The organism is Pseudomonas sp. WS 5532 (genome assembly GCF_012985445.1).
GTDB classification, from domain to species: Bacteria; Pseudomonadota; Gammaproteobacteria; order Pseudomonadales; family Pseudomonadaceae; genus Aquipseudomonas; species Aquipseudomonas edaphica.
In genome coordinates, this window is record NZ_JAAQWK010000017.1 from 1 (window position 1) to 113,503 (window position 113,503).

Below are 113,503 nucleotides of genomic sequence, written 5' to 3' on the forward strand. Positions count from 1 at the left end.
TGCCCATGGCCGGCTGGTGATCGTTGACTGTGTTCATCTCGGTGGAGGCGGCGTAGAAGTTGTCCGGGCGCATCCCCAGCAGCCCGCCGCCACGGGTGGCGAAGTCCGGTGGCGCGGTATCGGGGGCGAACACGCCCTTGACCACCGAACCTTTGGTCAAAAGCCCCACGGGCAGGGTCAGGGTGTGCGACACCCAACGACGCAACCAGGCCGGGCGTACGGCCAGTGACAGGAACACCAGCGGCAACAGGCGCTGCGGGTGGGTCAGCGGCGCAACCAGGACCAACCCGGACACTGCATGCGGATGATCAAGCGCCAAGGCCAGGGCAATCGCACCGCCAAGGGAGTGCCCCAACACCAGCGGTTTATCCAGGTCGAGGGTCTTGATAAACGCAGCAATCTGCCGGGCCTGGGCCGGCAGATCTGCCGCCGTGTGTGCGCCACGGCTGGAATAGCCGGAGCCCGGACGGTCCAGCGTAATCACCCGAAAGCGTTCACGTAATTGCCCGGACAACGCATAGGTGAGGTTGCGACTGCTGCCCATCAGCCCGTGAATCATCACCAGCGGTGGGCCTTTACCTTCTTCGACATAGTGAAAGCGCTCGCCATCGACCTCGACGAAACGCCCGTTGATCGGAACGGTGGTTTCTATACGCCGTGTCATCCAGGCACTCAAGCCCCACAGCAGCGCACTGGCGCCCACCAACACACCCGCAGCAACAACCCATTCAACCGCCATAGCTCGGTCCTCTGCTTCCCTGCTGCTGCTCCCTGACCGGTATTGGTCAAGGCCTCAGCCACCGTCCACACCCTGGACCCGGACTTGCTGCATAGCGTGCGCGTCTGTCGGACAAGGCGCACATTGCGAACAAGGTCCTAGCGTAGGCGATATTTTCAGGTAGATTATTTAAAATCTTTTTTAAAATAATTAATTCATTTTTTCTTTGCAATGGTGTTCTATCTAAAAGACAAAACAAAAACAGGAGCACATCTGATGCCCATGAGGGACAGCCTATGAATGCCCACACTGATTCCATCGACATCGCCATCATCGGTTCAGGTTTTGCCGGCCTGTGCATGGCGATCAAACTCAAGGAAGCCGGGTTTACCGACTTCTTTATCGCCGAGCAGGCCGACACCCTCGGTGGCACCTGGCGTGACAACCACTACCCTGGCTGCGCCTGCGACGTGCAGTCCCATGTGTATTCGTATTCGTTTGCGCCCAACCCCAACTGGATGCGGCAATTTGCGCCACAGGCGGAGATCCGCGCTTACCTTGAGCACTGCGCGCAGCGGTTCGGGCTGGCGCCCTATTTGCGCTTCGGCATGGGCCTGCAACGTGCGGTGTTTGATGAGCAGCAGCAACGCTGGCAACTGAGTTTCAGCGATGGCCGCAAGATTAGCGCGCGGGCGCTGGTGTCGGGCATGGGCGGCCTGTCACGCCCGGCGTTGCCGGATATTCCAGGGCTGGACAGCTTCAAGGGCAAACGCTTTCACTCCCAGCACTGGGATCATGACTATTCGTTGAAAGGCAAGCGCGTGGCGGTGATCGGCACCGGCGCCAGTGCGATCCAGTTCGTGCCGCAGATTGCCCCGCAGGTGGCGCACCTGGACCTGTTCCAGCGCACGCCACCGTGGATCATGCCCAAGCCGGATCGCGAGATTTCAAGGCTCGAACGCTGGGCCTTCAAACACCTGCCGTTTACCCAACGCCTGGTGCGCGGCGCCTTTTACTGGGCGCTGGAAGGCCGCGTGGTGGGCTTTGCCCTGCACCCGCGGCTGATGAAGATGGTGCAGAAGATCGCCCTGCGCCACTTGCGCAAACAGGTGGCGCGCCCTTCCCTGCGCAAAACCCTGACGCCGGACTACACCATCGGCTGCAAGCGCGTGTTGATCTCCAATGACTACTACCCGGCGCTGTCACGCAGCAATGTCGAGGTGGTCACCGACACGGTGCTGCGCATCGAAGCCGATGGCGTGATCACCAGCGACGGCATCAAGCACCCGGCCGACTGCCTGATTTTCGGCACCGGTTTCCAGGCCACCGATCCACTCCCCCGCGACTGCATCATCGGCCGCGACGGTATCGACCTGATGGACGCCTGGCGCGACGGCGCCCACGCCTATAAAGGTACGACGGTGCCGGGTTATCCCAACCTGTTCCTGATTGTCGGGCCTAACACGGGCCTGGGGCATAACTCGATGATTCTGATGATCGAGGCCCAGGTCGCCTACATCCTCGATGCGCTCAAGCACATGCAGCACCAGCGCATTGCCACGGTCGAGGTCAAACCCGCCGTCGAGCAGGCTTACAACCAACAGTTGCAGGACAAGCTCAAGCACACCATCTGGAACACCGGTGGTTGCCAAAGTTGGTACCTGGACCCGCGCACCGGCAAAAACACCACGCTGTGGCCCGGCTCAACCTGGCGTTTCAAGCAGGTCACCCGGCACTTTGCCCTCAAGGACTACCTCGCCAACCCGTTGCCGGCCTCCGCGCCGCGCGCGGTTGTGGCCCCGCAACCCACTGCAGAAGGCAGCCTGTCATGAAGTCATTCAATGGCCGCGTGGCGGCAATCACCGGCGCAGCCTCCGGCATGGGCCGTGCCCTGGCCCTCGCATTGGCGCGCGAAGGTTGCCACTTGGCGCTTTCGGACAAGAACAGCCAAGGCTTGGAACACACCCTCGCGCTGATCAAGTCTTCAACCTTGTCGCCGATCATGATCACCACCCACGTCGTCGATGTGGCCGACCGCCAGGCCGTGCAAGACTGGGCCGCACGCTGCGCGGCCGAGCATGGCCAGGTCAACCTGATCTTCAACAATGCCGGCGTGGCGCTGTCGAGCACCGTCGAGGGTGTGGACTATGCCGACCTTGAGTGGATCGTCGGCATCAACTTCTGGGGCGTGGTGCATGGCACCAAGGCGTTTCTGCCGCACCTCAAAGCCAGCGGCGAAGGGCATGTGGTCAATACTTCCAGCGTGTTCGGCCTGTTTGCCCAGCCGGGCATGAGCGGCTACAACGCGACCAAGTTTGCCGTGCGCGGCTTTACCGAATCCCTGCGCCAGGAGCTCGACCTGCAAGGCTGCGGTGTGTCCGCCACCTGCGTACACCCCGGCGGCATTCGCACCGACATCTGCCGCAGCAGCCGCATCGACGCGAACATGACCGGCTTTCTGATCCACAGCGAGCAACAGGCCCGCGCCGACTTCGAAAAACTCTTCATCACCGACGCCGACCAGGCCGCCAAGGTGATTCTGCAAGGCGTACGCAAGAACAAGCGCCGCGTGCTGATCGGTCGCGACGCGTACTTTCTCGACCTGCTCGCCCGGTGCCTGCCGGCGGCCTATCAGGCCCTGGTGGTGTTCGCCAGCAAACGTATGGCGCCCAAACCGCGCACGCCGGTGTTCGAAACCAACGACGAAACCCGACTCTGAACAGGAGCACGCACCATGCTGCCGATCCGTCGCGATATCCGTTTTGCCTTGCCTGCCGAGCGCATCAAGGACTGGCACGAACAAGGCCCGTTCATCACGCACTTTTTCAACGCGTTGTCGCTGCTGTTTCCCCAGGGCGAGCTGTTTTTCATGGACAGCGTGCGCCACTACCGCCAGCGCATCGACGACCCGGCGTTGAAGAAAGAAATCCAGGGGTTTATCGGCCAGGAAGCCATGCACAGCCGCGAACACGTGGCCTACAACGATCACTTGCAAGCGGCCGGTCTGCCGGCGCACACCCTCGACAAGCGCCTGAAGTTCTTCCTCGACCTGCAAAAGAAACACCTGCCACCGTCGTTCAACCTGGCGGTGACCATCGCCCTGGAACACTACACCGCGATGCTCGCGGAAATCCTGCTCAGCGACCCGTCGCGTTTTGGCGAGTCACTCAAGGGCTACCAGCAGATGTGGTACTGGCACGCCCTCGAAGAAACCGAGCACAAGGCCGTGGCGTTCGATGTGTGGAACACCGTGATCAAGCCTGGGCCGATGCGCTATCTGTTGCGCACCGGCACCATGTTGACCACCACGCTGCTGTTCTGGCTGGTCGTGTTTGATTTCCATGTGCGCCTGCTGTTGGCCGACCGCAAAGCCGGTGGGCACCTGAAGGGGTTCTGGCGCATGCTCAAGTTTCTATACGGGCCCAAGGGCGTGTTCCCACGCATGCTGCGGCCGTGGTTGCACTATTTCAAACCGGGCTTTCACCCCTGGGACCATGACAACCGTGCACGCCTGGCGGGTATCGACGACCTGGTCGAAGCGATTGAAAAAACCCGGCGCGAATACGCGTCCGCCCACGCTTAAGCCTGAGCCGCCGCACGTCTGCGGACAAAGCCCGGTAGCAGGTCGCCGGGCAGCGCCTTGCTGAAATACCAGCCCTGGATAAACAGCTCGGTGCCGGTATTCAAAAAGGCCAACTGCTCGGCGGTCTCCACGCCCTCGACCACCACGCCCAGGTTCAGCGCCTCACAAAAGCGCAACATGCCGGTCAACACCTGGGCGCCTTTGGGGTCGCGCTGGGCCACCACGAAACTGCGGTCGATCTTGATAAAGTCCACCGGAAACTGATGCAGGTAACTCAAGGCCGAAAACCCGGTGCCGAAGTCATCGATATACACCTTGGCGCCGATCGCCTGGAGCCTCTGGATGGTCTGGCGGGTGGCCTGGACATCACCCACCAATGCATCTTCGGTGATTTCCACCGAGATCTGGCCACAGGCCTGGGCAAGGATCTCCACCAGGCGCTCGCCATAGCCTGCGTGAGTGAGCGTGGCGCTGGAAATATTGATGGTCATGGGCAAGGCAAAGCCGATCTTTTGCCACTTCTGATATTGGCGCACGGCCTGGGACGCCACCCACAGATCAACATCCGGCATCAACCGCGCCTGGGCCAGCCATTGCAGGAACTCCCAGGGTGAATGCACCGTGCCCTGGCTGTCCCGCGCGCGCATCAGCGCCTCACAGCCGGTGCACAGGCCGGTGCGGGTCGAGACTTGCGGCTGGAATTCCAGGTAGAACTCGTAATCGCTGATCTGCTGGATACGGCTCAATTCGACTGCCTGACGGGCGGCCGCCTTGTGGGACGCCAACACCGGGTCCAATTCCAGCAGGCGGCCTTTCTCTTCGAGGCCACGGAAGGTCATGTCCAACGACTTGAGGTACACCGTGCCACCCTCACTGGACTGGCGATGAATCGCGCGCACATACGGCGCATACACCAACGTGCCCAGCCCCAACAGCACCACTTGCAGCACCACCGCCGCCACGTCGCCGTGAGTGCTGAGGTAGGCATTGAGCAGCACTGGCGCGGTAAATGGCACGCTGGCCACCGCCGGCGATACCCAGCCCAACTGCACCACCGTCAATGCCAGCAGGGTGTTGAACGCCGGCACCAGCAGAAACGGGATAAACAAGCGTGGGTTAAGGATGATCGGCAAGCCGAACAACAGCACTTCGCTGACATTGAACAACGACAGCGGCAGACTGGCCATTGCCAGCAAACGCATGGTTTGGCTTTTGGAAAACAACAGGATCGCCAGCAGCAAACACAACGCCCCGCCCGACCCACCGATAAACGCGAAAGAACCGAGCAGGCCACTGTTGAGCAGGTACTTGACCGGTTCACCCGCCGCCAGCGCGGCGCCATTGAGCACTACGGCCTGGTCCAGTACATCAAACAGCGGCTGCATGGCGTACACACCGTGAATGCCGAAAAACCACAGCAGCGAATTCATCAAGGTCACAAACAATCCGCTGCCATACGGCGTTTGCAATGCATCCAGTACCTGCGGCCCCTGTAGTTGCGCCACATAGGGAATCTGCAACATCAACGACAACACCACCACCAGCAACAGCGCTGTAATCGCGCCGGGCACCACCATGTTGATGGTGCCGCGCAGGTTGTGGCCCACCAAGTCTTCGTTGACCAGCCGTGTCCAGCGGAAACGGTGCAGCCAGGCGATCGTCGGCACATTCAACAGCGGCGAAGCGATGGCGATAAACAATACAAACGTCGCCGATGCTCGCGGGTAGTCGCGCAATACAAAGGTGGCGATCACCACGTGGGCCAGGCACAAAAATGCCACTGGCAATTGTGGCAGCCGGTGCTGGATGGCGAGCATGTAGCCAATCGATGCCGCCACCAGCAGCGGGATCACCGAGCTGATCTGGTTATGCAACCCCGACAGAAAGGCCACCACCTGCGGATCGAAGCCCAGCACCTTGGCGCATTCAGCCAAGATCAGGAAACCGGCAGACACCAGCAGGCACGGCAGGATCCACAGCAAGCCTTCACGGATGGCGCGCAATGATTCGGTACTGGCCAAGGCCGCCAGGCGTTGGGTGAGGAAAAGTTTGAACAGCGTTTGCGCCATGCCCCGTCCCTCTGCCCGTATCGCTTTCTGCCCATGCTTGGCAGTGCCCAAAAATCCCATGTAACGCTACACGGCCACCTACCGGTAGCGAAAGGCTTTTGCCGCACTACAATTAATTATTCAGAGTTAATTTCAGATTGCGCGGTGTATCGGGGCCGTCAGGTCAGCCCTCAAACCCGTTTTCTCGATGCCCAGGCCAGCGACCCTGCCCGCCTACGTGGCGATTGCCCGCCAGCTGATTGCAAAGCCTTGTGCGTGACCCCATCTATTCACTTCATCCCATCAGGAGTAAGCCCTTGTCAGAACCCGGTGATAACCACCAGCGCGCCCTGGACCGTTTCTTGAATGAACACCCCCAGGTGGCGACGCAACTGGATACCCTCAACCCTCTGGCCGCCCAAGCCAAAGGCGAAACCCTCGCGCAGTATCGCGCCGAGCGCTTGCATGAAGCTTTCGAGGCCGAGGCTGAGCGCCAGAATCTGTTTGCCTGGGAGCTGACGCTCAAGTTGACGGCCGAGTCGGCTGAAACTTTTGAGGCTCAGCGCCTGGAAGTGCATAAAGAAGTCGCCCAGATGGCGGGGTTGGGGTGGGAAGAGTACTGCCGGCTGCATGAGTTGGCTGGGTAGGTCATGTGGGAGCTGGCTTGCCTGCGATGGCATCAACTCGGTGCACCTGACACACCGAGGTGTCTGCATCGCAGCGGTGCGACGATTCGACAAGCCAGCTCCCACAGAACAGCCGATACACAGCGTAGGCCAAATCGATACCTTGGCAGGCACCCATAGCTACCTGAACCAGCGCCATCGACAACGCGCCATAACCTCGCCCAACGCCTCCACGCTGATCGTTCGGCGCTCAGGATCCATCGCCAACGCCAAGCGCAAGGCTGGCCAACACGCTGCGGGCAGCTGCCGGGGGCGCTCCAGCCGCTCAGTGGCCCGACGCTCGCCCAAGCGTTTGCCATGGGCCAACTCATACACCACACACGCCACCGCATACAGATCAGCACTCGCCGTCAATGCACCGCCCGCCAACAACTCCGGCGCAGCATAAGCCGGTGTCCAGGCATTAAAACGATCACGACTCACACTCGCCAGCCCTGCCATCGCCTCCGCCGTCGCCTGCCCGAGGCCGAAATCGAACAAACGAATGCCCTCTTCACCCACCATGATATTCACCGGCTTCACATCCCCATGCAGCACACCTTGACGATGCACATACGCCACAGCATCCAGCAGCTGCACAGCCAGAGGCTGCAACTCACGCCACGGCAAGCCATCGGGACACTCCAGCAGCAGCCGGTCCAGGGTCATACCGTGCATTAACTCCATGCTGAAAAACGCGATCTGGCTGCTGATATCCACCTCAAACGCAAACATGCGTACCACGCGCTCATGCTGCAGGCTGCGGGTCAGGGCAAACTCGCTGTAGAGCAGCACATGTGCATCGGGCGCCAGGCGGAGATTCTCACCGAGCACCTTGATTGCCACGCTGGAACAGGGCTCGCCAAACTGCTCATGCAGCAGGTCGCGCGCCCGGTAGACCACACCCATGCCGCCCGAGCCCAACACGCGCTCCAGGTGATAACGCCCCGCCAGCAAGGTGGGCATGCCAGGTGCCGTGGTCATACGCGCACCACCACGGCCGTCAGGTCATCCCGCGCCGGCCCGCGTAGCGCCGCCGTGAACAGCCGCGCCACCACCTGTTGCGGCGTACCGCTGTCCATGGCGCAGCCCAGCTCGGCGTGCGTCATCGCCTGGTACATACCGTCACTGCACAGCACAAACACATCGCCTGGGTGCGCGCCCAACTCCAGCACCTCGAGTTTCAGCGGGTGCCGCGCGCCTACGGCGCGGGTCAATGCCCTGGCGTCGGGATGCGCCTGGGCCTGCGCCAGGCTCAATCGCTGCTCATCCATCAATTGGCGCAGCAGTGAGTGATCGCGCGACAGCTGATACAACCGCCCGCCTCGCCACAGGTAACAGCGGCTGTCCCCCGCCCAGATACACGCTGCGCGCCGGCCCTCCAGCAGCAGGACCACCACGGTACTGCCCATCCTGTCGTCGCGACCTGCGGCCGGCGGTGAGGTGTTATCCCCCCAACACTGATTGAGCCGTTGCAGGCATCGCCGCACCGCATCGATGCGCTGATCGAACGTACCGTGGACCGGCAACGCGGCAAGGCTGTCGACCACCCATTGGCTGGCCCTGTGTCCGGCCCGGTGGCCGCCCATACCGTCGGCAACCGCCCAGCAACCTTGTTGGGGGCAGTCGAGGAACGCATCTTCGTTGCGCTGCCTGGCCTTGCCACGTTGAGTACGTGCCGCGCTGTTTGCGGCGGCTTGCGGCGCGGTCACAGCCGCTCCGGCAAACGGAACGTGCGCCACGTGTCCATCTGAAACGGGCTGGGTGTGCGCTGGCTGACCAACAGGTAATTGGCACGCAAACCAGCGAGGTCGGACTTGAGTATTTGCGCATCGCGCCCACTGGCGGGCTCGCTGTACAGCAAGTCAAAAAACCGGAACAACGACCAGGCCCCGCTGTTCTTCTCGATGCCCAACGGCCGCTGTGCACCTCGTTCCAATACCAGGCTGCTGCGACCATTTTCCACCTCGCTGGGCCACTGGAACGTCACAGGCACAATCGGCCCATGACGGTACTCCAACTGCTGACCGCCAAAGCTCAACACCGCGCGGCTGACCGCCTGATCCAGGCTATAAGGTGCCAACGTAAATCGAACCGACAACTCGCCTGGGTCGCCACCAAAAAAACCACGGCGAATGGTCTGCGCTTTGCCGAGTTGTTCCAGCAGCGCGCGCGACATTGGCAGGCTCTGGCCTTCCAGGCCGCGCAAGCGATAACGCCCGCCGTCGGCGCTGATAAACGGGCGCAGGTAGGTTTCATGGAACCTTGCCAGCACGCCCTGGGGTTTAAAAAACTCCTCGAAGTCGCCCAGGGCCACGTCGCTGCTGGCATGGGCATTGAACGGGTAACGCTGGCGAATAGCCTTGGCATACAGGCTATACACCTCGCTCTGGTAGCGTTGGTTCACATGCGTATAGGCCTCATCGAACAAATGCCGCCAACTGTCGTCGGCAAGGCCCTCGACCCAACCTTTGAGCGGCAGCGGCAAACGTGCGGCAATATCGCGTAACTGTCCCAACCCAGGTTGTTGCCCTTCCATACGCCGTTTCACCATCTGGAAAGCCGCCTGCTCCGGTGACCCTTCGCGGTTCAGCGCTGCCATCTGCAGGTGCACAGCATCAAGCTGGCGCAACGCCTGGGTCAGTTGCTCACCCGGGTTTTGCTGCTCATCAAGCAGTTGATGCAAAGGCTCGAAACGGCGTTGCAAGGCGCGTCTTGCAGCGTCATCGCCTGTGGGCTTGGGCAAAACACCCGCGCGTACACGGGCAGCCATCGATTGAGCGATAGCCGCCACGTCACCGGCCTCGTGGGGCACCGCTGACATCGGGTCATCAGTGGATAGCAAACGGGTATTTTCACGCACCTGCTGTAACAACAACACCAGTGGTGATTGCGCCGAGGTGAGGCTCGCCAGTTGTTCGGCGTCCTGGCGCAGGTTTTCGGTTTCGCGTAATCGGATCTGGCCCAGGGCCTGGCTCCACGCATCGGCGTACTCGCTGAAATAGCGCTGTTCGAGCTCGACTATCAACCGGCGCAACTCCATCGCACTGAGGTCAGTCGCCTGCCCCAGCACCCAATTGTCCAGGACAATCGCGTTAACCAATCGCGGGCCTTGCTGGTCGAAATACTGCATATAGCGCTTGCTGTAAAACCCGGAAATCGGTTGGTCCAGCGCCATGAACACAGTGCCGTCGGTGAGACGGCTGGGCTCCAGCGTGTGCGATTGCTCGCGCAGCACGCGATATACCACGTCTGCCAGCGACTCTCCGCGCAGCACCTGGCGAGCCTGGGCGACCAGTTCATCATTGAGTGGCGCGGCAAAAGGTTGTTCAAGCAGCCGGCCGAAGTGCTCACTCAGGCGCGCCTGCGTCGAAGCCTCACCGGCATAGCGCTCGGACCACCGAGTCGCCACGCGCTCCGCCAGCCACCCGGCATCACGTCGCTCGCGCAGATTGAGCATCAGGTAGGCGCGCAGGTTATCCAGTAACCGTTCGCGATCCCCAAGGCTCGACCGCACCTGTTCTTCGAGCAGCGAAGCGACCTGGGCGACCATTTGCTGCAGGGCGTCGTTGTAGGCACTGACCAACGGTGGTCGGCTCACTTCACCCTGAAACAGTCCGGCTCTCTCCAGCACGCCGGCCTCTGACACCGGCGGAAACACCCGAGTGGCCGCCAGGCGATTGTCCAGCAATGTCAGTAACCCCAACGTATGGTCTGCATCGTCCGGGGCTGGCGTATTAACTTGACCTAACTGCGCCAACAGCTCCAGGCGTTGGTGGTTGATCCCATAGCTGTGCACCCAGAGCATGCCCGCCGCACCGATGACCAGTGCTACGGCGCTCGCCCATCCCGCCTGCCGCCAACGAATGCGTCGGTGCTCCTCGGCGTGCAGCCCCGCAAGATCGGCCTCGGCGAAAATCACCTGGTTGAAAAGACCTTGGACAAAGCGTTCGTGCCGCTCACCGGCACAGGTCAAATAGAAACCTCGCAACCCCTGGATGCGCTGATTGCGATGGGCGCAGAACGCAACTTCGATAAACAGGCATAAACGCTCACCGATGCGTGCCACCTGGGGCACAAAACCCAGCATCCAGCCACGGCGCTCGACATTGCGCTCCTGGTGCAGGCGCTGCACCAGTTCGCCACTCAGGCGCTGCAGCAACGTCTCGAACACCTGGCGCACCTGCGCCATAGGCACACCCGTGTGGCTGCCAGTGATCAGCTCACCGAATACGCCCTCTGCGGCGCTGTCGTGCGGCGTATCAAAAAACGCGGTAAAGCCTGGGATGTGGTCAGCGTGGGTCAGCACCAAATAAACCGGAATATCGATATGCAGCGTCTGCTGGATATCTTGTAACCTGGAATGCACATGCCGTGCATGGCGCTCCAGATCATGCTCATTGCTGCCCAACAGGGTGTCCACCGACAACGTCACCACCACGCCGTTGAGTGGACGTACTCGCCGCCTGGACTTGAGCAGCCCGAGTAATGTTGACCAACCTGCGGCATCGACCGCGCGGTCGGGCTGGTCCAGGTAGCGTCCGGCACTCTCCATCAGGACGCCCTGATCGGCGAAGAACCAGTCACAGTAGGCGCTGGCCCCTGATGATGCGGTTTGAAGATGATCCGGCGGGCGCTGCAAGCCATTCGCTGCCAGCAAAGCGCTCTTGCCGCTGCCTCGCTGTCCGATCAACAAGTACCAGGGCAGTTCGTTGCGTGAGCGCACGCTGCGCCCGAAATAGTGGCGAGATGTTTTCAAGGTGTGCAGCGCGTCCTTGAAACGGGCGCGTACCTGTTTGCGCTCATCCTCTACCAGCCCCGGATGCTGACGGTCGGCCCGGCTTTCGTCGGTTTTGGACCTTGCGCTGTGGCGTGCGCCCGCAATGACCATCGCCAGCCCCCATAGCAGAAACAGCCCGCTGATAGTCACGAGCCGAGCCGTAGCACCTTGCCAGAACCGGTGGTCATCCACCGCCAGCACAGGCCCGAAAAACCACACCAGGCACGCGCTGGAAAGTACCAGCAACAAGCTCCATACCCAAACGATGCGCAGCAGGTTGCCCGCGCCCTTGAAGAATGCGTTCATTCAATGTTCCCAGCGTTACAAGGGCGTCGGAGTCAGTTCCGGCGCCGAAGATTGAAAGGGTTGCAATGCATGGGCTCGCTCCTGCTCCAGTACCCAGGCAGTTGCCGAATACATCGCCAGCAAAGCGATCAAGCCCAACGCCACACACCAGGTTGCGGAGAGTGTGCGCAGCCGCTTGCGGCGTGCCGGCTCCGGCCGGGGAACAGAGGCGGACACAGACACCGGGTCGCCACGCACGTGTCTTATCTGGCGATACAAGGCGTCACGGACGCCCTCAAGCTCGGTCACGCCGCGCTCCATGACCCTGTATTTGCCTTCAAAACCCATCGACAGGCACAGGTACATCAGTTCCAGCATGGCCAAGTGCTTCACGGGGTCGCGAGACAGTCGCTCCAACAGCTGGAAAAACTTTTCGCCGCCAAAGGTTTCGTTGTGAAAACGGCTCAGCAGACTGATCTTCGACCAGTCGCTGCGACTTCCCCACGCCGTGGTGACTACCGCTTCATCAACGACGCTGCACAGCACATAGCGAGCAGCAATCACCTGAGCGCTTTCCATGCCTTCATGCTGGGCGCGGACCTCGAAGCGTGTGAGGCTTGCGGCCAGGCGCTCATTGAGCGTCTGCAGGTTTTCCCGACCGCTGCTGAGTTTAAGTTCAAGCACCTCGCACATCAGTTCCCAGGCCGCTGTCACCAGCGGGTTAAGGCCCACGTTGAAACGTTGAGCGCCCTGCACAGCGGCGGCGTAGACCATGCGGTCTTCCAGCTGTTCAAAACGCGGTGGCGAGGGAAAGTCCGTCACCGGGCGCTGTACCGGGCCGTGGCCGTTACGATCCAGCAACACGGTTTTTTCATCCAGCGGGTAATCACTGTCCATGTTCATGCTGTTCAATTCCTGATAGCCCAGAAGGTCAGTTCCAACTCGCTGAACTCGCCGCCGACATGGAACGCAAAACCACCCGATTGCTCCAACTGCGCGATATCCCGGGCACTGAGTTCGAGCATGAAATAGGTTTTACCGGCATGAAAAGGGATCTGGCGGGGCGCCACTGGCAGTGGTTTGACCTTGATGCCCGCCAGGTGCAGGTTGACCAGTTCGCGGATGCGCTCTACAGGACCGATCTTCAGATGGGCCGGCAAACGATGGCGCAGTTCTTCCGAGTCGCATTGAGCCGCGACTGCCAGGATGAATGTCGCGGTGCCCAGCAGCTTGAGATCGGCCACTGGGCAGACCATTACCCCATACTGGCGCTGTTGCAGTACCAGCTCCAGGGCATGCTGCTCAAAGACCATCGACAGCACTGTGCGCAACCCCGCCATCAACCCACGAAAACTCGCGCCCTGGTCGCCGTGGAGGTAGCGCACCTGCTGGGTGGCACGTTTGCTGTCGCTGGCAAACGTCGCCAGTTCGCCCAGTATCGACAGCATCTCGCGGAATAACGCCTCTGAACGCACTTGCGCCTGCACCAGATAATGGCGCAACACCGGCTCGGTCCGATTGATCAGTTGCAGCATCAAAAAGTCCGCAATCTGCGCACCCGCCGTGGCGCCATTGCCGCCCATCCGCTCAGCAATCGCATCCCCCCGGCTGGCGAGCAGGCTGATCACTTCTTTGAGGCAGGACGAAACAAACCCCGAGCCCTGCACATAAATAAATGTCGGGGCAAAATCAGGCTCCATACGCAGCCCCTCTTCAGCAGAGCATTCCAGCACCTGGGCAATCTTCAGCTTCACGTAGACCTCATCCCCCGGCTGCTCACCCAGCAACAGGCGCAAATCCGGCCGTGCGCAACTGATCTGGCAACGAGCGTCCCGGCCCGCATTGGAGTCCGCCACTTCAATGTCACAGGCGATGTAGCGCGCCAACACCTCCGGCGCCTCCTGCGTGCGGGTTTCAACCTGATTGCCGGTCGTCATCGGTAACGCCAGGTACACCGATTGCCTACCCGCGTTGGCCGGCACCTCCAGCACCAGTGGCGCCATGGCGGTGGTCAACTCGAAAAGACTGCCGTCCGGCAAAACGCCACTGGCTTGATTGACCACCAGCTTGCCCAGGTTCAGGTATTGCAGGTCGATGTCCAGGCTCAGGAAACCCCAGGCATCACTGCCCAGCAAGCGAGTTCGGTTAAGCTGCTGATGGTAATAACGGTCGTTATGTTGCAGGTGCTGGGGGCGCAGCAACATCCCTTCCTGCCAGATGACTTTATGAGCCTGCATATCAGTTCTCCTCCAGGCTGGCGAGCGGGTCGCCAGCACGGATACCCGCCTGGTCAAGCACCAGGTGCGCTCTTGTGACTTGCTGTGGCGCCAGCGCCAGCACCCATCGCCATTGCACATGGGGTAAATCGCGGTACGCCGCAATGATGCCCACATAACGGCTTTGCGGTTCGCTCCTGAGTTTGAGGGCCACCTGCTCGCCGGGTCGCAGCTCCAGCTCCTCGCTGCTCACCCAGTCTTTGGGCAGCGCCTGCTCGGCATGCCCATACAGGGTAAAAAAATCTGCGTTTTCGAATGCCACTGGATGCTTGAGTTCAAACAGCTGCACCACCACCGGCGAGGGGCGCCCATGCAGGTCGGGGTTCACTTCGTCACTGGCGGCCAGCGTCAAGTCGAGCTTGGTCAATGTGGAAAACGGTGACAGGTTGCTGCAACCACCCAGCAGCACCAATACAACCAAAAGAGGCAGGGCGACACGGGTCATGGGCATCCTCCCGGAGGTGTGGCAAACAACGCCGAGGCCAGGCGTACCTGCTCCTCATAGGCCTTGGAAAAGTTGCCGCGCAACAGGTCCGTATTCGATGCATTTTCTTCGACCACTCTTTGATAGTGGCGCTGGTAGGCCCGCCAATGCGCCCTGTCGGCAAAGAACCTCGGCACCTTGTCATCGCGCTCAAAACTGGCCAGCAAGTGACCGGGGGCAAACGTCGCCAACGAGGTGCGCAGCGCCGTGCGACATGCAACGAGCAGCGCGACCTGATGCACTTGCATTTGCCGGTACACCTGCGTAATGGCCGCTTCGGCGCAGGGTTGCGCCAACTCGCCCGTGCCCAGCAACGACGCCAACGCAGAGTCAATGCACAGGCTGTCTTTCAACGCGTTCGGACGTTTGATCAAGGTGCTCGCGTCCAGGTCCAATTCGTTGTGCAGTTCGTCGTGAGTGCGCAGGTTCTGTTGCAACCCATCAATCGCGCGCCTGAGTAAACCCGCAACCTTAATCGCCAACGCCTCGCGGCCAGCGCAATCGAGCGCATGCGCACTGACGCCCAACGCTTTGGCGAACTGCGCCCAGAACACTTCGTAAGCCTCGGGCGCCTGCGAGTCAGGCAAGACAGGTTCGACCCTCTCTACCAAAACGTCTGCCTGTGCAGGTAAGGTCAGGTAGTCGCGCTCAACACCGTCACCAGACATCCAGGCACTCGGTGCCTCTTGCACGTCGTTCAAGGCGTCCAGTTCGCACGGCGTTGCGCCGTGCATCGACTGGCGATCCCATTCTTGAACGGGGTCCAGGCCCAGGTAAGCATCATCGGGTATCACCCCGCCCGCAGTGGATAGTGGCTGGCGATGCGACGCCACGCGCTCAATCAACCGCGCACGGATAGCAAATGGCCCCAACTGGAAAACATCACCCTCCACGATCAACCGCGCCTGCCCCTTTTGCAGCGACTTGCCACTGCTCACCGCACGGATACCGTTACTGCTGATATCCGTCAGGAAATAACGCGCGTCACGGTACGCGATCAACCCGTGGTGACTGGAAAGCAAGCGACTGGGGTCAGGAATACTCCAGTCGCAACCGGCTCCACGACCGACCACGCCGCCCACTCCATCGAACACCTTGCGCAGTGGCGGCTCATCGCCCCCGCCATCACACACTTCAAGCACTAATTGCATGAAAGGCTCCTTTTCATTGGCCGCGACGGGTCGCTTGGGAGTCACCCAAAGGACGATAGTCAGCGTCATCAAACACATAATTGGCGCTGCAACCGCTCAGCAAACACAACACAAGCAGTACGGCTCGCCATGGACGATCAGGCATCGGGGTTCTCCCTGGAAGATAAAACAAGTGGGGCATCGCAGAGCCCATTAGCACGCCAGCGTGAATACGCCATTCAGCATTCTTCTCGAGACGCGCCCATGGGGATATTCAAACGCGCAAGCCGGTACAGAAGCGTGCGACGCGCGACCCCAAGTTCACGCGCGGTGCGCGTTCGATTGCCACGGTTCTTGTGCAGGCAATCGATCAGAAAGACCCGTTCCACCCGCTCCAGGCGCTGACGCAGAGTCGCCTCGGCGGTCGTACCCGCGGGAGCCGACGACAGCGACAGGTGCGCAGGTAAAATCACCCCGTCATCACACAGCAGCACCGCCCGTTCCACCAGGCATTTGAGCTCACGCACATTGCCTGGGAAGGCGTGGCCGGAGAGCTGGTCAAGCGCGGCACTGGACCAACTGACCACCGGCTTTTTGAGTGCCGCGCAGACCTTTTCAGCAAAGTGCCGGGCAAGCAGCAGCACATCACCGTCACGCTCACGCAAGGCCGGTAATTGGATAGGGAACTGTGCCAATCGGTAATAGAGGTCCTCGCGAAAAGTCCCCTGGCTGACCATTGCCAGCAGGTCGCGATGGGTGGCGGCGATGATTCGCACGTCGACCTTGTGGGCGGTATTGGCGCCCAGGGGGCGCACCTCACCTTCTTGTAGAACTCTCAGCAGCTTTGCCTGCAGGGAGAGTGGCATATCGCCAATCTCATCCAGCAGCAGTGTGCCGCCATCAGCCGCGTCAAATAGCCCTGCATAGTTACGCTCCGCACCGGTAAACGCGCCTTTGCGGTAGCCGAACAGCTCACTCTCCAGCAAGCCCTCAGGGAAGGCTGCGCAGTTTTGCACGACAAACGCTCGCGTGCTGCGCGGGCCGGCGGCGTGAATCGCACGCGCCACCACCTCCTTGCCAGTGCCGGTTTCACCGTGCAACAGCACGGTAAAAGGCGCCTGCACAACCTTGCCGATGAGGTGACAGGTCGCTTCCATCGCGGTGCTGTTGCCGATCAAGCCATAGCCGCCTGTGACGGGCGCACAGCGCTGGGCAACAGCAGTGATGCGCCCAGGATGGGCAAGCCGGCGCAGAGTTAATTGGCCGAGGGCAAAGCTACCCAGTTGGCCCAACGACACGGCGTAGCCCTGCAATTGCGTCGGGCGCAGGCTGGCACAAAGCAGGACGCCGCACACCGCCTTGCTCCGGTTGAACAAGGGCAGGCATGTCAGCGAGTGCCAAGGCAACGTCGCTACGGGCAGAAAACCGCTGTCATAGGCGCTGTTGCACAGTTCATCAATGGTCAGCTCCCGCCCCTGGTTAAGGACGTAGTGCAATAACTGCTGGTGTTGAACCTCCACAGTTGCAGCCCGCTCGCCTGAGGGTTCCCCGTCAGGAAAGTATTGAGCGATCAACCTCAACTGGCCGGTGGTTTCCTCCCGCGCATACAGTTGGCACAGGTCACACTCGCTCAACTGCGCAGCGGCCGTGACGCAAAGCTGCGCCAACGTCGATTCCTCACACTCAAATCCCAGGCGGGTGAACCAGCCCAGCAGTTGGTCGGTGCAGGCCTGCGGACCAGGCAACGGCTTGAATGCGCTGTGCGTCATTGGCTGAACTCACACACAGGCACACCGCGGCCATCCAGCGTCGCGTGGGTGGCAGAGAGGGATTCGCCAACGGCCATCGCACTGAGCAGGCGATCAACGATCTGCGGCAGCAGGTGGGATTCGATCCACTGGTCGATATAACGCGCGCCACTGTCCTGGTGCATACAGCGTTCGACCATGTGCGTGACCAGTTCGGCGCTGTAGCTGAACACCAGTTCACGCGTGTGCAGCCGTTGGCCAAGGCGCGCAAGCTTGAGCCTTGCCACGTCCTGTAACCGTTCGCCTGCGAGCGGGTAATACGGCACGACACGCATCCGGGCAAGCAGAGCCGGCTTGAAGTGAGCGCGCAATACGGGGCGAATCACTTCCTCCAGCACCTCAGAATCAGGGCGCTGGCCATCGGCGCACAGTGCTGTGATGCAATCGCTGCCCAGGTTGGACGTCATCAGGATCAGCGTGTTACGGAAGTCGATTTCGCGACCTTCACCGTCATTGGCCAAGCCCTTGTCAAAGACCTGGTAGAACAGGTTCAGCACCTCTGGGTCGGCCTTCTCGACTTCATCGAGCAGCACCACTGAATAGGGGCGCTGGCGCACGGCCTCGGTCAGCACCCCGCCCTCGCCGTATCCAATGTAACCGGGAGGCGCTCCGATCAATCGGGACAGGGAGTGTTGCTCCTGGTATTCCGACATATTGAGCGTGATCACAAACCGCTCGCCGCCGTACAGCAAGTCCGCCAGCGCCAGCGCCGTCTCGGTCTTGCCGACCCCGCTTGGGCCGGCCAGCAAAAATACGCCTACTGGGGCCTCAGGATTATTAAGGCCTGCAGCCACCGCTCGCAGGTTGCGATCAAGCGCCTGCACCGCCGGTTCCTGCCCAATAATTCGCTCGCGCAGGGCATCGGCAAAACCCGGGATGCGCTCACTGTGCTCCAACGCCAGTTGCTCGACCGGAACACCGGTCCAGCCGCTGATGACCTGAGCGACCACCCGTGGGCAGACCTCGTGACTGGCTTGCTGCTGTTCACGCTGCATCCAGCCCTGCTCGGCTTGCTGGCGCTCAAGCTCGAGGGCGTCCAGACGCCGGACCAGTGTTTGCAACGCTGGCTGGTCAACTGACAAGCCTGCTTGAACATCGCGCTCAAGCGCCACGCGCTGCTGTGTGCCCTCGGCCAATTCAGCGCACAGCTGCTGCAACACCTCAGGCGCCGCCGTCAGGCTAATGCGCACTTGCGCACAGGCTGTATCCAGTACATCGACGGCCTTGTCCGGCAACTGGCGCCCCGCCAGGTAACGAGCGCTCAGTTGCGCTGCCGCCACCACCGCATCGTCGCGTACATAGACGCCATGGCTGGCTTCATACACCGGCACCAACCCGCGCAAAATGGAAACTGCCGCCGCCACACTCGGCTCGCCAACCTTCACCGGCTGGAAGCGCCGTGCCAGCGCAGGGTCTTTTTCGATGTATTTTTTGTACTCGGACCAGGTCGTGGCTGCGATTGTGCGCAATTGACCGCGCGCCAGGGCGGGCTTGAGCAAATTGGCGGCATCGCCTCCACCCACCTGCCCGCCGGCACCCACCAGGGTATGTGCCTCATCAATAAACAGGATCACGGCCTGTGGTGAGGCGTTGACCTCGTCGATCACACCTTTGAGCCGCCGTTCGAACTCGCCCTTGATGCTGGCGCCGGCCTGCAACAAGCCCATATCCAAGGTCAGTATGCGTACTCCCTTGAGTGGCTCGGGCACCTGTGAGGCAACTACTCGCAAAGCGAGCCCTTCGACGATGGCGGTCTTACCCACGCCCGCGTCTCCCACCAGGATCGGGTTGTTCTTGCGCCGACGCACAAGGATATCGATCAATTGACGGATCTCTGCGTCGCGGCAAAGGACCGGGTCGATACGGCCTTCGCGGGCTTGATGCGTCAGGTCGTGGGTAAAGCGCTCCAGCAGCGACTCGCCTGGTCGCAAAGGGCCAGTTCCAGATCCCTGGCTCAACAAAAAATCCAGCACCCGTCGCGCGTCCAAACGACTCAGCAATTGCTGATAACCACTGCCCGCGTGTTGCAGTGGATGGCGCAGAAGTGCCAGCAATAAAGCACCGGCATCGACTTCAACCTGCCCCAGTTCAAGGTGGCCAACCATTAATGCTTGTTGCAACCACTGCACGAGTCCCGGGGCAAACACCGGGCTGCGCGATGCACTGTGTTCACCTTTGAGCTGCAGCATGGCCTGAAGCTCGCCTGGAGCGATCTCGGCATCCGCCAGAGCCCTGGCCAAAGGACCATCATGGTGTTCCAGCAGTGTCAGCAGCAGGTCCTCAACCAACACTTCCTTGCCACCGCGCGTAACACATCGTTCAGCTGCCCGCGCCAAGTCAACGCGCGTTTGCGGGGTCAAGGTCCGGATCAGTTGTTGCAGGTCTACATTCATCATAATCATCAGTCCCTAATCAGAGTGGCTGGCCAGAGTGACCACACCGTCGGCACGCTCGTACCCCAACCAACTGGTCCAACCGAGACGACATACGTTGCGCTCGCCAATATGCAATGGCCGCACTTCACCCTCGGCCAGTACCAGGCGCACGTCATAGTCCAATGGCACCCGCAGCATCAGGCGAACCAGCGAGCACAACGGTTTGCACGCGCTGCCGGCGGGTAGAAACGTGTGAAAGCGCTGCCAGCTCAAGCCCTCGACATGCACCCTGAACTTGCCGCTACGATCGGCAACCCGGTGCCCGAGCAGCAGGTCTTCGCCAAGCACGTTATTGGCCGTACCGAGTTGATTGCGTTGCTGTTGGGCGATGACCACCGTGCGTTCAACCCATTGTTCAATGAACAAACGACTGTGCTTGAAGTAATGGCGCAGCACCGTTTCGATCAACGTTGCCGAATGCGCTCGCAGGCTCAGCAGCCCCAGGTACGGCAACAACCGCTTGCAGTCCAATTGCGCCGCGTCTCGAATCTGGCGGCTGCCCAGCCCGACCAGCGCAAACATCTGCGCGGAAAAAGCATCACTGGCGTCGGTGCGAAAACTCGCTCGATAGCGATACTTACGCCAGATCGGCAACATCAACCTCTGCAGGCGGTGGTGAAATACGTCGAGAAAGCCACGGCTGACGCTGCCACTCGCCTGCTCTTGATAAAACCCAGGCAATGGCGAACCGGCGCCAAACAAGCCGAGCACGTTAAGACGCACGCGCGCGCGTAACTGTCCGTGCTCGACAAAAAAAACCACCCGGTCAATGTCGTGCCCAGGGAAACCCAAGCTTGGGTTGGCCTGGAACTCGAGCAGGTCATATAACGCGTCGTCATCCAGTGAAGGATGGCTGTCGCGCAGGCGCTCAATCACCTGCAGTACCGCCTGGAATAACGAATACTCGCGAATTGTGCGTGCTAGAGCAGTCAAAGCAGGGCCTGCCGACCCATCCGGGGTGGCCATAGATACACGTCTCCTTGTGTGCTGGTGACCCGCAGTTCGTGATACGAATTGAGGCCGGCGTATAGGGCAAAAAACTCATTGAGTGCCGAGGCGAAGACAAACAGGTCGCCCTGGCCGGCAAAGCCGTTGACGTCAATACTCAAGTCGACCTGCAGGCCGCGTATCGGCAGCCCACGATGTATTCGATCAACGGCTTGATGACGGATGGACTTCAACGCATCCAGTCTTCGCTGGCTGACGTTGTGAGCCTGTCGATCGTGATAGCGCGGCAAGTCGTATGTCTGGAGGATGACTTTCAAGGCACGGGTATCGGTCAACGAGAGGTAGTTGAGCGACATGTTGCTGATCAGTTTCCAGAGGAAGTCCTGGTCCAAAGGCGGAGCAAAGCTTGCCGTTGGCGCACAGATATTTCGAAACGTCAGGAATTCCGGGGTTTGTTCACAGGGCTGATTGATCTCTCCCACCTGCAGCAGCCGTGGCAAGTTGTGGTTGGTGCAGGTCAATTCAATCGAAAGGGTTTCCTGCTCATTGCCTGGGCCAGTGCCAAAACTCAACCAGGTATCCAGTTCGGCACTTTGCACCGACGAGCGCTGACGAATGCTGTAGCTGGGCGTGCGCGCCGAAGTGGCATTGCCACTGCCATGCTCGAAGGATTCGAACGGCACATACGCCTGGTAGCCCAGCCCACCCGGGCGCCATCCGGTCACCTGGTCCACGGAAAAGACCGCGGCATTGCCCCGCGCTATGCCACCCGGCAGCAGCAGGTACTCATCCTGCTTGCCATCGAGGCGAATGGGCACTGCATCGTGCTTGAACAGGTTGGCAATCGGCGTGCAATACAGCTTTACGTTGTCCAGAGTGGGGCGATGCGCCGCATGCGCGGGGTGGTTTAACTTGAAACGCAGCTCTATACATCTCGCCTGCTTGCGCAATTCATTTGGCAACGCCTCTAACGCATCCAGCCCCAGTACATCGACAAACAGATACTTGTCCGTAAACGCAAAATATTCCTGCAGATGGCGATAACCGCAAAAGGTGTTGGCGGGATAGGGAATCAGTGCATGCTCCTCATCGAACCCCACCGGTTTTACCTGGCTTGCAGCAAGCCGCAGCGACAACGGCTGGCCATCGCGATCCTTGATCACAACCCCTTCGTGGTCAAAGAGCCGCAATTCGATGCCTTCCAGATGACGCAACAAGCTCAGGTACAAGCCTTGGCTCACCTGTCGATCACCCGCCAGGTGCAAACGCAATTGATCGAAGGCCAACTGGCTCAAATTGCCCTCGACGCTCATCTCCATGTGCAGGTTGAGGAGCGTTTGTGCTCCCTGGGACACGTACTCCAGGCGACTCAGTTGCAACGCCAGCACCTGGGTGGCGTAGCAGGTACGAAAGCGGCAGCGCTCACCATTGACCAGCACGCTTTCAACCGGCGTGTCCCGTTCTACGCTCACCGTGGTGCACGCATGTTTCAACGGGTCAAATTGCAAGATACTGAACGCCGGCAGTGGCCGCATATAGTTGGGCCACAGCAGATGCATCAATGAGTGAGTCAGCTCTGGAAGCTCGTCGGCAAGCTTCTGGCGCAAGCGCCCGGTCAGAAAGGCGAAGCCTTCCAATAGACGCTCTACATCCGGGTCCTGGCCTGAGTCGGCGAGAAAAGGTGCCAAGGCTGGGTTGCGTTCAGCAAAACGCCGCCCAAGTTGGCGCAAGGCACTGAGCTCACTTTGGTAAAAGTGGTTAAAGGACATCAGGCAGTACCTCAACCCGACCACAACCGGCCAACTGCGCGTTAAAAACCACTGGTTGCATAACGCCGTCGATGAGCAGTGTTGCCTCAATCACAAACGCCAGGACCAAGGGGTTGCCGGTATCGGGTAAGCCCCTGACACACACATTCGAAAGACGTGGTTCGTAAACCTGGATGAAACGCTCAATCGACAGGCGCGACTGACTCAATGACTCATGCAGGCTCAAGCGCATGTCATTGAGGTCGGGCAGCCCATAGTCAGGCAGCGTCAAGACACTGCCTGCACGTGTGCCGAGCATGTTCTCCAAGTGCGCGGCAATCGACGCTACACTTCCGGCCCTGGCGGGTGCCAGGCCTTCGAGACGCTCAAAAAGGCTGCGATAGTCGGGTATCCCCTGCCCCTTTCTCATTCTTTGTCGAGTTTGCCGACGAGGGACAGGGTGAAGTCCGCGCCCATGTACTTGAAGTGCGGTCGCACACTGAGGTTAACGCGGTACCAGCCAGGTTCGCCCTCAACATCACTGACCACGATGCGGGCAGCCCGCAATGGGCGCCGCCCACGCACTTCGGCGCTGGGGTTTTCCTGGTCGGCAACGTATTGGCGAATCCATTTGTTGAGCTCCAGCTCAAGGTCGGTACGCTCCTTCCATGAACCCAACTGCTCACGCTGCAACACCTTGAGATAATGCGCCAGCCGGTTGACCACCATCATGTAGGGCAGTTGTGTTCCCAGGCGGTAATTCAACTCAGCTTCCTTGCCCTCGGCACTGCTGCCGAAATACTTGGGTTTTTGTACTGAACTGGCGGAAAAGAACGCCGCGTTATCACTGCCTTTGCGCATGGTCAGGGCAATAAAACCTTCCTGTGCGAGTTCGTACTCACGACGGTCAGAGACCAGCACTTCGGTCGGGATCTTGGTTTCAATTTCACCCATGCTCTGGAAATGATGCAGGGGCAGGTCTTCCACTGTCCCACCGCTTTGCGGGCCGATAATGTTCGGGCACCAGCGAAACCGGGCAAAACTGTCCGTCAGCCGGGTGGCAAAGGCAAACGCGGTATTGCCCCACAAATAGTGTTCGTGGCTGTTGACCACGTTTTCCTGGTAGGCAAATGTCTTGACCGGGCACTCAAGGGGATCGTAAGGGGTACGCAACAGGAACCGCGGCACGGTCAGGCCAATGTAACGAGCGTCTTCGCTCTGACGAAAGCTTTGCCATTTGGCAAATTGCGGCCCCTCGAAATGATCCTTGAGGTCCTTCATGTCAGGCAGACCGGTAAAGCTTTCCAAACCGAAAAAGCTCGGCCCTGCGGCGGCAATAAACGGTGCATGGGCCATGCAGGCAACACTGGAAACGTATTGCATCAGCTTCACATCCGGCGCGCTGGGCCCAAGGAAGTAGTTGGCAATGATCGCGCCCACGGGCTGGCCGCCGAACTGACCATACTCGGCACTGTAGATATGCTTGTAGAGCCCGGACTGGGTGGTTTCCGGGGAGTCTTCGAAATCATCCAGCAGGTCCTGTCGTGAGACGTTCAGCAGTTCGATCTTGATGTTCTCGCGAAAATTGGTGCGATCGACGAGCAGTTGCAACCCTCTCCACGAAGCTTCCAGTGCCTGGAAATCCGGGTGATGAAGAATTTCATCCATTTGCTCGCTGAGCTTCATGTCGATCTCGGCGATCATTCGATCGACCAGACGCTTCTTGACCGGCTCGCCGCTGTTGTGCGGTTTGACAAGCTCTTCGATAAACGCCGAGACACCGCGTTTGGCAATGCTGTAGGCCTCGTCATCCGCGCTCAGCAGTGTTTGGGCAATGATGGTATCGAGAATGCTGTGCTCGTCAGCCACTCGGGTGGGTAGCGGATGCTGTTGGGTGGTCATGGCGTCAGTGTCCTTTACTGAAAATGTCAGGCGGTGGGGTCACTCAACCCCAATTCGGTCAATACACGTGCGCGGGAGTCGTCATCCGCCAGCGCCTGTTCGATCGCCTTGCGAAAGCTCGGCGTGTTACCCAATGGCCCCTTGAGGGCCATCAGTGCTTCACGCAGCGCCATGAGTTTTTGCAGCTCCGGGATCTGCTCGACCAGGTTCGCCGGGGTAAAATCCTTCATCGAGTTGACCCGCACCTGGACCGACAGTGCTTCGATATCGGGCAGTTCCTGCAGGCGATTAGGCACACTTAGCGTCAACGCCAGTGCCTGTTTGGCCAGCACGTCATCAAAGGTGTTCTTGTCGATACCGATAGGCTTGCGGTCTTCGAGCTTGCGTGGGTCTTCGCGCTGGGCGAAGTCACCCAGCACCAGCAATTTCAGAGGTAGCTCAACCTCTTCCTGGGCGCCCCCGACGGCGGGCTTGAAGGTGATATTGATGCGTTCCTTGGGTGCTACCGAACCTTCTTTGGCCACGGTAAATCTCCTTTTTTCGAGGGGGTTCAAAAGCCTATTCAAGTACCGCTTCAACATCGAAGTGGCAGAGCCTTCGGTGGGTAGTTTCCTTACGCTCGCGTATGGCCTGGCTTTGCGGCAAAAGCTCGCAACAGCGATACAAAAGCTGCGCAACCTGCAGTGCCAGTTCCGGCTCCCAGCGATCCAGACCGGCGCGCTGAAGCTCGTGGTCCAAGTCTTCGAGCTGCACCTTCGCCAGCTCTTGCTTGCCTGCCGATACGCACAACCGCGCCAGTGCCAGACGCCAATGAAAACGCGCGCGCTCGCTGCGTGCGGTGTGCATGCCCTGCTTGAGTTCGTGTATTGCCTCCTTGAGCCCGTCCTTACGCAACCTGGGCATGACCTCTTGCAAGGCCGCTTCCCAGGGTTCGGCGTTGGCATCCACAACCACGCCGGACGGCGCAGGCGGCTGCAAGTGTCGAGCGACCTGAAGCGTGATCCAGTCCCGGGTAGCGGTATCGGCAAACGGCGCACCCTCGTGAAACCTGAATTCGGGCAGGTCCGGCAGCCGTTGCAGTAACAGCGCGAAGCTGACTTCCAGTTCGGTCTTAGCCAGATCGGCCTGCAAGGCGTCAAGGCATTCCCAGACCATGCGCAAGCCGTCAAACCAGAACAACGCACCCGCCAGGCTGGCCTCAAGTTCAAGCAACAGGTCGCCGTAATGCCCTTGGGCAAAACGCTCCCGGTAGCGCTTGAGCTTGTCGGGCGTCGGGCCACGAAGCACCGTGAGCCGGTCACTGTCAGCGTCCGGGTAGGTGTTGAGTGCCAGCCAGGTCAGTGTCCGGTTAAGCCGCAAGGCGCGCAGGTCGGTCGCATCCTGGCGCAGCCACCAGTTGCACAAGTGCCGGCCATGTTCCTGTAAGACGCGCAGTGATTTGTGGGCTTCTTTTTCACTGGCTATCGTCTGGTTACCCGTTTTGTCGTGACCCGTTGCCGACTCGGGGATCAGCAGCCGCGTCGTCGCCTGCTTGACCTGAGCAGTCACAAGCGCCGAACCGGCTTCTGACAGCTCCACTTCTACGGCCTGCTCCAAGCGCTGCGTCAATTGCCTGCGCAGCGGCAATAACGTCGGTGCCTCATCACTCAAATGCGCAGACCAAAGCTCATCGAGGTGCGTCAGGTGCTCAAGCATGCAGCGAAACAATGGCTGCTGGTCCTTGAGCGAAAAGCTTTGTGCAAATACCTGCTCCAGGCGTAGCGCCAACCAGCCCAGTGCTGCGCCACGGGTGCGTAATTTTGCCGGATAGACAACCGCCCAATGGTGCTCGCATAAATGACGTATCAACCCGAGGCCCGCCACCAGCCCCGGCAAGGATTCACGCTGGTACAACGCCCAAGTCAACCAGGCCGCCACCCGCAGATCCTTGGTGTGCTGACGCAGCAGGCACTCGCTGATGTGCATGGCCTCCTGCCAGTCCGGCTGGGTGCTGACATGTATCGATTGCACTTTGCCAAGCTCGGACTCCAAGGCCTCATATTCACTTGAAAAGCGCATATCGCTGCCTGCAAAGTTACCCTGTGAACAGGGCGCCAAGGCAAGTTCAAGATAATAGCCACACAAAGCGCCTGAATAATCCATTTTGGACCGCACACCATTTAAAACAATTAAATTCTGCACACCTGAAGCACACTCAGGCGCAAAAGACACGATTATAAAAACCTCGCCACTCTCTCCACGAAGTTCGCAAACACTAGCCGGACAAATAACATCCGGCAAGTGTCAAATCGGCACTTAAGGATTTTCCTACAACCCCCTAAATCATTGGCGTGCGCACCATTTTGCGCAGCAAAACCAGCACGCCATGCTCAATTAACCCTCTCCTCCAATAAGCACACGAAAAACTAGACGAGCAAATTAATGCACACTTCTGCGCAACCAATTTCATTTAAATCGGATTAAAACATCCACCTTCTTAATGAAATCAAGCTCAACAACAAGCAACCCCCCTGCTTTTACTGGACTTGTTAATTTCAGGCACGCTTCTTGTTATAGGAACTTGCCCAGCCGGCACAACTGCCGCTGGGCACTACTTCAACCATCAGGCAAGGAAACCCGTCATGCCAACACCCGCATACCTTTCGATCACCGGTGTCAAACAAGGACTGATTACGGCAGGCACGTTTACCCAGGACTCGGTAGGCAACATTTATCAGGAGGGCCACGAAGACCAGATCCTGGTCCAGGCTTTTTCGCATCAAGTGATCATTCCCCGTGACCCGCAATCCGGTCAGCCAACCGGCCAAAGGGTTCACAAACCGCTGATGATCAGCAAGGTCTTCGATAAATCATCGCCCCTGCTGTTCAGCGCGCTGACCAGTGGCGAAGAAGTCAAATGCCAACTGCAATGGTTCCGCACCTCCTCGGCCGGCACCCAGGAGCACTATTTCACCATCGAGCTTGAGGGTGCGACCATCGTGGACATCCAGTCACGCATGCCCAACTGCCAGGCACCGGAAAACGCGCACTTCACGCATTTGGAAGATGTGCATTTCACCTATCGCAAGATCATCTGGACGCACGAAGTGGCGGGTACTTCCGGCTCGGACGACTGGCGTAGCCCGGTCGCCGGCTAACCCTGGGTGACGCAGAAACGCCGGCCATGGACGGCAGCGTTTCTGCACGCTTGCTACACCATTGACAGTGGATGCTTGCGCTTGGGTGCACCGAACACGCGGTCGATCGCATCCAGATCGTGCTCATCCAGCACCAGTTTCGCGGCACTTGCGTTCAGCCGCACATGCTCGGGGCTCACCGCCTTGGGAATGGCAATCACACCCTCCTGACGCAGTACCCAGGCCAGGGCGATCTGTGCGGGTGTGGCCTCATGTCGGTGGGCAATTTGCTTGAGCGTCGGGCTGGACAGCAGTTCGCCGCCCTGGGCGATTGGGCAGTACGCCATCAGTGGCAAATGGTGCTGTTGCCACCATGGCAACAGGTCGAACTCGATACCCCGCTCTTCGATGTTGTAGAGCACCTGGTTGGTGGCACACGCGGGGGATGCAAGTTCCTGCAGGTCGGCGACGTCGAAGTTGGAAACACCCCAACGACCGATCTTGCCTGCCTCGCGCAGACGTTCGAACGCTTCGACGGTTTCTTCGAGCGGGTACTGGCCGCGCCAGTGCAACAGGTACAGGTCGATATAATCAGTGCCCAGCCGCTGAAGGCTGGCGTCACAGGCACGCGGCACGCCCTTGTGGCTGGCATTGTGAGGGTAGATTTTACTGACCAGGAACACCTGGTCGCGCTTGCCACGAATGGCCTCGCCTACCACCTTTTCGGCGCCACCTTCGCCGTACATTTCAGCGGTGTCGATCAGGCTCATGCCCTCGTCGATACCCAATTGCAACGCGGCGACTTCAGCTTTGCGCAGGTCCGGGTTTTCACCCATGCGCCAGGTGCCTTGGCCGATGACAGGCACGGGAACACCGGCCAGATCAATGGTGCGCATAACAACCTCCTGATGAGTTGGCGAATTAACAGTGTGGCACTGACCGGACAAAAGGGTTCAATCGAAGTATGGTTAGCCTTTACCCAATCACCAGGCAGGACCTGTAATGCTGTTTGTTGTCATGCTCGGGGGCAAGCACCCAAGGGCCAAAATCGAAGTTCACGATGTGGTGTTCGCAGTGGCGGACACGCTGCAAGCCACCTACCCGCAATTGCGCGACGGCTGGTTCGGCAGCCCCAAGGGCATGCATATCGACGCCTGGATGGCCGTCGATGGCGTAGACGGCTGGAAAGTCGAACTCAGCCAAATGGCGCCGCCTGCAGGTGCCCATCACCTGTACTTCATCAACCTGGGTGGTTATGAAGCCAAGGTGTTCGGCGAGGCCCACCATTACTTACTGGTGGTGGCTCGCGACAAACAGGAAGCCAAGCGCAAGGGCCAGCAGCAGCTATTGCAGCACTGGTCGCAGGCCCATACCGATGGCGTGATGGATATTGACGACTGCCTGCCTATCGATCTGGTGGACGGTCGCTACGTTCACCTGGTGCCAGGCGCGCACCAGCCGATCATCCAGCAGAACGACTACATCACCCTGCCCTGAGCCTTTATGTACAGGGCGCCAAGGTTTTGCCAAACAAACGATTGCCATGGGTTTCCCCTTGGAAGGTATAGGTCGGCGACCCCAGCACCGCGTAACCCCGTCGGGGGTAAAAACCCAGCGCGCGTTCATTGCCCACCCACACGGTTGCCCACACGAAAGACGCCCCGCCCAGCACCGCGCGCTGTTCTGCCGCCTGCAGCAACCGATAGCCAATTCCCTGGCCGGTAAATCGCTCCTGGATGTAGAGGCGCTGCAACTCGGCGGCATCGGGTGCTGTGATCATCGAATGAGTGGCGTGGAGTTTGATCTGGGCAAAGCCAACAAGGTGGCCATTCGACTCAGCCACCACCAGCGAGAGACCGGGTTGTGTCAGCAGTTGGGTGATGGTCTGCGGCGCAAAGGCTTGCAGCGCCTCTCTGGCAATCGAGGCGCGGATACCTTGGGTCGCGTAAGTATCGAGAAACACCTGCATACCGAGCACGCCGATGCATAAGGCGTCCTCGGCAGTGGCATCCCGAACAGTAATGGGCGGCGGGTTGATAACAGGCATTGAGTCTCCGTACTCAAGGGGTGCAGGGATCAACGTTTTACCACGAATGCAGTCAACAGCAATTGCCTCTACCGATGGGCCGCAGTAGGGTTTACGCCTCGCCCAATCTGCAGGAGCCCGCCATGAGCTTTTTTTCCGACCCTGATGCCGTCGCCCGCTACGCCGAAGGCCCTGTGCGTCTGGTACCGGGCTTCGATGGCTTGCAACGGATGACCATCCTGCTGCTGCGTGAAACTGTTCCAGCGACCGGCAGCGTGTTGGTATTGGGCGCCGGGGGCGGCCTGGAGCTAAAACGTTTTGCCGACGCCGAGCCAGGCTGGCGCTTTACAGGCGTCGACCCGTCGGCCGAGATGCTGAAGTTGGCGCAGGCGACACTGGGCCCTTTAAATGAGCGCGTGCAGTTGCACGAGGGTTATATCGACACCGCCCCCTTGGGTCCCTTTGACGGCGCCACCTGCCTGCTGACCCTGCACTTCATTCCCGAACAGGAACGCCTGCAAACCCTCAAGACCCTGTGGCAACGGTTGCTACCCGGAGCACCGCTGATCGTGGCGCACCACAGTTTCCCCCAGGCACCGCAGGAAAAAAGCCGCTGGTTGAAGCGTTACGCCGCGTTTGCGGTGGACTCGGGCGTGCCGGCCGAGGATGCAGAGCGCGCGATTACCGCGATCAGCGCCAAATTGCCGGTACTGTCACCCGCACAAGATGCAGCCTTGATGGTTGAAGCCGGGTTCGAAGGCGTGGAGCTGTTCTACGCCGGCTTCAGTTTCAAAGGATGGGTAGGTTATAAACCGCGCTAGCGCTTACCAACTACCAGATGCCCCACCGCCACCACTGGAACCACCGCCTCCGGACGAACTGCTGCTTGAACTGGAGCTTGAACCCGAGCAGCCTGAGCTTGAGCCAGACCCGCCACCCGAACCCGAACCCGAACCCGAACCACCATCGGAAATGCTCTGCAAAAACACTATAAACGCCACCACCGAAGCGGCGGGTATGGCGATGATCCAGCCTTGATAACCGTGCCCCAGCAGCAACCCGACTGCCACATACACCGCCACCACCGCCAGCACCCGCACGAAGAAGAAGCGCGGGCTGTTCTTCCAGGATTGGTGGATAACGAAAAACAGTCCCATATACAACGCCAGCACCAACGCGCAGCCAAACGGCCACACCAGCCAATGGACGAAGTTGACGGCCACGAAATGGTCGACCACCAGCAGCCCGGCAACGTAGGCCAGCACCCCAATCACGCAATAAAACACGGTGCGCGCCAGCCATAAGGCGCCGAAAGTCGCGCCGCCAATCAGCAGGGTCAGCGGCAACACCAGCAGGTACATCGGCCAGTCGCGACCGCCCCCATACAGCGTCAACAGTACCGTAACCGCCACGGTGGCGATTAACGCCGGGCGCCACGGCAGCTTGCCGGCGGCGATCAGCACACCGCCGACGCCTCCCAAGATAAACGCCAACAGCACCGCAATGGCCTGCGGGTTGACCTCAGGCTCCACCGGCTTGGGCAGGTCGCCGCCGTCTACCAGTACGCCCAGGTCATCGACGGCCTGTTGAATCCCACCCGCATAGTCGCCCTGGCGAAACGCCGGGGTGAGGTGTTCTTCAATGATGCGATGAGCCAGCAGGTCGGTGACCGTGCCTTCCAGGCCGTAACCTACTTCGATACGCACGGTGTGGTCGTTTTTAGCCACCACCAGCAGGATGCCGTCATTGACGTCCTTGCGCCCCAGTTTCCAGGCACGGAACAGTTGGTTGGCAAAGTCTTCGATGGTTGCGCCGCCGGTGGTGGGCACCAGCAGCACGGCAACCTGGGCGCCTTTGCGCTGTTCGAGGGCGGCGAGTTGAGCCTTCAAGCGCTCGGTTGTGCCGTTATCCAACGTATTGGTGAGGTCGATCACCCGTTGATCGAGGGCGACCTTGATCGGCGAAGTGTCCGCCTGGGCACTGGTCAACAGGCCGATAAACACCAGCGCCAGCAGACTCAAGACGGATTGGCGCAAATACAGCCGCATGCTTTGTTACCTGAAGTTTCTTCGAGGAGGCGTCGACTTTACCTTATAGACGTATAACGCGTGACCCCACGCCCGCGACTATCTAAACTGCCCGCATATATAGCAATGCGCCATAACCGAGAACCCCATGAACCTGAAGCACCGCAACAACGTCAGTGTGATGGGCAACGGTCCGGCGACCTTGGTGTTCTCCCACGGTTTCGGCTGCAACCAGGCCATGTGGAATTATATGACGCCGCACTTTACCGAGCGTTTTCGCGTCGTGATGTATGACCTGGTGGGGGCTGGCCTGTCGGACCTCAGCGCATTCGACAAGACCAAATATGCTGCGCTGGGCGGTTATGCCCGCGATTTAAACGAGATTATCGACGTTTTCGCCAGCGGCCCGGTGATCCTGGTCAGCCATTCGGTCAGCGCGATGATCGCCACCCTCGCCGACCGCCTGGCACCAGGCCGTATCGCCGCCCATGTGATGATCGGCCCGTCGCCACGCTATATCGACGACGTGGGCTACGTCGGCGGCTTCAAGCGCAGCGATATCGATGACCTGCTTGACACGCTCGACAGCAACTACCTGGGCTGGTCCAGCACCATGGCCCCCGTGATCATGGGCGCCCCCGAGCAACCGGCGTTGAGTGCCGAGCTGAGCGACAGTTTCTGCCGTACCGAACCGGACATCGCCAAGCAATTTGCGCGGGTGACCTTTATGTCGGACAACCGTAAGGACGTGATCGGCCTGACCACGCCCGTGCTGATCCTGCAATCACGTGACGACCTGATTGCACCCGTGGCGGTGGGCGAATACCTGCACAGCGTGCTGCCCAACAGCACCTATTGCCTGGTCGATAATGTCGGCCATTGCCCGCATATGAGCGCGCCCGAGGCCTGCACGAGGGCGATGGACAACTTCCTGGCGCCATGGGCCATGGCTGATGTCGGCTGATCTGTTCGACAGCGCCGCCTGTGCCCTGGCGGTGACGGCTGAAGACGGCACGATCCTGCGCGCCAACACGCTGCTCGGCCAATGGCTGGGGCTGCGCAGTGCCGAGCTGTGCGGGCGGCGGTTTCAGAATTTGCTGACCATGGGCGGGCGAATATTCCACCAGACCCACCTGGCGCCGATGCTGCGCATGCGTGGCAGCGTCAGCGAAGTCAAACTCGACTTGGTGCACCACGACGGCCACAAAGTGACCGTACTGCTCAACGCCAGCGCCCGCGAACAGGCTGGCGCATTGGTACACGACCTGGCGCTGTTCGGCACCACCGACCGCGACAAGTACGAGCGCGAGCTGCTCAATGCGCGCAAGCTTGCCGAAGCCTTGTTGCAGGAACGCACCAGCACCGAATTGGCGCTGCATCAGGCCCAGGCGGAACTGAGCGAAGCCTATGCCATCGCCCAGCGCCGCGCGTTGTTTGCCGAGCAGATGGTGGCGATCGTCAGCCATGACTTGAAAAACCCACTGACCGCCATCCGCATGGCCTCGGACATGCTTGCACGCAGCGAGCGCACGCCCAGGGAGCACCAGTTGCTGGGCCATATCGGCCAGTCCTCCGAGCGCGCCCAGCGAATGATTGCCGACCTGCTGGATTTCACCCAGGCCCGGGTCGGCCACGGGATCAGCATCAAGACCACACCCCTGGACCTGCACGGCGTGATCCAGCACGCCGTGGATGAACTGCGCGTGGCCTTCCCCAAGGCCACATTAAAGCACCAGCCCGAAGGTATGGGCCAAGCGTGCCTGGATGCCGACCGGGTGCAGCAGATTATTGGTAACCTGGTGGCCAACAGCGTGGCCTATGGCGACTTGTTGATGCCAATTACCATCACCTCACGCTTGGGCGAAGGTGGCTGCCAAGTGGCCGTGCATAACCACGGTGCCGCGATCCCGCAAACGCTGCTGGCCGGGCTGTTCGAGCCCATGACCCGAGGCACCGACCAGGGCAGCGAGGTGCGTAGCGTGGGGTTGGGCCTGTATATCGTGCGTGAACTGGCCAGGGCGCACGGTGGAGACGTGGCGGTGAGTTCCTGCGTCAACGAGGGCACGACCTTTACCGTAACGCTTTAAAGCAGGTACGCCGTGCCCTGCATGACCGGCTCGACACGGCCGGTCAACACCACACCGCCCTGCCCGTCCCACTGCACAGTGACCGTGCCACCGTCGCATTGCACCTGAACCGTGGCGTCCAGCAACCCGCGCCGAATCCCATTGACCACCGCGCCACAGCAGCAGGAGCCGGAACCCAGCGGCACACCCCCGCCGCGCTCCCAGATACGCAGGCGGATGTGGCTGCGGTCCAGCACCTGCACAAAATGCACATTGGTGTTGGCCGGGAACAGCGGATGGGTTTCCAGCGCCGGGCCCACGGCCGCCACGTCGATGGTGCTGATGTCGTCGATAAAATACGTGCAATGCGGGTTACCCATGCTGCAGGCGGCAGGCGCGCCATCGATGGGCAAGGTGCGGGTGTCCAGCGCGTCAGCCAGTGGTACGCCAGACCAGTCCAGCGAGGGCACGCCCATGTCCACCGACACTTGCTGGCCGGCGGCCCGCACGCACGTCAGCAAGCCTCGATCCGTGCGCAATACGATGGTGTCGCGACCGGTCTCATGCATCAAGCGGTCGGCCACGCCGCGGGTGGCGCTGCCGCAGGTTTGCAGCGGCGTACCGTTGGGGTTCCAGAACTTGATGCGGGCCAGGGCGTCTTCGCAGTCGAGCACCACCGCCAGTTGGTTGAAGCCGATACCGGTGTGACGGTTGCCCAGCCGCCGGGCGACCTGCGCAGTGATCGGGTCGTCCAGGCCACGGCGGTCGACGATGATGAAATCGTCGCCATGGGCATGCATCTTCACAAAGGGCAAGGTCATGGGCGGTCCTCGGTCGAGATCAGCCTGCAAGCATACGGGAGTTTCATCCAAGCCGTTTCAGCCGCGTGCTAGCGTTGGCACATCCTTATCCAACAGAACCGTCCATGAACAAAACCACCCTTGCCTTTACCTTGCTGCTGGCCGCGTTGCCCGCCGTGACGATGGCTGCAAGCCTTTGCCAGCCTGCGTCGGCAAACCCGGCAGCCCACGCGCTGCTGGCCGCCGCCCAACGGCATTTGGCCGACCAGCCTGCGCCATTGCCGCAGGTGCACACCGAAGGCACCCTGCCAAACCATGGCATTCGCGAGCAAAGCCTGGTTGCTGAAAAGGACTGGCCGCTGATGCGCCAGGCGGCGCTGGCCTGGCGCATCAGCGGTGACCCGCGTTACCTCAGGCAAGTCGACGACTACCTCGCCGCCTGGGCCGATGTCTACCAGCCGGATTTCAACCCCATCGACGAAACCAATCTCGATATGCTGATCACGGCCTATGCGCTTACCGCCGACCACCTGCGCCTGGAAACCCGCGCCGCCAGCCGTCGCTTGATCAGCAAGCTGGGCAATGGCTACATCGCGCATATCGAACAATTCCACGGGCAGAAAAAAGGCACCCAGACCAATAACTGGCAGAGCCACCGCATCAAGTTGGTGACCCTCGCCGCCGCCGCACTCAACGACCAGGCCATGCTTGAGCACGCTCATCAACTGTTTAAACAGCAAGTGGCCGATAACATCCTGCCTGACGGTTCGGTCACCGACTTCCAGGACCGCGACGCCCTGCATTACGTGGTCTACGACCTTGAACCGCTGGTGCAGGCCGCACTGGCGGCCAAGGCCTACGGCGGCGACTGGCTGAACCTCAAGAGCAATGGTGCGTCGCTGGGCGCCGCCCTCGACTGGCTGGTGCCTTACGCCACTGGGCAACGCAGCCACCAGGAGTTCGTGCACACCCACGTTCAGTTCGACAAAGACCGTGCCACAGTAGGCGAAGCCGGTTACAGCGGCACCTGGGATGCCAAAAGCAGCGCGACGCTGTTCTGGCTGGCGGCGCAACTGGATAAACGCTACCTGCCCGTGGCCACGCAACTGGCGGCCCACCCGGCCGATTGGATCAGCGCCTGCTATTTGAAGTAAGCGCGGCTAGACTGGCCGGGCGCCCTATTCAAAGGATTGACCATGCTTATTGTATTCAGCGGCCTGCCCGGCACCGGCAAGACCACGATTGCCAGCGAACTGGCACGTCGGATAAACGCGGTTTACCTGCGTATTGATGTGATTGAACAGGCGCTTCGGGATGCAAACGTACTGACCGGTGATGTGGGCGCCAGCGGTTATGGCGTGGCGAATGCGCTGGCATTGAGTAATTTGAGAATGGGGCAGACGGTGATTGCCGACTGTGTGAACCCGCTGAAGGAGAGCCGGGAGGCGTGGCAGGCCGTGGCGGCGACAGCAGGCGTCGAGATGCTTGATATTGAGGTGGTTTGCTCTGACATGCTGGAACATCAGCGCCGGGTGGAGGGCCGCACGGGCGATATTGCCGGGTTGGTGCCGCCCTCCTGGCAGTCCGTTTCAGTACATGAATATGAGGCGTGGGCTGAGACGCCACTGACTGTCGACACTGCAAGTGTGACAGCCGCCGAGGCCGTCGAAGTGATCCTGGCACACATCACCCCTGTGGCGAGCGGGCTTACCGTGGCGAGCAGGCTTGCCCTGCGTTGGGCTGCGAAGCGGCCCTAATACAGTCACCGCGTTTTCTCAGAGACACATAAGCGTCTGGTTTTGGGACTGCTACGCAGCCCAACGCAGGGCAAGCCTGCTCGCCACAACAACCCCGTCTGCCACAACAAGCCCGTCTGCCACAGTGAGTTTTTAGAGCACCGCTCCCATCGCCTTCACCAACACCGGGTCACGCCCATAAATATCCGGCGAGTACACCAACCCGCCTTGGCGATCGACTTCCACTGTCCAGTAACCCAACAGCACCGGCACTGGCGTGGCCAGCCTGAATTCATGGGTTGTGCCGGTGGCCAGCAATTCTTCGGTGCGCGTGCGTTCGGCCGGGGTTACCAGCAGGTCGCGCAGCATCATCGGCTGCTCAACCCGCACGCAGCCCGAACTGAATGCCCGTGGGCCTTTGGTAAACAGCGGCTGGCTCGGCGTGTCGTGCAAGTAAACGGAATAGGGGTTGGGAAAGCGCATCACGATGCGGCCCAGCGGGTTGCGCGGGCCGGCCTCCTGGCGCAGCAGAATGTTGCCGGGGTGCGACCAATCCACCTGGTCGGCCGTCAATGGGCGGCCCTGGGCGTCGAGCACTTGCAGGTTTTGCTGGCGCAGGTATTCGGGGTTGAGGCGGATGGCCGGGAGTTTGTCCTCACGCATGATCGTCGGCGGGATGGTCCACGTGGGGTTGAGGGTAAGCCGGGTAATGCGCGACTTGAGCAGCGGCGTCTGGCGTTCGGCACGCCCCACTTGCAGGCGGGTTTGCCACACCGGGATGCCGCTCTGGTAAACACTCAATTGCGCAGCCGCGACGTTAACCACGACACCTTCGGGTTCCAGGTCCTGAGCCAGCCAACGAAAACGTTCGAGGTTGATGCGCAACTGATCGCGGCGCATCGCCGGGCTGATATTGAGTTCGGCCACAGTACCCGTGCCTATCACACCGTCGGCCTGCAACGAGTGGCTGAGCTGGAAGGCCTTGACCGCCTTGACCAACTCGTCACGGTACTGCCGGCTGTTGCCCGTCGGCGCCTTGGCGAGATAACCACCGCTATATAAGCGCCGCGCCAGGTCGGGCACGCGCGGGTCCTCCATGCCTGGCTTGAGCAGCGGCCCGGTGGCGACCGGGTCCCAATGGGGCAACGGCTGCAGGCGCACAGTGGCGTAGGTATTGCGCAAGCTGCGGTACAGGTCGGCACTGGGGCGCGCCTGATCAAAGGCTTGCGCCATGTCTTGCAGGCCGGTGGTGGCAAAAGCCAGCACTTGGGTATTGGGGTCGAGGGTGGGTGGCTGGGAATGCCACAGCGGCTCGAAACGCGACTGTTGCAGGCGCCCGTAATGCAAATCCTGCAGGGCTTGCAGGTATTGCCGGCTGCTGCCGATATCGCTGCACAGCACGTTACCCGTGGCATCCACGGTAGGCAGGCTATAGTGGGTGGGGTCCAGGCCATCGTCGGCCAGCATCAGCAACTGAGATTGCAGAGTGTGGCGGCGCTCATCGGACCACAGCGTCACATTGCCCTGTTGCTGGTAGAACGCCTGCAAGCGCGCTTGGGTCGTTGCGTCTATCTGCGCGGCAAGGTTGGGGCAAACGCTGGGCAGTTCAGAAAGGGCCAACTGCACCGGGCTGGTCGAAACCACCGGCACAGCGTCCACCGGCAGCTCATCAGCTGTCGCGACCAGTGGTGCAACGAGCAGGCAAATGCTCAAGTAACATGCGTGTTTTTTGAACAATTGACTTAACTCCAATCCACAGCGGGGGGGATGTACTGTAGATGCTGACTTTAATATGCCGCGCCGGCTTGATCGCCATGACCCTGGCTACGCTGAGCAATGTTACGCTCGCCGCCACTGCCAACCCTCCTACTTTGTATAGCAGCCTGGCGCGCTCGGCTCCAGAACTCAATCCCACTGTACTGAAAAGCGCCCTGAGCGCGGTGCAATGCGCGGTCAATAACGGCGAGGAACGCTCGGATCGCCTGGCCGTCATTGACTACTCCCAGCCCTCTACCGCCCGTCGGCTGTGGATCTTCGACCTACGCAAGAGGTCCCTGGTACTGCGCGACCTGGTGGCCCATGGTGCCAAATCCGGGGAAAACTTTGCCACGCAATTCTCCAATCGGGAAGGCAGCCACCAATCCAGCCTGGGTTTGTTCCGCACCCAGGAGAGTTACTTGGGCACCCACGGCTACTCGTTGCGCATGGACGGCCTGGAGCCGGGCTTCAATGACCAGGCCCGCGACCGCGCACTGGTGATTCATGCGGCCGACTACGTCAACCCGGCGTGGAGCAAGCGCGAAGGCCGAATCGGCCGCAGCCAGGGTTGCCCGGCCGTGCGCCCGCAAGTAGCGCGCCAGGTGGTAGACAAACTCAAGGATGGGCAGTTCATGTTCTCCTGGTACCCGGACCAGCGCTGGCTGAAGTCGTCGACGTATCTCAACTGCAAACCCCAACAGGTGGCGAGTAGTCGTACAATCCGTGGTGGTTAGCCTGTCCCCACAGATAAAAGAGAGCGTCGCATGCTTCTACACACCTCCACCTGGATCGAAATCGGGCAGTTTCTGGAACGCAGCCGCACGGTGGTTATTCCCATTGGCTCCAACGAGCAGCATGGCCCCACCGGCCTATTGGGCACCGACTGGATGTGCCCGGAAATCATCGCCCACGAGGCGCAGAAAAACGCCGACATCCTGATCGGCCCGACCTTCAATATCGGTATGGCCCAGCACCACCTGGGTTTTCCCGGGACCATTTCCCTGCGCCCTTCCACCTTTATCGCTGCCATTGGCGATTGGGTGCGTTCATTGGCCGGGCATGGTTTCGAGAAAATCCTGTTCTTGAATGGTCACGGCGGCAATATCGCCACCATCGAGGCGGCCTTTTCCGAGCTGTACGCCGAAGCCAGCTACGCGCGCCGCCCGGCCGGGTTTGCACTCAAGCTGGTGAACTGGTGGGACCTGGAAGGCGTCAACGAACTGGCTCACCGCCAATTCCCGGTGGGCCACGGCAGCCACGCCACGCCGTCGGAAATTGCAGTGACGCAGTGGGCGTACCCAGAGTCGATCAAGTCGGCTGAGTATTCGCCACAAATCGCCAACACCGGGCCGATCCGCGAAGCGCTGGACTTTCGCGCACGCTTCCCCGACGGGCGCATGGGCTCTGATCCTGCGCTGGCGACGGTGGAAAAAGGCGGTGAGTTGGTGGCGTTGGCAGCCAAGGGGTTGGTCAACAGCGTGAACGCCTTCAGCAACGAAGCCAAACCCTAGGCCCACCATAAATCCAAATGTGGGAGCTGGCTTGAACGGTGTGAAGGCTCGGATTACTTGCAATCCTGTGCCGCCAACTCAAGCCGCGATGGCTTGATCGCCGACGCCAGTGGCTTACGCTCATACAGGAACACCTTGGTGCCGTCCTGGGACTTGTAGGCTTCCAGTACATCATCGGCGGCAATCTTGCTGGTCAACACCACTTTGGCATGACGCGAGTTCTGGGTCACCGTCGAGGTAATGCCGTGTTTTTCAAGCTTGGGCAACACGCACTGCACATAGCCTTCAGGGGTCTTATTGGTTTGCAGGGTCAAGCTCGGAGCGTTGGGAGCGGTGATACAACCGGTCAGCAACAAAGGAGCCGCAGCCAGGGCCGGAACGAAAAAAGCGCGCATATAAAATCCTGAGTATAAAAAGAAAAGTTCACATCAACTGGCGCTTACCAACGCCTTGAGCGACACATCGAACTGCTTCAATGCATCAAGCTGTACATCACGCTGCTGTTCAATCTGTGCGGCAATTTCCGGCACCGCCTTGTCATGCACCCACACAGACGGCACCTGTTTGTGCACCGAGCCTTCAGCCTTGGCGATGTATTGCAGGTTCGCGTCATAGAACCGTGCAACAAAGCGCGCCTCAACCTGATCGTTACGCTGGGTCAGCAGCTGGTTGTGGGTATCGAGCACCACCACCACATCCGGGTGCGCCTGCACCAATTCATCGAGGCTGCTATAGACCGTTACTGTAAGAAAAGTGCCCTGCAACGAACTCATTAACCAATCGATGGCCAGTTCCGGGTCGGAGCTGTTGACGAACGCTTCACGGATGCGCCCGTCGAGGGCATCCTTGGCGCCGTTCATGGCCATGGCGTGGTAGCGTTCAAGGTAGCTGAGGTTGTCGCGGGTGTTTTCGCTGTACAACACCCCCACCGATTGCGCGTGCCGCAGGGAGTCTACGCTACCGACGAGAGGCAGCAAATGGCTTGTACGCAGATCATCGGCAATCGCCGGGTTGGCCAGCACCGTGGTGCCGAGCATCAGTATCATCAGGCCCAGCTGGATTATCGTCCTCATCGCGCATTTCCTTGAACAGCGTGTCGATGGCGTGATTGTCCGCTTTTGGCGCAAAAACAGAACGTGTGATCCTTGATGGTGACTATCATTTGAACCGATAGTGTCAGGCTGCCTAACTCCATAAAACCTATAAGGACCACGCCATGAAGCCCCACCAGAAAACCTTCGACCGCATCCGCGAAGCCGTATTGCCGGAGTTTCGCGAGCGGGTCGCCGATTACCTGGTTGAATATGAGAACGTGCTGCAGGACGACACCGCAGACGCCGACCTGCGTTACGCCAGCGCCCAGCAACTGCTCGGTTACCTGCGCGGCTTGAACACCACGCGGGTGTTGGGCATGGCCGATTGGGAAGACCTGGGCCGGCGTGTGGCCCAGGAATGGCTGTAACCCCTAGAGCGCCGGGCGGTGCAGGTTGACCCAGGCCTGCACGGAAGGCCGCTGCCATTGGTGTTGTGCATAGGCCACCAACTCGGCGGGCACGTTGTCACCGTTGAGGATCAAACGGTTGAGCATCACCGCCAGGTCCACATCGACTATCGACCACGCACCGAACAGGTACAGCGGGTTGCCTGCCAATAACGCCTGTGCCGCCTGAATCAACTTGTGCGCGGCCGCCTCACCCGCAGGCGACAACGGCGGCATCTTCTGCCCATAGAACACCACCAGCGTCGAACGTTCCTGGCGAATAGCCTGCAAGTCGCTGCGCAACCACGCCTGAACCTGCCGCGCCCTCGCCCGCTGTTTTAAGTCCGTCGGGTATACCGTGGTCTGGGGGAAAGCCTCATCCAGGTATTCGCTGATTGCAGAGGACTCCGACAAGGCGAAGTCGCCTTCCACCAACGTGGGCACACGCTGAGTCAGGGACAGTTGGACAAATTCCGCTGCCTGGTTTTGCGCCGTGTCCAGGTCAAGGGTGACGGTTTCGAAGGTCATGCCCTTTTCCAGCAGGGTGACGAATACCGACATGGCGTAGGGGCTGGTGTATTGGGCATCCACGTAAAGGCGCAACGATGGTGAAGGCATAAAAGCTCTCCTTGGGTGAGAGACCACGCTACGAGATCGGCGCCCAGAAAGACAATGCGCTGTTTTTATAGGGGCATTCCTGGTGGGAATGCATACTTTTATCCAGCGCTCGCCAATACTTGATCAAATGCATAGCCCATCATGTTATTCAAGAACTTCTCTTGCCCATTGTCTACCGTGGTGCCTGAAACCTCAGTGGTGGTAAGTTCAATATCACTGAATGCGATCACTCGGCCCATCGTGCCGCCTACCAACCAAAAAAGCACATAAGCACCAAAAGTAGCCAACACCTTGCTGCCTGGGGGAAGTTGTGTTGCAGTCATTGCAAGTGATGCAGACCCCTTGATTGTCACGCCTGAAGAGTTGCCGAAATAGCTGCTCAAGTTTTCCGTTGTGGAAGACAAGCCACTGTAAACCCCCACAACAGGCACGCCAGCAAGCGTACCGGTATGCCCAAATCGCTGTAAAACATTCAACATGCCTACAGCGGCGCCATTATCGCAGGCTAACAGTAAGACGCCGCCTAGCGCTGCATATTCTTTCAACCTATCTGCTTGTGCCACGGTAAAACTACTATTATGTAACCCGACAGACAGCACATCATATTTAGCCTTCAATTCAGCAGCCGTTATAGAGGGAGCAACAATATCTGCCGCGGCATCAATAGCGTCTACAGACTGGATTTTATTATAAGTCCCGTTGGGTCCGTAGTTTGCGGGCTCTTTAACCTGCGCCATCAAATTGGGGTAACTTGAATTACCAATGGCGACACTCGTAAAACCAAACTTTATAACCTGCAACTTTACTGGCTTGGTCACGGCCGCAGTCGCCGCCGAACAACAATGACGGTGCACATGAACATGCACGTGTATATGCACATCCTCACCATGATTGGAGCAGCCCGCAGGGTCTTTATCACACTCATCAGTTACAACAGTGCAACATACGTCACTCGGAGGGTTGGTTGAATCAGACATGATCAAGACTCCTATTGCCTAAAAGCACTTCTTCCAGCCTCAACGCATCGGGCAGAGGCTGACCTTCAGGCACTACACAGCCATTCCAAGGCTGCGTCTACTGTCAGAACTAACAGGCTCCTCGCCAAAAGGTGGCTGACCACGATAAAGGCATTCCTGGCGGAAACAGGCGACTTAGTGGCAATATCACATCGTTTAGCCTCCCCGCAAACCAGCTCCCACACTCGCAACACTCACCCATGGCTTTCAAGGAAGATAAGCTTATGAAACAAGCAGTTGTGGTTATCCACGGCATCGGCGAACAGCGCCCAATGGACACGCTACGCGGCTTCGTCGAAGCGATGATCCCTGCCGCCCCGCCCGATGGCACACCGTTTTACTGGAGCAAGCCAGACCGGCTTTCGCGCAATTTCGATCTGCGCGTACTGAAGTCGTCAGGTCGCACCTCCACGGACTTCTATGAATACTACTGGGCCCACAAGATGCAGGGCACCAAGGTCGGTCACCTACTGGGCTGGCTATGGGATATTTTCAAACGCCCGCGCCGTGACATTCCCGAGGCCATCGTGCCGATCTGGCGCACCACGCGCTGGACGGTGATGGTGCTCCTGCTGCTGATTGCCAGTGGCACTCTCGCCACGGCCTGGGGCCGGTTCGAGCACAGTGACAATCCGTTCGCACTGTTGCCACTGCTGCTTGGCGCCATCGGGCTAGGGTTGCGCTATTCAGCGCTGTCTTACCTGGGCGATGCGGCGCGCTACTTGAGTCCCAACCCGCAGAACGTGGTGATTCGCGAACAGATCCGCGCAGACGGGGTGGCGTTGCTGCGCGCCCTGCACAACCAGGGCGACTACGACCGTATCATCGTCGTCGGCCACAGCCTGGGCAGCGTGATTGCTTACGACATCGTCGGTTACCTGTGGCATGAACACCACGACCAATTGACCCAGGTGATCCCCAGCAACCGCGAGTTGGCCAGCCGTTATGCCGCCAATGCCACGTTGCAACCGGTGATTAATGAAGCATTGCCCAACGCCGGCGCCGCCCTCGATGGCAGCCTGGGCAGCACCTTGAGGTTCCGCGAGCAGCAGGCCCAGGCATTTATCGAGCAACGCGGCCTGGGCAATCCGTGGCGCATCAGCGACCTGGTCACCGTCGGCAGCCCGATGGCCCACGCCAGCCTGTTGTTGGGCCGCAGTGTGAGTGACTTCAAAAAACGCATTGAACGCCGCGAAGCGCCGGCCTGCCCACCGACCGAAGACACCAAGGGCTATGGCTATAACGCACGCAAGCCAGTGATGCTTGGGCAAAAACCGTTTACCCCGCAGTACCTGCACCATGCTGCGGCGTTTGCCGTGACGCGCTGGACCAACCTCTACTTTCCCGCGCCCTACGGCTTGTTTGGCGATATCGTCGGCGGCCCGGTCAAGCCGGTGATGGGTGCAGGCGTGCTGGATTTACCCGTCACCGTAGGCACCTGGAAAGGCTGGCTCGCCCGCTCCTGGCTCAGCCACACCCAATACTGGAGCGAGCGCGGCGGTGCCCAGGGTTACCTCGGCACGCTCACTCAGGATGACAGCGCAATCAGCCATGGCCAGCGCCCGTCGGCCACCGAAGCCTTGCGCTGGGCGGTCGACCTCAAGGGGTTGCGGCGCTTTCGTCCGGTGGGCGCCAAGGCAGCCTTGGCACCCACCGAGGTCTAGGACGCCCATGATCGCTCCCACGCAATGGGAACGATCACGGCCTAGCCGGCGAAACCACCGGCCTTGAGAAACTCATGCTCGGGTTGGGTGGTTGCCCTGGCCAATACCGCGTTGCGATGGGGAAACCGCCCAAACCGTTCAATGATATCCGCGTGTTCCTTGGCCCAATGGTAGGTGCTGGCATCCAAATACTGGTTCAGCGCCAGCGAACGCTGCTGGTCCGCCGGGTCTTCGGAATGTTCAAACGGCAGATAACAGAAGGCGCGCAGTTCGGGCTCGATCTGTTGATCCAACCCGGCGTCCACCGCCCGCCGCGCATACAAACGCGCCAGCGGGTCGGTGGCAAACATATGTGCCGTGCCGCGAAACGCATTGCGCGGGTATTGATCCAGCAAAATCAGCAAGGCCAGCGCACCCTGCGCCGAATCCAGCCAGCTTTCCAACTCACGCCGGGCGGCTTGCATATGCGTGGCGTGAAAGGTCTCGCGAAAGGCTGCGTCAAACGCGTCGTCCTTGGCGAACCAGCGTTTTGGCCCTGCCTGCTTCCAGAACGCGATCACTGCCTCGGCGGATTGTTCGTTCATGCTCGTCATCGTCCTCTCCAACACTTAACATAAAAAAAGCCGCACAGACTTCATCATCGACGTCGGCGATATCCATCAAGTGTCCCACATGGGCTGCGCAAGCTTGCGCGCGGTCGCACCATTGCACATAGGGTTTACCTGATGATCCACCGTCTTGCCCAGGTTTTCAGCGACTCCAATAGCCAAGTGCGCAACAAGCTGTCGGGTACAACATCAACGGGATCTTTGTCGCCAACTGCGCGATCTCGGTGATGCTGTACCGCTGGAAAAGCCTTGATGCCATTGAGCTCAAGCGCCCTGTGGCCTGAAACTGCGCGCCACCGGGTTCAAGGCGCAATAACGTGCAGGTAGAACGCGTGAAACATGAAATACGCACACCCGGCCAACGCCAGCCCCATGCAGCGGTTGAACCAGGTAAACGCCGCCGCCCCGTTGATCCGCCGCCCCAACAGTGCGCCCAACAATGCGTAAACCCACGGCGCTCCGACCGCCCCCAGCCCCAGTAAGGCCGACACGCCAAAGATCGAGGCCCCGGTGATATGCGCCGCCGGCAACATCACGCTGGTGATTGGCAACACCGCGACGATGCCCTTGGGGTTGAGCAACTGGATCACCAGGCCATTCCAGAAGGTCAAGGTTTTGGCAGGCGTGCTTGGGGCGTCATCCACTTCGGTACGTGCGGTGAACACCTGGTAGGCGAGGTACAGCGTGTACACGCCGCCAATCAAAGAAATATACGGCAATGCCGCCTGGGAGATGATCGCTTCGCCGGTGTAGCCAAACAGCACGAACATCAGCAGCATCGCGCAGCCCACGCCGATGTAGAAACCGCTGGAGCGACGCAATTTGCCCGTAAGCCCGGCATTGAGGCCCATCAAATTGACCGGACCGGGGCTGTACATGACGCTGAACGCGTAAAGGAAAATGTCCATGGCGAACCTGCAGTAGAAGAAGTCGGGCGAGTCTACTGAGCGGGGTGGTGCGCAATCTTGAACGTTTGTGGTTGATTGGCGCACACGTGGCGAGGGAGCTTGCTCCCGCTGGGCTGCGCAGCAGTCCCGAAGCCACACTCTGTAGTGAGTCCCTGGGCGCCCGCTACACATTAAATCGGGGCCGCTGCGCGCCCCAGCGGGAGCAAGCTCCCTCGCCACAGGTAGAGTGTCAGCCGGCCAAACGATAGAATCATCCAATGCGGTCAGATTTTTGACCCGGCTTGTCAGCGAATGGGAAAACGGCACCCTGCGGTTTGACAAACCTGGTGAGTGCCTATTGGGCGTGTTTCGTCACGACCTGTTGATTGCGATCGGAGGTGTTTCACGTGATCCGTACTCCAATCCAGACACCGGCCGGTTACGCCGAGTGTACGTTGCCCCCTCAATGCGCAGACACAACGTTGGCAAGGCGCTGGTGCAACGGTTATTGGAACACGCAGCGGCACATTTTCAACAGGTACACCTGACCACCGACACACCAGAAGCCGCAGCGTTTTATCTGCGCTGCGGCTTTCATCAGATAACCAATGGCACAGCAACCCACGCGAAATTGCTTGTGCCGGGCGTCACCGGTCCTTGAGCCTTACATCAACGGAATCGAGTAATTCACAAATACCCGGTTCTGGTCCTGGTCCCGCGCGACTTCGCTGCGCGACACGCCATTGCGCCAGCCGAACCCGACGTTCTTGAACGGACCGCTTTGCACCACGTAGTCCAGGGAGATATCCCGTTCCCATTCGCTGGCGTTGTTGCCGCTGACGGTGAGGATGTGGTCGCCCTTCAAGTACATCACCGACGCTTTCAGGCCGGGCACGCCGAGCGCGACGAAGTCGTAGGCGTATTGGGCGAACGCCGTGCGTTCACCCGCCTGGATAAAAGTTTGCACGGTACGGTCGGTGTAGAGGTACAGGCTGGAGCCGCCCTCCCCTTTATTCACCAGACCGCCTTGGTTGAGTTGGGCGAAGTTGCTGTCGTCCGAGACTTGCTGGTAACCAGCGGTGATCGCGTGCGGGCCGAGCGAATAGATGAACGCGGCGCTCCAGGTATTGTTGTCGATTTCCCCCGTGCCGTTACTGGTATAGCCGCTGAACTTATAGCCTTCTGCACGGCCGGCGGCATTGCTGTTTTTGCCGTCGGAGGTGGTCTTGAAATAACGCAGGTCGGTTTTCAGTGAACCGTAATCACCCAGCGGCAACACATGGATCAGCCCGGCAAAGTGTTGTTGGTAATAGTCTTCAAGGTTGGCGTAGTAGTACTGCACCAGCAGGTCCTTGTTGATTTGATAGTCGGCACCGGCGTAGTTGAATTTATTGCTTTCCTGGGTGCCGCCTGCCGCTGCCAGGCCACTGCGGTCGCTGGACCCGCGACCGGTGGTGTGTTGCAGTTGGCCGCCAATCAAGGTCAGGTTGTCGATATCTTTACTGGTAATCTGCCCACCTTCGAAAGACTGCGGCAACAGGCGGCCATCGTTGCTCACCAGAATCGGCAGGTTTGGGCGCAGGTAGCCGTAGCGCAGCTCGCTCTTGGCGAAACGCGCCTTGGCGGTCGCACCACCACGGGCCCAGCTGTCGGCGGCTTTGCCGTCATCGTTGGGGATCATCGAGCTGCCGACATGGCGGCCGGCACCACTGTCGAGCGCCAGGCCGAGCATGCCGATGGCGTCCAGGCCAAAGCCTACGGTGCCGTCGGTAAAGCCCGACTGGTAGTTGAGAATAAACGCCTGGCCCCACTCTTCGGTCTTCGACGGCGCCGCGGTGCCGTCGCGGTTATCGTTGTTGAAATAGAAGTTACGCATGTTCAGGTTGGCTTTGCTGTCGTTCAAAAAATCAGCCGAGGCCAAGGGGCTCAGGGCAATGCCCAAGCCGCCGGTCAATACGCTTAAAACATTCAAAGTGGCTTTCATCAAGGCGAACTCCGGCGCGGAATCCAAGTTCCGGGCGCAAAAAAAGGGCAGCAGGATGCACGCGACCAAACTTGAGTGGGTCGCTGCGTTAACTAACGTTCAATTACCTGGTTGTAAGGAAGTGGACCTCCGTGAAACCTCAGTCAATCAATCCATGGGCGTCATAAAACGGATACGGCCCCGGGTAGTCCCCGAACACACCGTTGTGGCTGATCAACCCGTGCTGTTCATCCCAGCGATGCAACAGGTAACCTGCCGGCTCCAGGTTGAAATGCGCAGGCGCGGCGTCTTGCAGGTCGAGCACGATCTGGTGGGAGGTGCCGGGGCAGACACAACTCAGGCTGCCGCCAAAACGCCGCTGCATCGGGCGGTGCAAATGGCCGCACAACAGACGCTCCACTTGCGGGTGACGGGCGACGACCTTTTCCAGCGCAGCCGCGTTGATAAATGGCTCACGGTCCATATGACCGATGCCGCTGATAAACGGCGGGTGATGCAGGATCAGCAGGGTCGGTACATGCGGACGCTGCGCCAATTGCGCGTCCAGCCATTGCAACTGGCTCTCCAGCAACTGCCCGCCATGGCCACCGGGAATGGTCGAATCAAGGCCGATCAAGCGCAGCGGGTGCTCGTCCACAACCCAGTCCAACGGGCCATCCGCCGACGTCGGCAAATAACGGTGATCGCCAAATGCATCCAGCAATGGCCCACGCGTGTCATGGTTGCCCGGCACCAGATAGCAAGGCATGTGCAGGCGCGACAGCTCCGGGTGCAGCACGGCGTATTCATCGGCGCGACCAAAATCCACCAGGTCGCCGCTGACCACCACGATGTCGGGCCGTGGGTCACTGGCATTCAGATGGTCGACGGCACGGCGCAGTGCGCCCAGCGTGTCGACCACGCCATAGGTGAGGCGATTACCGGCTTTCAGGTGCAGGTCGCTGATCTGGGCAACAACAAACGGACGGTTCACAGTAAATTCTCAAGCATTGAGGGTAAATAACTTGTGTGGCGCAATCGCCAGGGCAATCGGTGCGCCGACGCTGTGCAATAGGTTGTCGCTGCTGTCCACCAGCAGCGGTTGGGCGCCACCGACATCCACCAGCAGGCGGCTTTGTGCACCCTGGAAGAATTGCGCCACAAGATGGCCGTGCACGTGCCCTTCGTCTTCCATCACCCGCAAGTGTTCGGGCCGGCAATAGACGGTGCTCGGCGAGTCAGCCCTGTGCCACGGCAACTCGCCGCCGCAGACTTTCAGGCCGTGGGCGGTGCGATCAAGCACCACAAAGGCATTGAGGTTGCCGACAAAGCCTGCGACGAACGCATTGGCCGGTTGCTGGTAGATCTCCCGCGGGCTGGCCAGTTGCGCAACACGGCCCCGCTCCATGACCAGGATGCGATCGCCCAGGGCCATGGCTTCGCCTTGGTCGTGGGTGACAAATACCGAGGTGATGCCCAACCCACGCAACAGCTCATCCAACTCACTGCGCAAACGCTCGCGTAATTGCGCATCCAGGGCTGCCAACGGCTCGTCCAGCAACAGCACTTTGGGGCGCGGCGCCAAGGCTCGCGCCAGGGCCACGCGTTGGCGCTGGCCCCCGGACAATTCGTGGATGCTGCGTTTGCCGTGGTGCTGCAAACCCACCAGTTCCAGCAGTTCTTCACAACGCTTGTTGCGCGCAACGGGCGACAGGCCGCGAATCTTCAAGCCATAGACGATGTTCCCGGCCACATCCAGGTTGGGAAACAGCGCGTAATTCTGGAACACCATGCCCACATCGCGGCGCTCGATCGGCAGGCGGGTGACGTCCTGGTCGCCGAAAAACACCTGCCCCACGTCCGGGCGTTCCAGCCCGGCGATCAGCCGCAGGGTGGTGGTTTTGCCGCAGCCGGACGGGCCGAGAATCGCCAGGGTTTCACCGCCTTCGACGGTCAGGTTCAAGTCATGCACGGCCACGGTGCCGTCGGCGAACGCCTTGCGACAGCCCTTCAGGCGGATAGTGATAGCAGTCATCGACGCTCTCCACGGGACAAACGAGCACTGATGGCCTGCAACGCAATCAGCAGCGGCACGATCATCAGCAAAAAGATAAGGGTGTAGGCGCTGGCGATTTCCAGGCGCGCCGAGGCATAGCTGTCGGCCAGACCGACCGGCAAGGTTTTGGTCATCGGCGTGTGAAGCATCCACGTCAGGTTGAACTCACCCAGGCTCAAGGTGACCACCATCAGTACGCCCGCCAGAATCCCCGCCCGGCAGTTGGGTACCACCACACTGAAAAAACGCTTGATCGGCCCGGCCCCCAGGCTCGCGGCGGCCTCTTCCAGCACTGGCAGGTGCTGGCGTTGCATCACCGCCATCACCGGGCGTACCAGAAACGGCAGCGTGAACAGTACGTGACCGACAAGAATGAACAGCCAACTGCTGCGAAAGGTGCCGAACTGGCCGTAGGTCAGCAGTAACGCCAACGCACTGGCGAGCCCCGGCATCGCTACCGGCAGAACCATCAGTTCCTCGAACGCACGGCTGAAGCGGTTGTTCATGCGCACTAACGCATACGCTGCGGGCACACCCAACACACAGACGCACACCGCGCAGGCCAGCGCCAATTGCAGCGACAGCCACACCGTCGGCGAGTAGGCCTGCCACACCTGGATCAGCCAATCGAAGGTCAAGCCGCTGGACAGGCCGACAAAGAAATTGCGCGTCAACCCGGCCAACAACGACATCAACACCGGCACCAGCATGAAAGCGCACACCAGCAGGGTGAACAGCAGTTGAATCACAAACAGCGATGAGCGCTTCACAGGACAGTCCCCGCGTTTTTAACCAGGCGTCGTGTCAGCAACAGCACCGCCCAGGTTACCGCGCCGAGCACCACCGACAGCGCAGCTGCCACGGCAAAGTTGGCGTAATTGGTGAACACGTTGTAGATCGCCACCGGTGTGACATTCAGGCGTGTACCCAGGGTGAAGGCCGTGCCGAAAGCGCCCATGGAGGTGGCAAAGCAGATGGCCCCGCAAGAAGCCAGCGCCGGCGCCAAGCCCGGCACGATCACGTCACACACCACGCGCCAATGCCCCGCGCCCAAAGAATGCGCGGCCTCCTCGAGGCTGCGATCGAGGCTTTCGCACGCAGCCATCACCGTGAGAATCACCCGTGGGATCGAAAAGTACAGGTAGCCGACAAACAACCCCGCCAACGAATAGGCAAAGATCCAGCGCTCACCGGCCAAGTGCATCCCCAGCGCCGCAAACAAGCCTTGACGCCCCGCCAACAGAATCACCAGGAAGCCCACCACCACGCCAGGAAATGCCAAGGGAAACGTGAGCAACGCCACCAACGCCGAACGCCCGAAAAACTGCTGGCGTGCCAGAAACACACCGCTGATGCCACCGATCAACAGCGCGACCAGCGTCACCACCATCGCAAGCATCAGGGTTTGCCCAAGGCTGCCCAGGTATTGCGCGCTGCTCAGCACCTGCCAATAGCCGCTGCCGTTGCTGTCACGGCTGTCGGCGCCCAACACCACCAGGTGCGCCAACGGCAACAGCCAAAAGGCGAGCAGCACCGCAAAAGCCGGGGCCAGCGCCCAGGCCGCGTGTCGGGTCGAAGTTGCCACTTACTTGACCTCGTTGAGGTAGCGGGCGGCGAAGGCTTCCTGCACCGCGGCCATTTTCTGGTAGTCCACGACACCTGCGCGGGCGTAATCGCTGTCGGGCAAGAACTGTGCGGCGACCTCGGCCGGCATTTTCACCGGGCGCACCGGGCGCAGGTACGCCTTGGCCCACAGCGCCTGGCCCTGGTCCGAGAGCACGAAGTCGAGCACCTTCTCGGCGTTGGCGCGATGCGGCGCATTGGCCACTTGGCTCATCACATACGGCACGCTGATGCTGCCCTCTTGCGGGATCACAAAGGCAACATTGGCGTTGTCCTTGTAGCGGGCACGGTAGGCGTTGAAGTCGTAATCCACCAGGATCGGCAATTCACCGGACAGCACCCGTGCATAGGCGGTTTGCTTGGGCACGATGGGCGCGTTTTTCGCCAGTTTCTGGAAATAGTCGATGGCCGGGGCGAAGTTATCCAGGTCGCCGCCCAGGGCACGGTTGATGGCCACGGCAGACACGTAGCCGACGAATGCGCTGGAGGGGTCGAGGTAGCCGACCATGCCTTTGTATTGCGGCTTGAGCAGGTCGGCCCAGCTCTGCGGCACCGGCAAACCGCCTAGCGCGTCGACGTTGACCATGATGCCCAGGGTGCCCGAATGGATGGCGAACCATCGGCCCTCGGGGTCTTTCAAGCCTGCGGGAATCTGCTCCCAGCCCTTGGGTTTGTAACCCTCCACCACCCCGGCTTTTTGCGCTTGTAAACCGAACGTCACGCCGTAGTACACGACGTCAGCGACCGGGGCGGCCTTTTCCGCCACCAGTTGCGCCAGCGACTGGCCGGAGTTCTTGTTGTCCAGCGGCACCTGTACGCCAGTGCTGGCGGCGATGGCCTTGAGCTGCGTGCCCCAGTCGGCCCAGTCCGGCGGGCAGTTGTAGCAAATCGAGGTTTCGGCGGCCTGGGCCAGGCTGGCCACACCGCACAGCAACACAGCGGCCAGGGTTTTACTGAATGCGCGCATCGAGGGGCTCCTCATGGGGTTGAGTGCTTTCGCCCGGCCGGATATGGCAAGGCAAGCAATGGGAAATCGGGGCGTTACCGGCGATTTGCGCCAGCAGTTGGTCAATCACCGTGCTGGCCAGCAGTGCAATGGGCTGCACCACGCTGCACAGGGTCGGGTGCATCTGGGTGCCAAGGGAGATACCGTCAAAGCCCATCACCGACAGTTGCTCGGGCACATTCCAGGCATTGCGGCGCAGTTCGGCGATCAGGCTGATGGCCAGGAAATCGTTAGAGCACACCAACGCCGTGGGCGCGTCCGGGCCTTGCAGATACGGCTGGATCGCGGCAAATTCGGCCTGGGTGTGCGCCGGCATTTCGATCACGGCGCGCGGTTGAAGGCCATACGCTTTCATCGCATCGCAATACCCGGCGTAGCGCAGTCGCGCACGGTCCGATTGCAAGGCGGGCCCGGCGACCATGCTGATGCGTCGGTGCCCGGCCTCAAGCAAATACCGCGTGGCCAGCGCCATGCCCGCGCGGTTATCAACCGACACCGCACTGTAGCCGGGGTTGCTCGGCTGGTGGTAAGCCAGCACAAACGGGGTTTGCTCCATAGCCAGGCTGTTCAGCACGCTGCTGCTCTCGGCGTCGGTGACGGTCAGTACCAAGCCATCCACACGCTGGCGCAGCAGCTCTTCGACCACCACGCTTTCGCGCTCGCAGCTGTAGTCGGTGGTCGCCAGCAACAAGCTGTAGCCACGCAGCCGCGCTGCGCGCTCCATGGCCTGGAACTGTTCGGCAAACACCGGGTTGAGCAGGTTGGGCACCACCACACCGATCAGATGGGTGGTTTGCAGGCGCAACTGGCGGCCGAGCAAGTTGGGCCGAAAACCCAGCTCACGGGCAGCAGCGAACACCTGCTCACGGGTGGCCTCGCGCACCTGCTCCGGGGAGGCGAAGGTGCGGGCGGCAGTGGCGCGGGATACACCGGCCAACTGCGCAACGTCTTTCAAATCAGTCATTGTCACTCGCTTGAGATCGATCTCATTGGCGAGGACAGTAACGGGGGAATGTGGCAGGACGGTGCCAGGGAGATGACGGTTTAATGGCAGCCAGGGTTCACGAGAATGTCTTTATTGCGACGTAGGGTTCAGCAAATCCGCCCGCTAACCTTTCGATCTGATCCAAGTGCGGGCACAATGCGTGTCCTTTTTTGGCAGGCACCGCCGCAGGCTCTCAAAAATGATCAAAACGCCGTACTACCTCATCGATAAACAGAAGCTTCTGGTCAACATGCAGAAGATTGCTTACGTGCGCGAGCAGTCCGGCGCCAAGGCTTTGCTGGCGCTCAAGTGCTTTGCTACCTGGTCGGTGTTTGACCTGATGCAGCAATACATGGACGGCACCACCTCGTCGTCGCTGTATGAATTGAAGCTCGGTCGCCAGAAGTTCGAAGGTGAAGCGCACGCCTACAGCGTGGCCTGGGCCGATGACGAAATCGAAGAGATGCTGGAGAACTGCGACAAGATCATCTTCAACTCCATCAGCCAACTGCAACGTTTTGCCGAACGCAGCGAAGGCAAGACCCGCGGCCTGCGCGTCAACCCGCAGGTGAGCAGCTCCGACTATTTGCTCGCCGACCCGGCGCGCCCGTTCAGCCGCCTGGGCGAATGGGACCCGGTGAAGATCGAAGGCGTGATTGATCAAATCTCGGGCTTCATGTTTCACAACAACTGTGAGAACGGCGACTTCAGCCTGTTCGACAAAATGCTCGGCACCATCGAAGAACGCTTCGGCGCGCTGCTGCACAAGGTCGAGTGGGTCAGCCTTGGCGGCGGCATCCACTTCACCGGTGAAGACTATGCCGTGGACGCGTTCTGCGCGCGCTTGAAAGCGTTCTCCGAGCAGTACGGCGTGCAGGTGTATCTGGAACCGGGTGAAGCAGCGATCACCAACAGCGCCTCGCTGGAAGTCACCGTGCTCGACACCCTCTACAACGGCAAGAACCTCGCCGTGGTCGACAGCTCCATCGAAGCCCACCTGCTGGACTTGCTGATCTACCGCCTCAACGCCAAATTAGCGCCGAGCGACGGCGAACACACCGTGATGGTGTGCGGCAAATCCTGCCTGGCCGGGGACATCTTCGGCGAGTATCAATTTGATCGTCCGCTGGCCATCGGCGATCGGCTGTCGTTCATCGACACCGCAGGCTACACCATGGTCAAGAAAAACTGGTTCAACGGCCTGAAAATGCCGTCCATCGTAGTGAAACAACTCGACGGTACAGTCGAGGTGGTTCGTGAATTTGGTTACGACGACTACCTGTCCAGCCTTTCGTAAGCTGGCGGATAAAGGAGAGATAAAGCAATTGAAAAAGAACGTTCTTATCATTGGTGCAGGAGGTGTCGCCAAGGTGGTGGCCCACAAGTGCGCGCAGCACAACGACGAACTCGGTCGTATTGCTATCGCGTCGCGCAACATCTCCAAATGCCAGGCCATCATCGACAGCGTCAAGGCCAAGGGTAGCCTCAAGGTGCCCGCCGACATCCAGGCTTTTGCGCTGAACGCTTTGGACGTGGAAGCGACCAAGGCCCTGATCCGCGAGACCGAGTCGCAGATCGTTATCAACGTGGGCTCCGCGTTCCTCAACATGTCGGTACTGCGTGCCTGCATCGACACGGGCGTTGCGTACCTGGACACCGCCATTCACGAAGAGCCGGGCAAGGTCTGCGAGACCCCGCCGTGGTACGGCAACTATGAATGGAACCACCTGGAAGAGTGCAAACAGAAGAACATCACCGCCATCCTTGGCGTGGGCTTCGACCCGGGTGTCGTCAACGCGTATGCCGCGCTGGCGCAGCAACAGCATTTCGACCGCATTGATTCAATCGATATTCTCGACGTCAATGCCGGCAGCCATGGCAAATACTTCGCCACCAACTTCGACCCGGAAATCAACTTCCGCGAGTTCACCGGGCAGGTGTGGAGCTGGCAGAACAGCCAGTGGACCAGCAACACCATGTTCGAAGTCAAACGCACCGACGACCTGCCGGTCGTCGGTTCGCAGAACCTCTACCTTACCGGCCACGATGAAGTGCACTCGCTGTCGAAAAACCTCGACGTGCCCAACGTGCGTTTCTGGATGAGCTTCGGCGAACACTACATCAACGTGTTCACCGTATTGAAAAACCTCGGCCTGCTCTCCGAAAAACCGGTCACCACCGCCGAAGGCCTGGAAGTCGTACCGCTTAAACTGGTCAAGGCCGTGCTGCCCGACCCGTCTTCGCTCGCCCCCGGCTACACCGGCAAAACCTGCATCGGTGACCTGGTCAAAGGCACCAAAGGCGGCCAGCCACGTGAGATGTTCATCTACAACGTGGCCTGCCATGAAGAAGCCTTTGCCGAGACCGACAGCCAAGGCATCTCCTACACCGCAGGCGTACCACCGGTGGCCGCTGCGCTGCTGGTGGCGCGTGGCGAGTGGGACGTGAAACACATGGCCAACGTCGAGGAACTGCCGGCTGAGCCGTTCCTGAAGGCGCTGGACGTGATGGGCTTGCCGACTCGGATTAAAGACGAGCACGGTGATCGGGCTTGGGATGCGATTGATTGATTAGGTGATTGCTGACCGAACAAAAAAATGCGCCCTCTGGGGCGCATTTTTTGTTTGGAACAAACACAAATCTCCACCCCAATGAAGATCAACCTGTGGGAGCTGGCTTGCCTGCGATAACGATCTTCCAGTACCGGATGGGTTGGCTGACACACTGCTATCGCAGGCAAGCCAGCTCCCACATTGAATCTCCGGTGAATGCCAAAACAGTTCAAAAAACTGTCAATTCTCACAGGTTACGCCTCCCACAAACTGCGCTAGCTTAGCCAGTCGAGAGCGCAATCATCGATTGGCTCACCCATTCATCATGAGCGAAAGGACTCGTCCATGAACCGGCCAAAACCCGCAACCCGCAACACTTCGCCGATCAAGCCGCGGGCACGAAACCGTTTAGGCATCACCGCCCACCTGCCCCGCTGGGTGTTCGCGCTGCTCATCGCACTCTGCGCCCTCGGCGCACTGCAAGACCGCGCCCGCCGCGTACGGCCGGTGTACGCCGTACTGCTGTGTGTCGGCGTGCTCATGCTGTTATGGGCGGGCTGGATACGCTGGTTTGCGCCTGGTTCATAGCTCGCAGGTATGACACTCGCCATCAACGAGCGATGAAGATCAACCTGCGGGAGCTGGCTTGCCTGCGATGGCGGCCTTTCAGTGCCGCATGGGTTGACTGACACTCTGCTATCGCAGGCAAGCCAGCTCCCACAGGTGATCGCGTGCGTTCAGATATTTCCCACAAGGGTTTCAGGTTGTCGGTCGGAAGTGGGCTGACTAATCTCTGTGCCGTCGCTGCCAATTCAGCGGCCGGATTTGACCGTCCGATTAATTAAAGTACAGCTTGGCTCTAACCTATTTCAGGTGTTTTTTTCACGCCTGAGGTATCGTGTTGCGGTGGCTGTATGCGGGATACCTTCGGGTATGCCGGATTTCCTTTGATTGCCGGTCGGTCAACCCGTGTACAGCTGCCACCCTCTTCGCTTGACCGCGAACGTTGGCAGCTCCACTTAATCTTAGGACCTTCACCATGATCAAAGACAGCCCAAATCCCCCAGGCCAGCCAGACTACGACACCAGCACCCTGCACGAAGTGGCCTACCGTGCGATCGCCCACTACCTCAACCCCGGCAAACCCATTCCTGAACCCAGCGAAGGCATCTTCACCGTGCGCGCCGACCTGGGCACCGAAACCCTGCTGGTCAATGCTTCCCAGGATCTGGCGTCCATCAGCAATATCGCCAACCACCTGGCGTTTGAAATCGACGGCTCCCAACGCAATGTCGCGCTGGGCATCTGCCGCATGCTCGAAGGTGTGCAGTTGCTGGTGGACAAAGCCCTGAACGTGGCCCACCCAGCCGCCTGAAGATGGACGAGATAGAGCGCCTGAGCTATCTTCGGGCGCTCTGTCGACAAACCGGAACAGGAAGTTACCGCTTGAGTACCTCGCCCCTTCTACGAAGCCGCACCTTCGCCCTCCTCGCCGGCATTGCCTTTATTGCCGTGGACCAGCTAGTCAAACTGCTGGCCCTGGTTTCGCTGCAAGCCAGCAGCTTCAAAATTGGCTCCAGCCCTCTCAACCTTGCGCTGGAACTGAGCCTCAACCCAGGCGCCTTCCTCAGCCTGGGCGCCGCATTGCCGCCGCAGGTCAAACAGCTGATCTTTATCGTTGGCGTAGCCGTCGTGGTGACGTGGGCCATGTGGTGGTCGCTTTCCAACTGGAGCCAGCCGCTGCGTAAAGTCTTGCCGCTTTACGCGATTGCCTTGGGCGGTATCGCCAACTTGATCGACCGTGTGTTTCGCGACGGGCATGTCGTGGATTACATGGTGCTGAACGTGGGGCCAACACATACCGGCGTGTTCAATATTGCTGATATCGCAATTACAGCCGGGGCATTGTTTTTGATGCTTGATCTGTTCGTGAAACCTCACAGGTCCTGATCAGCAAGGGGATTCATGCATCAGCGTGAATCCCCAGGCACTCAAAACACCGACCACCCAATCCGCTCGCTCAGCAACTCCAACGCCTTCATCCCCGCCAGCGAGTTCCCCGCCGCATTCAATTCAGGCGACCACACGCACACCGTAAACTGCCCCGGCACCACGGCGACAATTCCGCCGCCGACACCACTCTTGCCCGGCAAACCCACACGGTAGGCAAAGTTGCCCGCCTCGTCATACAGCCCGCTGGTGGCCATGATCGAGTTGACCTGCTTGGTCTGGCGCGCGGTCAAAATCTGCTCGCCACTGTGGGCACTTACGCCCTCGTTGGCCAGGAAGCTGAATGCCCGGGCCAAATCCAGGCAGCTCATTTGCAGCGCGCAGTAGTTGAAGTAACTGTGCAGCACCGCGTCGACGTCGTTGTGGAAGTTGCCGAAGGACTTCATCAAATAGGCCATGGCCGCGTTGCGCGCGCCGTGCTGGGCCTCGGAGTCGGCGACGACGCTGTTGACCAGGATTTGCGGGTTACCCGACAGGCGCCGCACAAAGTCACGCATCGACAAAATCGGCACGGCGAAGCGTGACTGGTTGATGTCGCAGATCACCAGGGCGCCGGCATTGATGAAGGGATTGCGCGGGCGGCCGCGTTCGAACTCCAGCTGCACCATGGAATTGAACGGTTGCCCCGAAGGCTCGTGGCCCAGGCGCTCCCAGATGGTTTCGCCGCCATGGTCGATGGCCTGCACCAGGCTGAACACCTTGGAGATGCTCTGTACCGAGAACAGCGTGTCGGCATCGCCTGCGCAATAGGCCGAGCCATCGTTGCCGTACACGGCGATGCCAAGCTGATTGGCAGGTACATCGGCGAGTGCGGGAATGTAGTCGGCGACTTTACCCTGGCCGATCAGGGGGCGAACTTCGCTCAGGATCGATTCCAGCAGTGCCTGCATGTCTTGTCCGGTCATTCTTATTGAATCAGTGATAAGCGGGGCGCGGAGGATACTTTAATGCGTCCGCGAGGACACCCCCTTGATCGTTCCTACGCGCTGCGTGGGAATGCCGCCTCGGACGCTCCGCGTCCCGCACCTGAAGTCGTGACGCGGAGCGTCACAGGATGCATGCCCACGCGGAGCATGGGAACGATAGCGCAACGATCGGGCACATCAAAAATGCGCCACATCCGACACCTGCTCATCGAGTACATCCCGCGCCAGCGCCCAGGCGCGGTCCCTGGATTCCACCACCAGCAGCGGGTAGCCCCAGGCCTTGCCGAACATCAGCGCAAACGGCTTGAGGGCCAGGCGTTGCGCGGCGCTGGGTTCCACCTGGATCATGCCTTTGACGTAAGTGCGCAACGCCTGTTTGTTTTTTTTCATCCAGATCGAGGCGTGTTTGCGCTCCTCGTGAGAGTGCTCGTGGTTGTTTTCGTCGACGGCTTTTTCGTGCAGCAGCACAAACGCTTGCTGGCGAGCCAGCAGGCTTTCGAACACCGCAAAAGCATCCTCCGGGCCGCCTTCGTTAGGCGCGTCAAACACGATTTTCACCACGGGAAAGGTTGAACTGTCGAGTCGCATGGCAAAGCTCCTAAATGAGAGTGGCTCTCACTATAGAGATCTTGCGACTGGACGGCATTGCACAGAATAGCCAGAATATTTCGCAATTCGGCCAAATAGCGAATCCGCCATGCAACGCCACCGCCTTGAAGAACGCGACCTGTCCCGGTCCAGGGACGCCGACCTGATCCCGCGCGCAGTGGTCGCCGTAGGCGCCACCAGCACGTCCGAGCGTTGGGAACATACGCCGCACTCGCACCGCAAAGGCCAGTTGATGTACACCCTGCGCGGGGTGATTCATTGCCAGATCGAGGCCGGCATCTGGATCGTGCCGCCCCAGTGCGCACTCTGGATTCCCGGCGGCCTGGCCCATGCCGCGCGGGGTGCCGGGGAGGCTGAGGTGTATTGCCTGCTGATCGACCCGGACGCCGCCGGCGCTCTGCCCACCCAAGGCTGCACGTTAGCCGTGTCCGGGCTGTTGCATGAGTTGATCAGCAAGGCGGTGAGTTTTCCGCACTTGTACGAGGAAAACGGTGCGCAGGGACGCTTGATCAACACATTGTTGGACGAACTGGCCCAAGCCCCCATTGAAGACTTGCACCTGCCCATGCCCCAGGACCTGCGACTGCGGCGCCTTGCCGACAGTTTGCTGGCAGACCCCAGCGACAAGTCCACGCTCGAACAATGGGCACAGCGCATCGGCATGAGCGAGCGCAGCATGACGCGCCTGCTGCTGGAGGAGCTGGGTTTGAGTTTCGGCCGCTGGCGCCGGCAGTTACATGTGATTCTGTCACTGCAACGCCTGGCCAAGGGTGAAAGCGTGCAACGGGTAGCGCTGGACCTGGGTTATGAGAACGCCAGCGGCTTTATCACCATGTTCCGTAAAGCCGTGGGCCAGCCGCCGGCGCGTTACCTGGCGGATCGCGCCGGCGCGTCGAGTGCAACGGCGGTTGGCGCCATCGCCTTGCACCCCGACAGTTGATCAACGCTGAACCGGAATGCGGATATCACCGCCCCTGCATTGGCTCTTAACACTGCGGGGGCAGCCGGCAAAACGCAGCTCTTTGCTCAGGCACACGCGTACTTCAGACAGCACCTTGCCTTTGCAAATGACCGCCATGCCATGGTTGCCCATGGCCGGGTTGCTCTGGCGGAACAGGCTCTCGATCGCTTGTGCATCCATGTAATTGGGCACATTGAACGGCTGCAACTGCTGCGGAATCTGCACGTTGGCCAAGGCCGTATCGGTGGCCTCCAGGTAACGCGAAGCGTCCAGCCCGCTGCAGGTGCCGTGTTTGGCCCACTCGTGCTTGAGCAACGCCTGCGTGGGGAAGATCAGCGCACCTTTGGCCAGGTCCGCCGCCGACAATCGCGATTGCGTATCGCACGACGCGGGCCAGCCGCCCTTGGCGTACTGCGGCCAAAGCCCGTGCAACACAAACCCGTAGCCTTTGCCCGTGCATTGCTCGTTGCCAGGGTGCGTCAGGCAGAACGTCGGCGACCATGACAGCGACAACACATAAAAATCAAACTCCCCAGGCGTCCCTTGGCTACGTGGGGCCGCCAGCACATTGGTGGCCAGTAACAGCCACAACAGCATCCAATATTTCATTTGCCTATTCCTGAGAGAAAAAACAGGTATATCCCCATTAACCCGGCAAATTAGGGTTACGGAGTAACACCTTATCGAGGATCCGGTCGGTCTTCAGCGCCTCGATCGCCAGTGACGGATGTTCGGCTTCGCCACAAATATGCGCATTCATGGCCAGTACGTGATGCCACTGGATATGTTCATGGCAGGGTATTTCCAGCACCTCATTCACCTCACCTTCCAGGCGTAACGGCTGGTCTTCAAACACGGCAAAGGTGATGCGGCCGCGGCTGCCGATCAGCTCCACGCGGTCTTCGCGCCGGTCTGCGACAAAGTTCCAGCAACCCATGCCCAGCGCGCCATTCGCGAAAGTCCAGCAAGCCGTTACCGCATCTTCAGCCACATAATTGCCGGCCTGGCGCGCGGTAAACCCGGTGACCTCGACGATATCGCCGGCCAGGTACTGGAACAAATCAAACCCATGGCTCGCCAGGTCGGCAAAGTAGCCGCCGCCGGCAATAGTCGGGTCGGTGCGCCAGTTGGCAGCGCTGGCATCGGCGGCCGCCGGTGGCTTGCACAGGCTCCAGGTCACGTGGCGCAACTCGCCAATGCGCCCTGCCTGCAGCCAGTCGCGTACTTGCTGGAAGCGCGGCAACGAACGGCGGTAGTAGGAAACAAATAAGTGCAGCCCGGCCCGCTCGAAGGTGCGCTGCATCAAGGCGCTCTGCTCGGCATTCAGCGACATGGGCTTTTCGACGCAGCAATGCTTGCCGGCTGCCGCCACCATCAGACTGTATTCGAGGTGGCTGTCGGGCGGTGTGGCGATGTACACCGCGTCCACTTCGGGGTCGTCGATCAAGGCCTGGGCGTCGGTATAGAAACGGGCAATGCCGTGGCGTGCCGCATAATCACGCACAGCTTCTTCACGGCGCCCCATCACGGCCACCAGCGCCGAACCTGGCGCTTTGTAGAAGGCGGGTCCACTCTTGAGTTCAGTGACGCTGCCACAGCCAATCATGCCCCAACGTACGGTATTCATCAGTTGTCCTCGTCCGTTTTCATCAAGGGGGCAGTATCCACATCACCGCTGGTGCATGCCAGCCTGAATCAGCATGACAATTGCATTACACTTTCATGACAGTCATTGGGCCAGGCAGGTGTAGACATTGAAAATCCGTGCAACCGTAATTTGTGAACACCAGGGGCATATCCTCTTCGTGCGCAAGGCCCGCTCGAAATGGGCCTTGCCGGGCGGCAAGGTCGAGCGTGACGAGCGCCCGGTCGGCGCCGCCGCACGCGAGCTGGAAGAAGAAACCGGGTTGAATGTGGATGGTTTGTTGTACTTGCAGGAGCTGAAGGCCCGCGACACCGTGCACCACGTGTTCGAGGCCTCGGTGGTGAACATCAGCGAGGCGCGCCCTTGCAACGAGATCATTGACTGCCGGTGGCACGCTTACGGCGCCATGGACGAACTGGACACCACCGACGCCACCCGCCACATCGTCAAGTCGTTCCTACGACGCCTGTAAGTCCGCACTCTGCCCGCTGTCCAGCAAACCGCGCTTGACTCCACCCTTGGCTTTCTGCCGTTCGACAAAGGATTTGACGAACGCGGCAGCGGCTGCATGCGCCACTGGAACGGCCATGGCCTGGTGAATGGTCATGAAGTTATCGTCAAGCAGGCGCCAGTGCGCAGACACACGGGCTTGCAGAAAATCCCGCACCCCCGCCGCCGCATCCAGGCCTTGCTCGATAAACCAGTCCACCGCCGCCGCAGAAGTGGGCGCACGCACCAGTTCGGCGTGCTGCACGGTTCGGCTCAGGTACAGGTCGTAGGCCGCGCCCTGTCCCACGGCGATACGCTTGCCCGGCGCATCCAGTTGCGCCACCTGGGTCAGCGCCGAATCAGCCGCCACCAGGTACGTGCCCTTGATCGCCACATACGGTGCGCTGAAGGCGATTTGCTGCTCACGCACCGGCTCGATCGCCAGGAACGCCACGCGCCACACGTCTTCGGCCAAGGCGGCAAAGACCTTGCCGGCGGCGTCAAAGGTGATCAGCTCCAGGCTGGCGCCCAGCTCCTCGGCCAGCGCGCGTGCGAGTGCCACCGACACACCCTGCGGCTCGCCGTCGGCGCCGCGCTGCGCCAGCACCGGGTTACCAAGGTTAATAGCGGCGCGCAGTACGCCATCCGGGGCCAACTGTTGCAGTACTTGCGGGTCAATCATCGAGCGCTCCTTGACGGGTCCGTTGCACAGTCTAACGGATCACAAACGGCAACACGCCGCCGTGCTCAAGGTACCCAAGCGATTGCAGCGAGTCGAGACGCAAGCCCAACACGCTCGTGGCAATACTCCGTCGGCGCGCTCGATACGCAGGCAGCGATGCGGCGACCCGACAAGCCAGCTCCCACACTTGGATCGCATTGCATCAGCTGGATGTGAGCAACCGCTCAGGAACGCGGTCTAGTCCCCGCCACCTGCGGCAGTTTCTCGCGGTTTTTAGCCTGCCCGCGCTGGTACAGCGCCTCGACCAGTTTTTGCCGCTCATCCTGGGGCAAATTGCTCGCAAACTGCGCCAGCGTCGCGTCCACCAATGCCCGGAGCGCCGCATCTGCCTCGCGGGCCTTGGCCAGTTCAGTGACCAGCGCATCGCGATCCAGCGTCGGCGCTTCGAGCTGCTTGATCACCCCCAGGCGTGCTTCGCGACCGGCCATGATCAGCGGCTGGCTGTCGGCGCGGTTGTGGCGCAACAACTGGCGCAATTCCTTGCGCCGCTCCATCGGCAACTTGATCATCGCCTGGCGCAGACCGTGCTGGTTGACCACCGCTTCGGCGGGCTTGGCGGTAGCCATCCAGTGATAGAGGCCGCCGCCCACGCCACCGATCAAAAACACATTGAGTAATACCGAGAAAACCAGCCAGGGTTTAAGGGATGTTGGGGTCATTGCTCGGTTTCCTCGGCGTTGACGGTGAAGACGACATCGGCGTCGCCCTGATCGAAGACGCTGGGCAGCACGTCGGATGACAGCATCGGCAACGGCACACTCAGTGACGCCACCAGTACCCCGGCGGCGATGCCGGCAATGCCCACGCCCACCAACCCGGCAGGCGACAGCCAGTTGGCATAGCGTGCCCAGAACGACGGCCGTCGCGGTGCAGACTCGCGAATCTGTCGCGCAAGCGCCGGTTCGTTGAACACCAGCTGATGGCTGTCCAACTGGGCGTCGAGCCAACCGACCTCGCGCAACGCCTCGCGCGCGCGTGGGTTGCCGCTGTCGAGCAGTGCCTGGGCAGCGGCTTGTTCGGCGCTGGGCCAGCGATGCAGGCTGGCGCCGTAGGCGTCAGCCAAGTGCGCAAAGCGTTCAGGTGTCATGGTTTTCCCCTTCCTGGGCGGGCGAGCCCGGGTGTGTCGGCAAGTTGGCTGCGCAACTGGCGTCGGGCCCGCGACAGCAGGCTCTCCAGTGCCTCGACGCTGATGTTCATCAGGGCCGCGGCGTCGATGTTCGACAGCTCCTGGTAGTACTGCAGCACAATGGCTTCACGCTGGCGCTCGGGCAAGCTCGCCAGGGCGGCGGTCATCCTGGCGCTACGGTCCGCCGTTTCCAACTGTTCATCCGGCGAGGGTGCGCTGTCCGCCAGTTCCAGCGCTTCGTCCTCGTTCAACGGGCGTTCCTTGCGCCGGCGCAAGCGGTCATGGCACAGGTTGAGCGCCACGCGGTGCAGCCAAGTGTCAAAACGCGCTTCGCCGGGGCGCCAGTTGGCCGCCTGGCGCCAGATGCGCAGGAAGCTTTCCTGGGCCACGTCCTTGGCTTCGTCGGCATCCCCCAGCAGCCGCCCGGCAAGCGCAAGCAGGCGCGGCAGCTTGCGCGTCACCATTTCGTTGACGGCCGCAGGTTCGTTGTTGCCGATACGTGCCAGTAGCTCAACGTCCGGATCAGTGTCTTTCAATCAGGTAATACTCGGTCCGGGGGCTAAGAGGTTTCAGCGGATCCAGTGCCCTTTGCGCCAGTACCAGTTGGGGCCACGGGATTCCCAGTGCCCAGGTTCCCAGCGCGCGTTACGCACCACTTCCTGCCAGTGGCCCGGCACCCAGGCATACGCGCCACGTTCCCATTGCCAGTGGCCACGGTCCCAGACAAAGCCCGGGCGTTCAGCCGGGATCACTTCAACGCGTTCTGCCGGTGGGGCCTGGCGAATGATCACTTCGGTCTGGGCAAAGGTCGGGGTGCTGACAAGCGCGGCGAAGGCCAGCGGGACCAACAAGGCATAGCGCAATTTGGCCAGAGGGTTCATGGCAACTCCTTCATACGGCGGACGAAAATGTTCGCATCTGATGGGTTGAACGCTGGGCACAGGAAAATCCGTCGCGAGAACGGTGAATTGTTTCTCGACGGTGGGAGTATTGCTCAAGGGAAGAAAACGCTGGATGAAATGTTTGAAAGCATCGCGACGGATTTGTGCAGGTGGTGGCGTTCAACAGGTAACGCAAAACACACAATGAGGAAATATCATGCCCCGTCGACTCTCTATACTGGTTGCCGCCCTGTTGATCGTCAGCCTCAGCGGCTGCGTGATCCTGCCGGAGCATCGGCATTGCTGCTGGCGCTACTATGGCGCTGACACCGCCCCCACCAGCAGCGTCAACAGTTAACCGACTGCCGCAAAACCACGCCGCCCGGCCTTGATCTCGGTGCGCAGTTCGCCAATAAGGTTTGAGATGGAACGGATGCTGTCCAGGCCTTGGGGCGAGACCCGGGTCAACAGCAGATCGACGCGACCCGACGCTGGCTCGAACACCCTGATGCGCAGCGAGCCGTCGCTGTTGAGGCTGCAATCACAGGCCAGCGGCAGGAAGCCCGCGGCCATGATCTTATTGAGTTCGTCGAGCGCAATCATGCTGAGCCCCCATCCCTGGGTTCGACCCTGTGGGTGTGATGCAACCAGCATAGATAAGGTTTTGCCTGCTACTGAACAATTAATTCAAAAGTGATAGCTGTGCCACATTTCGCCCTGTAAACGCTGGTGCACTGGCGTCAGAAACCCAACACACGACCTCTCGTCTGCTGCTTTGGCAAGGGCTTGACTCACAACCTGTATCAAAAGACGCTCTTGGCTTTTCGCCATCACCCTGAGCCGCCCGCCATGAGCATCGTTCCCCCGAGCCAGCCCGACAGCGACGTGTACAAAACCCTGCTGGAGTCGACCAAGGCCATCCCTTGGCGCATCGACTGGCAGAGCATGACCTTCAGCTACATCGGCCCGCAGATCGAAACGCTGCTGGGCTGGAGCCCGCAAAGCTGGGTGAGCGTGGATGATTGGGTCGAACGCATGCACCCGGACGACCGTGAATACGTGGTGAACTTTTGCGTGTCGCAATCGCGTGCCGGCGTGGACCACGAAGCCGACTACCGCGCACTGACGGCCAATGGCGAGTATGTGTGGATCCGCGATGTGGTGCATGTGGTGCGCAAGGACGGCGAAGTCGAAGCCTTGATCGGCTTTATGTTCGATATCAGCGAGCGCAAGAAGACCGAAGAGCACTTGATCCGCCTGCAAAAACAACTGGAGGAATACTCCTTCCAGGACGGCCTCACCGGCATCGCCAACCGCCGCATGTTCGACACCGTGCTCGAACGCGAATGGGCCAGTGCCCTGCGCAGCCAATTGCCGCTGTCGTTGATTATTCTGGATATAGACTTTTTCAAGCAGTACAACGACCACTACGGCCATATCAAGGGTGATGAAGCCTTGCGCCAGGTGGCCCGCACTTTGTCGCAGGCGGCCAACCGGCCACGGGATTTTATTGCGCGTATCGGCGGCGAGGAATTTGTGTGGTTGCTGCCCGAAACCGACGCAGCCTCAGCAAGGCAAGTGGCGCAGCGCTGCCTGCACTTGATTTGCCAGCAGCAGATCGAACACGCCGTTTCGCCGGTTTCCAAGTTGCTGAGCCTGAGCCTGGGGGTGGGCACGCATACCGTGACGCCCAACAGCGACCTGCTGGCGTTCGTCGAGTCGGTCGACAAGTTGCTGTATCAGGCCAAACGCAATGGACGCATGCGTGCAGAGTTCGCTGATAGTGAAGTGTGATGCCGAGGTCAAACTCCAGGCAAAAAAAATCCCAAGTAGCTGATGGAAACTTGGGATTTAAAAATGCATAAACCGTGGGAGGTGAACGCCCGGCTATAGTAACGATTGTCAAAACCTGCAACAAGATTATTTTATTCCTTTCGTCGGATTAAAAGCCGCGTAAGTCATTCAATAACCACATGATTTTTAAGGTAGCCAAGTCAACAAGTGCCACTTTTTGGTGCAATAAACCGATATAGCCCTTATCACTTAGTGGCTATATATCCATTGTTCAAATAGGGTTATTGCTTATCACGGCGCGGCACTCTCGCTGTAACGCTTTCTGAGTTGCTTACAGGCCTCAAGCGATTCCAGACTGGTAGTCGAAGTGGCACGGGCCACACTTTCAAGATGTTGGCACAGCGCCAAGCGTTCGGCGGCCTCTTCCCGTTCCAGGTCAACCTGAGCATTGAAGCGCATAAACAAGATGCCGAGCAGCACCGCGGCGCACGCAACCCCGATCGTCGCATAGCGAAGGCCGTTGGTGGACGGGGGTTCTGCCGGGTTCATGATTTAAGGTGCCCTGCTCTTTTCATACCGCACATCATCGCCCTCGACCCGGCCCACCTGCGTCCAGCCCAGCCGTTGGTAAAACCCGTTGGCGCGGATTTCACCGCGCCCGTCGGTGATCAGGTACAGCGTCGGGTGGTGCTCAAACAGTGCGGCTTCAGCCACCGCCATCAGTTGGCGGCCCAAACCCCGGCCTTCGTAGGCGGGCAATACGAACATCGCAAATACCTCGCCGCTGTCAAAGTTGACCATCGAAAAAGCCGCCGGCTGGCCCTCCACTTCTGCCAGCCACACGCACGGCGCTTCACGGATGCTGTCCGCCAGCACCTGTGGCGTAATGCCCAGATCCGCCATCTGCTCACGGCTCAAGTGGTTCTGCACCACGGCCGTGCGAATGGCGAACAACGTGTCGATATCCGCCAGCGTCGCCAGCCGAATAGGGTTTTGCATAGATGCCTCCTCCGTGGATGCACGCAATTGTATGTAAATAGAAACACACAGATTGTCGTGGATTTGTAAGAGAAGGCGCTCGACTACAGGGGTTTTGCCTGTTGTTGACGCCGAAACTGCCCCGGCGCCAGGCCATGGGCCTTGCGAAAGCAGCGGGAAAAGTACGCCTCGTCGGTAAACCCGCAACGCAGGGCAACTGCACCTATCAATTGCGCAGTGTTGAGCAATAAGGTGCGCGCCAATTGCATGCGGCGGTCGAGCACCCACTGAGAAAAGGGTTTGCCGGTTTCTTTGCGCAGCAAATGGGTGAGGTAGTTGGGTGACAGGAACGCAGCGGCCGCAGCGTCAGTAAGATTGAGGCCCGGCTCGTGCAGATGCTCGCGGATATAGCCGTGCACCCGTGCCAAGGCGTCTTTGCGTCCGCGTCGGGTGGTGTTATTGGCGGCAAACGCCTGCAAGGGTTCGGCGTACTGCTGGCAAACCAGGCCGATCAGTTGGAACAAGTAGCCTTTCAAGCGCTCACGCGCGCCGAAAGTGCGCTGGGCGTCCAGGGTGCGCATATGGCCGAGCCAGATGTGCACTTGTTCAAAGTCGGCGTCGTCAAGGATGAAGTCCAGGTGCTCCTGAAAACGGAACGGTGACAGCTCCGGCGCCTGGCTGATGGGGATGTCTTCCAGGTCCAGCGGGTCGCAGGTCAACTGCGGCAGGAAGAACGCCTGGCTGAAGTTGATCAGCATGAACTCGCCGTCTTGCGGGTGGGGAATCACATGCAGGCGATGGGGCAGGATAAACGCCATGGCTTTGTGCGGGAACGGACGCACCGCGCCGCCGATATGTTGCACGGTGTCGCCGCCCAGGTTGATCTGAATCTGGAAGTATTCATGCCGATGCGGGCTGGTCAGCGCCGCCCGCCCGCGCTTGTCGCGGATATAGAAGTCGGGGCGGTCGCTGCGTTGTTCCATGCCATAGGTGGTGACGCGGGTGCCTGGCATAACAGTCTCTCGAATGGCCTGGGCACCACTTTAGCCTCAACCCTGGCTGAGGGTGAAACTCAACTCGCCGATGCCCTCGATGCCAGCGGTAACCGCATCCCCACGCTGCAACGCGCCGACGCCTGCCGGGGTGCCGGTAAAGATCAGGTCACCGGCCTTGAGTGCTACGGATTTTGAGGCGTAGCTGATGATTTCACTCACCGACCAGATCAGGTCAGCCAAGTCGCCGACCTGACGCTGCTGACCATTGACCTTGAGCCAGATCTTGCCGCTGGCCGGGTGCCCGATAACGCTCGCAGGTTGCAAGGCGGTGCTGGGCGCCGATTCATCGAACGACTTGCCCCAATCCCACGGACGCGCGAGCTTTTTCGCCTCGGCCTGCAGGTCGCGACGGGTCAAGTCGATGCCGACGCCATACCCCCAAACGTGGGACAAAGCGTCTTCAGGGCTGATATCCACCCCACCCTTGCCGATGGCCACCACCAGTTCCACCTCATGGTGCAGGTCGGCAGTCAGCGGCGGGTAGGCGATCACGCCTTCGGCCGGCACCACTGCATCAGCCGGTTTCATAAAGAAAAATGGCGGTTCGCGATCCGGGTCATGCCCCATTTCACGGGCGTGTTCACTGTAGTTGCGGCCCACGCAGAACACGCGGCGCAGCGGGAAACGTGCGTCGCTGCCCTGTACGGCCAGGGATGGGGTTGGCGCGGGGGGGAATACGTAATCAGTCATGGCCTGTGCCTCTTGGTTTACCTGGCGCCAGTATGGCCAGCAGCGCCAAGGCAAAGTTGGACAGGCTTACGCAGATTTTGCACTGACCGGTGCAAAACAGCCCTGGATCATTTACGCGCCACTTTGTAGCGCAGGCAGTCCTGGTAAAAACTCTGGCGGATGACGTCGGGCTTGAGCCGTGAGCGGCTGTCGTAGGTCTGCTCGGTGATGCCCATGGCCATCATGCGCATCCACGATTTGCTGAACTTGATGGTCTGGATCTTCTGCCGCGCGGCATACAGCGACACACCCGACAGCTTGAGTTCCTGTGCCCTGGCGGCAGTGCCTGCGCCCCAACTGCACATGTACTTGTCACCCTCGCGCAACTCTCGGGCCTGCACGCTCGCCGCGCCGCCAGCCAGGGAACAGGCGATCAGCATCATTCCAACAGTGCGCATTTGCATCCCCATCTAACCACCTGAAAATAAAAGTGATTTTGGCGGGGATTTTGTTACAAAGGGGCCATTAAATTGCCTTCCTGGGTAAACATTTACCTAATAAATGTTGGCAAAAACCTGTGGCGAGCGAGCTTGCTCGCGCTGGGGCGCGCAGCGGCCCCTTGACCGGATGACCGTGTACTTCAGGTGTACCCAAGTGTCAGGTTTTGGGGCTGCTGCGCAGCCCAGCGCGAGCAAGCTCGCTCGCCACAAAAGCTCGCTCGCCACAAAAAACGGATCACCCTAAAGGGTGCCGATTACCACTGGTAAGTGGCACTCGCCTGCACGGTGCGCTGCGAGCCATACCAGCACCACGAATAGGAGTAGCACGAGGCCACGTATTCTTTGTTTGCCAGGTTGGTCGCGTTCAGCGCCAGGCGCAGGTTGTCTTTGGGGTTGGCGATATTCGGGATGTCGTAGTGCAGCGCCGCATCCATCAAGGTGTAGCCCGGTACCTTCAGGGTGTTGGCGGTATCGCCCCAGGACGAGCCCACATACCGCGCGCCCGCCCCCACGCCGAAGCCCTTGAGCAGGCCGTCGTGGAAGGTGTAGTCGGCCCACGCCGAGGCCGTATGGCGTGGCACGCCGTAGGTGGTGGTGCCCTCAACGGCAATCGCCGGCCCAGTGCCGACATCGCTGATCGGCGCGTAGCGAACGGTACTGTTGGATTTGCTCGCGCGGTTGTCCAGATAGGCGTAAGCCGCGGTAATGTTCAGGTTGTCGTTGAGGCTGGCCTTGCCTTCCAGTTCAAAGCCACGGGACTGTTGCTCGCCGTCCTGGATCTGGCAGCGGCCACTGCCGCACAGGTGCGTCGGGTCCGGATCCATGGTCGGCACGTTGGATTGGCGCAAGTCGAAAATCGCCGCCGTAATGAAGCTGTTGCTGCCTGGCGGCTGGTACTTGATGCCGATTTCATACTGTTTGCCTTCGGTCGGCTTGAACACCGAACCGCCGTAACCCGTGCCCGATTGCGGGTTGAACGACTCCGCGTAGCTGGCGTACGGCGCCAGGCCGTTATCGAACAGGTAGACCAGGCCGACCCGCCCGGTAAAGGCCTTGCTGTCCAGCGACGACTTGCTCTTGGTGCCGGAGCTGATGGTTTTGGTGGTGCTGTCGGTGCTGGCCCAGTCATAGCGACCACCCAGCAACAACACCCATTGGTCCCACTTCATTTGCTCTTGCAGATAAACACCGGTCTGCTCGCTGCGCGAGGTCGCGTCGGTGATGAACGCGGGTGTGGTGACCGGCGCGCCGTAGACCGGATCAAAGATATCCAGGTTCGGGCCACTGCCATAACCGGTCTTGGTGTCGGTGCGGGTGTTCTGGTAATCGAGCCCCATCAACAGCGTGTGCTGCAACGAACCAGTGTCGAATTTGGCCTGCACCTGGTTATCGAGGGTGTAGGCACCCATGTCCACATCGGCAGCGATGGTCGAGCGCTTGGAGGTGCGGTAGTCGCCCATCAGGTAGCTGTTATAGATGCTGCGATAGACGCCCTCGGCGCGCAGGTAACGGGCGTTCTGGCGCACCGTCCACACGTCGTTGAAGTGATGTTCGAAGGCATAGCCGAGGGAGTAATGCTCGCGGTCGCTTTTTTCGAAGTTCTTTTCACCGTCATAGAAGTCCACATCGATCTTGCGTCCCGTAGGGCTGCGCAGCACCGAGCCCCAGGCTGGCACCGACCCGTAGGACGCGCCCTTCGGGTCTTTCTGAAAATGCCCAAGCAAGGTCAGCGAGGTAGCATCGTCCGGGCGCCAGGTGAAGGCACTGGACAGCGACTGGCGGCGGGTTTCGGTGTGGTCGACCTGGCCATCGGCGTCATCGAACAACCCCGCCACGCGATAGGCATACACACCCTGATCATCAATCGGGCCGCTTAAATCAAAGGTAGTGCGCTTCTTGTTGAAGGTGCCGTATTCCACGCCGACTTCATGAAACGGCGTGTCCAGCGGGCGTTTGGTGACCATGTTGATCACCCCGCTTGGCGTGCCCTGCCCGTACAGCACCGAGGCCGGGCCGCGCAGCACTTCGACGCGCTCCAGGTCGAAGGCGTCTTTTTGCGGCAAGGCATCTCGGCTCGATGGCATACGCAGGCCGTCGAGGTAGGTTGCCGGGGCGAAGCCACGGATAGTCAGTTGGTCGAGGCGCGAAGCCGTGGCCCCACGGGTCTCCGGCACCACGGCGGCGCTGTAGCGCAGGATCTGGTTGAGACTCTCAGCGTTTTGCGCACGCATCTGGTCCTTGGTAACCACCGAAATCGACTGCGGCGTCTCGATCAGCGCGGTATCGGTCTTGGTGCCCGACAGGCTGCGGGTGGCGACATAACCCGCCACCGGCCCAGTGGGGCTTTCGCTCTGGTAGGCGCCGCTGATGGTGGTGGCCTGCAACTGCATGGCGCCGCCATCGTCCGGGAGCGCTTCGAGGCGATAGCGGTCGGCGGAGATCTTGATGGCCTGCAAGCCACTGCCGGCGAGCAATTGCGCCAATGCCACGTCGGTGTCGTATTGCCCGCTCACACCGTTGCTGTGCTTGCCGCGCGTCAAGCTTGCATCAAACGCCAGTACCAGCCCGGCCTGCTCGGCGAGACTATTGAGGGATTGGCTCAAATCACCCGCGGGAACCGAAAAACGGCGCAACGCGCTGCCGGTTTCTTCGGCAAACAATGGCTGGACGACGAACAACGGCACAGCGGCAAAAGCCATCGCCACCGACAGGGCCAGTGGGTGCAAGGGACGAGCAAGGCGCGACATGGGAAATCCTGCGTAATGGAGGTTCTATTAACCATGACGGCCATGTCGCCAAATCGGGCAAGGATGAGAGTAATTTTTATTTGCATGACTTTATTGCAATGAGCCGGTTCGCTTTTTTGCGTAGTCCTTCGGGATAGTTTTTCGCGGTTTTTACCCGTCCTGCGTCATCCCATTCTGATTTTTCCAACCATTCGTCCAGCGGCTTTTTCCTGCAGCAGACTCCGACGCCTTGCCATTTTTTGCCGAGACGTCACGGATGACCAACGCCGCCCACATCGCCTTTATCGAACATGAGCTCAACGGCTTTCATCGGAGCCTGGCGGAGTATCGCCAGCAGATGGACGCCTGGTATGCGCGGGCGTTGGATACGCTCAGCCATGCTGCCGACATGCCGTCGCTGTTGGGGATGGACCGTGTGCTGCGGGTTGGCGATGCGCAACAGTCCGTGAGTATTACTGACATGGGATTTTCCACCGTGGCCCTGTGCCCGGCGGGCGGCGAGCTTAAAATCCAGAGCTTGTTCGAATCAGTGTATGACGTGCCGATCGGCGATATCCCGGTGGAGGTTGTCGGGCTGGATGACGGCAGTTCCACGCTTGTCATGCTCGATGAACATGGCAAGGGTTCGCATTTTTGCGCCGCTGGTGGGCGCTATCAGGTGCGGGTGCAGGGCGGCGTTTCTGCGCAGCAAGTGGACGCGCTGTTTGCCTCTTACGCAGGGCTGACGGCCGACCTGGAGCACTGGCTGCGCGAGCAGTGGAAGGATTTCAAACCCTATTGGCAGCAATCGACCGCCAGCGCGATTGGCAGCGGCGTGCTGGCGGGCAGTTGGGCGGCAATCCGCGATGTATGGGACAGCATCAAGCTGGTGCAGGCGATTCTTGAAGACCCGCTGAAATTTGCTGAGCAACTCGGCGCCGAGGCCGCCAGGTTGGCGCAGTTGGCCACCGATGCGCCCAAGGTCATGGAACAGGCCATGTTATTGGCCAGCGACGAGGCCGCGCTGTACCTGATCCTGCGCACCGCGATGCTCTGGCTGGACGCACTGCCACCCGGCGAAATCGCGGAAACGGCGGCAGGGTTTGTAGTGTCGCTGCTGATTGATCTGGTGATCGGCGCAGTACTGACCATCGCGTTGCCGGCGGCGGGCGTGGCTTATCTCGGCTTGCGGCTGGCCAAGTACGGCGCGCGGGTGCTGGATGCCGCTGTGGGTTTTGTCAGGAGCCTGCTCGGGATGCTGACCAAATTCATGCAGGCGGTGGACCGTTACAAGGCGGTGGCGGTTCGCGGAGTGGTTGGCGGGTTGAAGCAAGGCACGCTGCAGATGCGCTGGCGGGCGCGGCAAAACGCGGTGGTTAAGCAAAAAGAACACGTTGATGACGTGCCTGCTTCGGGCAAGAACCTTAATGGCGATGCGGCGGCTGCGGCCGACAGAACCGTTACCAACGGCTGCCCGGTGTCCATGGTCACCGGCGAGGAATTGCTGACCCTCACCGATGGCACGTTGGATGGGGTCTTGCCGTTTGAATGGACACGGCTGTATCGCACCAGCGCGGTGGAAGTGGATGGCGGGTTGGGGTTTGGCTGGAGTCATTCGCTGGCGCAGCGGCTTTCTGTTTCCGGCGATTCGGTGGTGTGGACGGATCATGAGAACCGCCGTACTGAGTTTGTGCTGCCCACCGCAGCTCGACCGGCGATTACCAACAGCTTGGCTGAAGCGGCGATTTATTTGGGTGAGTTGCCCGATGAATTAGTGCTGGCTCAGGCGTCGCGTTTTTATCACTTCCACAATGGCGCGCTGGTTGCCATCAGCGATGCGTATGACAACCGGTTGCGGGTTTTCCGCGATCGTTTGGGGCGGGTTGAACGGCTGGATAATGGCGTAGGCCGCTCGCTGTTTCTGCGTTATGAATTGGGCCGCATTGTGGCGGTGGACTATCAGGTTCATCGGGCCAAAGGGCATGAGCCGTTTGAATGGGTCACCGAGCAGAAAGTTGTTTCCTACGCCTATGACGAACTTGGCCGACTGGTTTCTGCGACCAATGCTGTAGGTGAAAGCGAGGTTTATCGGTACGACGAGCAGCACGTCATTCTTGAGCGTGGGTTGGCCGGTGGGGCGAGCTTCTTTTGGGAATGGGAACGGGCGGGTAAGGCCTCCCGATGTGTTCGGCACTGGGCCAGCTTTTCGCAGATGGATACGCGGTATGCCTGGGGTGACGACGGCCGTGTCACGGTGCATAACGCTGATGGCAGCCGGGAAGTGTATGTCCACAATGACCGTGCGCGGCTGGTGCAGCGCATTGATCCGGACGGCGCTGAACACTTCAAGTCTTATGACGATAAGGGCCGGCTGACAGTCGAGCAGGACCCGCTTGGGGCGGTGACGGCGTATCAGTACGACGACGCCGGGCGCTTGGTGGCGCTGTTTCCGGGGGACGATGAGCCGACGTCCTACGAGCATGACAACGGTTTCGTGCGGGTCGTAAGGCGTGGGTTTGCCGTCTGGAAATATGAGCGCAATGACCAAGGCGACGTCATTCGTAAGACCGATCCTGACGGCAATATCACGGACTACAGCTACAACAAATATGGGCAGCTGACGGGGGTTTGGTTTCCCGATAACAGTTGCCATCGGCTGGTCTGGAATGAGCGCGGGCAGTTGCTTGAGGAGCTGCTGCCTAATGGGGGTAGCAAGCGTTATCGCTATGACGATCTTGGGCGACAAGTTGCCCGCGAGGATGAACATGGCGCGCTGACCCAATATCAGTGGGACAGCGTGGGTCGGTTGATTCGTGTCGTATTGCCAGGCGGTGCAACACGCGAATACAGCTACAACGCCTACGGAAAAATCACCGCCGAACACGACGAACTTACCCACGTCACCCGCTACGAATACGCCGACGGCCTGCACCTGATCAGCCGCCGTATCAACGCCGATGGCACCCACGTCAAGTACCGCTACGACAATGCGCGCCTGCTGCTGACCTCGATCGAAAACGAGGTGGGCGAAACCTACCGACTCGCTTACCACCCCAACGGCCTGATCCAGCAGGAAATCGGCTTTGACGGCCAGCGCACGGCTTACGTGTATGACCTCAACGGCAACCTGGCGGAAAAAACCGAACACGGCGACGACGGCAGTCAGCTCGTTACCCGTTACAAGCGAGACCACGCCGGGCGCCTCGTAAGAAAAACCCTGCCAGACGGCAATGTTGTCGACTATGCCTACGACCGCCAAGGCAACCTCCTCAGCGTCGACGACGGCCACTGGGCGCTGGCCTACGAGTACGATCCACAAAACCGCCTCACCGCCGAACACCAGGGCTGGGGCACCTTGCGTTACGGCTATGATGCCTGCGGCCAACTTAAAAACCTGCGCCTCCCGGACAATAACCGGCTGGTGTTCAACCACGACAAAGGCGGCCACCTTTCCACCGTCGAACTGAACGGCAAAACCCTCACCTCCCATCTGTTCAAGACCGGCCGCGAACACCAACGCCAGCAGGGCCAGCTCCTCAGCCACTACCACTACGACGACCAAAACCGCCTGCACACCCACGCGGTCAGCCAACAGCAACACACCCTTTACCAACGCCAATACGACTACGACAAAAGCGGCAACCTCGCCCGCCTGCTCGACACCCGCAAAGGCGAACACCACTACCACTACGACCCCCTCGCCCGCCTGACCCGCGCCGACCACTCGCAAGACGTGCAGGAACGCTTCGGCCACGACCCCGCCGGCAACCTGCTCATGCAAGACCGCCCAGGTCCGGACATCGTGGCGGGGAACCGATTGATGATTCAGGGCGATCATCACTACGACTACGACGCCTTCGGCAATCTGATCCGACAGCGACGTGGCAAGGGTCATCAGCTCGTCACCGAGTACCGCTACGACTGCCAGCATCGGCTGGTGGGTATTACTCAACCAAACGGGCAAACCGCCAGCTATCGCTATGACCCGTTTGGTCGGCGGATCAGCAAAACCGTTAACGACATAACCACGGAGTTTTTCTGGCAAGGCGACAAGCTGGTAGCCGAACACCACGCGGACTGCCATCGCAGCTACCTCTATGAGCCGGACAGTTTTAGGCCGCTGGCACTGCTGGAGGGTTTTGGCCCTCAAGACACCAAACCCTTCCACTACCAACTCGACCACCTCGGCACGCCACAGGAACTGACAAACCCCGAAGGCGAAATCGTCTGGTCCGCGCACTACCGCGCCTACGGTGAAATCGCCCGCCTAGACGTCAGAAAAATCGACAACCCGTTGCGCTTCCAGGGCCAATATTTCGATGCGGAAAGCGGGCTGCACTACAACCGCCATCGCTACTACAATCCAGATATTGGTCGTTACCTGACGCCGGATCCGGTGAAGCTGGCGGGTGGGATTAACGCGTACCAGTATGTGCCCAACCCTACGGGGTGGGTGGATCCGCTGGGGCTAAATACTTGCCCTGGCGCAGGCAACTGTGATCCAGCTGTTGCAGCTAGCAGTCCACCCAAGTTCGCCAAAACAGACGAAGGAGATGTTGAACTACCCCAAACAGGGGGCGCACAACGGGCGGCCAAATACTCAGGCAACTGGAAAACGGCCGATCTAAATGAAAGTATCATCAAATTTGCGGGCTCAAACCCAGTTACTACAACGACGCACAAAGGTAAAAAAATATATAAAAACCCATCTGACGGCATTGAAATAGTAGAAGATTTAAGTGGTGGATACTTTAGAATACACGACCCTTCACTCCCGGGATCAAGACGCTATCTCAGTCTGGAAGGCATAGTACCAAACAACAAATTATCCCCTTCGGGAAAGCAAATGGGCAGAACACAGAGTGAATACAACGAAGCCACTCACTTCAACAAGAGTATAGAAAAGTGAAACTTATCTGCACGCCTTTGACTAAAGAAGCGATGATTCTATTAGACACTGACGATTGCCCAATCTCGTTATTGGCGAATTGCCCCCTGACCCATACAGAATATCAGCAGTTAATGGGATCAGGCGTTATCGACAAAATCAACAATTCGCTTGGAAAGATGATCGACGATTATGAAGACGAGAGCATCAACACCAATGAAGACCTCAAAAAATCACTATATATACTAGAAAATCATTCAATACCCGAAAACCAAGAGCTGGCAAGAAAAATAATCAAACTCAACAAACTGGCAATTGACAACAACACCGGACTGTATTTCTTCTTTTAAACCATCAAATGTATTGGCACAGGTAGTAACACAACCAAGCTGCAAACAGCGCCAGTAACAGCTTTATTTTTATGACGAACCCATTTTTATCGTAACTGCAAACGAGTACAGTGCTAAACAGACAGGGTTGATGCCGAATGTAAGAAAATCGAATCATTACCAAAACACTCACACGAAAACCGGCAATCTCTCACTCGGAAAAAACATGAAAATTGTAGTGATCGATACATTTTCCTATCTGAACGTATTGCACGTAAAATTCCATTCACCCTTCGGAGATGGCACTGCACTATGGAGCGATACTGCGCCAAAAATCGGTGAAATTATCGACGTTGAGTTTGATTTTGAGGAGGTTTTCTCATGGAATATAAACGTGAAGCCAACCGCTGAAAAATCTTCAAAAATCAAAATGGAGAACAGCCTCATCCAAATAACCGCCGAACTGGTCCAAGCTGACGAAGAAGGATGTGTAGCATTAAAGCTCGGTGATTCAATAATCCTAATTGAGTTGGACGGTCCCATACCTCAGAAATCAGGATTTGTTGAACTCAGCGCTACCGCAATTCGACTTTACCCAACACATATTTAGTCCACATAAGTCACACGCTCAAACCGGGGCCACACACCGCAGCCCCGATCCATTTTCAACTCATAACCGGCGCAGCCCCCACCTGCACCCCACGCCCACTCGCGGCCATCTCAAACAACCCCTCCACCCGCGCTTGCTCCACCGCGCTCGGCTTGATCACCAGCGCGCACACCACAAAAATCGCAGCATTCACCACCAGCCCCACAATCCCGCTGGTCAACGACCCAAGCGCTGGAATGTCATCCGGGTACAGCGTGGTCAGTACAATCGCCACCATAATCCCCGCCAACATGCCGGCAATCGCGCCCTGTTTGTTGCCACGTCGACTGAAAATGCCGAAGAACAGCGGTACGGCCAGTTGAATGATGCCTTGGTAGGAGATCTGCGCCAGTAATTGCAGGCGCGAATAATCAAAGGTCAGGTAGGCCAGCACCGAGGCGGCGACGATAAACACCACCATGCCGGCCTTGGCCAGTAAGGTGAGCTGGCGGTCGGTGCGTGGGGTGTTCCAGGTGGCCAGGTCGTTGGCGAACTGGGTGCCGCAGACTTGTACGCAGCCGTCGACGTGGCCGATGCTGGCGGCCAGTACGATGACGATGGCCAGCGCCAGCAGCCATGGCCCGCCAATGTCGAACAGCGAGAGGAACCAGCCTTGTTGCGGATGGGCCAGCACGTTGGGGTCCTGGCTGATGGCGGCAGCAAACAGCATGAGGATGCCGTAGAACCCGCCCACCAACAGCATGGTGTACAGCGTGCCCTTTTTTACCGAGCGCACGCCGCTGGCGGTGTAGATGCGCTGGAAGCTCATCGGCCAGCACATCGAGCCGATCACGCCGGTGAAGATCAGGCTGAACATGTACATCGGGCCATAACCGGTGCCGGCGGCGCCGGGAATTTGCAGCATTTTTTCCGGTAATTGCGAGAGGTTGGAAAACGCTGCCTGATCGCCGAACAGCAGGAACACGCAGACCCCGGCGCACACCACGTAGGCGATCAGGCCCTGGAACATGTCGGTCATGATCAACCCGCGCATGCCCATGCTCACGGTCCAGTATTGGCGGATCAGTACCACCGCCACGCCTGCAAACAGGCAGGTGGTGACGCCCCAACGGCCGAAGCTGGCGAACTGGAACAGCATCGCCAGGGCCTGGATGCCCATCACCACCCATGGAAACACCGAGATGATGCCGATAGTTGAGGCCACCCGTTTTACCGCCGGGCTGTCGAAGCGCATGCCCAGCAGGTCCGGCTGGGTGCGCAGGTTGAAGCGTTTGCCCCAGGTCCAGGCGCGGCTGGCCATCAGGTACATCGCGGTCACGCCCAGGGTCGCATAGACCATGCCGTAGAAACCCAGGGCGCCGCCCACGCTCAGGGCAAAAAACGCGGTAAAGGTCGAGCCCGGCCACCAGGAGTTGGTGTAGCACATGGCGATATACCACGGCCCGTAAGAGCGCCCGCCAACGGCGTAGTCGGAAAAACTGGTGCTTTCGCGGTTGGTGGCATAGAGCACGGCGATCATCCCGGCCAGGAACAGGCCGATCACACCGAAGGTAATGAACAAGTGGGCATCGCTGCTGGTGCTGATCATCACACGCCCTCCTCGTCAGGAATGTCACCGGCCTTGAGCTCGGCCAGATACAACCCCCACACCCCTAGCGCGGCGAGTACGGCAATGGCGATCCAATAGAAAATCGGCAGCGGGATGCCTACCACCAAGGCGCGGCTGCCACTCACGCTCAAGTAAAACGGCGGGAATAACGCCAGCATCAACAACAGGAAAAAGTAGGCGCCAAAGATCTGGTTTCTCAGGCGTGCGGGTGACGCGCTTGCGGGTTTCATGATGGAGGGTGCTCCTTGAATTTCTGGATCGGTTTGTTGTGTGATCAATCAAAAAATCAAGCAGTGAAACGTCAGCGCAAACCAGCGCCAAAGGAGCTACAGGGTGACGCGTCGTTATTGTGCTGGCGCAGGCTCAGGCCTGTCTTAGCCAGGTTTCCCATTGCGAATCATTGATCACGCTACGTGCGCGCATGTGCTTCCAGGCACCGTATTTGTAGAAGTCGAAATCCAACTGCGACACCGCGTGCTGGACCATCGCCCAGGTCGACCATTTGATGTCGGCCAGGGCCTTGTGCAACTTGATCCGCGCCAGCCGTTGCGGGGTGACCTGGCCGAAATAATCTTCGATCAGCGCCAGTTCCATTTCGTCGGTGAAGAACATCTCGCCAAACCACAGCGCCAGCTCGTAATGACGGTCGTTATTGGAGGCGTACTCAAAGTCCACCAGGCGAATCTGGCGGCGGTCATTGAGCATGAAATTACCCGCCAGCGTGTCGTTCATGCACGGCGCCAAGTCGATGCCCGACGCTTGCAACGCGCCACGCGCCCGGTCACATTGGCGACGCAGCCAGGCATCATCGCTGGGCGTGCAGCCCTGCAGTTCTTCGACCTGGCGCTGATGCTCGGCAATCATGTCGAACACGGTTTTGGTCTGGCACAGCGGCGACTGGTCGTTGAACGCTTTCAGCGCATGCAGGGCGTTATGGCGCACATCGCGGTCGAGAAAGTCCTGATTCGAAGAGGCTCGCCAGCCTTCCATAAACTCGAAAACTTCAACGCCAAACTCTTCGAGGAAGGCAAACACCGGCGCACCATAGCCGGTTTGCGCGGCCTTGACGCTGGCGTCATGGGCGGTGCGTCGGTCGATAAACATCTCGGTGCCGGCGCCGGGCACTTTGAAGAAGTAGGCGGTGTTGAGCCCGCTGACCTCGACCCGCCAGTTGCTGTTGGAGATCCCGCCGCTGACCGGCTCGTAACGAATGCCCGAACCACTCCAATCGCGCACGCCGCGCACTGCCGCCTCCAATTGGCATTCTTGAGGCGTACAGGCCTCACCCATTGCTTTCATGCCTGCCCCTCCTGTACCTGCCGTAACCAACTTTCAAATCGCGGGTCTTGCAAGCTCTGCCGGCAGCGCAGCAAGGTCCACTGCCCCACCTTGGAGAACTCCAGGGGCCGCGTTGAGGTCGCGCCGACCCACAAGCCCCACAGCGTCCAGTACCAATCATTGATCAGCGCATAGAGGCGGCAGCGGGCGTAATCGCACTCGCGACACTCACCGGCCCAGGCCTTGATGCCGTCACGCCACTGGCTTTCAAAGGCATACAACTCGTTTAGGCTGACGGCCACGTCGTACCACGGGTCAAAGCAACCAGCGTAGTCGAAGTCGATCAATTGCAACGCGCCGCCGGGGCCGATCATCACATTGCTCGCCAGCCCGTCGCCGTGCAAGGGCACGCAGGTGCCAGGGCTCAATTGCAGCGCGGTCCAGGCCAGATCGATGCAGGTTTCAATCCACCCATGATCAGCGGGCAGGCCCACGCCGTCACGGCTGCACAGCTCACGCAGGTGCTGGATATCCTGCAACGGCGAACGGTTGAAGCCTGGTGAGGTGCCGACGTGCAACTGCCGCTTCAAGGCCCACAGCGCTTGCAGGCGCTGGGGTTGCAGTAACTCATCGAGCCGCGCCCAACGCCACTCGTGGGCCGGCAAGGCATCCAGCAGCAGCACGCCGGCGGCCACATCCACCAGGCGCACGCCAGGGGTCACGTCACAGTCAGCCGCCAGTTGGGTGGCGCGGCCGGTGCGCTCGATGTAGATCAGCGCACGCATATCGTCGTGCAGCACTTTGGCGTAGCACTGGCCCCAGGGCGCCGTGAGGTGAAAGCCGGTCCACTCGGTGGCCAGGCGTATCGGCGAGGCGATACCGGCAGTGCCGTCCGAGACCTCGACATGGGCAGACAGGCCGGCGGACTCCAGGGCGCCCATCAGGCGCGACAGTGCGTAGGAACAGTTGGACATGGCGTCCCTCACCGGTAAGCGTTGGGGGAAGTACAGGCGCAATGCAGCAGCGCGGTCAGCATCTGCAGGCCGGTGCGCATGTCGCGGTCATGGGTGAGTTCCGCCTCGTTATGGGACACGCCGTTGCTGCTCGGAATGAACAACAGGCATGCCGGGTAATGTCGGCCGAGGCTGATGGCGTCGTGGCCGGAAACCGTGACAGTGTTGCCGACCGCCAGCCCCAGTTGTTGACCGACGCCGTAGGCCAATTCGGCAAAACCATGGTGTAACGCGATGGGCGCACGCAGGGCGCGGCTTTCGACTTCGTATGTGGTGGCGGTCGATGCAGCGACGGCCTTGAGGCTGGCATCCAGCCGATAACCGGCAACCGCCAGCAATGCCGTGTCCGGCGAGCGGTACTCCACATGCAAGGTGACGCGCGAGGGCACCACGTTCGGCGAGTTGGGGTAAATTTCCAGGCGCCCTACCGAGCTGTGAAACTGCAGCCCGTGCACGTCCGCTTCGGCGCGCACGGTGGTTATCGCATGCGCTGCCGCGAGCAAGGCATCTTTGCGGGCGGCCATCGGGGTTGGACCGGTGTGGTTCTGTTCGCCGTCGAAACGGATACGCTGCTTGAGCGCCGCCCAGGTTTCACGCACTACGCCGATGTCCAGGCCTTGGCTTTCCAGACCGTCGCTTTGTTCAACGTGGATTTCCACATAACCGGCCACATCCAGTTCAACCAGGCGGTCCCCCAGATAGCCGATCGCTTGCAGCGCATCCTTGAGGCGAATGCCGTCGCCATCGCGGCATTCCCAGGCTTCGTGCAGGGCCAGGTCGCCGGTAAACACGCTGCTGCCGATCAGGCTGGGTTGAAAGCGCGCGCCTTCTTCGTTGGTCCAGTTCACCACCGCCAGGTTGCACGCCGGGGTTTCGCCGCGCTCGTGCAGTTGTCGCGCCAGGCTGGCGATGGCGACTGCGCCAGCCAACACCCCATAGATACCGTCGAAACGCCCCGCGCTGGGCTGGCTGTCCAAGTGCGAGCCGCACAGCACATAGGGGGCGTCCGGGTTGAAGGTGATCAGCCCGAACAGATTGCCGATGGCGTCTACGCGCACGTCGAAACCGCGCTCACGCAGCCACGCGCTGAACAGGTCGCGCACCGCACCGTCTTCGGCCGATGCGGCCAGGCGGTGCAAACCACCTGCCGGTGTCGCACCGATGGCTGAGCTGTCGCGAAACAGCGTCTCGAAGGCCTCGACGTCCGCCTCACTGGGAGACAGCCACTCAGGGGTAAAGGATGTCGACATGGGCGTGCTCCAGGCAGGTCGCAAACTCCGCGGACGGAGGGCGATTGGTGACCAAAGTGGTGATGGCGCTGAACGGCAGTGTGTTGATGAACGTGCGATGGCCGAACTTGGCGTCGTCCGCGAGGATGACGCTGCGCAGGCAGTGTTGGGTCAGGGTGCGGCGCAGCAGCGCCTCGGGCTCCTGGTAGTCCATGAAGCCCAGCTGCAAGTCCACCGCGCCGATGCCCATGAAGGCGATGTCGTAGTGAAACTGCCGGACGAATTCCAGGGTGTGTGCGCCGATCAGCGCATTGTCATTACGGCGCACATCGCCGGGCACCACCAGCACCTGGTTGCTGCTTTGCTGGGTGATCAACTGCGCGATGTCCAGCGAGTTGGTGATGATCCGCAACTGGCTGAAACCAATCAATTGCTGGGCCAGGGCCAGGGTCGAGGTGCCGGTATCGAGAAACAGCACCATGCCCTCGCTGACCAGTTTGGCACCACAGACTGCCATGCGGGTCTTGGCCTGGGCCTTGATGCGGGTGCGCACTTGCAGCGGTTGTTCTTCGTTCAGCCTGGGCAAGATCGCGCCGCCATGGATGCGACGCAACTTGCCGGCCTCCTCCAGGTATTTGAAGTCGCGGCGAATGGTTTCTTCGCTGACGAACAGCGCTTGCGCCAGGTCCGACGCCTTGACGCGCTGATGTTGGGTGAGCATGAGCATGATTTCGTCGAGACGCGGCTGATTGAGCATAAAGGATGCATTCCAAGGCAAATTCGAGCCGTCAGTATCGCGCGCTTTGCGCCCACCACGGTACGCGGCATGCACCGGTCCGGCGGGGGGCAAAGGACGACTGACGGCGATTGATCGGGTCACGTTTACCTCTCACTCATCGGGGTGTGAAAGGGCAGAAACACTACAAAAGGATCTGTCCAGGGCAGGCCTCTAACGAGCCGGCTCCACGGGGCAATCAGGCACTACAACAACAGCGGCGGCAGGTGCTGGTCCCAAGGCGCAATGGCTTCTACTGCGGCGCAGAACTGCAACACCTGGGCGTCGGCAAAGCGCGGGCCGACCACTTGCAAACCAATCGGCAAGCCGCTCGGGCTGAAGCCGCAAGGCAGGCTCGCAGCGGGGTTGCCGGTGATATTGAACGGGTAGGTAAAGGGCGTCCAACGTGCCCAGGGCACCGCGCCGTCCGCGCCCGGCCAGCCTTCGGGCGCGACCTGGTCGGCGGCGAACGGCAGGGTTGGCAGGGTGGGCAGCAGCAACACGTCATAGTCGTTGAACAGCGCGTGCACCTGGTTGGCGAAGTGCGCCCGTTGTTGCACGGCCTTGAGGTAGTCACCGAGGTCGTAATCGCCCGCGCGCTGGATCAGCGCGGCAAAGCCTGGGTCCAGTTGGTCGAGGCGATCCGCCAGGGCTTTGCCGTAGGCAATGCCGCGTCCGCCGACCCACAAGGTTTCGAATGTGGCGAGTGGGTCCTGCCAGTCCAGCGTCAAGGTGGTCACGGTGACCGGCAAGCGTTCCGCCAGGTTGTACACGGCGGCTTCGACGCTAGCGGCAATGATCGGGTCGACCGGGGTGTTGAACAATGTCGGGCAATACGCCACCCGCAGCGGCCCCAGTGGCTGGTCGCAGCGCGCAAGGCAGGATTCGGTCAATGCGGGCAAGGCCTGATGATCCAACGGATCCGGCCCGGAAAGGATGTCGAACAACAAAGCGCTGTCGCGCACCGTGCGCGTGATCGGCCCGGCATGGCTGAGCATTTCGGTGGCCGACCAAGGCCAGGTCGGAATGCGGCCCAGTGAACCTTTCATGGCAAACGCCCCGCAGAACGCGGCCGGAATGCGCACCGACCCACCGCCATCGGAACCCAGCGTGCCCGGCACCAAACGGGCCGCCACGGCAATCGCCGAGCCGGAGCTGGAACCACCGCTGGTGAGCTGTGGGTTCCAGGGATTGCGCCCGTTGCCGAACACACGCGAGGTACTGGCGCCGGTCCAGCCGAATTCAGTGGTGGCGGTTTTGCCGAGGATGATTGCACCGGCGTCCTTGAGGCGGCGAATGATCGGCGCATCCTGGCTGGGCACATGCTCAAGGCCGGTCAACGAGCCTCGGGTGGTGCGCAGGCCGGCGGTGGAAAACAGGTCTTTGATCCCAAAGGGCACGCCATGCAGCGGGCCACGCAACTGCCCTGCCCTGGCCTCTTCGGTCAGCACTTGCGCTTGCGCCAATGCCGAGTCGGCGTACACGTCGCCAAACGCATTGAGTGTGGGATTGTGGGTTTCGATTGCGTGCAGGCTTTGCTCGACCAGGTGTACCGCAGACAGCGTGCCCGCGCGAATGGCCTCGGCAGCGTCGATCACAGTGGGCATCAAGAGGTCTGTGTTCATTGAGTATCCTGGGCCGTCTGCACATGAGTCCGGTGGGTACGTCAATAAACGCTCGCGCCTGGGGGCGTGTCAAGTGGGTTTTGTTGGCTATGTGGTTTTTGTGTGCTTTGTTATCAGTTCCACGCCACGATCAATAAACCCGCGCCCAATACCAGGCACAAGGGTGAATAAAAATAGGTGTCCAAACGGGCAAATCGTGACCCGCTCACTTTCTTGAAAAAACCCACCAGTTCCGAATCGCCAATCGCCCTGGCGAACATCACCAAGGCAATCGCACTGATGCCCCATTGCAGCGCGCCGTGGGACACCGGCGAAAAGTACAACCCGGCCCGCAGGCACACCAGCAAGGCAATCGCCACCAAGCCCATCGCCACCAGAAACGTGCCCAGTGCCGACGGTTTGAACGCCGGCCGTGGCCCCTGGGCGAACTCGCCGGGCAATTCGGGGATGGCGGCCAGGCTGCCGAGCTTGCCGCCGGCGGCCCAGTACAGATGCACCATGCTGATGCAGGTAAAAATCGCGACGATCCAGCGTGCGACGAAAAAGCTCATGGCAGGCGCTCCCTTAAATGTGCGAATGAGGATAGTCGGCCTGAGATTTTTTGTAGGCATTTCGTCGGCGGCTGATGGTAAAGTGCCGCCCCATGAAAATCGCCCGTGCCGACCGCTCACTCATTGCCTGGATGCTGTATTGCTGCGTCCTGTTCAATGTGTTCGCGTGCAGTATTGGACATGGGCAGATGCTGGGCATGCAGCTCAACGGCATCGGCGGCCAGTTTTGTACGGTAGACCCGCGCACCCAGGCGCCGGCACAGAACAACTCCACCGACGAGAACCTGCCGACGCTGTCCAAGGCGTTCGGTTGCCCGTTGTGTTCGACCGGCGGCATGGGCCCGGCACTCAGTTCCAGCCTCAATGTGGCGGTGTTGCCCCAACCGCACGCGCCGCCGCCAGCGGTGGTGCTTGCCGCTGATATTCCTGCCCGCTTCACCTGGCCCACGGCCAACCCGCGTGCGCCTCCCGTTTTCGCCTGATCCCTGCGCTTTCTGATCTGCATCGACCACCGCTCCCTTTAGGACTGCGGAGGACTGTGCGTTGTTTTCAAGCCAAGATTTTCAGGATTCAACCATGAAACATTTACCCTTGTTGGCGGGCCTGTTCGGCTGCCTGCCTGTCTGTGGCTGGGCGCTCGAGCTGGCCCCCACCACCATTGATGGCGAACAAACCAGCGAACCGGGCCTGGCCCTGGACCAATCCAGCGGCACGGCGTCACGCCTGGGTTTAAGCGTGCGCGAAACCCCGGCGTCGGTGGCCATTGCCAACCGCAACGACATTGAGCGCCATGGCGCAAAAACCTTCCGCGATGCGGCCAACACCTTGCCCGGCGTCAACGCCAGTGCGCCGCCGGGGTTTGGCGGGTTTGTGTCCTATCGTGGTTTTACCAGCAGCCAGATCACCCAGATGTTCAACGGCATCAACGTCGCCACCGGCCTGGCGCGGCCGGTGGATGCGTGGATCTATGACCGGGTTGAGCTGGTCGGCGGCCCCTCCTCCCTGATCAACGGCGCCGGCTCAGTGGGTGGCTCGCTGAACTACGTGACCAAGCTTGCCACACGCGAGGAACAAGCCGCCGAAGGCCAGCTCACCTATGGCAGCTACGACACTGCCGGCATGGCCTTTGGCCTCAACCATGCCCTGACCGAACCCGGCGCCGAGGTGCAGCACTACGCGCGCCTGGATGTCAGCCGCAACACCAACCACAGTTACATCGACCGCGACCAGCGCGATGCCTGGAGCCTGGCGTTCTCCTTGCTCAGTGACCTCACCCCCAACCTGTCCCACACCCTGGCCCTGGAATACCAGGATGAACATGAGGACAGCCCGTACTGGGGCACGCCGGTGCTCAATCCCAAGGCGGGTGAGTTGAAAGTCGACAAGCACAACCGCTTCAACAACTACAACGTCGCCGATGGTCGTTACGAGCAACGCACGATCTGGATGCGTTCGATCATCGACTACCGGATCAACGACAGCACCACACTGAAAAACACCCTGTATCACCTGGACAGCCAGCGTGACTACCGCAACCTGGAAACCTACCAGTACAACGCCGACAACAGCGCGGTGAACCGCTCGACCGCCTACCAGGTACGCCATCAGGGCGAACAGCACGGCAACCAGTTCGAGCTGCGCCATGACGACAGCGTGTTCGGCCTGTCAACCACCTGGTCCGGCGGCTTCGAGTACAAGGTCAACAGCACCACCAACAACCCGCTGAATGTGCCAGGTAACAGCACGGTGGACCCGAACGCCTACAACCCCGGGCACTTCTACGATATTCCGGGCACCAAGCCAGGTTTTATCAAAGACAAGACCAACGAGGTCACCACCAAAGCCTTGTTTGTGGAAAACCGCTTGGGCCTCACTGATAAACTCTCGCTGCTCACAGGACTGCGTTACGACGCCATCGACCTGGATGTGACTAACCATCGCGTGATCACCGCCACCAACCCACGCCACTTCAAGCGCAGTTGGGAGCCGGTCACCGGCCGCGTAGGCCTGACGTATCAGTTCATCCCATCGGCCAATGTGTATGTGCAATACAGCACCGCAGCGGAGCAACCTTCCACCACCACTCAAGTGTTCGACGTGTCGACCGGCAAACAGTGGGAAGTCGGCAGCAAGTTCGACTACCTCGACGGTCGCGGTTCGGCCACCGTCGCCGCCTACAGGATCGAGCGCAAGGACTTTGCCGTCACCGACCCGCTGGACCCGAACAACAGCATTCCGGTGGGTGCGCAGACCTCCAAGGGCATCGAGTTGGCCAGTTCGTTACGCATCACGCCACGGCTGCTGGCCGAAGGCAACTTTGCCTGGGTGGACGCCGAGTACGATGACTTCAACGAGAAAATCGCCAGCGGCGCAGTGGTATCGCGCAAGGGCAATACGCCCACCAACGTGCCCAAGCGCGTGGGCAACGTATGGCTGACGTATGACGTTGCCGAGGACTGGCAAGGCGGTGTGGATGCGCGGTATGTGGCCCAGGTGTATGCCGATAATGCCAATACCCAGACGGTCCCGGCCTACACGCTATTCGGCACGTTCCTGCGTTACAAAGTGGATTCACATACCTCGGTGACCGGGCGGGTACGTAACCTGACTAATGAGGTGTATGCAGAGTTTGCGCATGTGTCGCCGGCTTACTATTTGGGCGCGCCACGGACGTTTGAGTTGGCGGTACAAACCCGATTCTAAACCTGGAATAGAGAACCAAATGTGGGAGCCGGGCTTGCCCGCGATGGCGGTGTGTCAGTCCTGTATAAGTTGACTGTCACGCCGCCATCGCGGGCAAGCCCGGCTCCCACATTGGAGGTTACTTCAGGCTCGCCTCAACCTTCTGCGCCACCTGCGGCGTCAACCACGCCTTCCACACTTCAGGATGCTCCTTGAGGAACACTTGCGCCACTTCACGCGGCGCCGTGTGATTTTCGCTCATCGCCGCCAAGGCTTTATTCAATGGTTCAATCGGAAACTGCACCTTGGTAAAGAACTCGGCAATCTGCGGTTGCGCTTGCTGGAACGGTGTCGACACACCAATGCTCAGCTTGGACGCCAACGAGCGCGTCGGCCGTGGGTTGGGGTTGTCTGCATCGGTCAGGGTCTTCCAGGCATCGGCGTCAAATGGCGGTTCTTCCAGCTGGATCAGCTTGTAACGGCCCATCAAGGGCGTTGGCGACCAGTAGTAGAACAGCACCGGCTTGCCACGACGGATCGACGACGCGATCTCCGCATCCAGCGCCGCACCCGAGCCGCTGCGAAAGTTCACATAGCTGTCGTTCAGGCCATACGCCTTGAGCTTCTGCGCGTTGACCACTTCCGAGGTCCAGCCGATCGGGCTGTTAAGAAAACGCCCCTTGCCGGGCGACTCCGGGTCTTTGAACACGTCCTTGTAACGCGCCAGGTCCTGCACGGTCTTGAGGTCCGGCGCCAGCGGCTTGAGGCCTTTGGCCGGGTCGCCCTTGACCACGTATTCCGGCACCCACCAACCTTCGGTGGCGCCTTTGACCGTATCGCCCAGGCCGATGACTTTGCCTTCGGCTTCGGCCTTGATCCACACCGGGCTGCGGCCGGCCCATTCTTCGCCGATCACCTGGATATCGTTTTTCGCCAGGGCGGTTTCCAGCGTAATGGTGGTACCGGGCAACGTATCAGTGGGCAGGTCATAGCCCTTTTCGACAATAAAGCGCAGCACTTCGGTGATCAGGCTACCGCTTTCCCAGTTCAGGTCGGCAAAGTGCACCGGCGTTTGCGCAGCCGATACCGGCAACGACAGACTCATGGTCGTCAACGCCGCAGCCGCAGCCGCAACCACCAGGGTTCTCAATCCTTTCATGCCTTTGCACCTCGCATTTTCACAGCCATAGCGGGCGGCTTTGCTGCGGATGCGCGAAGCCTCTGAATAGTTAAGTCAACTCAACTGTAGTAGAGGTTCCGGAGGAGCAAGAATACACGTGGCGTTTAGCAGTTACTCACTGGCCTTGAACGTCACCAGTTCACCCTTGCGCCACTTGGCGGCCTTGCCGGTCACGGCCTTGAGGGTTTTGGTCAAGCCTTCCTGCAATTGTTCATTGGCGGCAAACACCAGCATCACGCTGTGGCCTTCCTTGAACACGATGCCCTGGCCTTCGGTCGACGAAACAAAGGCGTAATCGCCCAAGCCATACACCGTCAACTTGATGTCGCGAAACTTCAGTTCGAACTTGCCGCCTTCACGGCTCGGCAACACGGCGGCACGAAAATGGTCGCCGACCTTGAGTTCCAGGCGCGGTTTGTCATCCACGACCAGCGCCGATTCAGTATCGATCTCGGCGATGTAAATGCCTTCCGGCGTCTGTTCAGTGATGTAAACGAAACGGGATTGAAACTGCTTGACCAACTTTGCGCGCAAATCACCCAGCACGAATAACGCGTGCATATCCAGATTACTGACTGCCAAGGAAACGCCCCCACATCAAAAAAGGCGCTGACCGCCAGAGCGGACAGCACAAAAAAACGGCCGTTACGGCTCGATCACACATTCGTAAAAAAACTGAAGAAACCTGCTGCCACGCCATAAGACTAGTACACAGATGCACGATGGACCTTATGCAAGGTCATCAGGCGACACAGCAAATCACAGGTTCAGCAGCCCGAGAACTCGGACCGACCCACTTCAGAGAATAACCCGGTTAAAAACGCGATTTCCGACAGCCTACACATTACATAACACCCGGAATGGAACCAGGCATCGGCTGCCGACGACAATACTAAAACAGCAACCCGGTTCAAAACCACTCGAAACGCTGCTGGTAAGTCCACAAGGTCGATCGACAGGAGCTGAGCATGCAACCACGTCAACACGCCGTTATGTCATCGCGCACTCGTTCATCATGTCCAGACGAGCGCCAATACTACTGCTTACATAACCCCAACGGGTACTCCAATTACGTTCTTTACCAAGTGGTACCGGCCGGACGCAATTTCTTTCATATCCTTGAAGTGACCAGCGGCAGGATCAAAGGCTTTCGCAGCACGCATTCCAAGGCTTGCGAATTGGCCCAACAACTTGAAGCCAACCTGCAAGCGGTTCACGCTGCGATCGTTTCGTCACCCGCCTGACTTTACTGCGCCGTCGCCCGTCAACAACTGCCATACTGGCCCGTCCATTGAAGTTTGCCCCTTGCGTGTCGGCGTTCATCAGTGCAGTGACCTTGATGCAGTTAACTTGAAGGGAAGGCTATACGTGACGGAATTTGATATTGGCGAATTTTTCATCCATGGCGATGCGCGAGAAGTAGATGGCGAGTTTCAAGCGGTGATCATCATGCGGGCTAAACCACCGCTGACCACGGTCACCACGCATCAGGTAGAAAAAGATCGTTGGTTCAAAACCGTCGACGCTGCGGCCATTGCCGGCAAAGATGCCGCCAGGGCGCTGAAATCCGCGGTGGATTCAGGTGCACTCAATTCCTGACCTGTGCAAATCCTGAACTCTGTCGCGTCCCCGGCCTCACATGCACAACATCCCTCACCTTGCATGGAGAACCCACCATGGACGCGCCAATCCCAACGCTTGAAACCCTGTTTGATCAACTCGGTCTGGATTCAACACCTGAAGCCATCGATGCTTTTATCGTCGCGCATCCGCTACCTGAAGACGTGAAGCTGATCGACGCACCCTTCTGGTCTGCGCAACAAGCGGCGTTTCTTAAAGAAGAACTGCGCGAAGACGCCGAATGGGCAATACCGGTGGATGAGCTGAACCAGCGCCTGCACCCGTCTAAATAACACGCCTCAATGCAGGCTGTCTGATTGTTCCAGGTGCATCAGTGCCTGCCAGGCGGCTCTGCACTCCTCGGCTTCACTGCGGCTGGCGAATGCCGTACCGCGTTGCTCGCCATTGAGCAACACCACCCAACAGGCTTTCTGGCCCAGCGCACGCAGGGTTTCGGGAACACCACTGCCGATCATCACGGCGACATCGACCTTGTTTTGCATGGAGCTTCTCCGCCACATTAGTTAGCTACCTAACAATGTTGGCCATGCTACGGTTTTATTCCACGTGGAAAAAGCTATCTCCGGAATAGCTCCATTGCATAAACAGTAACAATCCTAACGCCCAGCCTTGGCCCCTTCCGGTTTATAGCCCAGGCGCAAGCCACCCCAATGCCGCCCCTTAACCATGATCGGCACCGACAAATCGTGCATCAGTTCGCCAGTATCGCGGGTATAGGTCTGCAACAGCACTGCCTGTTGATGGCTGCCACAACGAATGCCGGTACGGTCGTCGAACTTGCGTTTGGTACGGTTCTGCACGGCGTCAACCTGTGCATCGCCGGTCAGGGCGTGGGAGAACGCCTTGTTGTGTGTGGGCACATAGCCCTGCGGTGTGCAGGCAATCGCGAACACCAGCCCCTCATGGCGCGGCAGCAATGCCTCCTGGATCGTCGGCAGCACTTGGTCGGTGTAGCCATCAAAGCGCGTGTGGTATTTGCTCGGCCGGGTGTTGGGGATCGGCGTGTAGCTGCGGTCGAACAAGTCTTCCAGGCTGATGCGGTTTTGCACGATGTCAGCCTCGAACTGCTCACCAATACGGCTCGCCCCTTCGCGAGCCAGGTCGTAGATGCGCTGGTGATAGTCATCCAGCCCGACTTCAGCCAGGCGCTCACTGATGGTTTCAGCCTGTCCTTCCATTTGCACAGCGACCTCGGCCAGTTGCCGCGTCTGCTGGTCGCTCACCGTTAAATCGCTGCGCATCTGCTCTACCGCGTGGAACAGGCTGTCGAGTTGCGCGCGGTTGGTGTCGGTGCCTTGGGCGATCTCGTTGACCTGCCCTTCTACGTCGGCTGCCAGGCTGGCGATATTTTCCAGTTGCTCACCCGCCTGCTCCACCTGCTCGACGCCGATGTGCAAGTCGGCAGACAGTTGGCGAATCTGTTCCACCACCTGGGCGGTGCGTTGTTGAATATCGGCGACCATCACGCCGACCTCATCCGTCGCCGTGGCCGTACGCCCGGCCAGGCCACGCACTTCATCGGCCACTACGGCAAAGCCGCGCCCGTGCTCGCCCGCGCGCGCCGCTTCAATGGCGGCGTTCAGCGCGAGCAGGTTGGTCTGGCTGGCAATGGACTGGATCACCAGGGTCACGCGCTGAATCTCTTCACTGCGCTGGCTCAGCGCCTCGATCAACTCTCGGCTGGCATTGGCGCGCAGGCGCAGTTGGTGCATGCGAGTGATCGATTGAGCCAACACTTCGCGCCCTTCAGTACTGCGCTGGTGCGCCTGGCTGGCCGCGCCCAAGGCCTGCCGGCTGAGTTGAGAGGTGACTTGCTCGGTGCCGATCATCACTTCGGCGCTGCTGACAATTTGCTTGGCGGCGCCTAATTGCGATTGCACGCGCGCGGCCAGTTGCTTGACCGAATAGGCCACGCCGGCAGCGGAAAGTGCGTTATGACTGGTGGTGTAGGAAAGATCGCGAGTCAGCTCACCCAGCGTATCAATCGCCTGGGCAGGCGCTACACGCGGCACTCGGGCTTTGAGCGCAGGCAGCCAGATCACCAGCAAGGCCAGTGGCAGGCACAGGTACAGCGGCAAGCCGGCAAACGACAGGCCCAGCAGGACCAGCACCAGCGCGGTGCTCTGCATAAGCGGCGTCAGCCAGCCAGGCAGCACGCGCACCACCGTTTGCGGTGGCGCTGCTGCGCCCATCAGAGATCCGTCTCCAGCCATCGTCGTTACCCCTCTGTTTGTCGTTATTGTTGCTGCATTAAACGCCACTATTGGGCCATTATCCATGGGCCTTTCGTGGGGTGCTTGCAGCAGATCAATAGACAGGGACGTAACCGGTGTTTCTTCGGGCATCACAGCTGCGATGCCCGACTTCAGCGCATCAGGCCTGGCGCTGGTGCTTGTCGATCTGCTCGTGACGCTCTTGCGCTTCGATACAGTATTTGGTGGTCGGGCTGATCAGCAGGCGCTTGAGGCCGATAGGCTCGCCGCTGTCATCGCACCAGCCAAAAGAATCTTCCTTGATGCGTTCCAGGGCACGCTCAAGCTGCGGCAGCATGCGCTGGTCGCGGTCGATGGCGTTTACCAGCCAGGTGCGCTCTTCTTCCACAGAGGCAGCGTCAGCCGGGTCTGCCGGGGTGTCCAGGCTTTCGATGGCGATGCGGTTCTGCTCAATGCGCTCGTGGTGTTCCACTTTCATGTCTTGCAGCAACTTCTCGAAAAAAGCGTGCTGTTCGGCATTCATGTAGTCATCCGCCGGCATGGCCAGCAACTTTTCCTTTGTCATTGATTTCTCTATAAAAAATACGTGCATTAAGGCGAATAAGGGAGCGTTCCGGCAGACCTTCGCAGGCCTCGGAAGGGCGCCGTCCATTTCAAGCGCCACCCGGCACTCAATTTACGAGGGGCGGCAGTCTAAGGCCGACTGGAAGGCTCAGCAACTGAAAAGACAGGCATTTTTTCCCAATTAACCCCCAAAGGCACCAGGACGGGCTTGGCGAACGGTCATCGGAGTGCGTTTATAGCAAGAAATTCAGTGCTGTGGAGCTATATAGAAGACAAACGGTTAGAACGGTCTGATAAAGACTCGCTGTGGGAGCTGGCTTGCTGTGGCGAGGGAGCTTGCTCCCGTTCGACAGCGCGGCTGGAGCAGGCTTTTTAGGGGCGCTTCGCACCCCAGCGCAAGCAAGCTTGCTCGCCACAACAAGCCAGCTCCCACATTGGATAGGTGTTGCCCGTTAATCGGTATCAGCGCTTGAGCTTGCGCTTGTTGCGATACTGGTCGATCACCACCGCAATCACAATGATCAGCCCCTTGATGATGTCCTGGATATACGCATCCACACCCACAAAGGTAAACCCGCTGGCCATCACGCCGAGAATCAGCGCACCGATCACGGTGCCGGTGATGCGCCCTACTCCGCCCGCCAGGCTGGTGCCGCCGATCACCGCCGCCGCAATCGCATCCAGCTCATAAGACATGCCCATGCCGGCCTGGCCGGTGGCGGCACGCGCCGAGGCCACCACACCGGCCAGGCCCGCCAGCAGACCGGCGATGCTGTAGACGATGATCAGGTGACGCTTGACGTTGATGCCCGAGGTGCGCGCCGCCTGCATGTTGCCGCCGATGGCGTAGGTGTACTTGCCGTACTTGGTGTAGCGCAGGGCGATATGGAAGATCACCGCCACCACCAGGAAGATAATCACCGGCATCGCACCATGGCCGATGGCTGTGTACGAATCCGAGAGCATGCTCACCGGTTGGCCTTCGGTGTAGTAGCGCGCCAGGCCACGGGCCGAGACCATCATGCCCAGGGTCGCAATAAACGGCGGAATGCCGGTCACCGCAATGATACTGCCGTTGATTGCCCCCGCCAGCAGCCCGACACCCAGGCCCATGGCAACCGGAATCCACACCGGCAAGTCGGTCAGGCTGGGAAACACCGCCCGGGAAAAGTCCGAGGTTTGCGCCAAACTGGCGGCAATCATCGCCGATAACGCCAACACCGAGCCTGAAGACAGATCGATACCCGTGGTGATGATCACCTGCGTCACGCCAATCGCCAGCAGGCCGATGATCGACACTTGCAGAATCATCAGCACCAGGCGCTGGGAGTTCATCAGGAAGCTCTGGTCGCGCACGATCCAGCCGAATAGCTCAAACACCAGGCCGATGCCGATCAACACCAGGAAGATACTCAGCTCGGTGGGTAAACGCCGACGGTGCTTGACCGGTGCCGTGGCAGGCTTGTTGTCTGTTATTGCGTTCATAGCCAATTACCTTCTTATTCTGTGCGGTTCGTCAGTGGACTACGGTCATACCGGAAGCCAGCTGCATGACTTTTTCCTGGGTCGCGTCGGCGCGATCCAGGGTGCCCATCAGTTCGCCTTCATGCATCACCATCACCCTGTCGCTCATGCCCAGCACTTCCGGCAGTTCGGAGGAAATCATGATCACCGCCATGCCTTCGCTGGCGAGGAAGGAAATCAAGCGATAGATCTCGGCCTTGGCCCCAACGTCAATGCCACGGGTCGGCTCATCGAGGATCAGCAAGCGCGGGTTGGTCATCAACCAGCGCGCCAACAGGGCTTTTTGCTGGTTGCCGCCGGACAGAGTGTCGATGCACTGCTCCAGTGACGGGGTTTTCACCCGCAGCTTCTTGCACATGTCTTCGCACAGCACGCGCAGGGCTTTTTGCTGGATAAAGCCGTTACCCGAGTAATGCGGCAGCACCGCCATCTCCATGTTCTCCAGCACCGACAGGCACGGGAACAGGCCACTGAGCTTGCGGTCCTCGGTCAACAGCGCAAAGCCCTTCTCGATGGCCATGTGCGGGTCGGTGATGCGCACCGGCTTGCCATCAAGGGTGATCTGGCCGCTGGAACTTGGAGTGATGCCGAAAATGGTCTCTGCCACGTTGGTGCGCCCCGAGCCCATCAGCCCGGCGATGCCGAGAATTTCACCGGCATGCAGGTCGAACGACACGTCCTTGAACACGCCGTCCAGGCTCAAGTCGCGCACCGACAGCAGCAAGTCGCCGATGGGTGTCTCGCGCACCGGGAACAACTGGCTCAGCTCGCGGCCGACCATCATCGAGATCAGGCTGTCGCTGTTCATGCTGTCGGCGCGCTGCAGGCCGATGTACTGGCCGTCACGAAACACCGCCACTTCATCGGCGATGGCAAACACTTCGTTCATTTTGTGCGTGATGTAGACGATGCCTTTACCCTGTGACTTGAGGTCGGCAATGATCGAAAACAGGTGGGCCACTTCCTTTTCGGTAATGGCTGAAGTCGGTTCATCCATGATCAGGATGTCGGAGTCGTAGGACACCGCCTTGGCAATCTCGACCATCTGCCGCTCGGCGATGCTCAGGTTGCCGACCTGTTCTTCCGGGTCCAGGTTGATACGCAAACGGGCCAGTAACTCGGCGGTGCAGCGGTGCATTTCGCGGTGGTTGACCATGTGCAGGCTATTGAGCTGCTCGCGGCCGATCCAGATGTTCTCGGCGATGCTCATGTGCGGCATCAGGTTGAGTTCCTGGTGGATCATCGCGATCCCGGCCTTCTGCGCCGCCAGCGGTGTTTCAAACACAATCGGCTTGCCGCGCAGACGAATTTCCCCGGCGTCGGGCTGGTAGATGCCGGCGATGATTTTCATCAACGTCGACTTGCCCGCACCGTTCTCGCCCATCAGCGCCAGTACCGAGCCTGGGCGCACGCGCAGTTGCACATCGGCCAGGGCCACAACGCCGGGAAAGCCTTTGCTGATGTTGACGATTTCCAGCAGGTAGGGTTCTTCCAGCAGCGCGGGCTGGAGACCGGGAGGCTGCGAGACAGTGGCTTGAGCAAGCATATCGGGTACTCCATCAGCAGAGCGACCGTGGCCGCCCTGCTTGCTTATTGTTGTTATGAAGGGCTACTTGAAGTCTTTGACGTTATCCGGCGTGATCAGCTTGAACGGGATCACCACGTTCTGCTCGATGGGCTCGTTTTTAGCCATCTTGCGCGCAGTCTCCACCGACTTGTCGGCCTGGCCCTTGGCATCCTGGAAGGCCGACACGGTCATGTCGCCCTTGGTGATCGCATTAAGGCCGTCCGGCGTGCCGTCGACACCGGCGATCAACACGCCTTTTTTGCCTGCCGACTTCAGCGCCATGGATGCACCAATGGCCATCTCGTCATTGTTGGCCAGTACCGCGTCAAAATCGCGGCCCTGGGTCAGCCAGTCGTTAACCAGGGTCATGCCCTTGTCACGCAACCAGATACCGGTCTGTTCCTGTTCGATCTTGATGCCGGGGTACTTGGTCAGGACTTCCTTCACGCCCTTGGTACGGTTAGTGGTGGAGTTGTTCGCCAGGTCGCCCAACAGAATCACAATGTTGCCCTTGCCGCCGAGTTTGTCGGCGATGTATTGCATTTGCAGTTTGCCGGCCTCGACGTCATCGGACACCACCGCTGCCACGCCTGGGGCCAGGGTTGGGCTATCCGGGCGGCGGTTGACGAACACCAGCGGGATTTTCGCAGCGGTGGCGGCCTTGATGATGTTGGCGGTCGAGGCGGTGTCCACCGGGTTGACGATAATCGCGTCGACCTTCTGGCTGATGAAGTTCTCGACCTGGCTCAGTTGCTTGACCACATCGGCCCGAGCGTCTTCAAACTGCAATTGCACACCATCGCCCTTGGGATAGGACTTGGCTTGCTTGTCCATGTCTTCACGCAGGTAGGTCAGGAAGGTGTCATCAAAGGCGGACATGGTCACGCCAATCTTCAGGTCGGCGGCCGAGGCAACACCACTGGCCAGCAACATGGACAGGGCCAGCGCGGTAAAACGGATCGGGGTCTTCATGAACGGTCTGTCTCCACTTTCTTGTTGGTTTTTTGGACGTTGCGTTTATCAGCGCTCGGCGGGCAATCGAACCACCGGTGCCCCCGGGATGCAGCAGACCAGCGCGCCGTGGTTTTCGACACACAGCACATTAAGGAAGGAGAAGTAAAACGGCCGGGCGCGGGGCAGACCGCGTGGCGCTGAGGCAGGGCGTAAAACTCGCAGTACAGCGTTGAAGATTTTCATCTGACGGTACCTGGTTGTTTTTGATCTTGTTTTTGTTGAGCCGCGCGAATCGAGTTCGAACGTACTTTATGCAACCTGGAAAAGACTGCATTAGAAAATAATTTCCATATCAACATGTTTTAGAATTTTATTCTATTTTTGTCGAAACCACCTGCTGGCGCTCGGCGCTGAGGCGTGCGGCGTCCAATATACGGGTGGTTTCCAGCGCGTCATAGGCGCTTACCGGCAATGGCCCCAGCCCTTGCACGGCCAGTTGCAACTGGCGATAGAACTGCGTCCAGCAGCCCTTCTCGGATGGCACTCGTTCGCGATCCTCGCCTTGCTCGAACCAGCCCCAGCGTCGATGCTCCTCGGCGCCCCAGTGCTCGCCTTCGGTTTTTGGCGACTTGCCGGCCATCAGCGCGTCTTCCTGGCCGTCCAGCCCATCGACGGTGTAACAACCCAGGGTGCCACTGACCCGAAAGCGCGGTGCCTGGCTGTTTTGCAGGGCGCTGCCCCACAGGTGCGAAATCACGCCATTGGTGTGGGTCAGGGAGACGAAAAAACCGTGATCAAGGGTGGGGTGTTGCGGCGTGAACTGCAATTGCGCAAACACCCGGTCCACTGGGCCGAACAATTGCAGCGCCTGGTCCACTAGATGGCTGCCCAGGTCACGCAGCCAGCCGCCGCCACTGGCATTGCCCACCGCTTGCGGGCTGTAGCGTTCGACGCGGGATTCAAAACGTGTGATCTCACCCAAGGCACCGGCGTCAATCAGTTTGCGCAGGGTCAGGTAATCCGAATCCCAGCGCCGGTTCTGGTAGACGCTGAGCAGCGAGCCCTGGCGCTCGGCGGCGGTGATCAGCGCCTGGGCCTGTTCGGCGTTGCTGGCGAAGGGTTTGTCGCTGACCACCGCCACGCCGTGCTCGATGGCTTCCAGCACCAGCGCCGGGCGGCCTTTGAGGGTGGTGGAGATCACCAGCGCGTCGACACCGGCCTCGACGATCTGGCCGATGCTGTCAAAAGCCTTTACGCCCGGAAGGTCAGTACTCAATTGCTGGCGGCGCTCCGCTGAACGGGTCACCACACCAACAAAAGTCGCACCGGGCAAGGTTGCAATCAGCGGCGCATGAAAAAAGCGCCCTCCGTGGCCGTAGCCGACTAGTCCGATTCGCATAAGTTGTTTCCTTGTTGAATTGCAAACCCAATCAAGTGTGGGAGCTGGCTTGTCGAATCGTCGCACCGCTGCGATAGCGGTCTATCAGTGACAGCTTCATCGACTGACACGACGCTATCGCAGGCAAGCCAGCTCCCACACTGACTGCATTCCACCTGGCAGATTGTGATTAGCCGTAAAAGTGCGGACGCTCCGGCAAGCTCACTTTCACGATCTGCTCACTGTTCTGCGCCTCGATGCATGCATCCGCCGCCACCGCCGCCGCAAAACCGTCCCAGGCCGAAGGCCCGCCGACTTGGCCCGCACGCACACTGTCGATAAACGCCTGCAATTCCACGTCGTAAGCCCCGATAAAGCGGTCCTTCCAGTCCATCAAAATGGCATTCGACAGCTTCGCGCCACTGCGCATTTGCACCTGCGAAGGCTCCGGCAGTTTGGCGATGCCGGTCTCCCCCACCACTTCACACTGGATGTCGTAGCCGTACTGGCAGTTCACGAACACTTCCACGTCGATGCGCGTGCCCTTGGCGGTTTCCAACAGCACGATCTGCGGGTCGCGCAGGTGCGCCAGGGCTTTGCTCGACTTGCGCGGGAACACCACCTGCACCGACACATAGTCATCATTGAGCAACCAACGCAGCACATCCAGCTCGTGGATCAAGGTGTCAGTGATCGCCATATCCGTCTTGTAGTTCTCGCCCACCGTCGGGTTGCGGTGTGCGCAATGCAGCATCAGCGGCTCGCCGATCTGGCCGCTGTCGATCACGGCCTTGAGGGCGCGATAACCTTCGTCATACGGGCGCATAAAGCCCACTTGCACCAGGCGCTTGCCGTAGGCCAGTTCGGCGTCGACGATCTTGCGGCAGCCTTGCGCCGTCACCGCCAGCGGTTTTTCGCAGAACACCGGCTTGCCGGCGGCGATGGCGGCCAGCACGAACTCTTCGTGGCTCGGCCCCCAGGACGTGACGAGAATGGCTTCAACCTGCGGCGAGTTGATCAGCGCATGGCCATCGGCATAGACCTCGGCGGCAAGCTTCAAATCAGCGACGACCTTGGCGGCTTGCTCAAGGTTGATGTCGGTTACCGCCACCACCTGGCTATTGAGCAAGGTCTGGCTGCAACGACGGATATGGTCACGACCGATAGCGCCGGTGCCAATCACTCCAAGCTTTAACGACATACACAACTCCTCTTGTTATTAGTACTGCCGGGCCTTGGCCAGCTGTTCGTTGAGTTTTTTCGCGGCGGCATTCGTGCGTTCACTGCTGGACACTTGCGCCACGCCCACCCGCCACCACGACAGGTAGCCGTGGACCATGGTTTTGGGCAGTACCTTGATATCAATCAGCGTGGACACCGTTTGCGTGCGCGCATCGGCCAGCGCCGCCTGAAGCTGTTCCACGCTGCTGACCTTGTAGGTCTTGCAGCCATAGGCCGCCGCGCTCATGGCGAAATCCACCGGCACCAGGCCGCCGTCGAGCTTGCCGCTTTCGGGGTTACGAAAGCGGAACTCGGTGCCGAAGCTGTCCATGCCGTTGCCGATTTGCAGGTTGTTGATGCAGCCGAAGGCCATGTTGTCGAGCAACACCACGTTGATCTTGCGCCGCTCCTGGATCGAGGTGGCCAGCTCCGAGTGCAGCATCATGTAAGAGCCATCGCCGACCAGCGCATACACTTCCTTGCTCGGCTCGGCCAGCTTCACACCGAGGGCGGCGTTGATCTCGTAGCCCATGCATGAATAGCCGTATTCGACGTGGTAGGTGTTGACGCCCTTGCTGCGCCAGGCGCGTTGCAAGTCGCCGGGCAGGCTGCCGGCGGCGGCGACGATGATCGCATCGTCCGCCAGGGTGTCGTTCAACACGCCGAGTACACGGCTCTGGGTCAGGCACGACCCGGTCAGCTCGATAAATTCGCGCAATACGGCGCGGTCCAGGTGGTCATCCACCTCCGGCACAAAATCGTCGCCGTGGTATTGCACCTGGTGCACGCGATCCACTTCCGCGTCCAACTGCGCCTTGGCATCGCGGACCTGCTCGCCCCAGCCGGCGCGGTAGTCGCCCAAGGCGTCAGCCAACGCCTCAAGGGCCACTTGCGCATCGGCCAGCACTTGCACGCCGTCAAGCTTCAACGCGTCGCACGGGCTGATATTGAGGTTAAGAAACTTCACCTCGGCATGCTTGAACAGCGACTTGGACGAGGTGGTGAAATCGGTATAACGCGTGCCGATGCCGATGATCAGGTCCGCCTCGGGCGCCAACAGGTTCGCCGCCAGGCAGCCGGTTTCGCCGATGCCACCGACGTTCAATGGGTGGCTGGACACCACTGCACTCTTGCCCGCCTGGGTTTCGGCGAAGGGAATCTCAAAACGCTCGGCAAACGCTTGCAGGGCCGCATTCGCGCCGGAATACTTCACACCGCCGCCACAGATGATCAACGGCTTGCGCTTACCCCGGAAGGCTGCCAGCGCATCGCCGATCATTGCCGCAGTGGCCGGACGCCGCTCAATACGGTGCACGCGTTTTTGCAGGAAATAATCCGGGTAGTCCCAGGCTTCGGCCTGCACATCCTGCGGCAGCGCCAGGGTCACGGCGCCGGTTTCCGCAGGGTCTGTGAGCACGCGCATGGCATGGATCGCCGCCGTCATCAGCTGCTCAGGGCGGTTGATACGGTCCCAGTATTTGCTCACCGAGCGGAACGCATCGTTGGTGCTGATGCTCAGGTCATGGAATTGCTCGATCTGCTGCAATACCGGGTCCGGCTGGCGGCTGGCGTACACATCACCGGGCAACAGCAGCAGCGGGATCCGGTTGGCCGTGGCGGTCGCCGCCGCGGTGAGCATATTCGCCGCGCCGGGGCCTACCGAGGCGGTGCATGCGTAGATCTTGCGACGCAAATGCTGCTTGGCGAAACCGATGGCGGCATGGGCCATGCCCTGCTCGTTACGGCCCTGATGCACCACCAGGTCGCCGCTGTCCTGCTCCAGCGCCTGGCCCAGTCCCAGCACATTACCGTGGCCGAAAATCGTGAACACACCGGCGACAAACTTGCTCTGCACGCCGTCGACTTCGATGTATTGGTTATCCAGGAACTTCACCAGGGCCTGGGCCATGGTCAGTCTTGTTGTGGTCATCACTTGCACCTTGTGTGAATGCAATTGGGTTGATTAACACTGCTTCAATGTGGGAGCTGGCTGGCTTGCTCCCACAGGTTAATCGGCGTCAGGTTCGGGGGTTTTGCAGGTGGGCGATACTGGCCCCAATGGCCTGCTGGATATCCGCCAACCCATGCACGCTTTCGGCAAACGGCTCAAACGACAGGTAACCGCCGTACCCGCTGCTGAGCAAGGTGTCGATCTGCGCGGCGTTGCCGAGGATATCGCCCTCGCCCACCAGCACGCGGTGGCCGTCACGAATCGAATTGAGCGGCGCTTCGGCGTCTTCTACCCCGGAGATATGCACCAGGCCGGTCAGTTGCGGGAAGAACTCCTGCTCGCTCGCCAGGTGGTGGTGGAAGGTGTCATGCACCAGGCGGAACACATCCAGGCCGCCGATGGATTGGATTGCATCCACAGCAACGCGCTTGCGGCGCAGGGCACATTCTTCAAAGCCCAGCGGCTCGATAAACCCGAGGATGCCGTACTCCCGCAGGATCGGCGCCAGCTCGCTCAGCGCCGTGCGCAAACCGGCGGCACGCTGGGCCTCGTTGCGCGTATCGCCGCGCTCATTCAACGGGCACATCACCAAGCCCTGCGCGCCGCACTCACGGGCGTAGGTGGCGAGCTTGATGGCCTGGGTGCGACGCTCGTCATTCCACACATCAAACGGGTACAGCGCATTGATCGACAGCACCGTGATGCCCCGCACTGCGCACAACTCTCGCACGCGGCTGGCCGGGGTGCCGTATTCGATTTCATGGCCTTTAAGGTCGTTGCGAATCTCGATGGCATCGCACTTGAGGGCCGCGGCCAGCTGGATAAAGTCCGGCAGGGACAGGTTGGGGGCGACCATGCGGTTAAGGGCAAAACGTAGCGGCGACTTCATTGTTGTTGTTCTCCGTCCAAAACCGTTTAAAGGTCCAGCAGCCAGCTGTGCTGCGGGTCGTTATGGAAATGCCAGGCGCGTTTTGGCCCGGCCATCACGTTGAGGTAATACGATTCGTAGCCATACGGCACGCTGACCGGGTGATACCCCTTGGGCACCACCACCAGGTCGCTGTTCTCCACGGCCATGGCCTGGTCGATGCTGCGATCGTCGGTGTACACGCGCTGGAACACAAAGCCTTGCGGCGGGTTGATCTGGTGGTAATAGGTTTCTTCCAGAAAGCTCTGGTGCGGCAGGTCGTCGGTGTCGTGCTTGTGCGGCGGGTAGCTCGACGAGTGCCCGGACGGCGTGCGTACTTCCACCACCAGCAGCGAATGGGCCGGCTCGCTGTCAGGCAGGATGTCGCACACGTAGCGGGTGTTGGCGCCTTTGCCGCGCACGCTGCGCTTGCACTGCTCGGGGCGAATCAGGCGCGGTTCAAAGCCAGGCGCGCCGGGCGCGGCACAGACGGCAATCTGCACGTCGCTCAAGGCGGTAATCTGCGCATCGGTGCCGGGCGGCAGGTACGCGGCGAAGGGGGATTTGTCTTCGAACACCGACTGGCGGTCGCCAAGGTTCTGCCAATTGAAGCCTTCGCCTTCTATATTGACGCGCCCGCTGAGCAGCACCAGGCACAGCTCTTTATCGCCGGCGCTGACCGGCAGGGTTTCGCCCAGGCTCAAGCGATACGCGGCAAAACCCACGTACTCCAGGCGCCCGTCTTCGAGGGCCACCATGGTTTGCCCGCGTTTGCTGCTTTTGACCAACAAGCTCATCACTTAGTCCTCTCGTTGAGCAGCGCACGCAAGGTGTCGTAGCCTTTTTTGGCATAGATATAGCTAGGCGCCACGGCCGGATCCTGCTCGGCTTCGACCACCAGCCAGCCCTTGTAGTGGGCAGCCAGCAGCACATCGAGCAACTCGGCAAAATCGATGTCGCCATCGCCGGGCACGGTGAACGTGCCGTTGACGATGCAGTCAGGGAAGCTCCACATCTGGTTGCGCGCCAGTTGCACCACCGGCTTGCGCACGTCCTTGAAATGCACGTGGCAGACGCGGTCGATGTGTTTGCGCAGGACCTCGAGGGGTTCGCCGCCACCCATGTAGCAATGGCCCGAATCGAACAGCAGGCCGACTTCCGGGCCTGTTCGTTTCATCAGCTGGTCAATGTCTTCAGGGGATTCGACGTAGGCGCCCATATGGTGGTGATACGCCAGGCGCACGCCTTGGGACAGGGTGAAACGCGCCAGCTCAGTGAGCTTGTCGGCGTATTCCTGCCAGGCGTGCTCGCTGTGAAAACGCGGGCGTTCGATCAGGCGCACCTTCGAGCCCTGGATCGAGTCAGCGACTTCGCCGTATACCAGCACGTCAGCGCCATTGAGTTTGAGCAGCTCGACATGGCCGGCGATGGCTTCGATTTCTTCGGCCACCGAACGGCGCGCCAGGCGGCTGGAGTACCAGCCGGAGACCAGCGCCAGGTCATAAGGACGCAGCACATCACCAACGCCTTTGGCGTCCTTGGGGAACTTGCCGTTGAGTTCGAAACCTTCGTAGCCGATCTCCTTGCCTTCGCTGAGCGCGGTGCTCAGCGGCGTTTCACCGCCGAGGGCCGGCAGGTCGTCGTTGCTCCAGGAGATCGGGTTGATGCCAATTCGGATTGCGGGCATGGCTGCACCTTTTATTGTTTTCAGATAGCACTGAGATCTGCTTTATGTGGGAGCTGGCTTGTGTGGGAGCTGGCTTGCCTGCGATGGCATCACCTCGGTTTCATGGGTAGACCGAGGCGATACCATCGCGGGCAAGCCCGGCTCCCACACAAGCGGCTCCCACATTTGACTGTGTTTAATTTCTGGAACTGCGCCAGGCATTGATGAGCTGTTCGAACGTGCCCTGCACTTGCTCAATCAACCCTTCATCATCAATCTCCCCCGCCATCCACGCACGGCTTGGCTCCTGGAAGATCGTACGGCCCACCGCGAACCCACGGCAGGTGGTGCTTTGGCTGGCTTGCTGAAAGCCATCGGCCAGAAACTGCGCCGAAGCATTCAGGCCCAGCAGCACCACACCACGGCAGTACGGGTCACGCTCGTGGATCAGTTCGTCGAGCTTTTTCCAGTCTTCGGCCGACTGCGCCTCGATCTTCCACCACGCAGGATATATGCCCAGGTTGTACAGGCGCTTGAGGCTGCGATAGAGCACATCGGGATAGGTCGACGGGTGATCCTTGGGCGGCACGACTTCCAGCAGCAGTTCATGGCCGCTGACCAGGGACGCCTCGTACACCGCCTTGAGTTGCGCCTCCTGCTCCAGGCGCAGCATCGGCTCGTCGTCGGGGTGGAACTGCACCAGGCACTTGATGATTTGCTCCTGGGGCCAGGCACTCAGGTTACTGCCCACCGAGCGGCCGTGTTCAAACGCCAATGGCCGCGAGTTCTGCACCTCCACCGGGCGCGCGATCCACCAGCCACGGCCGCTGGCGGCATTCAGTGCATCCTGGCCGAAGCGCTGGTCGGCCAGCAGGCCCACATCGGCGTCGATGCCCTGCTGCGCCAGCTTGGTTTCCACACGTTCGATGGCCTGGATAAACAGCTGCTTGATGTCACTGATACGGGTCAGGTCCTGGCCACCTTTTTGCGCCAGGTCCACCAGTTGCCAGCGATGGTCGAAGGCAAACACAAACAACTGCTTCCAGGTTTTGCGCGGCACCGTGACGCGGTGCAGGCGTTGCAGGGTTACGTCCTGGTCCGGCCGGGTGATGGGCACCGGGCTGTTGAACAGGTAATCCAGTTCGGCGGGCGTGGGCATGGCCGGCGCGCAAGCGTGGCGGGACACGACCAGGCCGCCGCAGGCGTTGGCCAACTGGCTGCAACGCTCATCGCTGGCGTCATTGAGCCAGCCGCTGAGGAAGCCGGACATGAAGGCGTCACCAGCACCCAGTACATTGAGCACTTCAACCCGCACGCCGGGGTAAATCGCGCCGTCTTCCAGGCGCGCCGGGACGGCGCCGTGAATCACCGTGCAACCTTGCGGGCCGAGCTTGACCACCAGGGTCGCCGGGGTCAGTTCACGCACGGTGCGCAGCGCGGTCAGCAGGTCTTCACTGCCACCGGCGATCAAGAACTCTTCTTCCGTGCCGACGATCAGGTCGAAACGCGGCAGGATGCTCTGCACATGCTGGCTGACGTTCTGGTCGGCGACAAACCGCGTTTCGCCATCCGCCTTGCCCGCCAGGCCCCACAGCACCGGGCGATAGTCGATATCCAGCACACGCTTGACGTTGTGCTTGGCGGCGTAATCCAGCGCCTGGATGCTGGCCTTGTACACACCATCGGTGGAGAAATGTGTGCCGGTGATCAGCAAGGCTTTGCTGGAGGCGATAAAGGCTTCGCTGATGTCTTCGGCGCGCAGTGCCATGTCGGCGCAGTTTTCGCGGTAGAACACCAGCGGGAAGGTTTCGCGGTCTTTAAGCCCCAGCAATACCAGGGCCGTGAGGCGCTCCGGGTCGACCTTGATACCGCTCACATCACAGCCTTCACGGGCCAGGGATTCGAGCAGGAAACGGCCCATATGGTCATCGCCCACGCGGCTCAACATCGCCGACTTGAGGCCCAGCCGCGCCGTGCCGAAGGCGATGTTGGCGGAGGAACCGCCGAGGTACTTGGCAAAGCTGGACACGTCCTCAAGCCGCGCACCGACTTGCTGTGCATAGAGGTCGACGCCCAGGCGCCCGAGGCAAATCAGATCCAATTGACGCCCACTGGCAAAACGAGTCTGGCCCATGCTGGCTCCTGTTATTTTTATCAGCCTGCGTGGTGCCGCCGTGGTGACGGCACACGCTCTTGGTGCAAGCAGACTAGAACGTCCAGCGGCGGCAATCAATATTTATTCCATAATTATTTTTAGTGGAATATTTTTTCCAATAAGCCAGCATAATGGCATGCCAGCCGCCGTGCATCGTTTCAGCAGCCCACGGACGCCGTGATGCCGAGGTATTTTTTTGCGCCTACCCTGTAGACTTGCGTCACCCATCAGCGCATCAGACGAACACGCCAGAAGGATTGCCCATGTCCCGCACCGATCCCGAGACCACCCTGGAAGATACGATCGCCAGCCCTCCGATCAATGCCGAACGCCTGTTGCAGCTGATCACGGACGAATACGAAAGCCTGCCGCGCCAGCTCAAACGCATTGCCAGCTACATGAGCCAGCAGAGCGACCGCATCATGGTCGACCGCATCAGCGACATCGCCCGCGAATGCGAAGTGCACCCTTCGGCCATCGTGCGGTTTTCCCAGCGCTTCGGTTTCAGTGGGTTCAGCGAGATGCAGGCGCTGTTTCGCGAGGCCTACACCCACAAAACCACGCCGGTGCAGAACTACCAGCAGCGCATCCGCAGCATGATCGCCAACAAGTCGCAGAAGGCCAGCGGCGGCGACCTGGCGCGTGAGTGCGTGAATGCCACCCTCTCCGGCATCGAGCGCCTGGGGCTGGAACTGGATGATGTGGCGTTTGAGAAGGCGGTGGACCTGGTGGTCAACGCCGACAATATCTACGTGGTCGGCGTGCGCCGCTCGTTTGCCGTGGCCGATTACCTGGTCTACAACCTGCAGCACACCAACAAGCGCATCCACCTGATCTCGGGCCTGGGCGGCAGTTATCGCGAACAGATGCGCAGCGTGCGGGCCAACGACCTGGTGATTGCGATCAGCTTTACGCCCTACGGCAAAGAGACCCAGCATTGCCTGCGCATCGCCCAGCATCATCAGGCCAAGACCTTGATCATCACCGACAGCAACCTGTCGCCCCTGGCCAAGCGGGCGAACGCGGTGTTGTTGGTGAATGAGGGTTCGTCGTTTGCCTTCCGCTCCTTGAGCGCCACGTTGTGCCTGTGCCAGGCGTTGTTTATTGCCGTGGCGTATCGGTTGGAATTGAAGGTGGATGAGATTCATGAGCAGGTCGGGTTTGACGACTGACGTGCCGATACTGAACGTTCGTTCCCACGCTCCGCGTGGAAATGCCTCCTGTGACGCTCCGCGTCACGACTCTTCAAAGCAGACGCGGAGCGTCCAGGGCTGCATTCCCACGCAGAGCGTGGGAACGATCACACTCGGTGTGTCTGATACATCGAGGTGATGCTATCGCAGGCAAGCCAGCTCCCACATTTTGTTCAGCGCTTGGCTTTTGGGCGGCGCATCAGTTGGTAGGCTGCCGGAATCACAAACAGCGACAGCAACGGCGCCGTCAACATCCCACCAATCATCGGCGCAGCAATGCGGCTCATGACTTCGCTGCCAGTCCCACCTCCAAGCAGAATCGGCAACAACCCGGCGATGATAACGGCCACGGTCATCGCCTTGGGCCTCACCCGCAACACCGCCCCCTCAGTAATGGCCGCCAGCAAATCACCATCCTTACGCTCAGCCCAGGCGTTTTTCAGGTACAACAGCATGATCACCCCAAACTCAGCCGACACCCCCGCCAGCGCAATAAACCCCACGCCCGTGGCCACCGACAAATTGAAGCCCAGCCAGTAGAGCAACCACACACCGCCAGTCAGTGCGAACGGTAAGGTGCCCAGAATCAGCACCGCCTCATCCACGCGGCGAAAGGTCAGGTACAGCAGCACAAAGATGATCAGCAAGGTAGCCGGCACCACCAGCTTCAGGCGCTCATTGGCCCGCTCCAGAAACTCGAACTGCCCCGAATAACTGAGGCTCATGCCCGGCTGCAAGTGCACCTGCTGCTCAATCGCCGCACGCAAGTCCTTTACCACTGAAGCCAGGTCACGGTCACGCACGTCGATATACACCCAGCCGGAAGGCCGTGCGTTTTCGCTTTTGAGCATCGGCGGGCCGTCACTGATCTTGAGCCTGGCCACCGTGCCGAGGGTGATCTGGCTGCCCTGCGGCGTGTAGATCGGCAGGCTGCCCAGCGCCTGCAGCGAGTCGCGCCACGCCTTGGGGTAACGCAAGCTGATGGGGAACCGCGCCAGACCTTCGACCGTTTCGCCAATGGTTTCACCGCCAATCGCGCCCGCCACAATCGACTGCACATCGGCGATATTCAGCCCATATTGCGCAGCGGCCGAACGGTCGATATCCACGTCGATATAGCGCCCGCCGGTCAACCGCTCAGCCAGTGCCGAACTCACACCGGGCACGGTCCTGGCAACCTTCTCCACAGCCTGGGTCACCGCGTCGATCTGCATCAGGCTGGCGCCCGCGACCTTCACACCAATCGGGCTTTTGACGCCGGTGGCGAGCATGTCGATGCGGTTGCGGATCGGCGGGATCCAGATATTGGTCAGGCCCGGCACCTGCACCACACGGTCCAGCTCCTTCACCAGTTTTTCCGGGGTCATGCCGGGGCGCCATTGGTCCTTGGGCTTGAACTCAATCGTGGTTTCAAACATCTCCAGCGGTGCCGGGTCGGTGGCGGTTTCGGCGCGACCGGCCTTGCCGAACACGTGCGCCACTTCCGGTACGGTCTTGATCAGCCGGTCAGTACGTTGCAGCAACTCACCGGCGGTTTGCGTCGACAGCCCCGGCAGCGCCGACGGCATGTAGAGCAAGTCGCCCTCGTCCAGCGGCGGCAGGAACTCACCACCAAGTTTCGTCACCGGCCACAGCGCGCTCGCCACCATCAGCAGCGCCACCAGCAAGGTCAGGCGCGGCCAGCGCAGCACCGCATCGAGGGCCGGCTGGTAGAGTTTGATCAAGCCACGATTGAGCGGGTTGCGCTGCTCATCGGGAATGCGCCCGCGAATCCAGTAGCCCATCAACACCGGGACCAAGGTCACCGACAACCCGGCCGCTGCCGCCATGGCGTAGGTCTTGGTGTAAGCCAACGGGCCGAACAGCCGGCCTTCCTGGGCTTGCAACGTGAACACCGGAATAAACGACAACGTGATGATCAGCAGGCAGAAAAACAGCGCAGGCCCTACTTCCACCGCCGCGTCGGTCATGACCCTCCAGTGGTCCTCACCTTTCAGTTCCCGGCCAGGATTGGCGTGGTGCCAGGCCTCGATTTTCTTGTGGGCGTTTTCAATCATCACCACCGCCGCATCCACCATTGCGCCGATGGCAATCGCGATGCCGCCGAGCGACATGATGTTGGCGTTGATGCCCTGAAAGCGCATGACGATAAAGGCGATCAATACGCCCACCGGCAGCGAAATAATCGCCACCAGAGATGAACGCAGGTGCCAGAGAAAAATCCCGCACACCAGCGCCACCACCAAAAACTCCTCCAACAGCTTGTGGCTGAGGTTATCCACGGCGCGGTCGATCAACTTGCTGCGATCGTAGGTGGTGACAATATCCACGCCGGGCGGCAGGCTGCTTTTCAGTTGTTCCAGCTTGGTCTTGACCGCTGCAATGGCCTCACGCGCATTTTTGCCGCTGCGCAGGATCACCACGCCGCCGACGGCTTCGCCCTCGCCGTCCAGCTCACTGATGCCCCGACGCAGGTCCGGGCCAAGTTGAATGTTTGCCACGTCGCCAAGGCTCACCGGCACGTTGTTGGTGCCGAGCCGCAGGGGAATCGCGCGAAAATCCGCCAGGGTTTTCAGGTAGCCGGAGGCGCGCACCACGTATTCGGACTCGCCCATGTTCAGCACCGAGCCGCCGGTTTCCTGGTTGGCCTTGTCGATAGCCTCTTTGACCTGCGCCTGGGTAACGCCGCGACTCGCCATGGCCAGCGGGTCGAGCTGTACCTGGTACTGCTTGACCTGGCCGCCGATGGTCGCCACTTCGGCCACATTCGGCAGGGTCTTGAGTTCGAACTTGAGGAACCAGTCCTGCAGCGCACGCAGTTGCGCCAAGTCCTGCTGGCCGCTGCGGTCCACCAAGGCGTACTGGTAGATCCAGCCCACCCCGGTGGCGTCCGGCCCCAACGATGGCTTGGCCGATGCGGGCAGCCGCGCCTGCAATTGGCTGAGGTATTCCAGCACCCGCGAGCGCGCCCAATACAGGTCAGTGCCTTCGTCGAACAGCACGTACACATAGCTGTCGCCGAAGAACGAAAAACCGCGCACGGTCTTGGCGCCCGGTACCGACAGCATGGTGGTGGTCATCGGGTAAGTGACCTGGTTTTCGACAATTTGCGGCGCCTGGCCCGGGTACGGCGTGCGGATGATCACCTGCACATCCGAGAGGTCCGGCAAGGCATCCACCGGCGTATTTTGCGCCGCCCACACGCCCCACGCGGTGATGAACAAGGTCGCGAGCAGCACCAGAAACCGGTTGGCCACCGACCAGCGAATCAGCAAGGCGATCATGGCTGGGCTCCTGGCTGCATGCTCATGCCCGACATGTCGGATGTTGGCGCGGTTATACCGCTTAAACTGGCTTCGGAATCGAGCAGGAATTGGCCGG

113 protein-coding genes (1 of these 113 cut by a window edge) are annotated in these 113,503 nt (G+C 60.1%); 35 read left to right on the plus strand and 78 right to left on the minus strand.

Features of this window, described 5'->3' with window-relative positions:
• The coding region (locus HBO23_RS24490; protein WP_170040047.1) for an alpha/beta hydrolase at nt 1–739 on the minus strand (739 nt) is incomplete at its 3' end.
• Nucleotides 740–1,014: 275 nt separating this feature from the next.
• Here HBO23_RS24490 and HBO23_RS24495 point away from each other — a divergent pair.
• From HBO23_RS24495 to HBO23_RS24505, 3 genes are read left to right on the plus strand one after another with little or no spacing between them, the layout of a single operon-like run.
• Complete coding sequence (locus tag HBO23_RS24495; protein ID WP_170040048.1) at nt 1,015–2,550, plus strand: NAD(P)/FAD-dependent oxidoreductase; 1,536 nt, start codon at nt 1,015–1,017, stop codon at nt 2,548–2,550.
• Nucleotides 2,547–3,437 carry an SDR family NAD(P)-dependent oxidoreductase gene (locus HBO23_RS24500; RefSeq protein WP_170040049.1) on the plus strand — a complete coding sequence of 297 codons (891 nt, stop codon included), beginning with the start codon at nt 2,547–2,549 and terminating at the stop codon, nt 3,435–3,437. Before HBO23_RS24495 ends, HBO23_RS24500 begins: the two co-directional genes overlap by 4 nt.
• A gap of 15 nt (nt 3,438–3,452) precedes the next feature.
• On the plus strand, nt 3,453–4,301 hold the full coding sequence (locus tag HBO23_RS24505; protein WP_170040050.1) for a metal-dependent hydrolase: 849 nt from the start codon (nt 3,453–3,455) through the stop codon (nt 4,299–4,301).
• Here the strand turns inward: HBO23_RS24505 and HBO23_RS24510 are convergent.
• Nucleotides 4,298–6,370 (minus strand): EAL domain-containing protein, encoded by a 2,073-nt coding sequence (locus HBO23_RS24510; protein ID WP_017136816.1) that lies wholly within the window; start codon nt 6,368–6,370, stop codon nt 4,298–4,300. The two genes, HBO23_RS24505 and HBO23_RS24510, sit on opposite strands and share 4 nt — an antisense overlap.
• Nucleotides 6,371–6,666: 296 nt before the next feature.
• Here HBO23_RS24510 and HBO23_RS24515 point away from each other — a divergent pair, with 296 nt between their 5' ends.
• A complete protein-coding gene (locus tag HBO23_RS24515) occupies nt 6,667–6,996 on the plus strand; it encodes a DUF6388 family protein (RefSeq protein WP_169987799.1) in 330 nt (109 codons plus the stop codon).
• A 159-nt stretch (nt 6,997–7,155) separates the two neighbouring features.
• Here the strand turns inward: HBO23_RS24515 and HBO23_RS24520 are convergent, their stop codons facing one another.
• From HBO23_RS24520 to tssA, 16 genes are all read right to left on the minus strand, one after another.
• The gene (locus HBO23_RS24520) at nt 7,156–7,998 is read right to left on the minus strand and encodes a serine/threonine-protein kinase (RefSeq protein ID WP_099547829.1); all 843 of its coding nucleotides are present in this window, start codon (nt 7,996–7,998) and stop codon (nt 7,156–7,158) included.
• Nucleotides 7,995–8,726 (minus strand): PP2C family serine/threonine-protein phosphatase, encoded by a 732-nt coding sequence (locus tag HBO23_RS24525; protein ID WP_170040051.1) that lies wholly within the window; start codon nt 8,724–8,726, stop codon nt 7,995–7,997. The genes HBO23_RS24520 and HBO23_RS24525 overlap by 4 nt, the downstream gene beginning before the upstream one ends.
• Nucleotides 8,723–12,100, minus strand: a complete 3,378-nt coding sequence (gene tssM, locus HBO23_RS24530; protein ID WP_170040052.1) for a type VI secretion system membrane subunit TssM — start codon at nt 12,098–12,100, stop codon at nt 8,723–8,725. The genes HBO23_RS24525 and tssM overlap by 4 nt, the downstream gene beginning before the upstream one ends.
• Before the next feature lie 15 nt (nt 12,101–12,115).
• Nucleotides 12,116–12,982: a type IVB secretion system protein IcmH/DotU gene (gene icmH, locus HBO23_RS24535; protein WP_138450039.1), complete on the minus strand. Its 867-nt coding sequence runs from the start codon at nt 12,980–12,982 to the stop codon at nt 12,116–12,118.
• Nucleotides 12,983–12,987: 5 nt separating this feature from the next.
• Nucleotides 12,988–14,316 carry a type VI secretion system baseplate subunit TssK gene (tssK, locus tag HBO23_RS24540; RefSeq protein WP_169987794.1) on the minus strand — a complete coding sequence of 443 codons (1,329 nt, stop codon included), beginning with the start codon at nt 14,314–14,316 and terminating at the stop codon, nt 12,988–12,990.
• Nucleotide 14,317: 1 nt separating this feature from the next.
• Nucleotides 14,318–14,800 carry a type VI secretion system lipoprotein TssJ gene (tssJ, locus tag HBO23_RS24545; protein WP_017136823.1) on the minus strand — a complete coding sequence of 161 codons (483 nt, stop codon included), beginning with the start codon at nt 14,798–14,800 and terminating at the stop codon, nt 14,318–14,320.
• Entirely contained in the window at nt 14,797–15,990 is a 1,194-nt protein-coding gene (gene tagH / locus HBO23_RS24550; RefSeq protein ID WP_170040054.1) for a type VI secretion system-associated FHA domain protein TagH, read from the minus strand. Before tagH ends, tssJ begins: the two co-directional genes overlap by 4 nt.
• Nucleotides 15,991–16,003: 13 nt before the next feature.
• Nucleotides 16,004–16,135 carry a hypothetical protein gene (locus tag HBO23_RS33965; protein ID WP_026013686.1) on the minus strand — a complete coding sequence of 44 codons (132 nt, stop codon included), beginning with the start codon at nt 16,133–16,135 and terminating at the stop codon, nt 16,004–16,006.
• Nucleotides 16,136–16,208: 73 nt separating this feature from the next.
• A complete protein-coding gene (locus HBO23_RS24555) occupies nt 16,209–17,738 on the minus strand; it encodes a sigma 54-interacting transcriptional regulator (RefSeq protein WP_170040056.1) in 1,530 nt (509 codons plus the stop codon).
• Nucleotides 17,735–20,179 carry an AAA family ATPase gene (locus HBO23_RS24560; protein ID WP_262378219.1) on the minus strand — a complete coding sequence of 815 codons (2,445 nt, stop codon included), beginning with the start codon at nt 20,177–20,179 and terminating at the stop codon, nt 17,735–17,737. Before HBO23_RS24560 ends, HBO23_RS24555 begins: the two co-directional genes overlap by 4 nt.
• Nucleotides 20,180–20,185: 6 nt before the next feature.
• Nucleotides 20,186–21,178 carry a type VI secretion system baseplate subunit TssG gene (gene tssG, locus HBO23_RS24565; protein ID WP_170040060.1) on the minus strand — a complete coding sequence of 331 codons (993 nt, stop codon included), beginning with the start codon at nt 21,176–21,178 and terminating at the stop codon, nt 20,186–20,188.
• Nucleotides 21,142–22,929, minus strand: coding sequence for a type VI secretion system baseplate subunit TssF (tssF, locus tag HBO23_RS24570; RefSeq protein WP_099547822.1), 1,788 nt, complete (start codon nt 22,927–22,929; stop codon nt 21,142–21,144). The genes tssG and tssF overlap by 37 nt, the downstream gene beginning before the upstream one ends.
• The gene (gene tssE, locus HBO23_RS24575) at nt 22,919–23,320 is read right to left on the minus strand and encodes a type VI secretion system baseplate subunit TssE (protein WP_170040146.1); all 402 of its coding nucleotides are present in this window, start codon (nt 23,318–23,320) and stop codon (nt 22,919–22,921) included. Before tssE ends, tssF begins: the two co-directional genes overlap by 11 nt.
• 14 nt (nt 23,321–23,334) lie before the next feature.
• Entirely contained in the window at nt 23,335–24,810 is a 1,476-nt protein-coding gene (gene tssC, locus HBO23_RS24580; RefSeq protein WP_017136830.1) for a type VI secretion system contractile sheath large subunit, read from the minus strand.
• Nucleotides 24,811–24,836: 26 nt separating this feature from the next.
• Nucleotides 24,837–25,334, minus strand: a complete 498-nt coding sequence (gene tssB / locus HBO23_RS24585; protein WP_099547820.1) for a type VI secretion system contractile sheath small subunit — start codon at nt 25,332–25,334, stop codon at nt 24,837–24,839.
• Between the two features lie 34 nt (nt 25,335–25,368).
• Nucleotides 25,369–26,952, minus strand: coding sequence for a type VI secretion system protein TssA (gene tssA / locus HBO23_RS24590; protein ID WP_170040147.1), 1,584 nt, complete (start codon nt 26,950–26,952; stop codon nt 25,369–25,371).
• A gap of 479 nt (nt 26,953–27,431) precedes the next feature.
• Between tssA and HBO23_RS24595 the strand changes: the two genes are divergently transcribed.
• Nucleotides 27,432–27,947: an Hcp family type VI secretion system effector gene (locus HBO23_RS24595; protein ID WP_017136833.1), complete on the plus strand. Its 516-nt coding sequence runs from the start codon at nt 27,432–27,434 to the stop codon at nt 27,945–27,947.
• A gap of 53 nt (nt 27,948–28,000) precedes the next feature.
• Here the strand turns inward: HBO23_RS24595 and HBO23_RS24600 are convergent, their stop codons facing one another.
• Nucleotides 28,001–28,822: an aldo/keto reductase gene (locus tag HBO23_RS24600; RefSeq protein WP_170040061.1), complete on the minus strand. Its 822-nt coding sequence runs from the start codon at nt 28,820–28,822 to the stop codon at nt 28,001–28,003.
• Nucleotides 28,823–28,928: 106 nt separating this feature from the next.
• Between HBO23_RS24600 and HBO23_RS24605 the strand changes: the two genes are divergently transcribed.
• The gene (locus HBO23_RS24605) at nt 28,929–29,423 is read left to right on the plus strand and encodes a DUF1543 domain-containing protein (RefSeq protein ID WP_017136835.1); all 495 of its coding nucleotides are present in this window, start codon (nt 28,929–28,931) and stop codon (nt 29,421–29,423) included.
• 4 nt (nt 29,424–29,427) lie between these two features.
• Here HBO23_RS24605 and HBO23_RS24610 read toward each other — a convergent pair whose 3' ends face one another.
• Nucleotides 29,428–29,973 carry a GNAT family N-acetyltransferase gene (locus tag HBO23_RS24610; protein ID WP_170040062.1) on the minus strand — a complete coding sequence of 182 codons (546 nt, stop codon included), beginning with the start codon at nt 29,971–29,973 and terminating at the stop codon, nt 29,428–29,430.
• Between the two features lie 122 nt (nt 29,974–30,095).
• On the opposite strand from HBO23_RS24610, the gene HBO23_RS24615 reads away from it, so the two are divergent.
• Nucleotides 30,096–30,773: a class I SAM-dependent methyltransferase gene (locus tag HBO23_RS24615; protein ID WP_170040063.1), complete on the plus strand. Its 678-nt coding sequence runs from the start codon at nt 30,096–30,098 to the stop codon at nt 30,771–30,773.
• Between the two features lie 3 nt (nt 30,774–30,776).
• Here the strand turns inward: HBO23_RS24615 and HBO23_RS24620 are convergent, their stop codons facing one another.
• Nucleotides 30,777–32,000, minus strand: coding sequence for a YgcG family protein (locus HBO23_RS24620; protein WP_170040064.1), 1,224 nt, complete (start codon nt 31,998–32,000; stop codon nt 30,777–30,779).
• Between the two features lie 127 nt (nt 32,001–32,127).
• Here HBO23_RS24620 and HBO23_RS24625 point away from each other — a divergent pair, with 127 nt between their 5' ends.
• Both HBO23_RS24625 and HBO23_RS24630 read left to right on the plus strand, forming a co-directional pair.
• Entirely contained in the window at nt 32,128–32,943 is an 816-nt protein-coding gene (locus tag HBO23_RS24625) for an alpha/beta hydrolase (protein ID WP_170040065.1), read from the plus strand.
• Entirely contained in the window at nt 32,933–34,066 is a 1,134-nt protein-coding gene (locus HBO23_RS24630) for a PAS domain-containing sensor histidine kinase (RefSeq protein ID WP_170040066.1), read from the plus strand. The genes HBO23_RS24625 and HBO23_RS24630 overlap by 11 nt, the downstream gene beginning before the upstream one ends.
• Here HBO23_RS24630 and dapF read toward each other — a convergent pair.
• The gene (dapF, locus tag HBO23_RS24635) at nt 34,063–34,866 is read right to left on the minus strand and encodes a diaminopimelate epimerase (protein WP_170040067.1); all 804 of its coding nucleotides are present in this window, start codon (nt 34,864–34,866) and stop codon (nt 34,063–34,065) included. The two genes, HBO23_RS24630 and dapF, sit on opposite strands and share 4 nt — an antisense overlap.
• A 104-nt stretch (nt 34,867–34,970) precedes the next feature.
• Between dapF and HBO23_RS24640 the strand changes: the two genes are divergently transcribed.
• Both HBO23_RS24640 and HBO23_RS24645 read left to right on the plus strand, forming a co-directional pair.
• Nucleotides 34,971–35,999: an alginate lyase family protein gene (locus tag HBO23_RS24640; protein WP_099547811.1), complete on the plus strand. Its 1,029-nt coding sequence runs from the start codon at nt 34,971–34,973 to the stop codon at nt 35,997–35,999.
• 42 nt (nt 36,000–36,041) lie between these two features.
• Complete coding sequence (locus HBO23_RS24645; protein ID WP_170040068.1) at nt 36,042–36,602, plus strand: AAA family ATPase; 561 nt, start codon at nt 36,042–36,044, stop codon at nt 36,600–36,602.
• Nucleotides 36,603–36,734: 132 nt separating this feature from the next.
• On the opposite strand, the gene HBO23_RS24650 is transcribed toward HBO23_RS24645, so the two are convergent.
• Nucleotides 36,735–38,318 (minus strand): L,D-transpeptidase family protein, encoded by a 1,584-nt coding sequence (locus HBO23_RS24650; protein WP_099547809.1) that lies wholly within the window; start codon nt 38,316–38,318, stop codon nt 36,735–36,737.
• Between the two features lie 41 nt (nt 38,319–38,359).
• On the opposite strand from HBO23_RS24650, the gene HBO23_RS24655 reads away from it, so the two are divergent.
• Nucleotides 38,360–39,073, plus strand: coding sequence for a murein L,D-transpeptidase catalytic domain family protein (locus HBO23_RS24655; RefSeq protein ID WP_017136845.1), 714 nt, complete (start codon nt 38,360–38,362; stop codon nt 39,071–39,073).
• A 30-nt stretch (nt 39,074–39,103) separates the two neighbouring features.
• Nucleotides 39,104–39,850 (plus strand): creatininase family protein, encoded by a 747-nt coding sequence (locus tag HBO23_RS24660; protein WP_065912055.1) that lies wholly within the window; start codon nt 39,104–39,106, stop codon nt 39,848–39,850.
• A gap of 53 nt (nt 39,851–39,903) precedes the next feature.
• Here the strand turns inward: HBO23_RS24660 and HBO23_RS24665 are convergent, their stop codons facing one another.
• Both HBO23_RS24665 and HBO23_RS24670 read right to left on the minus strand, forming a co-directional pair.
• Nucleotides 39,904–40,245, minus strand: a complete 342-nt coding sequence (locus HBO23_RS24665; RefSeq protein WP_017136847.1) for a hypothetical protein — start codon at nt 40,243–40,245, stop codon at nt 39,904–39,906.
• A gap of 33 nt (nt 40,246–40,278) precedes the next feature.
• Nucleotides 40,279–40,923, minus strand: coding sequence for a hypothetical protein (locus tag HBO23_RS24670; RefSeq protein WP_017136848.1), 645 nt, complete (start codon nt 40,921–40,923; stop codon nt 40,279–40,281).
• 143 nt (nt 40,924–41,066) lie between these two features.
• Here HBO23_RS24670 and HBO23_RS24675 point away from each other — a divergent pair, with 143 nt between their 5' ends.
• Nucleotides 41,067–41,312, plus strand: coding sequence for a hypothetical protein (locus HBO23_RS24675; protein WP_017136849.1), 246 nt, complete (start codon nt 41,067–41,069; stop codon nt 41,310–41,312).
• 3 nt (nt 41,313–41,315) lie between these two features.
• Here HBO23_RS24675 and yfcF read toward each other — a convergent pair whose 3' ends face one another.
• Both yfcF and HBO23_RS24685 read right to left on the minus strand, forming a co-directional pair.
• Nucleotides 41,316–41,948 carry a glutathione transferase gene (yfcF, locus tag HBO23_RS24680; RefSeq protein ID WP_138452699.1) on the minus strand — a complete coding sequence of 211 codons (633 nt, stop codon included), beginning with the start codon at nt 41,946–41,948 and terminating at the stop codon, nt 41,316–41,318.
• Between the two features lie 98 nt (nt 41,949–42,046).
• Entirely contained in the window at nt 42,047–42,925 is an 879-nt protein-coding gene (locus HBO23_RS24685) for a hypothetical protein (RefSeq protein ID WP_225933049.1), read from the minus strand.
• Nucleotides 42,926–43,188: 263 nt separating this feature from the next.
• On the opposite strand from HBO23_RS24685, the gene HBO23_RS24690 reads away from it, so the two are divergent.
• The gene (locus tag HBO23_RS24690; protein WP_170040070.1) at nt 43,189–44,628 is read left to right on the plus strand and encodes a hypothetical protein; all 1,440 of its coding nucleotides are present in this window, start codon (nt 43,189–43,191) and stop codon (nt 44,626–44,628) included.
• A gap of 41 nt (nt 44,629–44,669) precedes the next feature.
• Here HBO23_RS24690 and HBO23_RS24695 read toward each other — a convergent pair whose 3' ends face one another.
• Together HBO23_RS24695 and HBO23_RS24700 are read right to left on the minus strand one after the other, a co-directional pair.
• On the minus strand, nt 44,670–45,212 hold the full coding sequence (locus tag HBO23_RS24695; RefSeq protein WP_026013690.1) for a DUF924 family protein: 543 nt from the start codon (nt 45,210–45,212) through the stop codon (nt 44,670–44,672).
• 326 nt (nt 45,213–45,538) lie between these two features.
• Entirely contained in the window at nt 45,539–46,144 is a 606-nt protein-coding gene (locus HBO23_RS24700) for a LysE family translocator (protein ID WP_099547802.1), read from the minus strand.
• Between the two features lie 226 nt (nt 46,145–46,370).
• Between HBO23_RS24700 and HBO23_RS24705 the strand changes: the two genes are divergently transcribed.
• Nucleotides 46,371–46,784, plus strand: coding sequence for a GNAT family N-acetyltransferase (locus HBO23_RS24705; RefSeq protein ID WP_225933048.1), 414 nt, complete (start codon nt 46,371–46,373; stop codon nt 46,782–46,784).
• 3 nt (nt 46,785–46,787) lie between these two features.
• On the opposite strand, the gene HBO23_RS24710 is transcribed toward HBO23_RS24705, so the two are convergent.
• The 7 genes from HBO23_RS24710 to HBO23_RS24740 all read right to left on the minus strand — a co-directional run bounded on the left by HBO23_RS24710 (nt 46,788) and on the right by HBO23_RS24740 (nt 53,735).
• Complete coding sequence (locus HBO23_RS24710) at nt 46,788–48,107, minus strand: OprD family porin (protein ID WP_170040072.1); 1,320 nt, start codon at nt 48,105–48,107, stop codon at nt 46,788–46,790.
• Between the two features lie 139 nt (nt 48,108–48,246).
• Nucleotides 48,247–49,080, minus strand: coding sequence for a phosphodiesterase (locus HBO23_RS24715; protein WP_170040074.1), 834 nt, complete (start codon nt 49,078–49,080; stop codon nt 48,247–48,249).
• A 9-nt stretch (nt 49,081–49,089) separates the two neighbouring features.
• Nucleotides 49,090–50,121: an ABC transporter ATP-binding protein gene (locus HBO23_RS24720; protein WP_170040076.1), complete on the minus strand. Its 1,032-nt coding sequence runs from the start codon at nt 50,119–50,121 to the stop codon at nt 49,090–49,092.
• Nucleotides 50,118–50,912, minus strand: coding sequence for an ABC transporter permease subunit (locus HBO23_RS24725; protein WP_017136861.1), 795 nt, complete (start codon nt 50,910–50,912; stop codon nt 50,118–50,120). Before HBO23_RS24725 ends, HBO23_RS24720 begins: the two co-directional genes overlap by 4 nt.
• Nucleotides 50,909–51,727 carry an ABC transporter permease gene (locus tag HBO23_RS24730; protein WP_138454108.1) on the minus strand — a complete coding sequence of 273 codons (819 nt, stop codon included), beginning with the start codon at nt 51,725–51,727 and terminating at the stop codon, nt 50,909–50,911. Before HBO23_RS24730 ends, HBO23_RS24725 begins: the two co-directional genes overlap by 4 nt.
• Nucleotides 51,728–52,732, minus strand: a complete 1,005-nt coding sequence (locus tag HBO23_RS24735; protein ID WP_170040078.1) for an ABC transporter substrate-binding protein — start codon at nt 52,730–52,732, stop codon at nt 51,728–51,730.
• Complete coding sequence (locus HBO23_RS24740) at nt 52,716–53,735, minus strand: LacI family DNA-binding transcriptional regulator (RefSeq protein WP_017136864.1); 1,020 nt, start codon at nt 53,733–53,735, stop codon at nt 52,716–52,718. The genes HBO23_RS24735 and HBO23_RS24740 overlap by 17 nt, the downstream gene beginning before the upstream one ends.
• A 220-nt stretch (nt 53,736–53,955) precedes the next feature.
• Between HBO23_RS24740 and HBO23_RS24745 the strand changes: the two genes are divergently transcribed.
• The 5 genes from HBO23_RS24745 (at nt 53,956) to HBO23_RS24765 (ending at nt 58,258) form a co-directional block, all read left to right on the plus strand.
• Nucleotides 53,956–55,053 carry a carboxynorspermidine decarboxylase gene (locus HBO23_RS24745; protein WP_017136865.1) on the plus strand — a complete coding sequence of 366 codons (1,098 nt, stop codon included), beginning with the start codon at nt 53,956–53,958 and terminating at the stop codon, nt 55,051–55,053.
• Between the two features lie 28 nt (nt 55,054–55,081).
• Nucleotides 55,082–56,326, plus strand: a complete 1,245-nt coding sequence (locus HBO23_RS24750; protein WP_170040080.1) for a saccharopine dehydrogenase family protein — start codon at nt 55,082–55,084, stop codon at nt 56,324–56,326.
• Nucleotides 56,327–56,653: 327 nt separating this feature from the next.
• Nucleotides 56,654–56,896, plus strand: a complete 243-nt coding sequence (locus HBO23_RS24755) for a hypothetical protein (protein ID WP_170040082.1) — start codon at nt 56,654–56,656, stop codon at nt 56,894–56,896.
• A 451-nt stretch (nt 56,897–57,347) separates the two neighbouring features.
• On the plus strand, nt 57,348–57,683 hold the full coding sequence (locus tag HBO23_RS24760; RefSeq protein ID WP_170040084.1) for a DUF6124 family protein: 336 nt from the start codon (nt 57,348–57,350) through the stop codon (nt 57,681–57,683).
• 71 nt (nt 57,684–57,754) lie between these two features.
• On the plus strand, nt 57,755–58,258 hold the full coding sequence (locus HBO23_RS24765; protein WP_138453155.1) for a signal peptidase II: 504 nt from the start codon (nt 57,755–57,757) through the stop codon (nt 58,256–58,258).
• Nucleotides 58,259–58,299: 41 nt separating this feature from the next.
• On the opposite strand, the gene glsB is transcribed toward HBO23_RS24765, so the two are convergent.
• Together glsB and HBO23_RS24775 are read right to left on the minus strand one after the other, a co-directional pair.
• The gene (gene glsB / locus HBO23_RS24770) at nt 58,300–59,208 is read right to left on the minus strand and encodes a glutaminase B (protein WP_017136872.1); all 909 of its coding nucleotides are present in this window, start codon (nt 59,206–59,208) and stop codon (nt 58,300–58,302) included.
• 213 nt (nt 59,209–59,421) lie between these two features.
• Complete coding sequence (locus HBO23_RS24775) at nt 59,422–59,832, minus strand: hypothetical protein (RefSeq protein WP_017136873.1); 411 nt, start codon at nt 59,830–59,832, stop codon at nt 59,422–59,424.
• A gap of 109 nt (nt 59,833–59,941) precedes the next feature.
• Here HBO23_RS24775 and HBO23_RS24780 point away from each other — a divergent pair, with 109 nt between their 5' ends.
• Nucleotides 59,942–60,793, plus strand: a complete 852-nt coding sequence (locus HBO23_RS24780) for a helix-turn-helix transcriptional regulator (RefSeq protein WP_017136874.1) — start codon at nt 59,942–59,944, stop codon at nt 60,791–60,793.
• Here the strand turns inward: HBO23_RS24780 and HBO23_RS24785 are convergent, their stop codons facing one another.
• Together HBO23_RS24785 and HBO23_RS24790 are read right to left on the minus strand one after the other, a co-directional pair.
• Nucleotides 60,794–61,423 carry a ribonuclease T2 gene (locus tag HBO23_RS24785; RefSeq protein WP_099547790.1) on the minus strand — a complete coding sequence of 210 codons (630 nt, stop codon included), beginning with the start codon at nt 61,421–61,423 and terminating at the stop codon, nt 60,794–60,796. It abuts the gene before it with no gap.
• Nucleotides 61,424–61,460: 37 nt separating this feature from the next.
• The gene (locus tag HBO23_RS24790) at nt 61,461–62,441 is read right to left on the minus strand and encodes a Gfo/Idh/MocA family oxidoreductase (protein ID WP_099547789.1); all 981 of its coding nucleotides are present in this window, start codon (nt 62,439–62,441) and stop codon (nt 61,461–61,463) included.
• A gap of 127 nt (nt 62,442–62,568) precedes the next feature.
• On the opposite strand from HBO23_RS24790, the gene HBO23_RS24795 reads away from it, so the two are divergent.
• Nucleotides 62,569–62,931 carry an NUDIX domain-containing protein gene (locus HBO23_RS24795; protein WP_017136876.1) on the plus strand — a complete coding sequence of 121 codons (363 nt, stop codon included), beginning with the start codon at nt 62,569–62,571 and terminating at the stop codon, nt 62,929–62,931.
• Here the strand turns inward: HBO23_RS24795 and HBO23_RS24800 are convergent.
• The 5 genes from HBO23_RS24800 to HBO23_RS24820 all read right to left on the minus strand — a co-directional run bounded on the left by HBO23_RS24800 (nt 62,917) and on the right by HBO23_RS24820 (nt 65,697).
• The gene (locus HBO23_RS24800; protein WP_170040086.1) at nt 62,917–63,630 is read right to left on the minus strand and encodes a transporter substrate-binding domain-containing protein; all 714 of its coding nucleotides are present in this window, start codon (nt 63,628–63,630) and stop codon (nt 62,917–62,919) included. The genes HBO23_RS24795 and HBO23_RS24800 overlap by 15 nt on opposite strands.
• Nucleotides 63,631–63,854: 224 nt before the next feature.
• Complete coding sequence (locus HBO23_RS24805) at nt 63,855–64,349, minus strand: periplasmic heavy metal sensor (protein ID WP_017136878.1); 495 nt, start codon at nt 64,347–64,349, stop codon at nt 63,855–63,857.
• On the minus strand, nt 64,346–64,777 hold the full coding sequence (locus HBO23_RS24810; RefSeq protein ID WP_099547787.1) for a hypothetical protein: 432 nt from the start codon (nt 64,775–64,777) through the stop codon (nt 64,346–64,348). Before HBO23_RS24810 ends, HBO23_RS24805 begins: the two co-directional genes overlap by 4 nt.
• Nucleotides 64,774–65,352 (minus strand): RNA polymerase sigma factor, encoded by a 579-nt coding sequence (locus tag HBO23_RS24815; RefSeq protein WP_170040088.1) that lies wholly within the window; start codon nt 65,350–65,352, stop codon nt 64,774–64,776. Before HBO23_RS24815 ends, HBO23_RS24810 begins: the two co-directional genes overlap by 4 nt.
• Nucleotides 65,353–65,385: 33 nt before the next feature.
• Nucleotides 65,386–65,697, minus strand: a complete 312-nt coding sequence (locus HBO23_RS24820) for a YXWGXW repeat-containing protein (protein ID WP_017136881.1) — start codon at nt 65,695–65,697, stop codon at nt 65,386–65,388.
• 217 nt (nt 65,698–65,914) lie between these two features.
• Here HBO23_RS24820 and HBO23_RS24825 point away from each other — a divergent pair, with 217 nt between their 5' ends.
• Complete coding sequence (locus tag HBO23_RS24825) at nt 65,915–66,055, plus strand: hypothetical protein (protein ID WP_170040090.1); 141 nt, start codon at nt 65,915–65,917, stop codon at nt 66,053–66,055.
• Here the strand turns inward: HBO23_RS24825 and HBO23_RS24830 are convergent.
• Nucleotides 66,052–66,300, minus strand: coding sequence for a DUF1652 domain-containing protein (locus HBO23_RS24830; protein WP_017136883.1), 249 nt, complete (start codon nt 66,298–66,300; stop codon nt 66,052–66,054). The two genes, HBO23_RS24825 and HBO23_RS24830, sit on opposite strands and share 4 nt — an antisense overlap.
• A 246-nt stretch (nt 66,301–66,546) precedes the next feature.
• Here HBO23_RS24830 and HBO23_RS24835 point away from each other — a divergent pair, with 246 nt between their 5' ends.
• Nucleotides 66,547–67,491, plus strand: a complete 945-nt coding sequence (locus tag HBO23_RS24835; protein ID WP_017136884.1) for a sensor domain-containing diguanylate cyclase — start codon at nt 66,547–66,549, stop codon at nt 67,489–67,491.
• A gap of 291 nt (nt 67,492–67,782) precedes the next feature.
• Here HBO23_RS24835 and HBO23_RS24840 read toward each other — a convergent pair whose 3' ends face one another.
• From HBO23_RS24840 to HBO23_RS24865, 6 genes are all read right to left on the minus strand, one after another.
• Complete coding sequence (locus HBO23_RS24840; protein WP_017136885.1) at nt 67,783–68,040, minus strand: hypothetical protein; 258 nt, start codon at nt 68,038–68,040, stop codon at nt 67,783–67,785.
• 3 nt (nt 68,041–68,043) lie between these two features.
• A complete protein-coding gene (locus HBO23_RS24845; RefSeq protein WP_017136886.1) occupies nt 68,044–68,490 on the minus strand; it encodes a GNAT family N-acetyltransferase in 447 nt (148 codons plus the stop codon).
• Nucleotides 68,491–68,573: 83 nt separating this feature from the next.
• Entirely contained in the window at nt 68,574–69,482 is a 909-nt protein-coding gene (locus HBO23_RS24850; RefSeq protein ID WP_017136887.1) for an AraC family transcriptional regulator, read from the minus strand.
• Nucleotides 69,483–69,518: 36 nt separating this feature from the next.
• Nucleotides 69,519–70,214, minus strand: coding sequence for a fumarylacetoacetate hydrolase family protein (locus HBO23_RS24855; RefSeq protein ID WP_170040092.1), 696 nt, complete (start codon nt 70,212–70,214; stop codon nt 69,519–69,521).
• A gap of 107 nt (nt 70,215–70,321) precedes the next feature.
• Nucleotides 70,322–70,651, minus strand: a complete 330-nt coding sequence (locus HBO23_RS24860; protein WP_026013691.1) for a hypothetical protein — start codon at nt 70,649–70,651, stop codon at nt 70,322–70,324.
• 296 nt (nt 70,652–70,947) lie between these two features.
• Entirely contained in the window at nt 70,948–73,440 is a 2,493-nt protein-coding gene (locus HBO23_RS24865) for a TonB-dependent siderophore receptor (RefSeq protein WP_170040094.1), read from the minus strand.
• Nucleotides 73,441–73,696: 256 nt separating this feature from the next.
• Between HBO23_RS24865 and HBO23_RS24870 the strand changes: the two genes are divergently transcribed.
• From HBO23_RS24870 to HBO23_RS24880, 3 genes are all read left to right on the plus strand, one after another.
• Nucleotides 73,697–78,328 (plus strand): RHS repeat-associated core domain-containing protein, encoded by a 4,632-nt coding sequence (locus tag HBO23_RS24870; RefSeq protein ID WP_170040096.1) that lies wholly within the window; start codon nt 73,697–73,699, stop codon nt 78,326–78,328.
• Complete coding sequence (locus tag HBO23_RS24875; protein WP_170040098.1) at nt 78,325–78,657, plus strand: hypothetical protein; 333 nt, start codon at nt 78,325–78,327, stop codon at nt 78,655–78,657. Before HBO23_RS24870 ends, HBO23_RS24875 begins: the two co-directional genes overlap by 4 nt.
• Nucleotides 78,658–78,862: 205 nt before the next feature.
• Nucleotides 78,863–79,246, plus strand: coding sequence for a hypothetical protein (locus HBO23_RS24880; protein WP_170040100.1), 384 nt, complete (start codon nt 78,863–78,865; stop codon nt 79,244–79,246).
• Between the two features lie 55 nt (nt 79,247–79,301).
• Here the strand turns inward: HBO23_RS24880 and HBO23_RS24885 are convergent, their stop codons facing one another.
• The 8 genes from HBO23_RS24885 to HBO23_RS24920 form a co-directional block, all read right to left on the minus strand.
• Nucleotides 79,302–80,834: a sodium:solute symporter family protein gene (locus tag HBO23_RS24885; RefSeq protein WP_170040102.1), complete on the minus strand. Its 1,533-nt coding sequence runs from the start codon at nt 80,832–80,834 to the stop codon at nt 79,302–79,304.
• Entirely contained in the window at nt 80,834–81,085 is a 252-nt protein-coding gene (locus HBO23_RS24890; RefSeq protein WP_017134608.1) for a hypothetical protein, read from the minus strand. Before HBO23_RS24890 ends, HBO23_RS24885 begins: the two co-directional genes overlap by 1 nt.
• A gap of 133 nt (nt 81,086–81,218) precedes the next feature.
• Nucleotides 81,219–82,154 carry a choline kinase family protein gene (locus HBO23_RS24895; protein WP_099550118.1) on the minus strand — a complete coding sequence of 312 codons (936 nt, stop codon included), beginning with the start codon at nt 82,152–82,154 and terminating at the stop codon, nt 81,219–81,221.
• The gene (locus HBO23_RS24900) at nt 82,151–83,107 is read right to left on the minus strand and encodes an aminoglycoside phosphotransferase family protein (protein ID WP_170040104.1); all 957 of its coding nucleotides are present in this window, start codon (nt 83,105–83,107) and stop codon (nt 82,151–82,153) included. Before HBO23_RS24900 ends, HBO23_RS24895 begins: the two co-directional genes overlap by 4 nt.
• Nucleotides 83,108–83,115: 8 nt before the next feature.
• Nucleotides 83,116–84,396 carry a M20 family metallo-hydrolase gene (locus HBO23_RS24905; RefSeq protein WP_170040106.1) on the minus strand — a complete coding sequence of 427 codons (1,281 nt, stop codon included), beginning with the start codon at nt 84,394–84,396 and terminating at the stop codon, nt 83,116–83,118.
• Entirely contained in the window at nt 84,374–85,132 is a 759-nt protein-coding gene (locus HBO23_RS24910; protein ID WP_138452364.1) for a DeoR/GlpR family DNA-binding transcription regulator, read from the minus strand. The genes HBO23_RS24905 and HBO23_RS24910 overlap by 23 nt, the downstream gene beginning before the upstream one ends.
• Nucleotides 85,133–85,356: 224 nt before the next feature.
• Nucleotides 85,357–86,757: an amidase family protein gene (locus HBO23_RS24915; RefSeq protein ID WP_170040151.1), complete on the minus strand. Its 1,401-nt coding sequence runs from the start codon at nt 86,755–86,757 to the stop codon at nt 85,357–85,359.
• Nucleotides 86,758–86,888: 131 nt separating this feature from the next.
• Nucleotides 86,889–87,326 carry a DUF3995 domain-containing protein gene (locus HBO23_RS24920; RefSeq protein WP_017134614.1) on the minus strand — a complete coding sequence of 146 codons (438 nt, stop codon included), beginning with the start codon at nt 87,324–87,326 and terminating at the stop codon, nt 86,889–86,891.
• Between the two features lie 92 nt (nt 87,327–87,418).
• Here HBO23_RS24920 and HBO23_RS24925 point away from each other — a divergent pair, with 92 nt between their 5' ends.
• Both HBO23_RS24925 and HBO23_RS24930 read left to right on the plus strand, forming a co-directional pair.
• Nucleotides 87,419–87,808 (plus strand): DUF2946 domain-containing protein, encoded by a 390-nt coding sequence (locus HBO23_RS24925; protein WP_017134615.1) that lies wholly within the window; start codon nt 87,419–87,421, stop codon nt 87,806–87,808.
• A 94-nt stretch (nt 87,809–87,902) separates the two neighbouring features.
• Nucleotides 87,903–90,029 (plus strand): TonB-dependent receptor, encoded by a 2,127-nt coding sequence (locus HBO23_RS24930; RefSeq protein ID WP_170040108.1) that lies wholly within the window; start codon nt 87,903–87,905, stop codon nt 90,027–90,029.
• Nucleotides 90,030–90,147: 118 nt separating this feature from the next.
• Here HBO23_RS24930 and HBO23_RS24935 read toward each other — a convergent pair whose 3' ends face one another.
• Together HBO23_RS24935 and HBO23_RS24940 are read right to left on the minus strand one after the other, a co-directional pair.
• The gene (locus HBO23_RS24935; RefSeq protein ID WP_170040110.1) at nt 90,148–91,167 is read right to left on the minus strand and encodes an ABC transporter substrate-binding protein; all 1,020 of its coding nucleotides are present in this window, start codon (nt 91,165–91,167) and stop codon (nt 90,148–90,150) included.
• Between the two features lie 132 nt (nt 91,168–91,299).
• A complete protein-coding gene (locus HBO23_RS24940) occupies nt 91,300–91,749 on the minus strand; it encodes a hypothetical protein (RefSeq protein WP_050547738.1) in 450 nt (149 codons plus the stop codon).
• A gap of 407 nt (nt 91,750–92,156) precedes the next feature.
• Here HBO23_RS24940 and HBO23_RS24945 point away from each other — a divergent pair, with 407 nt between their 5' ends.
• From HBO23_RS24945 to HBO23_RS24955, 3 genes are all read left to right on the plus strand, one after another.
• Entirely contained in the window at nt 92,157–92,432 is a 276-nt protein-coding gene (locus HBO23_RS24945) for a hypothetical protein (RefSeq protein WP_017136432.1), read from the plus strand.
• A 124-nt stretch (nt 92,433–92,556) separates the two neighbouring features.
• Entirely contained in the window at nt 92,557–92,787 is a 231-nt protein-coding gene (locus HBO23_RS24950) for a hypothetical protein (RefSeq protein ID WP_026013642.1), read from the plus strand.
• Between the two features lie 77 nt (nt 92,788–92,864).
• Nucleotides 92,865–93,101, plus strand: a complete 237-nt coding sequence (locus HBO23_RS24955) for a DUF2789 domain-containing protein (RefSeq protein WP_099550121.1) — start codon at nt 92,865–92,867, stop codon at nt 93,099–93,101.
• Nucleotides 93,102–93,107: 6 nt separating this feature from the next.
• On the opposite strand, the gene HBO23_RS24960 is transcribed toward HBO23_RS24955, so the two are convergent.
• The 14 genes from HBO23_RS24960 to iolC all read right to left on the minus strand — a co-directional run bounded on the left by HBO23_RS24960 (nt 93,108) and on the right by iolC (nt 108,908).
• The gene (locus HBO23_RS24960) at nt 93,108–93,311 is read right to left on the minus strand and encodes a hypothetical protein (RefSeq protein WP_017136429.1); all 204 of its coding nucleotides are present in this window, start codon (nt 93,309–93,311) and stop codon (nt 93,108–93,110) included.
• A 114-nt stretch (nt 93,312–93,425) separates the two neighbouring features.
• Nucleotides 93,426–95,021, minus strand: a complete 1,596-nt coding sequence (locus HBO23_RS24965; protein ID WP_017136428.1) for a methyl-accepting chemotaxis protein — start codon at nt 95,019–95,021, stop codon at nt 93,426–93,428.
• A 181-nt stretch (nt 95,022–95,202) separates the two neighbouring features.
• A complete protein-coding gene (locus HBO23_RS24970; RefSeq protein WP_003191666.1) occupies nt 95,203–95,607 on the minus strand; it encodes a TraR/DksA C4-type zinc finger protein in 405 nt (134 codons plus the stop codon).
• A 461-nt stretch (nt 95,608–96,068) separates the two neighbouring features.
• On the minus strand, nt 96,069–97,091 hold the full coding sequence (locus HBO23_RS24975) for an ABC transporter permease (protein WP_026013640.1): 1,023 nt from the start codon (nt 97,089–97,091) through the stop codon (nt 96,069–96,071).
• Between the two features lie 31 nt (nt 97,092–97,122).
• Nucleotides 97,123–98,676: a sugar ABC transporter ATP-binding protein gene (locus HBO23_RS24980; RefSeq protein WP_170040112.1), complete on the minus strand. Its 1,554-nt coding sequence runs from the start codon at nt 98,674–98,676 to the stop codon at nt 97,123–97,125.
• Between the two features lie 63 nt (nt 98,677–98,739).
• Complete coding sequence (locus HBO23_RS24985; RefSeq protein WP_099550124.1) at nt 98,740–99,669, minus strand: sugar ABC transporter substrate-binding protein; 930 nt, start codon at nt 99,667–99,669, stop codon at nt 98,740–98,742.
• A gap of 48 nt (nt 99,670–99,717) precedes the next feature.
• A complete protein-coding gene (locus HBO23_RS24990; protein ID WP_163005443.1) occupies nt 99,718–99,894 on the minus strand; it encodes a hypothetical protein in 177 nt (58 codons plus the stop codon).
• Nucleotides 99,895–100,021: 127 nt separating this feature from the next.
• Nucleotides 100,022–101,050: a Gfo/Idh/MocA family oxidoreductase gene (locus tag HBO23_RS24995; RefSeq protein WP_170040114.1), complete on the minus strand. Its 1,029-nt coding sequence runs from the start codon at nt 101,048–101,050 to the stop codon at nt 100,022–100,024.
• 169 nt (nt 101,051–101,219) lie between these two features.
• Entirely contained in the window at nt 101,220–102,230 is a 1,011-nt protein-coding gene (locus HBO23_RS25000; RefSeq protein WP_056859439.1) for a Gfo/Idh/MocA family oxidoreductase, read from the minus strand.
• An 18-nt stretch (nt 102,231–102,248) separates the two neighbouring features.
• Nucleotides 102,249–104,180 carry a 3D-(3,5/4)-trihydroxycyclohexane-1,2-dione acylhydrolase (decyclizing) gene (gene iolD, locus HBO23_RS25005; protein WP_170040116.1) on the minus strand — a complete coding sequence of 644 codons (1,932 nt, stop codon included), beginning with the start codon at nt 104,178–104,180 and terminating at the stop codon, nt 102,249–102,251.
• Between the two features lie 88 nt (nt 104,181–104,268).
• A complete protein-coding gene (locus tag HBO23_RS25010; protein ID WP_170040118.1) occupies nt 104,269–105,090 on the minus strand; it encodes a TIM barrel protein in 822 nt (273 codons plus the stop codon).
• A 26-nt stretch (nt 105,091–105,116) separates the two neighbouring features.
• Entirely contained in the window at nt 105,117–105,905 is a 789-nt protein-coding gene (gene iolB / locus HBO23_RS25015) for a 5-deoxy-glucuronate isomerase (RefSeq protein WP_099550127.1), read from the minus strand.
• Nucleotides 105,905–106,795 carry a myo-inosose-2 dehydratase gene (gene iolE, locus HBO23_RS25020; RefSeq protein WP_099550128.1) on the minus strand — a complete coding sequence of 297 codons (891 nt, stop codon included), beginning with the start codon at nt 106,793–106,795 and terminating at the stop codon, nt 105,905–105,907. Before iolE ends, iolB begins: the two co-directional genes overlap by 1 nt.
• A 175-nt stretch (nt 106,796–106,970) precedes the next feature.
• Nucleotides 106,971–108,908: a 5-dehydro-2-deoxygluconokinase gene (gene iolC, locus HBO23_RS25025; RefSeq protein WP_170040120.1), complete on the minus strand. Its 1,938-nt coding sequence runs from the start codon at nt 108,906–108,908 to the stop codon at nt 106,971–106,973.
• On the opposite strand from iolC, the gene HBO23_RS25030 reads away from it, so the two are divergent.
• Nucleotides 108,907–109,110 carry a hypothetical protein gene (locus HBO23_RS25030; protein ID WP_138450968.1) on the plus strand — a complete coding sequence of 68 codons (204 nt, stop codon included), beginning with the start codon at nt 108,907–108,909 and terminating at the stop codon, nt 109,108–109,110. The genes iolC and HBO23_RS25030 overlap by 2 nt on opposite strands.
• An 82-nt stretch (nt 109,111–109,192) precedes the next feature.
• Nucleotides 109,193–110,101 (plus strand): MurR/RpiR family transcriptional regulator, encoded by a 909-nt coding sequence (locus HBO23_RS25035; protein WP_017136418.1) that lies wholly within the window; start codon nt 109,193–109,195, stop codon nt 110,099–110,101.
• A 194-nt stretch (nt 110,102–110,295) separates the two neighbouring features.
• Here the strand turns inward: HBO23_RS25035 and HBO23_RS25040 are convergent, their stop codons facing one another.
• The gene (locus tag HBO23_RS25040; RefSeq protein ID WP_170040122.1) at nt 110,296–113,406 is read right to left on the minus strand and encodes an efflux RND transporter permease subunit; all 3,111 of its coding nucleotides are present in this window, start codon (nt 113,404–113,406) and stop codon (nt 110,296–110,298) included.
• Nucleotides 113,403–113,503, minus strand: partial view of an efflux RND transporter periplasmic adaptor subunit gene (locus HBO23_RS25045; RefSeq protein WP_170040124.1) — the 3' portion only. Its footprint extends 1,129 nt past the window's final position; 101 of the gene's 1,230 nt are visible here — the last part of the coding sequence; the start codon falls outside the window, past its right edge; its stop codon occupies nt 113,403–113,405. Before HBO23_RS25045 ends, HBO23_RS25040 begins: the two co-directional genes overlap by 4 nt.

Coding starts and splice junctions, on each gene's coding strand:
- HBO23_RS24710 (WP_170040072.1), bottom strand. CDS start 48,107: ATGAAAGCCACTTTGAATGTTTTAAGCGTATTGACCGGCGGCTTGGGC.
- HBO23_RS24600 (WP_170040061.1), bottom strand. CDS start 28,822: ATGCGCACCATTGATCTGGCCGGTGTTCCCGTGCCTGTCATCGGCCAA.
- HBO23_RS24865 (WP_170040094.1), bottom strand. CDS start 73,440: ATGTCGCGCCTTGCTCGTCCCTTGCACCCACTGGCCCTGTCGGTGGCG.
- HBO23_RS24835 (WP_017136884.1), top strand. CDS start 66,547: ATGAGCATCGTTCCCCCGAGCCAGCCCGACAGCGACGTGTACAAAACC.
- HBO23_RS24955 (WP_099550121.1), top strand. CDS start 92,865: ATGGACGCGCCAATCCCAACGCTTGAAACCCTGTTTGATCAACTCGGT.
- HBO23_RS24660 (WP_065912055.1), top strand. CDS start 39,104: ATGCTTCTACACACCTCCACCTGGATCGAAATCGGGCAGTTTCTGGAA.
- HBO23_RS24980 (WP_170040112.1), bottom strand. CDS start 98,676: ATGCTTGCTCAAGCCACTGTCTCGCAGCCTCCCGGTCTCCAGCCCGCG.
- HBO23_RS24995 (WP_170040114.1), bottom strand. CDS start 101,050: ATGCGAATCGGACTAGTCGGCTACGGCCACGGAGGGCGCTTTTTTCAT.
- HBO23_RS24800 (WP_170040086.1), bottom strand. CDS start 63,630: ATGATTGACCCGCAAGTACTGCAACAGTTGGCCCCGGATGGCGTACTG.
- HBO23_RS24925 (WP_017134615.1), top strand. CDS start 87,419: ATGAAAATCGCCCGTGCCGACCGCTCACTCATTGCCTGGATGCTGTAT.
- HBO23_RS24895 (WP_099550118.1), bottom strand. CDS start 82,154: ATGAAAGCAATGGGTGAGGCCTGTACGCCTCAAGAATGCCAATTGGAG.
- tssK (WP_169987794.1), bottom strand. CDS start 14,316: ATGCAGGCTCATAAAGTCATCTGGCAGGAAGGGATGTTGCTGCGCCCC.
- HBO23_RS24880 (WP_170040100.1), top strand. CDS start 78,863: ATGAAAATTGTAGTGATCGATACATTTTCCTATCTGAACGTATTGCAC.
- HBO23_RS24940 (WP_050547738.1), bottom strand. CDS start 91,749: ATGCACGCGTTATTCGTGCTGGGTGATTTGCGCGCAAAGTTGGTCAAG.
- HBO23_RS24640 (WP_099547811.1), top strand. CDS start 34,971: ATGAACAAAACCACCCTTGCCTTTACCTTGCTGCTGGCCGCGTTGCCC.
- HBO23_RS24675 (WP_017136849.1), top strand. CDS start 41,067: ATGAAGCCCCACCAGAAAACCTTCGACCGCATCCGCGAAGCCGTATTG.
- HBO23_RS24900 (WP_170040104.1), bottom strand. CDS start 83,107: ATGTCCAACTGTTCCTACGCACTGTCGCGCCTGATGGGCGCCCTGGAG.
- HBO23_RS24775 (WP_017136873.1), bottom strand. CDS start 59,832: ATGCGACTCGACAGTTCAACCTTTCCCGTGGTGAAAATCGTGTTTGAC.
- HBO23_RS24625 (WP_170040065.1), top strand. CDS start 32,128: ATGAACCTGAAGCACCGCAACAACGTCAGTGTGATGGGCAACGGTCCG.
- tssC (WP_017136830.1), bottom strand. CDS start 24,810: ATGACCACCCAACAGCATCCGCTACCCACCCGAGTGGCTGACGAGCAC.
- tssM (WP_170040052.1), bottom strand. CDS start 12,100: ATGAACGCATTCTTCAAGGGCGCGGGCAACCTGCTGCGCATCGTTTGG.
- HBO23_RS25030 (WP_138450968.1), top strand. CDS start 108,907: ATGCTGGCTCCTGTTATTTTTATCAGCCTGCGTGGTGCCGCCGTGGTG.
- HBO23_RS24780 (WP_017136874.1), top strand. CDS start 59,942: ATGCAACGCCACCGCCTTGAAGAACGCGACCTGTCCCGGTCCAGGGAC.
- HBO23_RS24855 (WP_170040092.1), bottom strand. CDS start 70,214: ATGACTGATTACGTATTCCCCCCCGCGCCAACCCCATCCCTGGCCGTA.
- HBO23_RS24700 (WP_099547802.1), bottom strand. CDS start 46,144: ATGGACATTTTCCTTTACGCGTTCAGCGTCATGTACAGCCCCGGTCCG.
- HBO23_RS24820 (WP_017136881.1), bottom strand. CDS start 65,697: ATGAACCCTCTGGCCAAATTGCGCTATGCCTTGTTGGTCCCGCTGGCC.
- HBO23_RS24945 (WP_017136432.1), top strand. CDS start 92,157: ATGCAACCACGTCAACACGCCGTTATGTCATCGCGCACTCGTTCATCA.
- HBO23_RS24960 (WP_017136429.1), bottom strand. CDS start 93,311: ATGCAAAACAAGGTCGATGTCGCCGTGATGATCGGCAGTGGTGTTCCC.
- HBO23_RS24805 (WP_017136878.1), bottom strand. CDS start 64,349: ATGACCCCAACATCCCTTAAACCCTGGCTGGTTTTCTCGGTATTACTC.
- HBO23_RS24915 (WP_170040151.1), bottom strand. CDS start 86,757: ATGCCCACTGTGATCGACGCTGCCGAGGCCATTCGCGCGGGCACGCTG.
- HBO23_RS24930 (WP_170040108.1), top strand. CDS start 87,903: ATGAAACATTTACCCTTGTTGGCGGGCCTGTTCGGCTGCCTGCCTGTC.
- HBO23_RS24975 (WP_026013640.1), bottom strand. CDS start 97,091: ATGAACGCAATAACAGACAACAAGCCTGCCACGGCACCGGTCAAGCAC.
- HBO23_RS24990 (WP_163005443.1), bottom strand. CDS start 99,894: ATGAAAATCTTCAACGCTGTACTGCGAGTTTTACGCCCTGCCTCAGCG.
- HBO23_RS24840 (WP_017136885.1), bottom strand. CDS start 68,040: ATGAACCCGGCAGAACCCCCGTCCACCAACGGCCTTCGCTATGCGACG.
- HBO23_RS33965 (WP_026013686.1), bottom strand. CDS start 16,135: ATGCCTGATCGTCCATGGCGAGCCGTACTGCTTGTGTTGTGTTTGCTG.
- HBO23_RS24595 (WP_017136833.1), top strand. CDS start 27,432: ATGCCAACACCCGCATACCTTTCGATCACCGGTGTCAAACAAGGACTG.
- HBO23_RS24985 (WP_099550124.1), bottom strand. CDS start 99,669: ATGAAGACCCCGATCCGTTTTACCGCGCTGGCCCTGTCCATGTTGCTG.
- iolD (WP_170040116.1), bottom strand. CDS start 104,180: ATGACCACAACAAGACTGACCATGGCCCAGGCCCTGGTGAAGTTCCTG.
- HBO23_RS25000 (WP_056859439.1), bottom strand. CDS start 102,230: ATGTCGTTAAAGCTTGGAGTGATTGGCACCGGCGCTATCGGTCGTGAC.
- HBO23_RS24505 (WP_170040050.1), top strand. CDS start 3,453: ATGCTGCCGATCCGTCGCGATATCCGTTTTGCCTTGCCTGCCGAGCGC.
- dapF (WP_170040067.1), bottom strand. CDS start 34,866: ATGACCTTGCCCTTTGTGAAGATGCATGCCCATGGCGACGATTTCATC.
- HBO23_RS24670 (WP_017136848.1), bottom strand. CDS start 40,923: ATGAGGACGATAATCCAGCTGGGCCTGATGATACTGATGCTCGGCACC.
- HBO23_RS24845 (WP_017136886.1), bottom strand. CDS start 68,490: ATGCAAAACCCTATTCGGCTGGCGACGCTGGCGGATATCGACACGTTG.
- HBO23_RS24910 (WP_138452364.1), bottom strand. CDS start 85,132: ATGCTCAATCAGCCGCGTCTCGACGAAATCATGCTCATGCTCACCCAA.
- HBO23_RS24500 (WP_170040049.1), top strand. CDS start 2,547: ATGAAGTCATTCAATGGCCGCGTGGCGGCAATCACCGGCGCAGCCTCC.
- glsB (WP_017136872.1), bottom strand. CDS start 59,208: ATGCAGGCACTGCTGGAATCGATCCTGAGCGAAGTTCGCCCCCTGATC.
- HBO23_RS24695 (WP_026013690.1), bottom strand. CDS start 45,212: ATGAACGAACAATCCGCCGAGGCAGTGATCGCGTTCTGGAAGCAGGCA.
- HBO23_RS24825 (WP_170040090.1), top strand. CDS start 65,915: ATGCCCCGTCGACTCTCTATACTGGTTGCCGCCCTGTTGATCGTCAGC.
- HBO23_RS24605 (WP_017136835.1), top strand. CDS start 28,929: ATGCTGTTTGTTGTCATGCTCGGGGGCAAGCACCCAAGGGCCAAAATC.
- tssG (WP_170040060.1), bottom strand. CDS start 21,178: ATGGCCACCCCGGATGGGTCGGCAGGCCCTGCTTTGACTGCTCTAGCA.
- HBO23_RS24645 (WP_170040068.1), top strand. CDS start 36,042: ATGCTTATTGTATTCAGCGGCCTGCCCGGCACCGGCAAGACCACGATT.
- HBO23_RS24620 (WP_170040064.1), bottom strand. CDS start 32,000: ATGCGGCTGTATTTGCGCCAATCCGTCTTGAGTCTGCTGGCGCTGGTG.
- HBO23_RS24630 (WP_170040066.1), top strand. CDS start 32,933: ATGTCGGCTGATCTGTTCGACAGCGCCGCCTGTGCCCTGGCGGTGACG.
- HBO23_RS24510 (WP_017136816.1), bottom strand. CDS start 6,370: ATGGCGCAAACGCTGTTCAAACTTTTCCTCACCCAACGCCTGGCGGCC.
- iolC (WP_170040120.1), bottom strand. CDS start 108,908: ATGGGCCAGACTCGTTTTGCCAGTGGGCGTCAATTGGATCTGATTTGC.
- yfcF (WP_138452699.1), bottom strand. CDS start 41,948: ATGCCTTCACCATCGTTGCGCCTTTACGTGGATGCCCAATACACCAGC.
- HBO23_RS25010 (WP_170040118.1), bottom strand. CDS start 105,090: ATGAAGTCGCCGCTACGTTTTGCCCTTAACCGCATGGTCGCCCCCAAC.
- HBO23_RS24615 (WP_170040063.1), top strand. CDS start 30,096: ATGAGCTTTTTTTCCGACCCTGATGCCGTCGCCCGCTACGCCGAAGGC.
- HBO23_RS24745 (WP_017136865.1), top strand. CDS start 53,956: ATGATCAAAACGCCGTACTACCTCATCGATAAACAGAAGCTTCTGGTC.
- HBO23_RS24720 (WP_170040076.1), bottom strand. CDS start 50,121: ATGACTGCTATCACTATCCGCCTGAAGGGCTGTCGCAAGGCGTTCGCC.
- HBO23_RS24685 (WP_225933049.1), bottom strand. CDS start 42,925: ATGTCTGATTCAACCAACCCTCCGAGTGACGTATGTTGCACTGTTGTA.
- HBO23_RS24610 (WP_170040062.1), bottom strand. CDS start 29,973: ATGCCTGTTATCAACCCGCCGCCCATTACTGTTCGGGATGCCACTGCC.
- HBO23_RS24555 (WP_170040056.1), bottom strand. CDS start 17,738: ATGACGCACAGCGCATTCAAGCCGTTGCCTGGTCCGCAGGCCTGCACC.
- HBO23_RS24665 (WP_017136847.1), bottom strand. CDS start 40,245: ATGCGCGCTTTTTTCGTTCCGGCCCTGGCTGCGGCTCCTTTGTTGCTG.
- iolE (WP_099550128.1), bottom strand. CDS start 106,795: ATGCCCGCAATCCGAATTGGCATCAACCCGATCTCCTGGAGCAACGAC.
- HBO23_RS24890 (WP_017134608.1), bottom strand. CDS start 81,085: ATGAAACCCGCAAGCGCGTCACCCGCACGCCTGAGAAACCAGATCTTT.
- HBO23_RS24495 (WP_170040048.1), top strand. CDS start 1,015: ATGAATGCCCACACTGATTCCATCGACATCGCCATCATCGGTTCAGGT.
- HBO23_RS24735 (WP_170040078.1), bottom strand. CDS start 52,732: ATGCGCGCATTCAGTAAAACCCTGGCCGCTGTGTTGCTGTGCGGTGTG.
- HBO23_RS24740 (WP_017136864.1), bottom strand. CDS start 53,735: ATGACTGATTTGAAAGACGTTGCGCAGTTGGCCGGTGTATCCCGCGCC.
- HBO23_RS24760 (WP_170040084.1), top strand. CDS start 57,348: ATGATCAAAGACAGCCCAAATCCCCCAGGCCAGCCAGACTACGACACC.
- HBO23_RS24970 (WP_003191666.1), bottom strand. CDS start 95,607: ATGACAAAGGAAAAGTTGCTGGCCATGCCGGCGGATGACTACATGAAT.
- tssJ (WP_017136823.1), bottom strand. CDS start 14,800: ATGACCCGTGTCGCCCTGCCTCTTTTGGTTGTATTGGTGCTGCTGGGT.
- icmH (WP_138450039.1), bottom strand. CDS start 12,982: ATGAACATGGACAGTGATTACCCGCTGGATGAAAAAACCGTGTTGCTG.
- HBO23_RS24935 (WP_170040110.1), bottom strand. CDS start 91,167: ATGAAAGGATTGAGAACCCTGGTGGTTGCGGCTGCGGCTGCGGCGTTG.
- tagH (WP_170040054.1), bottom strand. CDS start 15,990: ATGCAATTAGTGCTTGAAGTGTGTGATGGCGGGGGCGATGAGCCGCCA.
- HBO23_RS24885 (WP_170040102.1), bottom strand. CDS start 80,834: ATGATCAGCACCAGCAGCGATGCCCACTTGTTCATTACCTTCGGTGTG.
- HBO23_RS24520 (WP_099547829.1), bottom strand. CDS start 7,998: ATGACCACGGCACCTGGCATGCCCACCTTGCTGGCGGGGCGTTATCAC.
- HBO23_RS25035 (WP_017136418.1), top strand. CDS start 109,193: ATGTCCCGCACCGATCCCGAGACCACCCTGGAAGATACGATCGCCAGC.
- HBO23_RS24690 (WP_170040070.1), top strand. CDS start 43,189: ATGAAACAAGCAGTTGTGGTTATCCACGGCATCGGCGAACAGCGCCCA.
- HBO23_RS24830 (WP_017136883.1), bottom strand. CDS start 66,300: ATGATTGCGCTCGACGAACTCAATAAGATCATGGCCGCGGGCTTCCTG.
- HBO23_RS24965 (WP_017136428.1), bottom strand. CDS start 95,021: ATGGGCGCAGCAGCGCCACCGCAAACGGTGGTGCGCGTGCTGCCTGGC.
- HBO23_RS24850 (WP_017136887.1), bottom strand. CDS start 69,482: ATGCCAGGCACCCGCGTCACCACCTATGGCATGGAACAACGCAGCGAC.
- HBO23_RS24655 (WP_017136845.1), top strand. CDS start 38,360: ATGCTGACTTTAATATGCCGCGCCGGCTTGATCGCCATGACCCTGGCT.
- HBO23_RS24860 (WP_026013691.1), bottom strand. CDS start 70,651: ATGCGCACTGTTGGAATGATGCTGATCGCCTGTTCCCTGGCTGGCGGC.
- HBO23_RS24790 (WP_099547789.1), bottom strand. CDS start 62,441: ATGAATACCGTACGTTGGGGCATGATTGGCTGTGGCAGCGTCACTGAA.
- HBO23_RS24560 (WP_262378219.1), bottom strand. CDS start 20,179: ATGATTATGATGAATGTAGACCTGCAACAACTGATCCGGACCTTGACC.
- HBO23_RS24870 (WP_170040096.1), top strand. CDS start 73,697: ATGACCAACGCCGCCCACATCGCCTTTATCGAACATGAGCTCAACGGC.
- HBO23_RS24755 (WP_170040082.1), top strand. CDS start 56,654: ATGAACCGGCCAAAACCCGCAACCCGCAACACTTCGCCGATCAAGCCG.
- HBO23_RS24785 (WP_099547790.1), bottom strand. CDS start 61,423: ATGAAATATTGGATGCTGTTGTGGCTGTTACTGGCCACCAATGTGCTG.
- tssA (WP_170040147.1), bottom strand. CDS start 26,952: ATGGATTATTCAGGCGCTTTGTGTGGCTATTATCTTGAACTTGCCTTG.
- HBO23_RS24905 (WP_170040106.1), bottom strand. CDS start 84,396: ATGTCGACATCCTTTACCCCTGAGTGGCTGTCTCCCAGTGAGGCGGAC.
- HBO23_RS24920 (WP_017134614.1), bottom strand. CDS start 87,326: ATGAGCTTTTTCGTCGCACGCTGGATCGTCGCGATTTTTACCTGCATC.
- HBO23_RS25040 (WP_170040122.1), bottom strand. CDS start 113,406: ATGATCGCCTTGCTGATTCGCTGGTCGGTGGCCAACCGGTTTCTGGTG.
- HBO23_RS24810 (WP_099547787.1), bottom strand. CDS start 64,777: ATGACACCTGAACGCTTTGCGCACTTGGCTGACGCCTACGGCGCCAGC.
- tssF (WP_099547822.1), bottom strand. CDS start 22,929: ATGTCCTTTAACCACTTTTACCAAAGTGAGCTCAGTGCCTTGCGCCAA.
- iolB (WP_099550127.1), bottom strand. CDS start 105,905: ATGAGCTTGTTGGTCAAAAGCAGCAAACGCGGGCAAACCATGGTGGCC.